This window comes from Maribacter sp. 4U21, from assembly GCF_002742365.1.
Lineage (GTDB): Bacteria > Bacteroidota > Bacteroidia > Flavobacteriales > Flavobacteriaceae > Maribacter.
Map to the genome: position 1 here is coordinate 1 of NZ_MDGN01000009.1, position 115,343 is coordinate 115,343.

At 39.3% G+C, this 115,343-nt stretch carries 87 protein-coding genes and 2 pseudogenes (1 of these 89 running past the window's edge); 40 read left to right on the forward strand and 49 right to left on the reverse strand.

What is annotated here, in order from left to right:
• From BFP77_RS17555 to BFP77_RS01535, 9 genes and pseudogenes are all read left to right on the forward strand, one after another.
• A pseudogene (locus BFP77_RS17555) lies at window positions 1-170 on the forward strand (IS30 family transposase); the annotation flags it as partial.
• Between the two features lie 222 nt (window positions 171-392).
• Window positions 393-3,485: a SusC/RagA family TonB-linked outer membrane protein gene (locus tag BFP77_RS01500; RefSeq protein ID WP_099572312.1), complete on the forward strand. Its 3,093-nt coding sequence runs from the start codon at window positions 393-395 to the stop codon at window positions 3,483-3,485.
• 17 nt (window positions 3,486-3,502) lie between these two features.
• On the forward strand, window positions 3,503-5,056 hold the full coding sequence (locus BFP77_RS01505) for a RagB/SusD family nutrient uptake outer membrane protein (RefSeq protein WP_099572313.1): 1,554 nt from the start codon (window positions 3,503-3,505) through the stop codon (window positions 5,054-5,056).
• A 310-nt stretch (window positions 5,057-5,366) separates the two neighbouring features.
• Window positions 5,367-8,582, forward strand: coding sequence for a VCBS repeat-containing protein (locus BFP77_RS01510; RefSeq protein ID WP_257212828.1), 3,216 nt, complete (start codon window positions 5,367-5,369; stop codon window positions 8,580-8,582).
• Entirely contained in the window at window positions 8,579-11,947 is a 3,369-nt protein-coding gene (locus BFP77_RS01515) for a VCBS repeat-containing protein (protein ID WP_099572315.1), read from the forward strand. The genes BFP77_RS01510 and BFP77_RS01515 overlap by 4 nt, the downstream gene beginning before the upstream one ends.
• The gene (locus BFP77_RS01520) at window positions 11,937-15,188 is read left to right on the forward strand and encodes a CRTAC1 family protein (RefSeq protein WP_099572316.1); all 3,252 of its coding nucleotides are present in this window, start codon (window positions 11,937-11,939) and stop codon (window positions 15,186-15,188) included. Before BFP77_RS01515 ends, BFP77_RS01520 begins: the two co-directional genes overlap by 11 nt.
• A gap of 6 nt (window positions 15,189-15,194) precedes the next feature.
• Window positions 15,195-16,538, forward strand: coding sequence for a vanadium-dependent haloperoxidase (locus tag BFP77_RS01525; RefSeq protein ID WP_099572317.1), 1,344 nt, complete (start codon window positions 15,195-15,197; stop codon window positions 16,536-16,538).
• Window positions 16,539-16,567: 29 nt separating this feature from the next.
• A complete protein-coding gene (locus BFP77_RS01530; RefSeq protein ID WP_099572318.1) occupies window positions 16,568-17,470 on the forward strand; it encodes a GyrI-like domain-containing protein in 903 nt (300 codons plus the stop codon).
• Window positions 17,460-18,323 (forward strand): hypothetical protein, encoded by an 864-nt coding sequence (locus tag BFP77_RS01535; RefSeq protein WP_099572319.1) that lies wholly within the window; start codon window positions 17,460-17,462, stop codon window positions 18,321-18,323. The genes BFP77_RS01530 and BFP77_RS01535 overlap by 11 nt, the downstream gene beginning before the upstream one ends.
• Window positions 18,324-18,330: 7 nt before the next feature.
• Here the strand turns inward: BFP77_RS01535 and BFP77_RS01540 are convergent, their stop codons facing one another.
• Window positions 18,331-22,035, reverse strand: a complete 3,705-nt coding sequence (locus BFP77_RS01540) for a metallophosphoesterase (RefSeq protein WP_099572320.1) — start codon at window positions 22,033-22,035, stop codon at window positions 18,331-18,333.
• 55 nt (window positions 22,036-22,090) lie between these two features.
• On the opposite strand from BFP77_RS01540, the gene BFP77_RS01545 reads away from it, so the two are divergent.
• Window positions 22,091-23,293, forward strand: coding sequence for a Pycsar system effector family protein (locus tag BFP77_RS01545; RefSeq protein ID WP_099572321.1), 1,203 nt, complete (start codon window positions 22,091-22,093; stop codon window positions 23,291-23,293).
• Between the two features lie 3 nt (window positions 23,294-23,296).
• Here BFP77_RS01545 and BFP77_RS01550 read toward each other — a convergent pair whose 3' ends face one another.
• The gene (locus BFP77_RS01550) at window positions 23,297-25,639 is read right to left on the reverse strand and encodes a GAF domain-containing protein (protein WP_257212829.1); all 2,343 of its coding nucleotides are present in this window, start codon (window positions 25,637-25,639) and stop codon (window positions 23,297-23,299) included.
• A gap of 145 nt (window positions 25,640-25,784) precedes the next feature.
• On the opposite strand from BFP77_RS01550, the gene BFP77_RS01555 reads away from it, so the two are divergent.
• From BFP77_RS01555 to BFP77_RS01590, 8 genes and pseudogenes are all read left to right on the forward strand, one after another.
• Window positions 25,785-26,684 carry a metallophosphoesterase family protein gene (locus tag BFP77_RS01555; RefSeq protein ID WP_099572323.1) on the forward strand — a complete coding sequence of 300 codons (900 nt, stop codon included), beginning with the start codon at window positions 25,785-25,787 and terminating at the stop codon, window positions 26,682-26,684.
• Window positions 26,685-26,864: 180 nt separating this feature from the next.
• Window positions 26,865-27,553 (forward strand): annotated as a pseudogene (gene aqpZ / locus BFP77_RS01560) (aquaporin Z).
• A 110-nt stretch (window positions 27,554-27,663) separates the two neighbouring features.
• Window positions 27,664-28,980 (forward strand): gluconate:H+ symporter, encoded by a 1,317-nt coding sequence (locus BFP77_RS01565; protein ID WP_099572324.1) that lies wholly within the window; start codon window positions 27,664-27,666, stop codon window positions 28,978-28,980.
• A gap of 10 nt (window positions 28,981-28,990) precedes the next feature.
• The gene (locus tag BFP77_RS01570) at window positions 28,991-29,458 is read left to right on the forward strand and encodes a RidA family protein (RefSeq protein ID WP_099572325.1); all 468 of its coding nucleotides are present in this window, start codon (window positions 28,991-28,993) and stop codon (window positions 29,456-29,458) included.
• A 5-nt stretch (window positions 29,459-29,463) separates the two neighbouring features.
• Window positions 29,464-30,576, forward strand: coding sequence for a D-TA family PLP-dependent enzyme (locus BFP77_RS01575; protein ID WP_099572326.1), 1,113 nt, complete (start codon window positions 29,464-29,466; stop codon window positions 30,574-30,576).
• A gap of 2 nt (window positions 30,577-30,578) precedes the next feature.
• Entirely contained in the window at window positions 30,579-31,643 is a 1,065-nt protein-coding gene (locus tag BFP77_RS01580; protein ID WP_099572463.1) for a dipeptidase, read from the forward strand.
• The gene (locus tag BFP77_RS01585) at window positions 31,640-32,380 is read left to right on the forward strand and encodes an SGNH/GDSL hydrolase family protein (protein ID WP_099572327.1); all 741 of its coding nucleotides are present in this window, start codon (window positions 31,640-31,642) and stop codon (window positions 32,378-32,380) included. Before BFP77_RS01580 ends, BFP77_RS01585 begins: the two co-directional genes overlap by 4 nt.
• 62 nt (window positions 32,381-32,442) lie before the next feature.
• Window positions 32,443-33,087 (forward strand): hypothetical protein, encoded by a 645-nt coding sequence (locus BFP77_RS01590; protein WP_099572328.1) that lies wholly within the window; start codon window positions 32,443-32,445, stop codon window positions 33,085-33,087.
• Between the two features lie 5 nt (window positions 33,088-33,092).
• On the opposite strand, the gene BFP77_RS01595 is transcribed toward BFP77_RS01590, so the two are convergent.
• From BFP77_RS01595 to BFP77_RS01605, 3 genes are read right to left on the reverse strand one after another with little or no spacing between them, the layout of a single operon-like run.
• Window positions 33,093-35,279 (reverse strand): acylase, encoded by a 2,187-nt coding sequence (locus BFP77_RS01595; RefSeq protein ID WP_099572329.1) that lies wholly within the window; start codon window positions 35,277-35,279, stop codon window positions 33,093-33,095.
• A 46-nt stretch (window positions 35,280-35,325) separates the two neighbouring features.
• Window positions 35,326-35,571, reverse strand: a complete 246-nt coding sequence (locus tag BFP77_RS01600) for a hypothetical protein (RefSeq protein ID WP_099572330.1) — start codon at window positions 35,569-35,571, stop codon at window positions 35,326-35,328.
• A gap of 42 nt (window positions 35,572-35,613) precedes the next feature.
• The gene (locus tag BFP77_RS01605) at window positions 35,614-36,507 is read right to left on the reverse strand and encodes a S1C family serine protease (RefSeq protein WP_257212836.1); all 894 of its coding nucleotides are present in this window, start codon (window positions 36,505-36,507) and stop codon (window positions 35,614-35,616) included.
• A gap of 375 nt (window positions 36,508-36,882) precedes the next feature.
• Between BFP77_RS01605 and BFP77_RS01610 the strand changes: the two genes are divergently transcribed.
• Window positions 36,883-38,622: an ABC transporter ATP-binding protein gene (locus tag BFP77_RS01610; protein WP_099572332.1), complete on the forward strand. Its 1,740-nt coding sequence runs from the start codon at window positions 36,883-36,885 to the stop codon at window positions 38,620-38,622.
• A 122-nt stretch (window positions 38,623-38,744) separates the two neighbouring features.
• Here BFP77_RS01610 and recQ read toward each other — a convergent pair whose 3' ends face one another.
• From recQ to BFP77_RS01705, 19 genes are all read right to left on the reverse strand, one after another.
• Entirely contained in the window at window positions 38,745-40,838 is a 2,094-nt protein-coding gene (gene recQ / locus BFP77_RS01615; protein WP_099572333.1) for a DNA helicase RecQ, read from the reverse strand.
• Window positions 40,839-40,889: 51 nt separating this feature from the next.
• On the reverse strand, window positions 40,890-41,219 hold the full coding sequence (locus BFP77_RS01620; RefSeq protein WP_099572334.1) for a 2Fe-2S iron-sulfur cluster-binding protein: 330 nt from the start codon (window positions 41,217-41,219) through the stop codon (window positions 40,890-40,892).
• A gap of 85 nt (window positions 41,220-41,304) precedes the next feature.
• A complete protein-coding gene (locus BFP77_RS01625; RefSeq protein WP_099572335.1) occupies window positions 41,305-41,652 on the reverse strand; it encodes a four helix bundle protein in 348 nt (115 codons plus the stop codon).
• A 38-nt stretch (window positions 41,653-41,690) separates the two neighbouring features.
• Window positions 41,691-42,749, reverse strand: coding sequence for an NAD(P)/FAD-dependent oxidoreductase (locus BFP77_RS01630; RefSeq protein ID WP_099572336.1), 1,059 nt, complete (start codon window positions 42,747-42,749; stop codon window positions 41,691-41,693).
• A gap of 71 nt (window positions 42,750-42,820) precedes the next feature.
• Entirely contained in the window at window positions 42,821-43,060 is a 240-nt protein-coding gene (locus BFP77_RS01635; protein WP_099572464.1) for a NifU family protein, read from the reverse strand.
• A gap of 11 nt (window positions 43,061-43,071) precedes the next feature.
• The gene (locus BFP77_RS01640; protein ID WP_099572337.1) at window positions 43,072-44,211 is read right to left on the reverse strand and encodes an Mrp/NBP35 family ATP-binding protein; all 1,140 of its coding nucleotides are present in this window, start codon (window positions 44,209-44,211) and stop codon (window positions 43,072-43,074) included.
• 275 nt (window positions 44,212-44,486) lie between these two features.
• A complete protein-coding gene (locus BFP77_RS01645) occupies window positions 44,487-45,152 on the reverse strand; it encodes an ABC transporter ATP-binding protein (RefSeq protein WP_099572338.1) in 666 nt (221 codons plus the stop codon).
• A gap of 20 nt (window positions 45,153-45,172) precedes the next feature.
• Window positions 45,173-47,587 carry an ABC transporter permease gene (locus BFP77_RS01650; protein WP_099572339.1) on the reverse strand — a complete coding sequence of 805 codons (2,415 nt, stop codon included), beginning with the start codon at window positions 47,585-47,587 and terminating at the stop codon, window positions 45,173-45,175.
• A 41-nt stretch (window positions 47,588-47,628) separates the two neighbouring features.
• Entirely contained in the window at window positions 47,629-49,989 is a 2,361-nt protein-coding gene (locus BFP77_RS01655) for an ABC transporter permease (RefSeq protein ID WP_099572340.1), read from the reverse strand.
• A 49-nt stretch (window positions 49,990-50,038) separates the two neighbouring features.
• The gene (locus BFP77_RS01660; protein WP_099572341.1) at window positions 50,039-52,420 is read right to left on the reverse strand and encodes an ABC transporter permease; all 2,382 of its coding nucleotides are present in this window, start codon (window positions 52,418-52,420) and stop codon (window positions 50,039-50,041) included.
• Between the two features lie 10 nt (window positions 52,421-52,430).
• Entirely contained in the window at window positions 52,431-54,833 is a 2,403-nt protein-coding gene (locus BFP77_RS01665; RefSeq protein WP_099572342.1) for an ABC transporter permease, read from the reverse strand.
• Between the two features lie 10 nt (window positions 54,834-54,843).
• Window positions 54,844-57,243 (reverse strand): ABC transporter permease, encoded by a 2,400-nt coding sequence (locus BFP77_RS01670; RefSeq protein WP_099572343.1) that lies wholly within the window; start codon window positions 57,241-57,243, stop codon window positions 54,844-54,846.
• 234 nt (window positions 57,244-57,477) lie between these two features.
• Window positions 57,478-59,907 (reverse strand): FtsX-like permease family protein, encoded by a 2,430-nt coding sequence (locus BFP77_RS01675; RefSeq protein ID WP_099572344.1) that lies wholly within the window; start codon window positions 59,905-59,907, stop codon window positions 57,478-57,480.
• Between the two features lie 49 nt (window positions 59,908-59,956).
• Complete coding sequence (locus BFP77_RS01680; protein WP_099572345.1) at window positions 59,957-62,389, reverse strand: ABC transporter permease; 2,433 nt, start codon at window positions 62,387-62,389, stop codon at window positions 59,957-59,959.
• A 25-nt stretch (window positions 62,390-62,414) separates the two neighbouring features.
• Window positions 62,415-64,847: an ABC transporter permease gene (locus BFP77_RS01685; RefSeq protein ID WP_099572346.1), complete on the reverse strand. Its 2,433-nt coding sequence runs from the start codon at window positions 64,845-64,847 to the stop codon at window positions 62,415-62,417.
• 23 nt (window positions 64,848-64,870) lie between these two features.
• Window positions 64,871-67,249, reverse strand: a complete 2,379-nt coding sequence (locus tag BFP77_RS01690) for an ABC transporter permease (protein ID WP_099572347.1) — start codon at window positions 67,247-67,249, stop codon at window positions 64,871-64,873.
• Window positions 67,250-67,380: 131 nt separating this feature from the next.
• Window positions 67,381-68,076 carry an ABC transporter ATP-binding protein gene (locus BFP77_RS01695; RefSeq protein WP_099572348.1) on the reverse strand — a complete coding sequence of 232 codons (696 nt, stop codon included), beginning with the start codon at window positions 68,074-68,076 and terminating at the stop codon, window positions 67,381-67,383.
• 140 nt (window positions 68,077-68,216) lie between these two features.
• Window positions 68,217-69,467 carry an efflux RND transporter periplasmic adaptor subunit gene (locus tag BFP77_RS01700; protein WP_099572349.1) on the reverse strand — a complete coding sequence of 417 codons (1,251 nt, stop codon included), beginning with the start codon at window positions 69,465-69,467 and terminating at the stop codon, window positions 68,217-68,219.
• 56 nt (window positions 69,468-69,523) lie between these two features.
• Entirely contained in the window at window positions 69,524-70,870 is a 1,347-nt protein-coding gene (locus BFP77_RS01705) for a TolC family protein (RefSeq protein ID WP_099572350.1), read from the reverse strand.
• 203 nt (window positions 70,871-71,073) lie between these two features.
• On the opposite strand from BFP77_RS01705, the gene BFP77_RS01710 reads away from it, so the two are divergent.
• Entirely contained in the window at window positions 71,074-72,438 is a 1,365-nt protein-coding gene (locus BFP77_RS01710; RefSeq protein WP_099572351.1) for a sigma-54-dependent transcriptional regulator, read from the forward strand.
• Entirely contained in the window at window positions 72,438-73,787 is a 1,350-nt protein-coding gene (locus BFP77_RS01715) for a sensor histidine kinase (RefSeq protein ID WP_099572352.1), read from the forward strand. Before BFP77_RS01710 ends, BFP77_RS01715 begins: the two co-directional genes overlap by 1 nt.
• A gap of 18 nt (window positions 73,788-73,805) precedes the next feature.
• Here BFP77_RS01715 and BFP77_RS01720 read toward each other — a convergent pair whose 3' ends face one another.
• From BFP77_RS01720 to BFP77_RS01740, 5 genes are read right to left on the reverse strand one after another with little or no spacing between them, the layout of a single operon-like run.
• The gene (locus BFP77_RS01720) at window positions 73,806-74,138 is read right to left on the reverse strand and encodes an MGMT family protein (RefSeq protein WP_099572353.1); all 333 of its coding nucleotides are present in this window, start codon (window positions 74,136-74,138) and stop codon (window positions 73,806-73,808) included.
• A gap of 7 nt (window positions 74,139-74,145) precedes the next feature.
• A complete protein-coding gene (locus BFP77_RS01725; protein WP_099572354.1) occupies window positions 74,146-74,778 on the reverse strand; it encodes a LysE family transporter in 633 nt (210 codons plus the stop codon).
• Window positions 74,779-74,782: 4 nt separating this feature from the next.
• On the reverse strand, window positions 74,783-75,451 hold the full coding sequence (gene trmB / locus BFP77_RS01730) for a tRNA (guanosine(46)-N7)-methyltransferase TrmB (protein WP_099572355.1): 669 nt from the start codon (window positions 75,449-75,451) through the stop codon (window positions 74,783-74,785).
• Between the two features lie 50 nt (window positions 75,452-75,501).
• Window positions 75,502-76,566 (reverse strand): sensor histidine kinase, encoded by a 1,065-nt coding sequence (locus BFP77_RS01735; RefSeq protein WP_099572356.1) that lies wholly within the window; start codon window positions 76,564-76,566, stop codon window positions 75,502-75,504.
• Window positions 76,566-77,252, reverse strand: coding sequence for a response regulator transcription factor (locus BFP77_RS01740; RefSeq protein ID WP_099572357.1), 687 nt, complete (start codon window positions 77,250-77,252; stop codon window positions 76,566-76,568). Before BFP77_RS01740 ends, BFP77_RS01735 begins: the two co-directional genes overlap by 1 nt.
• A gap of 182 nt (window positions 77,253-77,434) precedes the next feature.
• Between BFP77_RS01740 and BFP77_RS01745 the strand changes: the two genes are divergently transcribed.
• From BFP77_RS01745 to BFP77_RS01765, 5 genes are all read left to right on the forward strand, one after another.
• A complete protein-coding gene (locus BFP77_RS01745; protein ID WP_099572358.1) occupies window positions 77,435-80,257 on the forward strand; it encodes a TonB-dependent receptor in 2,823 nt (940 codons plus the stop codon).
• Between the two features lie 31 nt (window positions 80,258-80,288).
• Window positions 80,289-81,491, forward strand: coding sequence for a multidrug transporter (locus BFP77_RS01750; RefSeq protein WP_099572359.1), 1,203 nt, complete (start codon window positions 80,289-80,291; stop codon window positions 81,489-81,491).
• Between the two features lie 147 nt (window positions 81,492-81,638).
• The gene (locus tag BFP77_RS01755) at window positions 81,639-81,947 is read left to right on the forward strand and encodes a T9SS type A sorting domain-containing protein (RefSeq protein WP_099572360.1); all 309 of its coding nucleotides are present in this window, start codon (window positions 81,639-81,641) and stop codon (window positions 81,945-81,947) included.
• A 270-nt stretch (window positions 81,948-82,217) separates the two neighbouring features.
• Window positions 82,218-82,541 (forward strand): T9SS type A sorting domain-containing protein, encoded by a 324-nt coding sequence (locus BFP77_RS01760; RefSeq protein WP_099572361.1) that lies wholly within the window; start codon window positions 82,218-82,220, stop codon window positions 82,539-82,541.
• A 98-nt stretch (window positions 82,542-82,639) separates the two neighbouring features.
• Entirely contained in the window at window positions 82,640-83,617 is a 978-nt protein-coding gene (locus tag BFP77_RS01765) for a LuxE/PaaK family acyltransferase (protein ID WP_099572362.1), read from the forward strand.
• Here BFP77_RS01765 and BFP77_RS01770 read toward each other — a convergent pair.
• The 4 genes from BFP77_RS01770 to tyrS form a co-directional block, all read right to left on the reverse strand.
• Window positions 83,614-84,063 (reverse strand): hypothetical protein, encoded by a 450-nt coding sequence (locus BFP77_RS01770; protein WP_099572363.1) that lies wholly within the window; start codon window positions 84,061-84,063, stop codon window positions 83,614-83,616. The genes BFP77_RS01765 and BFP77_RS01770 overlap by 4 nt on opposite strands.
• Window positions 84,064-84,135: 72 nt before the next feature.
• Entirely contained in the window at window positions 84,136-84,669 is a 534-nt protein-coding gene (locus BFP77_RS01775) for a hypothetical protein (protein WP_099572364.1), read from the reverse strand.
• 74 nt (window positions 84,670-84,743) lie between these two features.
• Window positions 84,744-85,139 (reverse strand): hypothetical protein, encoded by a 396-nt coding sequence (locus BFP77_RS01780; RefSeq protein ID WP_143751817.1) that lies wholly within the window; start codon window positions 85,137-85,139, stop codon window positions 84,744-84,746.
• A gap of 18 nt (window positions 85,140-85,157) precedes the next feature.
• Window positions 85,158-86,456, reverse strand: a complete 1,299-nt coding sequence (gene tyrS, locus BFP77_RS01785) for a tyrosine--tRNA ligase (protein ID WP_099572366.1) — start codon at window positions 86,454-86,456, stop codon at window positions 85,158-85,160.
• Between the two features lie 102 nt (window positions 86,457-86,558).
• On the opposite strand from tyrS, the gene BFP77_RS01790 reads away from it, so the two are divergent.
• Window positions 86,559-87,566 (forward strand): SDR family oxidoreductase, encoded by a 1,008-nt coding sequence (locus tag BFP77_RS01790; protein WP_099572367.1) that lies wholly within the window; start codon window positions 86,559-86,561, stop codon window positions 87,564-87,566.
• A gap of 108 nt (window positions 87,567-87,674) precedes the next feature.
• Here the strand turns inward: BFP77_RS01790 and BFP77_RS01795 are convergent, their stop codons facing one another.
• Genes BFP77_RS01795 through BFP77_RS01805 form a run of 3 tightly spaced genes read right to left on the reverse strand, consistent with a single transcriptional unit; the run spans window position 87,675 to window position 90,147 of the window.
• Window positions 87,675-88,082, reverse strand: a complete 408-nt coding sequence (locus BFP77_RS01795) for a DUF4296 domain-containing protein (RefSeq protein ID WP_099572368.1) — start codon at window positions 88,080-88,082, stop codon at window positions 87,675-87,677.
• On the reverse strand, window positions 88,079-89,416 hold the full coding sequence (locus BFP77_RS01800) for a dihydroorotase (RefSeq protein WP_099572369.1): 1,338 nt from the start codon (window positions 89,414-89,416) through the stop codon (window positions 88,079-88,081). Before BFP77_RS01800 ends, BFP77_RS01795 begins: the two co-directional genes overlap by 4 nt.
• Window positions 89,417-89,418: 2 nt before the next feature.
• Window positions 89,419-90,147 carry a polyprenol monophosphomannose synthase gene (locus BFP77_RS01805; protein WP_099572370.1) on the reverse strand — a complete coding sequence of 243 codons (729 nt, stop codon included), beginning with the start codon at window positions 90,145-90,147 and terminating at the stop codon, window positions 89,419-89,421.
• A gap of 119 nt (window positions 90,148-90,266) precedes the next feature.
• Between BFP77_RS01805 and BFP77_RS01810 the strand changes: the two genes are divergently transcribed.
• The 3 genes from BFP77_RS01810 to BFP77_RS01820 are packed head-to-tail and all read left to right on the forward strand — an operon-like array spanning window position 90,267 to window position 93,345.
• On the forward strand, window positions 90,267-91,940 hold the full coding sequence (locus tag BFP77_RS01810; RefSeq protein WP_099572371.1) for an ArnT family glycosyltransferase: 1,674 nt from the start codon (window positions 90,267-90,269) through the stop codon (window positions 91,938-91,940).
• Window positions 91,940-92,593 (forward strand): DUF4271 domain-containing protein, encoded by a 654-nt coding sequence (locus tag BFP77_RS01815; RefSeq protein ID WP_099572372.1) that lies wholly within the window; start codon window positions 91,940-91,942, stop codon window positions 92,591-92,593. The genes BFP77_RS01810 and BFP77_RS01815 overlap by 1 nt, the downstream gene beginning before the upstream one ends.
• Before the next feature lie 8 nt (window positions 92,594-92,601).
• Window positions 92,602-93,345, forward strand: a complete 744-nt coding sequence (locus BFP77_RS01820) for a uroporphyrinogen-III synthase (RefSeq protein ID WP_099572373.1) — start codon at window positions 92,602-92,604, stop codon at window positions 93,343-93,345.
• Between the two features lie 57 nt (window positions 93,346-93,402).
• Here BFP77_RS01820 and pckA read toward each other — a convergent pair whose 3' ends face one another.
• From pckA to BFP77_RS01835, 3 genes are all read right to left on the reverse strand, one after another.
• Window positions 93,403-95,019 carry a phosphoenolpyruvate carboxykinase (ATP) gene (gene pckA, locus BFP77_RS01825; RefSeq protein ID WP_099572374.1) on the reverse strand — a complete coding sequence of 539 codons (1,617 nt, stop codon included), beginning with the start codon at window positions 95,017-95,019 and terminating at the stop codon, window positions 93,403-93,405.
• Window positions 95,020-95,287: 268 nt separating this feature from the next.
• The gene (locus tag BFP77_RS01830; RefSeq protein ID WP_099572375.1) at window positions 95,288-96,757 is read right to left on the reverse strand and encodes an SLC13 family permease; all 1,470 of its coding nucleotides are present in this window, start codon (window positions 96,755-96,757) and stop codon (window positions 95,288-95,290) included.
• On the reverse strand, window positions 96,750-97,154 hold the full coding sequence (locus BFP77_RS01835) for a DUF423 domain-containing protein (protein ID WP_099572376.1): 405 nt from the start codon (window positions 97,152-97,154) through the stop codon (window positions 96,750-96,752). Before BFP77_RS01835 ends, BFP77_RS01830 begins: the two co-directional genes overlap by 8 nt.
• Before the next feature lie 82 nt (window positions 97,155-97,236).
• Between BFP77_RS01835 and BFP77_RS01840 the strand changes: the two genes are divergently transcribed.
• The 4 genes from BFP77_RS01840 (at window position 97,237) to BFP77_RS01855 (ending at window position 100,111) form a co-directional block, all read left to right on the forward strand.
• Window positions 97,237-98,610, forward strand: a complete 1,374-nt coding sequence (locus BFP77_RS01840) for a saccharopine dehydrogenase family protein (RefSeq protein WP_099572377.1) — start codon at window positions 97,237-97,239, stop codon at window positions 98,608-98,610.
• Window positions 98,611-98,688: 78 nt separating this feature from the next.
• On the forward strand, window positions 98,689-99,159 hold the full coding sequence (locus tag BFP77_RS01845; RefSeq protein ID WP_099572378.1) for an Lrp/AsnC ligand binding domain-containing protein: 471 nt from the start codon (window positions 98,689-98,691) through the stop codon (window positions 99,157-99,159).
• A 14-nt stretch (window positions 99,160-99,173) separates the two neighbouring features.
• Window positions 99,174-99,500, forward strand: coding sequence for a lipid A-modifier LpxR family protein (locus BFP77_RS17475; protein WP_099572379.1), 327 nt, complete (start codon window positions 99,174-99,176; stop codon window positions 99,498-99,500).
• A complete protein-coding gene (locus BFP77_RS01855; protein WP_373604812.1) occupies window positions 99,497-100,111 on the forward strand; it encodes a lipid A-modifier LpxR family protein in 615 nt (204 codons plus the stop codon). Before BFP77_RS17475 ends, BFP77_RS01855 begins: the two co-directional genes overlap by 4 nt.
• On the opposite strand, the gene BFP77_RS01860 is transcribed toward BFP77_RS01855, so the two are convergent.
• The 5 genes from BFP77_RS01860 to leuS form a co-directional block, all read right to left on the reverse strand.
• Entirely contained in the window at window positions 100,108-100,557 is a 450-nt protein-coding gene (locus tag BFP77_RS01860; protein ID WP_099572381.1) for a GNAT family N-acetyltransferase, read from the reverse strand. The two genes, BFP77_RS01855 and BFP77_RS01860, sit on opposite strands and share 4 nt — an antisense overlap.
• 64 nt (window positions 100,558-100,621) lie before the next feature.
• Complete coding sequence (locus BFP77_RS01865; RefSeq protein WP_099572382.1) at window positions 100,622-101,317, reverse strand: zinc metallopeptidase; 696 nt, start codon at window positions 101,315-101,317, stop codon at window positions 100,622-100,624.
• 145 nt (window positions 101,318-101,462) lie between these two features.
• Window positions 101,463-102,563 carry an alanine dehydrogenase gene (gene ald, locus BFP77_RS01870; RefSeq protein ID WP_099572383.1) on the reverse strand — a complete coding sequence of 367 codons (1,101 nt, stop codon included), beginning with the start codon at window positions 102,561-102,563 and terminating at the stop codon, window positions 101,463-101,465.
• 141 nt (window positions 102,564-102,704) lie between these two features.
• Complete coding sequence (locus BFP77_RS01875; RefSeq protein ID WP_099572384.1) at window positions 102,705-102,959, reverse strand: SemiSWEET family sugar transporter; 255 nt, start codon at window positions 102,957-102,959, stop codon at window positions 102,705-102,707.
• A gap of 20 nt (window positions 102,960-102,979) precedes the next feature.
• Entirely contained in the window at window positions 102,980-105,865 is a 2,886-nt protein-coding gene (gene leuS, locus BFP77_RS01880; protein WP_099572385.1) for a leucine--tRNA ligase, read from the reverse strand.
• Between the two features lie 190 nt (window positions 105,866-106,055).
• On the opposite strand from leuS, the gene BFP77_RS01885 reads away from it, so the two are divergent.
• From BFP77_RS01885 to BFP77_RS01910, 6 genes are all read left to right on the forward strand, one after another.
• Complete coding sequence (locus BFP77_RS01885; protein WP_099572386.1) at window positions 106,056-107,933, forward strand: T9SS type B sorting domain-containing protein; 1,878 nt, start codon at window positions 106,056-106,058, stop codon at window positions 107,931-107,933.
• Between the two features lie 67 nt (window positions 107,934-108,000).
• The gene (locus BFP77_RS01890) at window positions 108,001-108,879 is read left to right on the forward strand and encodes a cell division protein FtsX (protein WP_099572387.1); all 879 of its coding nucleotides are present in this window, start codon (window positions 108,001-108,003) and stop codon (window positions 108,877-108,879) included.
• Between the two features lie 9 nt (window positions 108,880-108,888).
• A complete protein-coding gene (locus BFP77_RS01895) occupies window positions 108,889-109,152 on the forward strand; it encodes a DUF3098 domain-containing protein (RefSeq protein ID WP_099572388.1) in 264 nt (87 codons plus the stop codon).
• On the forward strand, window positions 109,153-109,950 hold the full coding sequence (locus BFP77_RS01900; RefSeq protein WP_099572389.1) for an undecaprenyl-diphosphate phosphatase: 798 nt from the start codon (window positions 109,153-109,155) through the stop codon (window positions 109,948-109,950). It begins immediately after the preceding gene.
• A 167-nt stretch (window positions 109,951-110,117) separates the two neighbouring features.
• Window positions 110,118-110,816: a tRNA pseudouridine(55) synthase TruB gene (truB, locus tag BFP77_RS01905; RefSeq protein ID WP_099572390.1), complete on the forward strand. Its 699-nt coding sequence runs from the start codon at window positions 110,118-110,120 to the stop codon at window positions 110,814-110,816.
• A 73-nt stretch (window positions 110,817-110,889) separates the two neighbouring features.
• The gene (locus tag BFP77_RS01910) at window positions 110,890-111,621 is read left to right on the forward strand and encodes a hypothetical protein (protein ID WP_099572466.1); all 732 of its coding nucleotides are present in this window, start codon (window positions 110,890-110,892) and stop codon (window positions 111,619-111,621) included.
• Here BFP77_RS01910 and BFP77_RS01915 read toward each other — a convergent pair.
• From BFP77_RS01915 to BFP77_RS01935, 5 genes are all read right to left on the reverse strand, one after another.
• Window positions 111,604-112,227 (reverse strand): thioredoxin family protein, encoded by a 624-nt coding sequence (locus BFP77_RS01915; RefSeq protein WP_257212831.1) that lies wholly within the window; start codon window positions 112,225-112,227, stop codon window positions 111,604-111,606. The two genes, BFP77_RS01910 and BFP77_RS01915, sit on opposite strands and share 18 nt — an antisense overlap.
• A 171-nt stretch (window positions 112,228-112,398) precedes the next feature.
• Window positions 112,399-112,764, reverse strand: a complete 366-nt coding sequence (locus BFP77_RS01920) for a hypothetical protein (protein ID WP_143751818.1) — start codon at window positions 112,762-112,764, stop codon at window positions 112,399-112,401.
• Between the two features lie 30 nt (window positions 112,765-112,794).
• On the reverse strand, window positions 112,795-113,154 hold the full coding sequence (locus tag BFP77_RS01925; protein WP_099572392.1) for a hypothetical protein: 360 nt from the start codon (window positions 113,152-113,154) through the stop codon (window positions 112,795-112,797).
• A gap of 256 nt (window positions 113,155-113,410) precedes the next feature.
• A complete protein-coding gene (locus BFP77_RS01930; protein ID WP_180272285.1) occupies window positions 113,411-114,577 on the reverse strand; it encodes an esterase-like activity of phytase family protein in 1,167 nt (388 codons plus the stop codon).
• 62 nt (window positions 114,578-114,639) lie between these two features.
• On the reverse strand, window positions 114,640-115,343 hold the 3' portion of the coding sequence (locus BFP77_RS01935) for a YitT family protein (protein WP_099572394.1). Its footprint extends 181 nt past the window's final position; the window shows 704 of its 885 coding nt (coding positions 182-885); its start codon lies off the right edge, out of view; it ends in the stop codon at window positions 114,640-114,642.

A 115,343-nucleotide genomic window follows, 5' to 3' on the forward strand; every position in this document is an offset into this window, starting at 1 on the left:
GAATAGGAGTTATTAGACGATTCTTCCCTAAGAAAACGGACCTTAATCAAGTCTCAATAGAGAGAATCAAAGAAGTGGAATTATTACTAAATTACAGACCTATTAGAAAGTTTAACTATTACAACCCTATTGAAGTCCTAAAAAATAAGTGTGTTGCACTTATGGATTGAACACAGCTTTACAAAAAATTGCAATTTCTTAAATTAGCTATATCTAAACTGTCAAATAAGTAATTTAAAGGGCCCTCCCTTATTAAACTACTAATTGATAAAAGTTATTAACACGAAAACGGTTTCGTTGTTTTCAAACATATGGGTAATACTGTTTTAACGACAATTTTACATATTTTTAACTCTTGAAATTTAATTAACTCAACTTAAAACTAATTTTTTATGAAGATTACGCTACTAAAAAGTCTGTTTGCTATCGGGGCATTTCTATCCTTTAGTATAGCGCAGGCGCAGGAAGTAACCGGAACGGTTTCAGATGCTAGTGGACCTTTGCCAGGTGCTAGTGTTATTGAAAAAGGAACTACTAACGGTACTCAAACCGATTTTGATGGAAATTACTCCATTGAAGTTGGTAGCGATGCTGTATTAGTCGTTAGCTACATTGGTTATAAGACAACTGAAGTTGCTGTCAACGGGCAGTCAAGTATTAACTTCACCCTAGAGGAAGATGCACAGGCTTTGGAAGAAGTTGTAATAATAGGTTACGGTACTACTACTGTTAAGGATGCAACTGGTTCTGTAGTTTCAGTTACTGCAGAAGATTTTAATGGCGGTGTCATCGCTTCGCCAGAACAATTAATCCAAGGTAAGACTGCAGGTGTTCAAATTACACAGAGTAGCGGTGCTCCAGGGGCAGGTATTAACTTTAACATTAGAGGTACAAGTTCCGTACGTTCTAACAACAATCCTTTATTTGTTGTTGATGGTGTTCCACTTTCCGGTGGTGACACATCTGCCAACTCTCAGGATCTAGGTGCCGGTACCAGCGGATCAACTAACCCGCTAAGTTTCCTTAACCCTTCGGATATCGAAAGCATCAGTGTATTAAAAGATGCCTCCGCGACGGCCATTTATGGGTCAAGAGGTGCCAATGGTGTTGTTATCATAACTACTAAAAGTGGTAAAACTGGAAAAGGTGTCTTTGAATTCAATTCTTCTCTAAGTATTGCTTCACCAGCAAATTCCTATGATTTACTAGGAAGAGACGATTACTTAAACGCCATTGATTCTTTTGGTGGAGACAGAGCAGCTGCAGACAGAGGGGCCAATACAAACTGGCAAGATGTTGTTACGAGAACCGTAGCGTCACAAAACCAAAACCTTGCATGGTCCAAAAACTATGGTAAAGGAAATATAAGAACTACGTTCGGATATGGAAAACAATTTGGTGTAGTTGAAAACTCTTCATTAGAAAGAACTACACTTCGTGTAAACTGGAATCACAGGTTCTTGAATGACAAGTTAAACATACAAGTATCGGCTACAGGTTCAAGCATTGGTGATGAACAGCCGCTTATTTCAGGAAGTGCTGGTTTCCAAGGAGATTTATTAGGAGCAGCGTACGCTGCCAACCCAACCTGGCCCAATAGCGCTAGTTTTGACCCGGGCAACCTATTGAATCCAGCCAACCTATTGGCGGAGTACCAGAGTTTTAGTGTAACCGATAGGGCTTTACTAAATGCATCTGCAGCATACGATATTACTCCAGAATTAACGGCTAAAGTAAACGTTGGTTATGACTATTCAGAGTCTACTAGGAGATCAGCGCTATCCAGAGATATTGTTGGTCTTACCAATGGTACCGCCGGTAATGGCCGTGGTGCCGTTAATGACCTTAACTTAGAAAGCAAATTGTTAGAGGTAACCTTGAACTATAAGAAGGAATTTGAAAATTCTAATTTAGATGTGTTATTGGGTTATTCTTTCCAAGATTTTGGAACAAGTGGAAGAAATGTAACTGGCTGGGGTTATAGCACTGGTGATTTGAACGCTATGGGTAGAGACTTAGAAGCTTCTGCCGATGCTATTGAAGCATCTATTTCAGGTGATTATCAACAATACGGAATTGGGACTGGTCAATCTCAGGTATTCGTTAACAGATTAGCACCTGCCGCAGCTACGGAAAATGTGGCATTGCCGTTTGGAGGAATTAAGGTAAGGTCTTTATTTACAGATACTTTTGACAATACTGATGAATTACAATCGTTCTTCACTAGAGTCCAGTATTCCCTTGCGGACAAGTATCTATTTACGGCTACGGTTAGAGCGGATGGCTCTTCTAGATTTGGTTCTGACAACCAATATGGTATATTCCCTTCTGGAGCAATTGCCTGGAAAATTCATGAAGAAGATTTCATCGGGGATGCCATTTCAACACTTAAATTACGTGCAGGTGGTGGTATCACAGGTAATCAAGATGGTTTAGGTTTTGGCAACTTTGTTCGTAGAGAACGTTTCGGTGGTGCTCCTATTCAAAATGACGGTATAATCAACATCCCTGGAACGAATGCAGTGGCTTTTGCCAATCCAGGATTAAAATGGGAAGAAACTTTAAACTATGGCGTTGGGCTAGATTTTGGATTTAACAATGATCGTTTTTCCGGTAGTATAGATGTTTACCGAAACGAGACAACCGATTTATTGTTGAATGTGCAAGCCGCACAGCCGTCACCACAGCCTTTCTTTTTCCAAAACTTGGATGCAACAGTACTTAACCAAGGTATAGAATTGGCTGTTGCTTATGATATTGTAAGGTCTGAAGATTTCAATTTTGATGCGTCCTTCAATGTTGCTTACAACGAAAATGAAATTCAGGATTTTGACGGACTTATCCAAGCGGGTACTATTAGAGGTCAAGGTCTTACAGGAGCATTTGCACAAATTTTAGCGGGCAACCAACCGTTATTCTCTTACTTCCTTAGGGACTTCCAAGGATTCGATGCTAACGGTCAGCCCATAGGTGATACGCAAAGTTTCGTAGGTGAGGATGCCTTACCAGATGTAACTGGTGGTTTCTCCATGAATGTTTCTTACAAGAACTGGGATTTTTCTACATATCTAGCTGGTCAGTTTGGTTTTTCAGTATACAATAACACAGAGAACGCGTTCTTTACCGCTGGTTCTATCCAGAACGGTAGAAACGTTACTCAAAATGTTATTGGAAACGGAGAATCTGGTACAGCAGCCGCCTCAGTATCTACGCGTTTCTTAGAAAAGGGAGATTTTGTAAGATTACAAAATGCTTCTTTAGGTTATAATATCCCAATGTCCGGAGAGGGATTATTCAAAAGTCTTAGATTGAATTTAACTGGGCAAAATCTATTCCTAATCACCGATTACAGCGGTTTAGATCCAGAAGTAAGTTCCGCACCTGCTAATAATGACCTATTAAATGGTATACCAACAGCGGGAATCGATTTAACAGCCTATCCAAATCCTAGAACTTTTACACTGGGAATTAATGCTACGTTTTAATTAAAAAAAAGAAAATCATGAAAAGAAGTCAAATCAAAAATTTAATGCTTATTGCCTTTTCCGCAGCATTTGTACTATCCTGTACAGATTTGGAAATAGAAGGCACAGATTCAATTATTTCAACAGATAGTGGCACACAGTTTAGTGGTGTTGCGGACGTTGAGGGTTCATTGGATAACATTTACAACGGTATTAACCGTTTGGGAGATCAAGCTAACTATTTTGCTCTCCAAGAAGTAGCCACTGATGAAGCCTTAGTACCAACAAGAGGTACTGACTGGGGAGATAACGGGATATGGAGAACACTTCATAACCATACTTGGGATCCTGCGCACCAATTTGTTCTGAACACTTGGAACAATTGGAACCAAACAGTTTTCCAAGCTTCTGAAGTTGCTGACCCGCTAAGTAATGGATCAGCAGAACAAGTTGCTCAAGCTAAATTCGTAAGAGCTTTCGCCATGTGGATCGTTATGGACAACTGGGGGCAAGTTCCTTTTAGACAACCTAACGAAGGTCCAGAAATAGACCCTACCGTGTTAACAAGAACAGAGGCGCTTGACTTTATCCTTACCGATTTGGATGATGCTATTGCAGGACTTCCTACCGTAGCTGCCATGGATATGGATAATTTACAAAGAGGAACAAAAGCATCTGCTCGTTTCTTGAAGGCCAGAGTTTTATTGAATGCGCATATTTATAACGGCTCAGGAACTCCTGACTCTGGTGATATGAATGAGGTAATCTCTTTAGTGGATGCTATCGCAGCAGATGGTTTTGCCTTACAGGACGGATATTTTGATATTTTCACCGAGGCTGCCGATACAGAGACCATCTGGTGGATTCCTACCGGTGTTGGTAACAGAATCTGGAACGGTATGCACTACAACATTAATTCACCTGACAACGAAGGTGGTGGTTGGAACGGTTTTACCACATTAGCTGAATTTTACGATCTTTTTGAAGGTGATCCAAACTCAAATACAGTTGGTTCAGGACAGGAAGAAAGAAGAGGTTTTGTGCCCGATGCTTCTAACGCCGATGAGACCAATTTAGGTATAGGTTACGGATTCCTTATAGGACAGCAGTTCAATGAGGACGGAACTAAATTAAAAACAAGACCGGGACAGGATTTAGTATTTACTAGAGATTTCCCAGGATTAGTAGGTAATGGTGAAGCAACTGGAATACGAACTATTAAGTATCACCCAGTAAACGGAGGTTTTACAGCGCACGAATTGGTCTTTCGTTATGCAGATGCTCATTTAATGAAAGCTGAAGCTATGCTTAGAAGTGGTGGTGATGCTACTGCCATGGTCAACGAACTACGTACGTTACGTGATGCCGCTCCATTAGGTAGTGTTTCAGAGCAAAACCTAATTGATGAAAGAGGTAGAGAATTATATGTAGAGTTTGTAAGAAGAACGGATTTAATACGTTTTGGTCAATTTACAAAAGACTGGCAGTTTAAAGATGCTGCTGCAATTGGTGATGAGAACAGAAATCTTTATCCTATCCCATCTAACGCAATTCTTTCTAATCCAAATTTAGTGCAGAATCCAGGATATTAATCCTTTTATATTTAAGTGTTTAAAAAGAGACCGCTCACAGAGCGGTCTTTTTTACTTTAAGGGCACCAAATCTAATTCAAGAATAGGGTTTCAATGGGTAGATACCCAATTGAAAGTCCTGAACAAACTTCAATAGAGATGCCTCTAAATTCATAATATTAACATCTTATAACAATCCTAATTGTACAAATAATTTCCGTTTTAAGTATCTTGCAAGGCTATGTTTTTTAGATTGATGAAAAGGATTATTTTAGTTATGCTACTCAGTATAACCGCTTTATTAAACTCCTGTAAGGAGGAAGAACCAAAGATGTTTACTAAAGTCGATTCTAATCATAGTAATGTTTCTTTCACTAATACACTGATGTCTTCCGCAGAACTTAATATCCTGAACTATATCTACTATTACAATGGCGCTGGATTAGCCGCAGCAGATTTTAATAACGACGGACTCCAGGATCTTTATTTTGTGTCCAATGAAAATAAAGACGAACTATTCCTTAACAAAGGAGCACTACAATTTAAATCCGCCACATTAGCCTCTGGTATAGAGAATAAAAGCGGCTGGACGACCGGGGTAACCGTAGTGGATATTAATAATGATGACCTCTTAGATATTTATTTGTGTAAAGTTTCCGGATATCAAAATCTAAAAGGACATAACTTACTTTACGTAAATCAAGGTATTGTAGACGGAGTACCAAAATTCAAAGAAATGTCTGCATCTTACGGCTTAAATTTTTCTGGCTTCTCCACACAAAGTGCATTTTTAGATTACGATTTAGATGGGGATTTAGACATGTATCTGATGAATCATTCCGTACACCCTAACTTAAATTACGCCAATGGCAACGAAAGAACTAAACAGAACAAGGTTAGTGGCGATAAGCTATTCGAAAATAAAGAGGGTTACTTTGTAGACGTCCGTGCTTCAGCTAATATTTATCAAGGTAAAATCGGTTATGGTCTTGGCATCTCCATAAGTGATGTTAACAATGATTCCTATCCCGATATTTATGTAGGTAACGATTTTTTTGAAAATGACTATCTCTACCTTAACAACGGGGATAAAACTTTTACGGAATCGATTTCAAAAGACTATAAGAATTTGGGGCATACTACACATTTCTCCATGGGAAATGGTATTGCAGACATCAACAATGATGCGCTTACCGATATCGTTTCCTTAGATATGTTGCCTGAAAATCTAGAAACCTATAAATCCTCTGGCACCGAATTTAGCTATCCCAACTATACTAATTACCTTAAGAATGGCTATGCGCCCCAATTTATGCAGAACACACTGCATTTAAATACAGGCCATGGAAAATTCAGTGAAATTGCCTCACTAGCTAATATAAGCGCTACCGAATGGTCATGGGGAACACTTCTAGCAGATTTTGACAATGACGGATTCAAGGATATCTTTATTACAAACGGCATAAAAGGCGCATCCAATGATATGGATTTCATCAACTTTATAGCCAATGATAATATTCAAAAAAATCTTGCCGATGGTGTTGGTAAGCAAGAAATGGAATTCATTCAGAAAATGCCTGAGAAAAAAGTTTCCAATTACTTTTTCAAAAATAATGGGGATTTGACATTTGCCGATGTTTCAAAAACTTGGTATACGCCTGAAAAATCGTTCAGCAATGGAACAGTTTATAGTGACCTGGACAACGATGGCGACTTGGATATTGTAACAAACAACGTCAATGGGGAAGCCTTCATACTCGAAAATAAAGGAAACGAGATAAATCCTAAGAACTATATCAAAATACGTTTTAAAGGACGGAAAACTAATAATTTCGGTATTGGGGCAACGGTTTTCATTTATGCAGAAAATACGGTTCAAAAGTATGAGAACTACACTACTAAAGGATATTTATCCTCGGTGCATCCTTCACTTCACATAGGACTCGGAGCGTTAAATCGTATCGATTCTGTTCTGATACAGTGGCCTACGGGATTCCTCGAAATTTTGAAAGATGTATCAGCAAATCAAGAAATTACAGTGGATTATGAAAATGCCGTAAACGGCAACGCTACCGGAAAAACTCTTTCAGAGTATTCCTCAAATAATCAAACGGTAAATTTTTATCACAAAGACGGCAATTCCATTGAATTCTACCGTGACCCCCTAATACCCTATGCCAATACTAACGAAGGTCCTTCCGTGAGTGTCGAAGACATCAATTCAGATGGTTTAGAAGATATCTTCGTAGGTGGCGCTAAACAGCAACCCTCTGCCCTATTTATCCAAAACAATGAAGGTGAATTTATGCCACAACAGCCAGAGCTTTTTAATGAGGATAAGGTAACCGAAGACATAGATCAGCACTTTTTTGATGCTAACGGTGATGGGTTAATAGATTTACTAATAGTCAGCGCTGGAAATGAATTCAAGAAAGGCCCACCTTTGCGCCCCAGATTGTACATAAATAAAAGTGGACAATTCACAAAGGACACTACTGCCTTTAGAAATATTGAAATCAATGCGTCCGCCGTAAAATCTTGGGATATGGATAACGATGGTGATTTGGATATCCTCATTACTTCCGATGCCGTACCGTGGGAATTTGGCCTTAGCCCCAAACAATATATATTTCAGAACGACGGCGCAGGAAAGTTCTCCGATGTTACCGAAAAAAAATCGTTAGCACTAAATGATTTGGGAAATGTAAAAAATGTAGCCATCTTAGATTTGGACAATAATGGCTTTGAAGACCTCATCTTTGTAGGACACTGGATGCCTATTACCATTTTTATGAACGATGGTGAGGACCTAACCAAAAAAGTAGACCCCACATTAGCCAATTCAAACGGACTTTGGAATGCCATTGAAGTTGACGATTTGGATAATGATGGAGATATAGATTTAGTAGTTGGCAACTGGGGAGAGAACAGTAAATTAAAAGTCTCTTTTCAAAAACCTTTAAACCTCTACAAAGCGGATATCGATAAAAATGGGAGTATGGAAACCATCGTGTCCTATTATCACAAAAATACGGAGACCGTACTGGCATCTAAGGATGAACTAGCGAAACAAATCCCCTCTTTGAACAAAAAATATCTTTCTTATGCTGCCTTTGCCAAAGCAGGCTTTAATGAACTTTTTCCAAAAAAGGTACTGGAAACTGGCTTTCAAAAATCGGTTTACGAATTGTCTACTTGTTACTTTGAAAACCTAGGAAATGGAAAATTCAAAAAACATCCATTACCTAAAATAGCTCAAGTCTCCACAGTACAGGATATAATCATTGAAAATAATCCCAGAAAATCTATAATCCTTGTAGGTAACAATTATGAAATTAGCACCCAACTAGGTAGGATGGATGCCTCCCATGGTCTAATTTTGTATCCCTCAACAGAAGACGTTTTTAAAACGCAAGACTATAACTATTTAGGAGTTTCAGGGGCCGCGAGAAGTATTGAAAAAATTAAAATCAAGAACAAAGAAAACTACGTCATATCTAGAAATAACGATAGCCTATTTTTTGTTTTAAAAGAGCGCTTAAAATGAAAAGGAATTTTATCATACAACGGGTTACATTGACCATCGCCTTTATAGTATTTTTTATTTCTTGCAAAGATAATACCACGTCGGATATCGAAAAATCGATACCCAAAAAGGAAACTTTATTCACCCTATTATCTTCAGAGGACACAGGTATTTCTTTTGTGAACGAAGTAGAAAACAGCAAAGCGTTCAATATATTCAAATACAGAAATTTCTACAATGGTGGTGGTGTTGCACTAGGTGATATTAACAATGACGGGTTAACGGATGTTTTTCTGACCGGAAACAAGGAGCCCAACAAGCTTTACTTGAACAAAGGCAATTTAAAATTTGAGGATGTATCTGAATCAGCTGGTATCAAAGGAAACAAACCTTGGTCTACAGGTGTAGTAATGGCGGATATAAACAATGACGGTCTGCTAGATATCTACGTGAGTAATGCAGGTAACATGGAGGGGAATAATCATGATAACGACCTGTACATAAACAATGGAGACCTCACTTTTACCGAAAGTGCGGCCGAATATAATCTTGCGGAGACAGGTTTCTCTACACACGCTTCCTTTTTTGATTATGATAAAGACGGGGATTTGGATGCCTATATTCTTAACAACAGTAATATACCCGTTAGTAGTTTGGGCTATGCAGAACAACGAGATGTTAGAGCGCAAGATTGGGAGGGCGTTCCTGCTATTTTTAGAGGCGTAGGAGATATGTTGCTGCGTAACGATAATGGCAAATTTGTAGATGTGAGTGAGGAATCCGGAATCTATGGGAGTCTTATCGGTTTTGGCCTTGGTGTCATGGTTACGGATATTAATCAGGATTTATATCCGGATATTTACGTATCTAACGATTTCTACGAAAGGGATTACCTATATATCAACAATCAAGATGGTTCGTTCCGTGAAGAAATCCAACAATGGACCAATCATTTAAGCCTTTCCGCTATGGGTATCGATATGGCGGATATTAATAATGATGGCCTTACCGATATTTTTATAACGGATATGCTTCCCGAACCGGACCAGAGAGTAAAATCCGTGATGGAATTTGAAAGCTACAACGTTTTTAAGTTAAAACAGAGCAAAGATTTTCATCAACAGTACATTCAAAACACACTTCAACTTAACAATGGAAATGGCTCATTCTCGGAAATAGCCTATTACAGCGGTGTTGAAGCTACAGATTGGAGTTGGGCAGGACTCCTTTTTGATATGGATAATGATGGACTTAAGGACATTTATATTACAAACGGCATCAACCATGATTTAACGGACTTGGATTTTGTTGATTTCTTCGCCAATGAAATCATTCAAAAAATGGCACTGACCGGGAGAAAAGAATCCATAGATTCTATAATCAATAAAATGCCCGTAACGCCACTACCCAATTACGCCTATAGAAATAACGGCGATATCACTTTTAGTAATGCCAATAAGGATTGGGGCTTTGAAATTCCCAGTAGATCCAACGGTGCGGCATACGGTGATCTGGACAATGACGGGGACTTGGACCTAGTAGTGAACAATGTAAACATGGAAACCTTTGTTTATAGAAATAATACCGAACGCCTAAAAAACCATAACTATATTAAACTAGATTTTAAAGGTGCAGATGGTAATAGGTTCGGTATTGGCACCGTGGTAAAACTTTATTTTAAAGACCAGATTATCAATCAGACCGTAATGCCTTCAAGAGGCTTTCAGTCCTCTATAGAATACCCAATGACGATAGGTCTTGGAAATGAAACCAAGATAGATTCCATCCGAGTAATCTGGCCAGATGATGCTACTCAAAAATTACAGAACCTTGCCGTAAATGAAACACTGGTGTTGGACCATAGGGATGCTAAAGACAGTTATAAGGTCTTAACTCCTAAGACATTAAATCCATTGTTAAAGGAAGTAAACAATGGTTCGCTATTAGCCCACAAAGAAAATAATTATAACGACTTTGATAACGAAGGGCTTATATACCACTCCCTGGCCCAAGAGGGTCCTGGTGTTGCTGTAGGAGACGTAAATGGGGACGGTAACGATGATATCTTTATTGGCGGCGCCAAAGACCAGACAGCAAGTTTGTACCTGCACAGCGGCAATGGAAAACTTAAAAAGCCTATTACTTCCTTTTTTGAAAAGGACGCTAGTTTTGAAGATACCGCAGCTACTTTTTTCGATGCCGATAACGATGGGGACTTGGATTTAATAGTAGGTAGTGGTGGTAACGAAATTGGCATGCAGAACACCTACGGAACAAGACTTTATCTAAATGACGGCAGAGGTAAGTTCAAGCCATCTGGCATTAATCTACCATCGGCGAATAAAAACGTAGCCGTAATCACTGCTACGGATTTTAACGGTGACGGACACGTGGATGTTTTTGTAGGATCTAGAAGTGTTGTAGGAACCTATGGCGTAGACCCTAATCATCTATTACTGGGTAATAATGGCGATGGTACCTTCTCCGATATTACCGAAAAGTCTGCCTATGACCTAAGAAACGCCGGTATGATTACCGACGCAAAATGGGTGGATATTGATGGAGACAACAAGAAAGACCTTATTACGGTATCTGATTGGGGAACACCAAAAGTATTTAAGAACTCTGGCCGTAGACTAAGTAAGCAAACCACAAGCCTAGATAGTTTAAATGGTTGGTGGGGAGCTATAAAAGCGCAAGATTTAGATAACGATGGTGATTTGGACTTGGTTTTAGGAAACTCTGGAAGCAACTTACATTACAAACCAAAAAAGGGTCAGCCAATGAAAATGTGGGTGAATGATTTTGATAATGATGGTACCATTGAACAAATCATTACACAAAACTATAATAATGGAGACTATCCGCTACATCAGAAGAAAGATTTGACCGGTCAAATATTAGCCTTGAAAAAAGAGAACATCAAGGCATCGGAATATGCCAAGAAAACCGTTGACGAACTGTTCCCTGAAGATGTCATTTCAAACACCATTGTACGAGAAGCGTCCATTTCAGAATCAGTGATCGCTATCAATGAAGGTAATGGTCAGTATCGCATTAAGGTTTTGCCCCCTCAGGTTCAATTCTCCTGTATATGCGGTATTGAATGTACAGACGTAAACCAAGATGGTATGGTAGACCTGATTATGGCAGGTAACAATTTCGAATTTAAACCTCAATTTTCAAGATTGGATGCTAATTATGGGAATGTGCTATTAGGTGACGGTCAGTTAGGCTTTAATTGGCAGAATTATGATACAAGCGGTTTTTTCATAAGGGATGAAGTGAAGCATTTGGAATTATTTAAGGACAAAGCCGGAAATTCATTTTTGATTGCCGCCGTAAACGACAAGCAACCTAAAATTTACAATTTAAATGAAAAGTAAACTTATAGGATTGTCTTTAATCTTTTGGGCTATTGGTTGTAGTGACCAAAAAGGTGATGTTTTCCATAAGCGCACAGCAGAAGAAACAGGAATATATTTTTCCAATGACCTGAAGGAATCCAACGACTTGAACATTCTCGATTACCTCTATTTTTATAATGGTGGAGGCGTAGCCATCGGGGATATCAATAATGATGAACTACCAGATATCTTCTTTTCTGGAAACCAAGTTGCTAATAAACTATACCTCAATAAGGGAAATTTTTTATTTGAGGACATTTCCGAAAAAGCCGGAGTTGCCGGAAAAAGCAGTTGGAATACAGGTGCTGTAATAGGAGATGTTAATGGAGACGGCCTTTTAGATATTTACGTGTGCGCCGTGGTAGGTTTAAATGGTTTTAACGGTCATAATGAATTATTTATAAATCAAGGCGATGGTACTTTTAGTGAAGAGTCGGGCAAATATGGTCTCGATTTTGAATCTTACAGCTCGTCTGCGGCTTTTCTGGATTACGATTTGGATGGTGATCTGGACATATACTTGCTTAACCATGCCGTTCATACCCCAGAATCTTTTGGAAAAGCGGACCTTAGATACGAAAGAAACTATGAAACGGGAGATAAATTATTACGAAACGATGAAGGAAAATTTTCCGATGTAAGTGAAGAGGCAGGAGTTTACGGCGGTATTAACGGGTACGGCTTAGGCATAGCCGTTTCAGATTTTAATAACGACGGTTATCCGGATTTATTCATTGGTAATGATTTTCATGAAGATGATTACTATTATCTAAATAATGGCGACGGCACTTTTAAAGAATCGCTCAGAGATTATTTTGGACATACTTCAAGATTTTCTATGGGGAGTGATGTGGCCGACTTAAATCATGACGGTCTCCCGGACCTCATTTCTTTAGATATGTTACCGTTTGATGAAAAGGTGTTAAAATCTTCTGAGGGTGATGACAATATACAGGTTCAGCGACTTAGAACAGGTACATATGGGTACCATTATCAATTTACGCGCAATATGCTCTATCTAAATCAGCCAGGCGGGCAATTTAGAGAGACCGCCTTACAAAGTGGTGTTGCAGCTACAGATTGGAGTTGGAGTGCACTTTTTGCCGATTATGACCAAGATGGCGAACAAGACCTGTTTATAAGCAATGGCATTCCTAAACGGCCAAACGATTTAGATTACATCAATTTTGTATCCAATGACAATATTAAAAATAAAATAAATAACACTAATCTCGTAGATCAAAAAGCTTTGGAACTCATGCCTTCTGGTGCAGCATCAAACCGTATTTTTAAAGGTAATTCCAGTCTGCTTTTTGATGACAAATCCGATGTCTGGATTCCTAAGGACACCTTGGTTTCGGGGGCAACGGCCTATGCTGATTTGGATAATGATGGAGATTTGGATTTAGTGACAAACAATTTGAACACCCATCCTACCATCCTTGAAAACAGGACCAACGAGAAGGCAAATTATTTAAAACTGGGCTTACAATATAAGGGTAAAAACAAGTTTGGTATTGGCACAAAGGTAGTTTCATATACCGACGGTAAACAACAATTTAAAGAACTGTTCACGGTTAGAGGCTTTCAGTCTTCATCACAACCCATTATTCATTTTGGCTATGGTGATATCTCAATGGTTGATTCCCTTAAAATTATTTGGCCGGACAAGACCTTCCAAGTATTAAGAGACTTAGATGTAAATCAAACGCTCAAAATTACTTATGGCAATACATTGGCCTATAACTACGGTTTGTCCATTACCAATAAAACGACACTTTTCAAGAAAGTACCCAATCGATTGGGCATAAATTTTACGCATAAGGAGGATGCCTATACAGACTTTAATCGCCAGAAGCTCATTCCCTATCAAATATCCGATAGAGGTCCGGCTACCAGTATTGGAGACATGAACAATGATGGAAAAACCGATATTTTCTTCGGAGGCTCTAAATACATCCCCTCTCAAATCTTTATCCAAGGAGACAGCTTGTTTCGATCAGCGAATATGAATACCATTCAGAAAGATTCCATCAAAGAAGATGTGGTTGCTGTTTTAGCCGATTTCGACGGCAATACCACAAATGATCTCTTTATAGGGACGGGTGGTGCCGATTTTTACAATAAAATGGCCCCGTTGACAAATTCATATTATTCCCTCAAAGACTCCATTTACAGTACGTTACCGATAGCACCAACCTATGAAAACGCATCTGTACTTATTCCTATGGATTATGATCAAGATGGTGATTTAGATCTTTTTGTAGGTAACCAATCTATTTCTGCCGATTTTGGGAGGTCTCCAAATTCCTATCTCTTAAACAATACCAATGGCACCTTGGTTATGGATACAAAAAGCATTTTTAAGGAACTGGGAATGCTTACGGATGGTATTGCAGATGATGTTGATGGTGATGGTGATTTAGATCTAGTCTTAACGGGAGAATGGATGCAGCCTATGTTTTTCCGAAACGATATGGGTAAATTTAAAGCCTTTGAACCCTTAAAGGAAAAAAATCTAAAAGGTTTATGGCAAAGCATAGTAGCTTTTGATATCGATAAAGATGGTGATAAAGACTACCTTCTAGGCAACTGGGGAGCAAATTCCAAGTTTCAGGCAAGCTATGAACATCCTATGCGTATGTATTATGGAGATTTTGATGCCAACGGAGCAACAGAAACCATTGTTACCGTATTCAAAGATGATGCCTACTACCCCTTGGATGGACTTAACGAACTTGCCAGCCAAATGGTATCGTTACGAAAAAAATTCACTTCCTACACCTCTTTTGGTGGTAAGGATATCACGGAAATTCTAGATGAAAAATCATTGAAGGAAGCTAAAATCCTAGAGGTAGCTATGTTAAAATCTGGATACTTAAGGAATGATAATGGGTCATTTTCATTTATTCCTTTTAATTTTGACCTTCAAACTGCTCCGATGACGGATTTCTTGGTTTATGATTTTAATGATAACGGAGAAGAAGAAGTACTAGCTGCAGGAAATTATTTTGGCGTAAAACCATATCATGGAAGGTATGATTCCTTTTCGGGAGCCTTGATTAAGACCAGTACGGAAATTACTCTGGGCAATACGCTAGGACTGGATTTTATGTCAAAATCGGTAAGACACTTAAATATCATTGAATTTAAGGGTGCACCCTACCTTATGGTCACCATGAACAATGCAGATGCGCAAGTCTATAAAATAGAAAACTAAAAAATAATGAATAAAATTATTCCCTTTATTCTCTTAAGTATACTCTTCAGTTCCTGTACGCAGGAAAAAGAGAACATTAAAGTTGACTCGGAAGATTTACACGTAGTTGTAGATAAAGTAACTCAGATTATGATTCATGATATTTTCTCGCCTCCTGTGGCGAGTAGAATTTTTGCGTATCCTAATGTTGCAGGTTATGAGATTATAGCCCAAGTTAATCCTGAATATCAATCGTTGGCGGGACAAGTAAACGAACTGACGCCCGTACCTGTTATTGATACAGCATCCGGTGTAAATCCAAAATTAGCCGCTATAATAGCACATATGGATATCAGCAAAGCCTTAATTTTCTCCGAAGACAAGTTTGAAGTATTGCAAGACAGCCTTTACGAGAAATGGTCCTCTACCAATAAGGAAGAGTTCGAGATTTCCAAAACTTATGGTCTTAAGGTTTCCGAGCATATTAAGGAATGGATGAGTAAGGACAACTATAGCCAGACCAGAACAATGCCCAAGTTCACTGTTAATACCGACGACACCTCTAGATGGCAACCAACGCCACCGGCCTATATGGATGGTATAGAACCGCACTGGAACAAGATAAGACCATTTTTCCTAGATTCGGCAGCGCAATACAAGCCTTTACCACCACCTCCTTTTTCAATGGAGAAAGACTCCGATTTTTACAAAGAATTACAGGAAGTCTATGATATCAGTAATGAAATCACCGCTAATGGCGATGATTCAGAAGAAGTAGAAATAGCTAAATTCTGGGATTGCAATCCTTATGTATCCGTTACTCGAGGGCATCTCATGTTCGCTACCAAAAAAATTACTCCGGGAGCGCATTGGATCGGGATTACCAAAATTGCCAGTAGAAAAATGAACAGTGATTTTGATGATACGCTATTTGCCTACACCAAAACATCCATGGCCATTGCCGATGCCTTTATTAGCTGTTGGGACGAAAAGTACAGGAGTAAGCTCATACGTCCAGAAACATTAATTAATGCTCATATAGACGATAGTTGGAAACCCATACTGCAGACACCCCCTTTCCCAGAATACACAAGTGGTCATAGTGTAGTCTCCGGTGCTGCGGGCACAATTCTGACCGATATCTTTGGTGATAATTTTAATTTTGTAGATGACACTGAAGTCCCTTATGGACTTCCTACCAGAACTTTTAAATCCTTTAATAAGGCTGCGGATGAAGCTGCCATAAGCAGAATGTACGGTGGAATCCACTACAGGGCCGCGGTTGAAGTTGGTGTTGGCCAAGGTAGAAAAATAGGCACTCTACTTCTAGACAAAGTACAAATGAGAAAAGATAAATTAGCATCTAACTAGTACTAAGGCCATTGCCTAATTCATCCCTTATGAAAAAAACCATTCTTACAGTCTTTGGGATACTTTTGATTATCGCAGTCTGGTATTTCTTTATTAAATCTCACGACTACCAGGTAAACTTTACGATTAAGGCGCTACCCGGTACCATTAATCAATCGGTGAAGACATGGAACAGACAGCTAAAATCAGAGTTTCCCATTGTGCAATCTAGCCTAACAGAGTTGCAGCAAAAATTAAAGTTCTCGGATTCGGTGCATACGTATAATTGGAGTATTAGTATGCTCAACGATAGTGTATCTAAAGTAAAGATTTATGCGCGAGATGATATACATAGTTATACCAATAAGCTACTCATTCCTTTTGTAGATACCGACTTTGAAAAGAGGACAAGAAAATCCATTCTAGATTTTAGCGGCAAACTCAAAGAACATCTGAATAAATTTAAAGTTACAATTGTCGGTGAAGAAGATTTGAAAAGTACTTTCTGTGCATACATTCAAGTCAAGGGTACACAGTACGAAAAAGCTAATGGAATGATGTTGAATTATCCGTTATTAGACGGTATCCTAAGTGAGAACAAGGTACAGCTAAACGGAATGCCCTTTGTAGAGGTGGTAGATTGGAACATGAGCAATGATAGTATTACCTATAACTTTTGTTATCCCATAGTGCGTTCGGAAAATCTTCCTGTGTATCCTGAATTGAAATACAAACGTTTTTTTGGAAAAAAGGCTTTAAAAGCTATATACAATGGAAATTATATTACTTCTGACCGAGCTTGGTATGCTCTACTGAAATATGCAAGGAACGAAAACATAGCTATAAAGGAAACGCCAATCGAATATTTTTTCAATAACCCCAATATGGGCGGTAATGAATTAGAATGGAAAGCAGAGGTTTACCTCCCAATTGAAGAAACTTATGAAGACTAGAGTATTCTTTTTTCTAGCATTGCTAACTTTTTTTTGCGGATGCAACAATTACGGGCAATTGGTCTATGTTGCCGATTTGCCCAGCAATCTTGAAGAAAACTCTGGAATAGTATCCATAAAAGATTCTACGGTTTGGGTAGTTGAGGACAATGGTAATAAAGATGAACTTTACAAACTAAGTTTTAAAGGGGATATTCTCAAATCATTTAAGGTGAAAAATGCCAAAAATAATGACTGGGAAGATTTAACCAAGGACGCTTTGAACAACGTCTATATTGCCGATATAGGAAATAATAATAACGACAGAAAAGACTTGGTCATTTACAAGGTCCCGAACCCGGAAGAAGAACCTGGAGATAAGATTGACGCCGAAAAAATTAAATTTTATTATCCAGAACAAAAGAAATTCCCTCCTAAAAAATCAGAGCGATTATATGATGCTGAAGCTATTTTTCATAGAAATGGCAATTTATTCATTGTTACTAAAAACAGGACGGACCCCTTTAATGGAAAAGCCCTTATCTACACGGTTCCTGACTCAAAAGGTAAATATGAGGCAAAGTTAGTAGGTACTATAAAGGTATGCGAAGACTGGAAAACGTGTCAAATAACTTCTATTGACATATCACCTGACGGAAAAAAGATAGTTGCCCTGAGTTACGGAAAACTATTCCTGTTCACCGATTTTCGTTTAGACGATTTCGCTACGGGAACTGTAAAGGAAATAGATTTAGAGACCAGGAACCAATTAGAGTCCGTTTGTTTCTTGAACGAACAAACCTTGCTTTTATCCGATGAAGTTTCGCATGGTAACGGTGGAAATCTGTACCGTTATACGTTACCGGAAAAATAGGTCAATGTTAGAAAGCGAAACCTAGTCCAAAGGTAAATCTTGCCCCGTCTACGCTATTGAAAACCGCGAGATTTATGTTTAAAATATCTGACCCATTTAGGAAGAAACCGCCACCGTACGAAGTGTGCCAGCGGTTAGAACCCATATTAGGAAACCAAACCCGTCCGTAATCGTAACCAGCAAATAATCCAAGAGAAGCTGGTAAAATCCTTGTTCGCATTTTTCGAAGACTAAAACGAATATCGGTATTTTGATAATAAGCCGTTTTACCCGTAAAACGTTGGTTTCTAAATCCCCTTAGACCATCTATGCCCCCGATACTCGCCCCTTGATAGAATTGATAGCCGTTGCCAATATTAAAATGCCCTTTCCATTTGGTAGCCAACACCAATCTTCCATTAGGTGTCAATTTATAATCAAAAGATATACTAGGAATCACGTAACCATAGTTCTCCCCTTCTAAACTAACATTATCCTTGAATCCAAATTGTAGTGAAGTAGCCATCCCCATAGTTGGGAAACCTGCGTTATCCCTATTTTCATAGGTATATTCTCCATGCACACCGACAAAATCGTTCTGGGTTTCTTCTCCATTCTGTTGGTAAAAAGTATTCACAAAACGGTCTTCCGTTTCTTCTACTTCTATAGATTCATACGAAAGTCCCGCTTTAAATTTAGCCCCCAACTGGCCCCGCCACACCAAAGAAGGTGTAAATTCAAAATTTTGTATCCTCACCCTATTGAAATCAAAATCGTCATTCAGGTTTTCCGTGTTATTTCCAAATCCGAAAAAATTAACTGCGAAATTCGGGCTTGTAAATCTAGTTTTTATTTCCAAGTTCCAATTCTCGAACAATTCAGCAAATTCGCCTGTGTACCCAAGGTCAAAACCGTTTGTAGCAAAATAATACGAAGCCCCTATCGTGTGCTGTTGTGTAAAAGGGTTTTGTCTAAACCCATTATAAGTATAAGTGTTTAAAAATCCAATTCTAATACCATCATCAGGGTTAAAACCAATAGTGGGCAACAGTTGATTGGTGCTACTACGAATGTTCAATGGTCTGTAGGTATTTACATTGTAATCATCGGTCAACTTAACTTTAGCTCCTTTAACCTTTTTAAGGGTGTTTGGCTTGCTTTTATAGTCGTATAGGGCAATACCCTTACCATTATTTACCTTATAAATATCATTGTTCTGTCCACCGATAAGCCGTACTTTGATTCCACCACGGCCAGCTGTATTATTTACTTCAAAAATATCATCATCATCCAGGCCATAGACCCAAATCTCTTTGGTATTATCCGTATGATATATTTTCTCGAAAAACTTCTTTTTCTTTTCACCATCAATATTCCTAAAAGCTTTTATCTCGGTTTTATTTTGGTCTAATCGATTAATTTCGAACCAATCATCCTTATCCGTTCCGGTGACCACACTATACTTGTTCAAAATATTAAAATAAGCATCTGAAGTCTCTGTGATTTTTGATAATCTTGCCTTAAGGGTACGTTTTATCATGGTAATGGTTTCGTCCCTTACTTCATCGGGAAAGGCCAAAAAGGCCTCATCAATAGCACTATCCGTTAAATTATCCTTTAGATATTTCGCCTGTGTTCTCCATTGCTCTTTGGTTGTCCCTGATAAAAGGGCCAAGTCTAGCACATAGGTCTTTGGAGAAGAATTAAACCCTTTTACACTCCTGATTTCTTCGTTAAAACCCTCCATGAGACGTAGGCCAGGTATAATCCTTGTAGCGACATTCATGAAAGCACCATCGCCCATTTTAGAAAATGCCTGATCCCGATCTCTGGGAACAGGTCTATAGATAATTCTATTTTTCTCCTTGAATTCCGCCCATCGCCATTGATCTACGTGTCTGTCCCAGTCACCAATGACCATATCAAAAAGTCGCGCTCGGATATATGCTTCCCGGTCTACTCCGTATTTCTCGTCATCCCTTAAATCTTCTAACATGGAATCTGTACTTTTAAGCTCATTAGAGAAACCAAAACTTTTTAAATCTCCATGTCCGTCACCCGCATGTTCTTCTATCATGTACAACTCATCACCAAAACTGGTGTTAAAACTCCCTAAAGCATTCTGTTTCGGGATGTAGTACAACACGGGATTGGTATGGTAAATTCCCACGGCATCGGACAGTTTTCCTATGGTAAAAGGAGCATAAGGGTGGGATCCTGTATAAAAATCCTCGAGCAGTTCTTGGGTATAGGTTTCCTTTAAATCATCAAGCAAATAATTGTCCTGGAAAACCATGGATTGCAGGTATAGCTCTGCACTTTTTCTTAGTGCGCGCATTACATATTCCTTTCCGTCTTTATCGCGTAACCGCAAAGATTTAGACTGGTGTCCACCTCCTTTTTTAACTGGAACGAGTCCTCCATATAAGGTATCCAATAAAACCGTTGGTGCACTGACCTTAGTCCCGTAATATTTTCGATATCGTTCTCCCCAAATGGATTTAAAGAAATTGCTCTTATCTATTTCTTCCTCTTTATAGACCGACGATTTTACCTCCGTCGGAAACGAGTTGGGATAATTTAATTCCAGTTCTGGATTATCTGGTGGTAAAACGGCGGAGGTGTATAAAAACTCTTCTTGGTCATTCTCATCTACTCCGTAAAACCGTACGCGAGAAGAACCGTTCCCATAAACTTCCAAGGTTGCATAACCCATATGGCCTGTTGAGAATTTGCTACCGTTCAATAATTTAGTTGCCCCTTTTTTAGCTCCGGAACCACTGACTATTTGCGGTGTGTTCTTCTCAACGATATATTGTAGGGTGTGTTCATGTCCTGCAGTGAAAATAACCTTATCGGAGTATTGCGCTAAGGTGGTAACCCTATTAATTAAATCTCGATATCTTTTGTTCTGTAAATCGGCAATGGAGGCACCGGAAGTTCTTCTTAAGACATTAATAAACGTTCCCAAAATAGGAACGGGAACCGGTAATTTTTTGGGATAAAATTGTTTTTTAAAGGAAAATTGGCCTCCATGTGGCCCATAGCTAGACATAGGATGGTGCATTGCTATAATGGTTGTCTTATCCCTATGGTCTTTAATGGCATCCTCTAGTTCCAAAAAGAATTTTGCCCGACTTTTTATTTCACACTTGTCATTAATATCCGGTCTTTTGTCCCAGTTGGTCAAATACCATTCTGTATCCAGAACAATAAGGGCCACTTTATCACTGATCTCAACGGTCTCAATGGGGCACCCGTTTTGCGGCAAAAAGGCATCCTTATCACCCAACGCTTTCTGAATATACTTTTCCTCTCGCTCCAAACCTATTAATCCTTCAGTATACCAATCATGGTTTCCGGGAATAAAGATGGGTTTACCCCTATAATTCTCTAATGTCTTTAATTGCGCATCTAAATGGCTTTTGGCTTCCCTGTAGGCAATTGTAGAATCTTTGGGATCAGGCAGACCTGCAGGATAGATATTGTCTCCCAAAAATATTGCCGTACTGTTCTCGTTTGCTGCGTCCAGTCTTTCCTTAAAAATTTTCAGGGCAGGATTCATTCCCCCAATAGGCGATAACCCAGCGTCGCCAATGAGATAAAAAGTATGTGAAACCTTCTTATTATCACTGATATCCTGTGCATCCTTCTGGTCTACATATTTAGACTTGTATGTTGCACAACCCGTAAAAAAAAAGACGAGTAAAAGATAAACGTAAAATTTTTTCATATAGATGACCTTATGTCCAAATTTTCGTAATTTGGAAACTTCTAATTACATATGTATGTCAGGTATCCTAAAGAAAACTGAAGGTTTCGTTGTAAATTTATTGACGAACGAACTAAATCCCAATTATCTTTATCACAATCTAAGGCATACCCAACGCGTTGTTAAAAGTACTAAAGAATTATTGAACTCGTGTTCTCTATCGGACACGGAAAAAGAGGCTATTGAAATAGCTGCTTGGTTGCATGATACCGGTTACACAAAGGGAAGTGAAAAGCACGAAGAACGAAGTTGTGAAATTGCGAAAGCTTTTTTAACGAAAGAAAATTACGACCCTAAATTGATAGCAGAAATCGGAAAATGTATTATGGCTACCGTAAGGTATGCGGAACCAAAGACCCTTCATGAAAAGATTCTCAGGGATGCCGATGCTTCTCACTTTGCCCAAAAAAGTTATCTAGAAACGTCAGACTTACTTCGAGAAGAACTAAGACTTTTGGGCATCGCAGATTATAATCATAAAGAATGGTTGGACGCAAATATTAAAATGTTCCGAACAGAACATCGCTTTTATACCGATTATGCAAAAGAAAATTGGCAAGCGGGAAAAGATAAAAATCTAAGACGTCTTATAAAGGATAAAAAATCCGAAAAGGAAATTGCAAAAAAAGAGGCGCTCAAGGCAAAATACAAAAGCGAAAATCCGGACCGTGGTATTCAAACCTTGTTCAGGGTAACTTTAAAGAACCATATTACCCTAAGTGATATTGCCGATACGAAGGCAAATATTCTATTATCCGTTAATGCGATAATTATTTCCTTAGCACTATCTAACCTTATTCCCAAACTGGACAATCCGTCTAATACCTATCTAATTTATCCAACGGTAATTTTTATCGTTTTTAGTGTAGTTTCGATGGTTTTAGCCGTTCTAGCGACTAGACCAAACGTAACCAGCGGACAGTTCTCCAAACAAGATGTAAAGGATAAGAAAGTAAACCTCCTGTTCTTTGGCAACTTTCACAAAATGAAGTTAGACGAGTATGAATGGGCCATTAATGAACTCGTAAAGGACAAGGAATACATATACTCCTCATTAACAAAGGATTTATATTTCTTGGGACTGGTCTTGAACAGAAAATATAAAATTCTACGATGGACCTATACCATATTCATGATAGGTATGATTATATCGGTTATTGCTTTTGCCGTTGCCTTTAAATTTTTTGGTCCGGATAGAGTATCAAATTTATTACCCTAAGGATTACTCTTTCAAGGTATCCATTAAATCCTGGTAGGTATAAGTCTTATCAGGAGTTTCATTGGATTTGTAGAGAATTTCTGCCCTAATGGCCTTTAATCCGGATACACCCTGTAATCCTTCTAATTCTACGATTTCAACGTTATCCGTAAAATACCCTTTAGATTTAAGGAACTTGATATAGCGCAGGTATTCTAATTCATCTTTCTTCTGTGAGTATACTATGGCCATTTTGCCCGTTTCCGTCAGACGATCATTAGTTCCCTTTATAAACGATTTATCAATTCGTTTTTTAATGACCTCATACCGCGCATTGTAAGTCCCATCCACATCAAACTGCTTTTCATCCATACGAAAGCGTATAGAAAGGGAGGTATTATAGACAAGTATTAAAGAAGTGGCATCCAATGGTACGGACAACTCCGGTTTTAACGCATAATGGGTATTTTCCATTTCGCACATGACCTGCAGCTGCCATAGCCTTAAATTATTCAAATACAGCGGATTAAAATCTTGCTTACCGGAAATAGAGGCACCAATGTACATGTTATGCTCAACACCGTCCGTTTTATAACGTTCAAAATAATGAGGAAACATCTCTTGGGCGACTTCCTGTTTTTTATCTATAACCGAGGCTAATTTTTTATTGATGAGCATTACACTCTCATCGTAATTTTTTCTATGGTCATAATAGGATTCCGTACCCATATCAATATTGGCCTCATAAGCAAGAATATGCTTTGAGATATCCTTGTCAGATTTCTTAAGATGACTAAATACCGGAACGATTTCTTCCTTCACAAAATCAAAAATAGCCTGTTCGCTATTAGTATATAACATCTCCTTAATACTCTCCAAATGGTTGTCTACACGAAACATTAGCTCCTCGTAAATCGGTAGTTTATACTTCTTGAGTACATTTTCCAAAACTTCGTTTATTTGAGAGAGTTGAATCATTAAATCTCGCTGAATGGCAACGTTTCTGGCCTTTGAAGAATCTTTTATATCAATTTGCCCGTACAAGGGATATACCTCCTTAAATACGATTTCCTTAAATGAGGGCTGCCTACCTTCTAACTGATCTTTTATAAAATATTTTGCTTCTTCTTGAAATCTCCAATAGACAGAAGAGTGCACGGAGGTACATTCGTTCTGTATGATGGCATCAATCAGGTTCTCCTCCTCAACTTTAGACCTCACCACCGCAGAGACGATATATGGCATTACATCATCTAGCTTTTTGGCATTGACTCCATTAAGAACATTTCGCTTGGTAGAAACCACTTCTAAAACACCCAGTAATTCCCCATTAAATGCAATGGGCGCAAAAATTGCGCTTTTTATTCCTTGCTTTTCCAAGCCCCCGTACGGATCTATACCATTATATTTTTCATGGTACTTGGATACATCTGCCACAGCAAAATACGTATTATCCTGAATTAGTTTACTATACGATTGTTGGCATAAAGCTTCATTACAAACTTTGGCATCCTGACCATTTAGAATAAAGCTTGAGACGCCCTTCCCGTAGACAGGTTCAAATTGATCGTCCTTGGAGTTATAGGTTACAAAACCGACCTTAATATTAGGTAATTTAAAGAACGATCGGAACGTCTCCTGCAAATCGTTCATAAAATTATCGCTACCGCGTTTATCACTGGCAATAAGTTCTGATTTTATCTCAGAAATTGAATGCTCGGCTGTAACATCGAACATATTGGAAATAACGAATCCTTTAGATATAAAACTTTCTGGCGGTATTTTCTCCATCCATAGTTTTACATCGTTAGGGTTTTCTAAAAGTTCATCAACGTCTTCTTGTTCTATCTTTTTTGCTTTCTTCGTGGGAATCAACTCCAGGAAATCTGCATTGTACAGAATCCGATAATGATGCATTACGCCAGTGGCATCAGGAATATCATAGAAAAAAGGTCTACTGAAATCTAAGTGAAAGCCGTAATGAAAATTGAGGATTACAATACAACCCATAATATAATCAATACCCTCCTCCTGATTTCTAATTTTTGGCTCAAAACCAGGACCGGCCTCATTGATTATTTTCTGAAACCGCTTAGATGAATTAAAGAATATATCATAATAGGGTAAAGAGGCCGCTTTTATCTCATTTGTGCTTAGAACAAGTGAAAAGCTATCCTGAAGTATAAGACCAATCACATCCTTATGCTCTTCCAATAAGGCAATGTCCTGAAAACCGTCCCTTAGTTCGGGATAAGGTTCTTGAGCTCTTAGAATTTCCTTGGCACGTGTGGCTAAAATTCTATCTTCACTTTCCTGCATTTCATCATAATGCCTAAGTAGCTTATCAAAACTAATTAGCGGTTTCATCGGCATTATTTTATCCTTACCCTTCATCATACCTATATTTGTCTTCTAAACACAAATAAAATTACAAAACTAAACGTAGTTTTATGTTAAAAGTTTCATAGTCAGATATCTTTTCTTTTTCTGATAACTATAAAAAAATCGCCAAATGTCGTCAGCACTTAGACTTTCAAGAGCCTACACTACCGCTAAACGTATCATGTTCGACGATAGCTCTAAGTTCATCCTTTTTAGTGATTGTCATCGCGGCGACAACAGTTTTGCAGATGATTTTGCCAATAATAGAAACATCTATTTTCATGCCTTAAACCACTACTATAACGAGGGTTTTCAATACTGTGAATTAGGCGATGGTGACGAACTCTGGGAAAACGTTTATTTTGAATCAATTTTCGAAGCACATAAAAACGTCTTCAAACTTTTAAGAAAATACCACTTGGATAAACGGTTGCACATGATATGGGGCAATCATGATATGGTTTATAAAGACAAAACCTATGTGGACAAACACCTGTCCAGTTATTTTGAACCTATAGATGATACCGACAAAGAACTTTTTGAAGGAATCACCTATAACGAAGCCATAGTCCTAAAGCATAGGACAACCGGACAAGAGCTTTTTTTAGCTCATGGTCACCAAGCCGATTGGTGGAACTATAGATTTTGGCGCTGGGGACGCTTTCTTGTCCGCGTACTCTGGAAACCATTACAAGTTTGGGGCATTGCAGACCCCACTAGTCCGGCTAAAAATTACACAGAACTTATTAAATTGGAGCGTAGGATCAAACGTTGGATTCTAAAGAACAACCTACTAATTACCATCGTAGGACATACCCATAGACCGCGCTTTCCAGAGCCGGGGGACATTCCTTTTTTTAACGACGGTAGTTGTGTACACCCAAGAAGCATAACTGGAATAGAGATTGAAAATGGCCAGATTTCACTTATCAAATGGCATATAGAAACCTCTGTGGACGGAACCTTAAAAGTAGTTCGAGTGCTACTAGAAGGACCTCAGAAGCTATTAGATTATCAGGAGAAAGCGTAACAACACCTATTTACAGATACCGCCAAAAAAGATTGGCCAGACCTCTAATTTCATAGTATAATAAGAAGTATAATAATAAAGTCTCTGATTATGTGACTTATATAACATTGACGTTTCTAAAACCTAAACATGGTTTTCATCTCTATTTAGATGAAGTATTACTAACCTAAACTTTAAGAAATGAAAAAATTAGTAGCAGAATTTATTGGTACCCTCTGGCTTGTATTAGGCGGGTGTGGAAGTGCGGTATTGGCCGCAGGTTTTCCAGAATTGGGAATCGGTTTTGTGGGAGTTTCCCTAGCATTTGGTCTCACCGTTATCACCATGGCTTACGCCATAGGACATATCTCTGGTTGCCACCTTAATCCAGCAGTATCTATTGGGCTATGAGTCGGTGGGCGCTTTGAAGGTAAAGATGTAGTCCCTTATATTTTATCCCAGTTTATGGGCGGTATTACAGGAGCAGCGATTTTGTAATGATCGCTACTGGTAAAGCTGGGTTTGAAATACGAGGCTTTGCAGCCAACGGTTATGGGGAACATTCTCCCGGTGGCTACTGAATGACCTCGGCCTTGATAATAGAAATTGTACTGACCTTCATTTTTCTATTCGTCATACTCGGGTCTACCTATACAAAGGCACCTGGAGGTTTTGCCGGTCTGGCCATTGGTCTCTGTTTAACACTGATACACTTGATAAGTATTCCCGTAACGAACACCTCTGTTAGCCCTGCCAGAATTACTAGTCAGGCATTGTTTGCCGGTGATTGGGCTATTGGACAATTGTGGCTCTTTTGGCTTGCACCAATTATTGGAGCGGTTATTGCCGGATTGGTATATAAATTTCTATCTCCAGAAGTAACGGATTAAGTTTTCCAAACTACAGTTTTTTGCGCATCCTATTTTTTAAAAGAATAGAGATGCGCAATTTTTTTGTGGTATATTGGAAGCACTAACCATCAACCAGTGAAAATCTTTTTATGCCTCTACTTATTGTAATATTCGGGATAGTGCTTCTTTTTATTTTGATTACCCGTTTTAAATTGAATCCCTTTATAACCTTTATTATAGTTTCTTTATTCGTAGGCATCGCCGAAGGTATGGAGCCCGTTTCCGTTGTTGCCTCCATACAAAAAGGCATAGGTAGTATTCTAGGGTTTTTGGTCATTATTTTGGGCTTGGGCGCCATGCTAGGCAAATTAGTTGCCGATAGCGGTGCCGCGCAAAAAATCACGACAAAGCTTGTGGAAAAATTCGGAAAAAAAAACATACAATGGGCTGTTGTTCTGACCGGTTTTATTGTAGGCATACCAATGTTCTACTCCGTGGGTTTCGTTATTTTAATTCCATTGGTCTTTACCATTGCAGCAACAACCGGCTTGCCCTTGTTATACGTAGGCTTACCCATGTTAGCCTCCCTTTCCGTTACCCATGGTTACTTGCCTCCGCACCCTGCACCCACGGCCATTGCAGCTACATTTAATGCAGATATCGGAAAGACCTTGTTGTATGGAATTATCGTTGCCATTCCTGCAATTATTGTTGCGGGGCCGCTATTATCCAGGACTATAAGGAATATTGAAGCCACACCGCTCAAGGAGTTTTTAAACCCGATTATACTTAAAGATGAGGAAATGCCAAGTACTGGTGTTAGCATTTTTACGGCCTTACTTCCCGTTGTTTTAATCGCAATCGCGGCCTTAGCGGAATTAATGCTCCCAGTAGATAATGGAATCTCAAAAATAATCATATTCCTAGGGAATCCCGTTATAGCTATGCTCATATCGGTTTTGGTCGCCATTTACACCTTAGGCCTGGCAAGGGGAAAAAAGATGAAAGAGGTTATGGACTCTGTAGCAAGTGCTATAACTGGAATTACCATGGTGCTCTTGATCATTGCCGGAGCAGGTGCCTTAAAACAGGTTTTGATCGATAGTGGTGTAAGCGAATATATTGGTGAAATGCTAAAAGGTTCTTCCGTATCACCTCTAATTTTAGCCTGGCTAATAGCCACCGTAATTCGGGTTTGTGTTGGTTCTGCAACAGTTGCAGGCCTAACTGCTGCCGGGATTGTACTTCCCTTGATAAGTGGTACCGATGTAAGCCCTGAACTTATGGTCCTAGCTATTGGTTCTGGAAGTTTAATGCTCTCCCATGTAAATGATAGTGGTTTTTGGCTGTACAAAGAATATTTTAACCTATCGGTAAAAGACACCTTAAAGACATGGACGGTTATGGAAACTACCGTTGGGATTATGGGATTGGTAGGCGTACTAATTTTGAACTTATTTATATAAAACAATCACTATGGCTCAAAAACCTTCAGAAAAACTTAAAGAACTTGGATTGGTCTTACCTCCTGCCCCTCCACCAGCCGGACTATATAAACCTGTTCTAGTCGTAGATAATTTTCTATATATTTCTGGTCAGGGACCTATGCTTAACGATGGTACGCTCTATACGGGGCGTGTTGGTGATAACCTCACTTTGGAAGAGGGTAAGCAAGCCGCACATCATGTTGCGCTAACCATGCTCGCTACGATCACTACCCATTTTGGCGATGTCGATAGGATTAAAAGGTTGGTCAAGACCCTTGGCATGGTCAATTGTACACCAGACTTTAGTAAACAACCTCTAGTAATAAATGGGTTTAGTGAATTGATGTCGGATGTTTTTGGACCTGAAAATGGTGTAGGGGTAAGAAGTGCCGTCGGTATGATGCTACCTGATCAGGTTGCCGTTGAAATCGAAGCCATGTTTGAACTTCACAAATAAGACAGATGAATCAAGCGCAGTGGTACCAACTAAATAGTCCTGAACATATCATCTCGCCCGCTTTGCTAGTCTACCCGGAAAGGATACAACAGAATATTCAGACCATGATCAACATGGCGGGAGGCACCGAGAACCTTAGACCGCATATAAAGACCCATAAGTGTGCCGAAATTATTAAGCTCCAAATGGCGCAAGGCATTGAAAAGTTTAAATGCGCTACCATTGCTGAAGCGGAACTATTGGCCAGCTGTAATGCGCCTGATATCGTATTGGCCATGCAACCTGTTGGTATTAATTTAAACCGCTTTGTTTCGCTGATAAAAAAATTTCCAAAGCTAAAATTCGCTACTCTAATCGATAATAGGGCCACCAGTAATACAATGGCAGCCGTTGCGGAGAAAAACAACGTAACCATAGCCTTATATATCGATTTGAACACCGGTATGAACCGAACGGGAATCGTACCTTCTTCAGAAGCTTTTGATCTATACAAGAGCATTTCTAAGCATTCCTCCCTATCCATTCAAGGATTGCATGTGTATGACGGACATATAAGAAATCCTGACCCAGTAGCTCGCAAGATAGATTGTGATGCTGCTTTTGAAAAAGTGTTGGCCCTCAAAACACAGCTTATTTCTGCAGGATTGCCTAAACCAACGGTAATTGCCGGCGGATCACCCTCCTTTCCTTTTCATTGTAAAAGAGATAATGTAGTGGCAAGTCCTGGCACTACCCTGCTTTGGGATTGCGGCTACGGAGACCTGTTTCCCGAAATGGAATTCCTTCCAGCTGCGGTTCTGTTCACAAGGATTATAAGCAAACCAAAAGCAGGTATTCTTTGTTTTGATTTAGGTCACAAATCCATAGCTCCTGAAATGGCTTTCCCTAGAATGCAATTTTTAACCTTGGACCATGGCAAACAAATTAGCCAATCGGAAGAACATCTCGTTATGGAATATGACGACCTAAAAGTGTTAGAGGTCGGAGAACCCCACTATGCCATACCTAAACATATTTGTCCTACAGTTGCAAAGTACGAGTCGCTATTGGTCGTAAGAGATGGTAAGGTTTCCGAAGAATGGAAAGTGGCCGCAAGGAATCAAAAAATTTCAATATAAGTATGTTCATTTTCGATGCCCACCTAGACCTATCCATGAATGCAATGGAATGGAACCGTGACCTTCGATGGTCCGTAGCGGAAATAAGAGAAAGTGAAGAGGGCATGACGGACAAACCTGATCGCGCAAAAAATACCGTGTCTTTTGATGCCATGCGAAAAGGTGATATTGGACTTTGCGTTGCCACCCAGATTGCCCGTTACGTAAAACCAAAAAACACCTTACCTGGTTGGAATTCTCCACAACAGGCGTGGGCCCAAACACAGGGGCAACTATCATGGTACAAATCCATGGAAGATGACGGATGGCTGAGGCAAATTACCAATAAAAGAGAACTGAACGCTCATTTAGAAAATTGGCAGAAGAACAAAAAAACCACCCCAATTGGATATATCCTAAGTCTAGAGGGAGCAGATTCCATTATCAATCTAGATTATTTGGAAAAATCATATGAACGAGGTCTACGTGCGATAGGCCCTGCACATTACGGACCGGGAACCTATGCCTTTGGTACGGATTCCATAGGTGGAATTGGCGTTAAGGGTAAGGAACTTCTAAAAGGAATTGAAAAACTTAATTTAATTCTCGATGCTACACATTTGTGCGACCAGAGTTTTTGGGAAACTATGAAAGTCTACGAAGGCCCAATCTGGGCAAGCCATAATAATTGTAGAAAATTCGTGAATCACAACCGTCAATTTTCGGACGAACAACTATTGGAATTAATTGATAGAAAAGCGGTCATTGGAACTGTTTTGGATGCTTGGATGATGGTTCCCAACTGGCAACGTGGAAAATCTACCCCAGAAAAAATGGGTGTAACACTAGAACATATGGTGCAGAACATTGATCATATTTGTCAACTAGCGGGAAACTCTTTGCACGTTGGTATTGGTACCGATTTAGATGGCGGATTCGGAAAAGAACAAGCTCCAATGGATTTAGATACGATTGCAGATTTACAAAACATTCCCGCATTACTGACCAAAAAAGGATATGATTCCGATGATATTTCCAATATTATGAATCGTAATTTTATTAATTTCCTACGGCATACTTGGACATGAACAGACGACAATTCGTAACTGTAAGTTCTTTGGGCGCGTTGGGTACTTTACTTCTCAACTGTACAGAATCAAAGAAAATACTTCTTAAAAAAAACTATACTATCGCCTGTTTAGGTGATAGTATTACAGCTACACAAGATGGATATGTTCAACTACTTCAAAATTACGTGGATACGAACCACAAAAGCTTAAACATTAGGTTCCTGAATTGGGGAAAAAGCAGCGAAACCATTACCGGACTTACCGAAAAAAACCACCCCGGACCAAGACCCTATTTGTTTGAAAGACTGGACGGGCTACTTAATAGTACCCATGTAGATATCATCTTATTCTGCTACGGCATTAATTGCGGTATTTACGGAGCTCCTTCACCCAAATTATTCGATGGTTATACCATAGGCATCTACTCCTTCTTGGAAAAGATAAAATTAAAGGGAACCAAAGCCATTCTTTTAACGCCACCACCACTTGCATTGAAAGCAGCACCCATCTCCCCTAATTCAGGGCAAACGGATTATGGTTATACCAATCCATATCCAAAATACGAGAGCGAAGTATTGCTAAAATTCTGTGAAATCATAAAAGGTATCCAACATTCAAATAGCTTAGGTGCCATAGACATTCATACACCATTACTAAAACATCAAGAGAAGTGTTATGACCAAGACCCTATACACCCGAATTCGGCAGGACATCAACTGATTATGGACACTGTTGTCGATCATTTAACAATTTAACAAGCCCTTAAGTCCCTATGGCAGGGTATTTGTTATCTTTATTTGATTTTTACAGGTAATCGATGATTAAAAATATACTCTTTTTTGCTTTATGCTTTTGTGCTTATACCGTAGTTCATGCGCAATCGGATATTCCTACCCAGAAACCCTTGAAAATTGAAGCGATAAAAAAGGCAGACCCGAAGGGCACCACCAAAACCGGTCCGGTACTAAATATTCCATCGGTTATAAAAGAACAACCGGAACTGGATTATAAAAAACCTAAACCGGTTAAAATGATTCCGGATGAGGAACTGGTGCAAGCAGGAACCGGTCTTAAAATAGACCCGCGTATAGGGCCTGGAGAACGACTTGGAGGCTCTGGAGAATACTTTGCCGATCAATATTTAGGTGACGTTAAGAGTAATGGCAAATTTATAGGTGTTGTTTGTAGAGATCACGAATATGTTGATGGAGACCGAGTTAAAATTTGGGTAAACGATATGGTCGTAGAACCGAACATGTTGCTTACCGGAGCTTTTAAAGGTGTTAATGTAGACTTACAAAAAGGATTTAACAAACTAGATTTCGAAGCTTTGAACCATGGTTCTTCTGCGCCCAACACTGCGCAAGTAGATGTTTACGATGATACGGGACAACTCATCTATTCCAATAAATGGTTGCTATCTTCGGGCTCTAAGGCCACTTTAATCGTCACGAAAGAATAAGACTATTATCTCTTCCCTGGCCTATATGTTTCTTTTGCCCTTTTTAATACATCACCCCTGTAATATAACGCATCCTTCCAGTCTACATTAATATATTTCTGGGTCTGATCATCAAAATGTGGCGAATTAGGATTTCCACTTTGCCCTCCTGCCAAGATCGTTTTGGCTTTAACCTTATCCCCGAACTCGATCGCAGCAACAAAACTATTGCCTCGGGTACCGTAGATTTTCTTTGCTCCCTCTGTCTCGTAACGAGCACCATAAGCGGCTAGAGCTCCCCATCTACCAGAAGCAAAACCAACGGCAAGGCTAGGTTTATCATCATCAAACTGCTGTTTTATATCGCCATTTAGACGTTGGTATCTATTTACTTCTCCCCAAGGAAGTTTCCAAGTTCCAAAATCCGTAATTAAGCGGTCTATCACCGTCTCGAATATTTTAAGCTTTTCGCCGTTAGGAGATAAACTTCCCCAATATTGCACTCTTTCCATAGGGATTAACCCTTCAGGATAACTTCCTTCTTTATAATACTGAGTACCATAAAAGTGCGCCAGGGTCATTGCGACAGATTCCTTTGAGGTTTTAAAATCCCAATCGGCCAATTCCGCTATCGCCTCCTGTAGTTTGGGGTTTCTATCATCATGCATGTAATAAGCTTTTATAAGCCCGGGTATTAGCGCTTTAAAGGCGGGCAAATATGGGTCGTGTGCAAGTTCAATTAACGAATCCAAGGTGTATCCCTCTGTATCCTTTAAAAGACTTATGGCATGAATACCCCTGAAATTTTCTTGGTCACGTGACATATAATAGGGATAGTCTTCCTTTTTAGGACTAAACTCCAATGCCGAAGTATAGGGAGTAGAATTACAATTTTGTATCCATCCATTTTCAGGGTTGAGCACCAGAATATTCTCCTCTACCGTATGTAAACCTTGCCAATCCGTTTTGGGGTCCCAACCCTCCACAGGCCGTGAATAGTCAAAACTCACATCGCGCTTAGGAATAAAATTACCATGGAAATAGGCAATGTTCCCCTCAGCGTCGGCATAGACCGTATTGTTACTGGAATTGGTGCGTATGTCCATCATTTCACGGAACCCTTTGTAGCCCTCTTTTTTAGTACGCACAAAAGACTGTTCTAAGGCCTTTACGGGCTCCCACATCATCGCAGAAGCGGTCCATTTACCATCTTCCATATGGGTAATGGGTCCATGGTGCGTGCGATAGGCAGGAAATTTCCTTTCTTTTAAACCTCCACTCCTCTTATATTTTAAAGTGATTTCTGAAACTTCAACAGGTCGTAATTCTTCGCCATATTGATAGAGGATTTTCCCCTCTAAGCTTGTAATGTTCTCCTTGAACTCGTCCATCACATCGGTATAGGTAGATGTGTGCATCCATCCCGTTTTCTCGTTAAAGCCTTGGTACACAAAAAATTGACCCCAAGTTACCGCGCCATAAGCATTTAATCCTTCCTCTGAAACCACGTGGACTTCCCCTCTAAAATAGAAGGAAGTATGCGGATTAATCAAGAGCATTGCGTTGCCGGATTGGGTTAAATCTCCAGAAATGGCTATACCGTTAGAACCTTGTGGTTCGGCCATTTCCTCTTCCTTTTCAATGGCCATAATTTCCGACTCTGGTATTTCCATGTTCCCCTCATAAAAGGCCTTTATTTCGCTAGTTCTTATGCGCTCAATATCGCCACCAATGCTCCCTTCACTAAAATACATGGGCATCCAAGGCTCAAATCTTGTTAGTAATTTAGGTTTCACTTCTGGGTGGGTGTGCAGGTAATAATTAACCCCGTCCGCAAACGCATCACATAATTTCTTTAACCAATCCGGGCTCTTTTCATAATTGGCTTTTGCCTCGTCCTCCGTCATGAAAAGTTTTGCCCGTAAATCACTGTACAACGCTTCCTCGCCTTCTACCTCCGCCAAGCGACCTGTAGCCCAGATGTAATTTTGCTCTACACGATTAAAATCATCCTCACATTGCGCATATAGCAATCCAAAAACGGCATCGGCATCCGTTTTGCCATAAATGTGCGGAACTCCATAATCGTCCCTAATAATTTCAATGGTCTGGGCTTGTTTTTCCCATCTTTCACTTTCCGTCAAAGGTTTCGTTTCAGAGGTACAGGACATGAACAGTAGAACGGATAAAAAGATGAGCACAATAGATTTCATATGGATTAATTTTTAAGCAAATGAAGATACGGTAATTGGTCTGAAATTACCAACTTCCACTAGCACCACCTCCGCCAGAACTACCACCGCCTCCAGAGAAACCACTAGAACTGCGGCTTGAGGAGCTAGAGCCAAAAGAATGGGTTCCAGAAGATGAAAACGTTTTCCTGTAATAGGTTTTGTCGTTCTTGATCAAGGAAAGTTCAAAAACATCTTTCCCAAAAAATTTAATTTTAAAAAAAGCAATAAGCGTGGCTATCCCGAAGAAGGGGATCAGCAGTAATAACAACATTTCCGGGTTCTCAAGAAGTAACGCTCTAGGTAAAATTCTTCCTTATAAATTGATATAGAAACCACTAGAGGAACCGCCATAAACACCAGTCCAAAAAGCGCAGAAAAAGACACTCCTAAAATCATGAACAATCCGGGAATCAATCCTAATTTGCCAATTAAAATCCCCCTGAGAACCCCCAAAGAGTATTTCCTTACCGCCAATATTAGCATATATATAGCCACCGTGAATATCAGCAGCACTAGCTGGGCTGGACTTGGCAACTTTCTGTACTAGAAGCCCCCCAGTAAGATTCAGATTAAACAACTTGGCCAGCTCGTCCGACTTTAAAAAAACCCCTTCAATACCAATCCAAGGTCTATCTTCAAAGGACAACAAGGATTTAACCGTATTACTTGTTACGGCCATGCCTATACCTTGAAAACCACCCGAAACGGTCAAAATACTAGATGCGATTCCCACTACTTCTCCGTTAGAATTGAAAAGGGGTCCACCACTATTCCCAGAATTTATGGCTGCATCCGTTTGAATAAATTCAATATTTACAGTTCCGTCATAAAGCGTATTGAAGTTCCGAAACGCCGATACGATACCCGATGAAAATGAATTTTCCATACCGTAAGGACTACCAATGGCATACACGTTCTGGCCTACGGCCATGGTATCGGAATCGCCAAAAGTGGCATGGGAAAGAGAACTGTCCGGCACATCTAGCTTCAAAAGTGCAATATCTGCAGATTTTTCACTGAAAAGTAGGGTTGCTTTGCGCAATTTCCCATCTTGTGTCTTAATACTTATGGAAGAAGACCAATCTACCACATGGGCTGCGGTAAGTATATGACAATCAGACGAAATTAGGACTCCGGAGCCAAGTCCCTTGTTCTGTACCGGGCCGGTTTGCATAAAAGGGTTTGAGGTGGTGTAAATAGTAACCACCGAAGCAATAACCTCATTATACAACTTAGCAACGCTTGTTTCCTGAGCCGAAAGATTTTTAGGGAATGTTCTTTTTTTGCCGGTGCGTGGTGACCCTCTTGCGCCATAAGCGCGGTAAGGCTAAACGAAAACAGTAGGGCAAGTACTTTTGTTGTTTTTTTCATGTCTATGGTTGTTCTAGTTGGTTACATATTCCGTTTGGTCGTAAGCCACCCATCTAAACTAACGAACCCACTTACATTTATTTTTTCAAATACCCCTCTTATGACTATTACACCTTTATAAATTCAAATTCTTTTTCAATAATACCTACCTTTATACGCTGTTTTCATTATCTCATAAAACATCGAACGGACTCCCACTAAAACTGAATTAATGCCCGAAAAAAAAGTTAGTATTCTTACCGCGTTCAAAACCATTATTTGGCCCAGACGAAAGTTAGTTTTCCTTGGACTGGTATTAATTGTAATTAGTAAAGCGGCGAGTTTCGTAGCGCCAGTATCACTTCGCTATTTTTTGGACGACATTGTACCCAATAAAGATTATGACCTCCTCAAAATACTAGTAGCCATAGTTATATTTTCTTTTTTCGTACAAGGCCTTATGTCTTTTCTTTTGACCAAGGTACTTAGCATACAAGCACAATACATGATTTCCGAACTGAGGGCACAGGTACAGAAACAGGTGCTCTCATTACCCATTCGATTTTTTGACAATACAAAATCAGGGGCTTTGGTCTCCAGGATTATGAGCGATGTTGAAGGTGTTAGAAACCTAATTGGAACTGGATTAGTGCAGTTAGTGGGCGGAACCATTACGGCAATCGTATCACTAATACTTTTATTGAGAATAAGTCCGGGTATGACATTGCTTACTTTTATTCCTCTTGTATTATTTGCCATAATCGCTTTAAAAGCTTTTAAAATTATCCGTCCCGTTTTTCGTGACCGAGGTAAAATAAATGCGGAAGTCAAAGGACGATTAACCGAAACTCTTGGCGGGATACGGGTGATCAAAGGGTTTAATGCGGAAGCGCAAGAAGCAAAGGTATTCGAAAAAGGTGTGGACAAATTATACCGGAACGTAAAAAAGAGTTTAACCGCTACTGCTGTAATGACAAGTTCATCCACGTTTCTTTTAGGCTTGGCCACAACAGGAATAATGATGGGATATGGTGGCTATAAAATGATGGAAGGAGAATTAACGACGGGGCAATATTTTGAATTTACCTTTTTATTGGCGCTGATGATTGCCCCAATCGTACAGATGAGTAATATTGGAAGTCAGTTAACGGAAGCATTGGCCGGTCTTGACCGGACAGAAGAACTGATGAACGAAGTATCCGAGGCAAACGAAAAAGAACGTACCGTTCAGCTTTCAAATATTCATGGTGATATGTCTTTTGAAGATGTTTCATTTGCTTATGAAGAAGATAAGGATGTGCTGCACAATATTAGTTTTAAGGTAAAGTCAGGGGATGTCATAGCTTTGGTAGGCAGTTCGGGGTCAGGTAAATCCACTATTGCTGGTTTGGCAGCTACTTTTTTGAACCCGGATTCAGGCAAGATTACAGTAGACGGGATTGATTTGGCAAAGGTTGATTTGACCAGTTTTCGCCAGTTTTTAGGTGTTGTATTGCAAGATGATTTCTTATTTGAGGGTACCATAAAAGATAATATCCTTTTCCCCAGACCCAATGCCTCTGAAGAAGAGTTACAAGCAGCAGTAAAAGCAGCATACGTAGATGAGTTTACGGACCGGTTCGATGATGGTTTAGAAACCCTGATCGGCGAACGCGGTGTAAAACTTTCCGGTGGCCAACGCCAGCGTATCGCCATAGCCCGTGCAGTATTGGCAAATCCTAAAATTCTAATTCTTGATGAAGCGACTTCCAATCTAGACACAGAGAGTGAAGCGTTGATACAAAAAAGTTTAGCCGCACTAACCGAAGGAAGAACCACTTTTGTAATCGCGCACCGTTTAAGCACCATTCGAAAGGCAAACCAAATTTTGGTTATAGAGAATGGAAAAATAGCGGAGCAGGGAACCCATGACGAATTAATAGCTACTGAGGGTAGGTATTATAATCTGTTCACGTATCAGGCGAGGATATAAAGTTGGTTGTTCGTTGTTCGTTGTTCGTTGTAAAATCTTATTAGAAGTTTTACATTTTCATTCTAATATTCAATGTAATTAAAGTTCAAGTAAGAAGTTAAAAATAATTTTGTGCGCGACCCTTATTCATCCAACAAATACAATCCTATCTTTAATTTCCAATAGGGTATTTTTTCTTCAAAATATTCAAAAAAGGCTTTGAGACTTTCTACGCCTTCTAAATCTTCTCTGGCATCCGCTATACCATCCAATTCGGCTCCGGTCAGAAATTGATGCAAATCAATTGCTTTGCCTTCCATGTTTGCTTTTACCAGATGTCCATAGACCGTATTTTCAGAAATAGCTCTCTCTTCGGCAATTTCAGCGATGGACAAGCCTTCTTTAAATCGCTGCAAAGACTTGAGATGCGTTGCCATTTTTGATTTCTTACTCGGCGCATGTGCTGCGATTTCTTTTAAAAAAATGGCAGCATATTTTTCCAGCTTAGCCTGCCCTACCCCAGAAACTTGCAGAAACTCCGTTTCGTTCTTAGGTAATTTAAGCTCCATATCCTTTAAACTGGCATCGCCAAAAATCACGTAGGCAGGAACTCCTTCCGCTGTGGCAATCTCATGACGTAAGACCCTAAGTTTTTCAAAAAGCCCTGTTTTGGCACTACGCGCCTTTAATTCTCGTTTTGGCCTATCAGCTACTTTTTGCAATGTCGCCAATTGTACTTCTTTCTTATTGTAAAGCACTTCTTTAGCTAACGGAGTAAGTCCTAATCTAGCTCCTTCTTTAAAATTGATATGTAATACCCCCTTATTTAATAGTTGTATGACATATTGCTGCAAGTCTTGCCAAGAAATATCCTTAACGGCCCCGTAGGTCTTAATGTTTTGATAACCTTTCTCAAGAACTTGGGCATTTTGAGCTCCTCTTAGCACATCAATAACGACGCCCATGGGCTCTCGTTCCCTTAAACGGGCAACCGCAGAACAAATTTTCTGCGCCAATACCGTAGCATCAAAATATGCAGGCGGCTGCTTACAGATATCACAATTGCCACAGCCCTCTGTAACCTGTTCACCAAAATAATTGAGCAACGCTATTCTACGACAACTTAGGGCTTCTGCAAATTGTTGCATTCGTTCTAGTTTTGCATATTCCACAGTTGCATTTTCACTAGTGAAGATAAACCGACGCAGTTGCGCAACATCACCAAAACTATAGAATAATAAGGCATGAGCGGGAAGTCCGTCTCGCCCTCCGCGGCCAATCTCCTGATAATATCCCTCGATATTTTTGGGAAGGTTGTAGTGTATCACCCAACGTACATTACTTTTGTCAATACCCATTCCAAAAGCAATGGTAGCGACTACAATAGGTGTTTTATCCGTTATAAAATCCTCTTGGGCTTCATTACGTTCCTCAGCGGACATGCCAGCATGATAGGCCTGCGCTTTGAAACCTGAAGCAACCAGTTTAGCCGCGATAGTCTCCGTACTTTTTCTGCTCAGGCAATAAATAATACCACTTTCATTGGGCCGCTCCTGCAAAAATTCGAGAATATGACGTATCCGGTCTTGAGCGGGTTTTACCTCTAAAAATATGTTAGGCCTATTGAATGAGGCCAAGTGTTGTTCTGCTTCCGGAACATTAAGTTGATCCACTATATCTTCTTGTGTGGTCTTGTCCGCCGTTGCCGTTAGGGCAATGATGGGAACGTTCGAAAATCGCTTCTTTAAGCTGCCCAGTTGCGTATAGGCAGGTCTAAAATCATGCCCCCAAGAGGAGATGCAATGCGCTTCATCTATAGCAAAGATGCTTATAGGTATGGTTTCCAAAACGTTATGTACAAATCCTAAACTTTCCGGTGCTATATAGAATAGTTTTAATTGCCCTTCCTTCAGTTGTTTAAATATGGCTTGCTGCGTTTCCTCGGTTTGTGAACTATTATAATAAGCGGCTGAAATACCATTGGCTTTGAGCACATCTACCTGATCTTTCATTAAGGCAATTAACGGACTTATCACTATTGCCGTGCCTTCTAGTGCCAATGCGGTCAACTGATAGCATAAAGATTTGCCGCCACCTGTGGGCATAATGGCCAAGACATCTTTTTTGGCCATGACATCTTGAATAACCGCCAACTGATTCGGTTTAAAATTGTCGTATCCGAAATGTGTCTTTAGTAATGGTAGTAAAGTACTTTCTTTATTGACTGTCATCGCCATAAAAGTAGGTAATGCAAATGAGTTTTAACAAAGGAAATATAGTGTTGAGGTCTAAGATTCCTCTGGAGCCAACACTACCTCTAGCCCAGCCATATCTTCAGTTATGTGAAGTTGACAACCTAATCGGGAATTTTCCTCTACATTAAAAGCCTCGGCAAGCATGGCCTCTTCATCGTCGGACTTCTCTGGAAGCTCATGATTAGATTCTATGTAGCACTGACAGGAAGCACACATGGCCATACCACCACATATGCCTATAGTACCTTCTGGGGCAAGTTCATACGAACGCACTACTTCCATAAGGTTCATGTTCATATCGGTCGGGGCATCAATTTCGTGAAGAACACCCTCTCTATCTATTATTTTTATTTTGATGTCCATAAAAAGGGGTAGGAAATAGTTTGTTCAGTGAAATGGTTTGTTAATGAAATGGTTTGTTGACGAACTAGAGATTGAGTTTATAAAATTATTTCATTGATTTGATAAAAGTATATAACATTTTTGAAATCTCATTGGTTTCATTAATCAATATTTCAGCGTCTTCTTTAGTTAGATAACGCAATCGTTCTGACAAATATAACATAGACCTAACTTCGCTGTTTGAAGCTAATGAAAAATATAAAAATCTTTTAAAATCCGGATTAGTTTTTCGTTCGAATCCTTCAGCAATATTATTAGAAATTGATATTGATGCTCGCGTAATTTGGTCTCTGAATCCAAAATCTTTATGATTAGAAAAATTACTATAAACCGTTACAGCCAAATCTTGTGCCTTTTGCCAAACTTTTAAATCCTCAAAACGTTGTACAGTCATATTTTTATTATTCACTGTTTAACTAGTTCACTGTTCAACTAGTCGATAGACTTTACTACCGCTTTTGGAGCTTCTTTTTTACTACCATCGAATCCAGTGACACCTCCGACCGTAGTATATTTCATTACGTACTTTTTATCTGGATAAATTCGTTGATAGGCACTCTGGCACATTAACGTTGCTTCATGAAAACCACAAAGTATCAATTTTAATTTGCCTGGATATGTATTTACGTCCCCTATGGCATAAACACCGGGAATATTGGTTTGGTAGTCCAAAGTATTATCCACCTTTATGGCATTTTTTTCAATCTCTAGACCCCAGTCCCCTATTGGTCCTAATTTTGGTGACAGTCCAAACAAGGGAATAAAATTATCTACTTCTAGAGTAATTAGGTCTTCTGAATCACTTTTTTTAATACTGACGGATTGCAGTTTACTTTCTCCGTATAAGCCAACAATCTCTGCAGGTGTAATCAGGTCTATTTTACCCTCATTCTTAAGATGCTGTACTTTTTCGACGGAATCCAAAGCGCCCCTGAATTCACTGCGACGGTGAACCAATGTTACTTTTTTGGCCACATCGGCCAAGAAGATGCTCCAATCCAGGGCAGAATCTCCACCACCGGCAATGACCACTTTTTTATCCCTATAGACTTCCGGATCCTTAATGATGTAAGCGATACCGTTATCCTCGTACTTTGTCAAATTTTCTAAAAGTGGCTTCCTAGGTTCAAAACTACCGAGTCCCCCGGCAATGGCCACTATTGGCGCATGATGCTTTGTACCCTTGTTGGTGGTAACGATAAATGTTCCGTCCGCTAACTTTTCAATCGTTTGTGCACGTTCTCCTAAAGTAAAACCTGGTTGAAAAGGTTTTATTTGTTCCATAAGATTATCTACCAAATCTCCTGCCAGCACCTCTGGAAAACCAGGAATATCGTAGATAGGTTTTTTAGGATATATTTCAGAACATTGACCGCCCGCTTGTGGCAAGGCATCGATAAGATGACATTTTAATTGTAATAAACCTGCTTCAAAAACGGCAAAAAGACCCGTGGGGCCCGCTCCAATTATCAGTATGTCTGTTTTAATCATTGGTAAAGTAATTAATGGCTCGTAAAATTAACGGATAGGTAAGTCAACTATATATGATTTATATCAGTAAACTAGCTTACATTAATTACTTCTTCTATTTGGGGCGCATATTTCTTGATGGTCATTTCTACGCCGCTCTTTAGCGTCATTTGATTTACCGAGCAACCAACACAGGCACCTTCTAATTTCACTTTTACAGAATTGTCGTTATCAATGGAAATTAAAGAAATATCACCACCATCGCTCTGTAAGAAAGGGCGGATTTCTTCCAACGCTCTTTCCACATTACTTCTTAGTTCATCTGCGGTCATTGTTGCCATAGCTACTTCTTTTTAACAGCGGCACAACCCGCCATTGTTGTTATTTTAATCGCCTCAGTCGGCGGTATATCCTTATTTCTTTTTACTACTTCCTGAACTACGTTCTTGGTAATCTCCTCAAAGGCACTTTCAATAGCTGTTGCTGTCTGTAAAGCTGCTGGGCGACCTACGTCACCAGCTTCCCGGATACTCTGTACCAAAGGAATCTCGCCCAAAAAAGGGACCTTTAAATCTTCTGACAGATGTTTGGCGCCTTCCTTACCAAATATATAATATTTATTATCAGGAAGTTCTGCAGGAGTAAAATAGGCCATATTCTCTACTATCCCTAAGACAGGTACATTAATGGAATCCTGTTGAAACATGGCTACACCCTTACGTGCATCTGCCAGTGCTACTTCTTGTGGTGTACTTACGACCACCGCACCTGTTACCGGCATTGCTTGCATAATACTCAAATGAACATCTCCGGTACCTGGTGGTAAGTCCAACAACATAAAATCTATCTCTCCCCAATGCGCATCAAAAATCATTTGATTTAATGCTTTGGACGCCATGGGGCCCCTCCATATCACTGCCTGGTCTCGCTGTGTGAAAAATCCTATAGAAAGTAATTCTACGCCATAACTTTCTACTGGTTTCATCTTCGATTTGCCGTTTATAGTTACCGCAAGGGGCTTTTCCTGGGCAACATCAAACATAATGGGCATGGAAGGGCCATAGATATCCGCATCCAATAAACCAACCTTAAAACCCATTTTTGCCAGTGTTACGGCTAAATTGGCGGTAACCGTAGATTTCCCTACACCTCCTTTACCAGAGGCTACGGCAATAATATTTTGAATACCCGGCAAGGGTTTTCCCTTTATCTCATTGGTCTTTGGTTTCGCCGGAGCGTCTACCTTAATATTTATTTTAATCTTCGCCTTTTCATAGACCTCTTTGTGGATTATTTTGAGTATCTCTACTTCAGTCTTTTTTCTGGCCTGTAAACTTGGATTAGCAATGGTTATATCAATCTCCACCTCATCACCAAAAATCTGTATGTTCTTTATGGCGCCACTCTCTACCATATTCTGACCTTCACCAGGAACGGTAATTTGCTCTAATGCCTTTAAAATATCCTTTTTATCTAACTTCATTATATATACTCATTCTAAACAACAAAGATAGTCGTTAACGGCGAGAATAAGAAGCTGTAGGATTGAAATGTAGTATGTTACAATAGGCTATGTTGATGGTCGATTCCCGACTAGGCTCAGGATAAGGGTTGATGGTTGATGGTTGATGGTTGATGGTTGATGGTTGATGGTTGATGGTTGATGGTTGATGGTTGATGGTTGATGGTAAGAAAATTAAAAAATATGATGATTTATCCTAATTTTTAGAAATTTAGGACAAATCACCGCATCTGCACCTAAACCTTTCTTCCGTCCAATAAATTAATAATACGAGTTCCATAGGCGGCATTCTTTTCGGAGTGGGTCACTTGTATAATCGTAACCCCATCTTCCTCGTTCAACTTTTTAAATAATGACATGATTTCCTCACTTTGCTGGGAATTCAGGTTACCTGTTGGTTCATCCGCCAGAATCAATTTAGGATTGGCAATTAAAGCTCTTGCCACACCGACCAATTGCTGTTGTCCTCCACTCAACTGGGCCGGAAACAGGTCTTTTTTACCAACAATATTAAAACGGTCTAACATATCTGCCACCATAGCCTTTCGTTCTGCGCCTTTATACTTTTTGTACAATAAGGGCATTTCTAAATTTTCCTGTACCGTTAATTCGTCTAGCAAATGGTAGGATTGAAATACAAAACCAATATATTCTTTGTACAGGTTCGCTCTATGTTTTTCTTTTAAGGTATGTACGGACTCCTCCAAAAAATGATATTCTCCCTCATCAAAACCATCTAGCATACCTATCACGTTTAGCAAGGTAGATTTGCCGGAACCCGAAGGCCCCATAACCGAAATAAACTCTCCTTCTTTAACCTCTAGATTAATGTCTTTTAACAAAAAAATACGTTGGCCTCCTGAATTGACCCACTTAAAAATATTGTTTAATTGTAGTAGCATGATTTTATTTTAACTGTTTCTTATTCGTCTCTTAAACTTCGCACCGGGTTTTGCATAGCAGCAGTAATTGTTCTACTTCCTACGGTAAAAAAAGCTATGGCCATTGCCAATATTCCTGCTATTGCAAAAAACCAGACATTCAATTCTATTTTGTTCTCATAATTTTCCAACCATTCTCGCAAAAACCACCAAGCAATGGGTGTTGCAATCACGAATGAAATTAAAACTAATTGTAAAAAGTCTTTAGTTAGCAATACGGTTATAGAGGAAACGCTAGCCCCTAATACCTTTCGCACACCAATCTCCTTAGTTCGTTGTGCCACGATGAGCAAGGACATGGCAAATAGACCAATACAACTTAGAGTAATTGCCAGAATTGAGCCACTGGTAATCATGGTCGCAATCTTTTTTTCCCTAACGAAAGTATTGTCAATATTCTCGTCCAAAAATGAACCTAGAAATGCTGCGTTCGGCTCAATTTTCTTCCAAGCCGCCTCTACAGCATCAAAGGTTTTGGCCATGTTCACCGGGGCTACCTTAACAAAAGCGTAGGACAGACCGGATTCCCTATCCAGAAAAAATGTCAAGGGTGCTATAGCTTTTGAGATATCCTGAAAATTATAATCCTTTACGACCCCGATTATGGGAGACCTAAGACTGTCACTCATGGGCAACGAGGCGGTTAAAGGGTCTGTTTCCCCAATTTCTTTTGCCATACGCTCATTGATGATAACGGCTTGGGTATCCCCGGGATAATTCTTATCAAAAGAACGTCCTGCAATCAACTCTAGCCTTAAAGTTTCAAAATAATCATAATCCACGGTCAACGCATGGGTACGCACTCCTTTTCCCTTATAATCAAAGCCCCATACACTGGTAGATTGACTACCATCTTTTCCTCTCCCCAAATTATTGTCAGAAGCAGAAACCCCAAGAACATTAGGGTTGCCGGCGAGTTCTTCTCTCAACAATTGAACGGCATCATAAGGATTCTTTTTGCCATCTATGGGAAAGGAAAGCACCTGTTCCTTATCAAATCCTAAATCCTTATTCCGCATATAGTCTACTTGGCTCCACAATACCAAAGTTCCGCTAATGAGTAAAATAGCAATACCGAACTGTACGACCATAAGTACATTACGAACCCGGTTGCTACCAGAAGTTTCCAATTTTCCTTTCAAAGATTGAATGGTACCCAAACGACTTAACAATAAAGCCGGATACCCCCCTACTACTAGTGTAATAACAAAAACTACCAGAAAGAAACCGATAATAATCGTAGGTGACATCAGCATTTCAAATGAAATAGCCGTCCTAAAGATGGTCCTGAATTCATCTATCAATAAAAAACTAAGTGCGGCACCTATGGCCACGGATACTAAAAACACAAGGAGACTTTCACTCCAAAATTGAAAGAACAACTGCATCTTTTGGGCCCCTAACGTTTTTCGCATCCCAATTTCTCGGAGACGTTGTGCACTTTTGGCAACGCTCATATTGATAAAGTTTACGCTAGCAATGAACAATATTAGAAATGCCACGCCAAGTATTAAAAAGGGAACAGCGCGGCTTACCTCTGCAAACCCTTTTCCAAAACTTGTAAATCTAATATCCTTTAAAGGAAGTAATCTAATTTGAAAAAACTGACCTGCCTCGTTAGGTACAGCACCATCGCGCTTTAGTCGTTCAGAATTGCTACTGTAATGTAGTTGGGTAAGAGGAAGCGTATTACCCTCAAACTGCTGTACGGAGATTTCAGGCTGTAGTTGCATATAAACAGCGTGGTATTGAGCGTTCCAAGTTTCCATGCTATCAGCATAGCCTTCGTGATTTTCAAAGGGTATGGCAATATCAAATTCCAATGTATTCTGATTTTCGTGATTACCGATTACCGCTGATACCGTGAAGGGTTCCTCAACACCATCAATTAAAATAGCAATGGTTTTTCCAACGGCTTCTTCCGCTCCAAATAGGGCATTGGCCGTATTTTCAGTAACTACGACCGAATTCTTTTCTTGAAGCGGATTATCTTTATTCCCCTTTAGCACTGGAAATGTGAACATATCAAAAAATGCACTGTCTAACCACGCAGCATCAAAATTAATCTCCTTTTCCTTGTAAAGTGTCAAGGCCTCCTGTTCAAGAAAACGAGTGATATTCGCCACTCCAGGAACCTCTTCTTTTAAAGCACTCGCTAAAGGTGCTGGCTGACTTGTTGTTGCTTCTGGTCCTTTTGGCGCTTGTACAACGGTATAAACCTGATAGATATCGTCACCGTTCTCGTGGAAGTTATTGTATCCTAAATCAAAAAACGCTGCCATCGATAAGAGAATAGCGACTCCAAAAGCCACGGAAAGCCCAAGTACGTTGATAAGGGTAAAGGTCTTATCCTTTACTAAATTTCTCCAGGTAATTTTCAAATAGTTCTTGAACATGTTTTATTCGATTTTTTGATTGATGTTTATTGAAGGTTACACTATTCGTCTCTCAAAGAGTCTACGGGATTTACAACGGCCGCCTTTACTGCTTGATAACTTACTGTTACGAAAGCTATGGCCAAGGCTAAAACTCCCGCCAGGGCAAAAGTCCACCAAGAAATGTGTATCCTATAGGCAAATTCCTGTAGCCATTTACTCATTAGATACCAAGAAACAGGTACGCCCAATACAATAGAAATCAATACCAGCTTTAGAAAGTCTATCGAAAGAAGCGTTGTTATGCTCTGAACCGATGCTCCCAATACCTTACGAACACCTATTTCCTTAATTCGGTTCTCAGCCATATAGCTAGCCAGACCGAACAAACCTAAACATGATATAAATATGGTCAACAGTGCAGATAGATTTGCTAGGGTTTGGGTCCTTTTCTCATCCGCGAACTTGTATGCATATTGCTGATCTACAAACTCATAATTAAAAGGATATTCCGGATTAAACTTTTTAAATATGTTTTCTATTTTCCCTAGGTTTTGGCTAGTATTATGCCGTGGGTTTAGTTTTAAATGGATAAAGTTGGTCCATTCTCCGTTACCATGAATAATTACAGGTTCTATGTCTTGAAATGGAGAGGTAAACACAAAATCCTTAACCACGCCTATGATGCGCCAATCCATTCCCATATCCTTCACTATGTGACCTATGGGGTCCTCAAAACCCATATGTATGGCAGCGGTCTCATTAATTAACATCGCCGTGCTATCGGATGGGTAAAGGGTATGGTTCAAATCTCTCCCCGCAAGCACTTCCAATCCTAAGGTCTTCGCAATAGCCTCACCGGCCGTAAACCGTAGAATTAATGTTTTATCCTCAAAATCCTTGCCCTGCCACTCCATATCCCAAGAATTGCTCCAGTTTTCGGTAACCGGCGAAACGGTCCGTGTAACCGAGGTAACGGCACCTGAAGCAAGTAATTCATTCTTAATCCCCTGATATTTTTGCTTTACATCACCCTCCATATAGGTATAGATAAGATTATCCTTGCTATATCCCATTTGTCTATTCTGAACTTTCTTCAATTGTTGCTTAACAATCAGCGTAGCGGTAATAAAGACAATGGCTGCAGCAAATTGTACTACGACCAATACTTTTCTAGCACTAAATTTAGAATTCAACTTTTGAAAAGTTCCTTTTAAAACCGAAATGGGTTTAAAGGCGGATAAATATAAAGCAGGATAACTACCCGCCAAGAGACCCGTAAAGAGAATAATGGCAAGAGCCGAGCCCCAGAATAAAGGGTCGGTATAATCTATACGCGCCTCAATATGCAGCAACTCGTTAAATTTAGGCAACACTAGTAATAAAAGCACAAATGCCAATAGTGCACTTACCGTGGAAAGTAATACTGACTCACCAATGAACTGACTTATAAGCCCTCCTCTTTGGGCACCTATGACCTTGCGTATGCCTACTTCCTTAGCACGTTTTTCGCTTCGTGCCGTACTTAGATTCATAAAATTTATACAGGCAATCAGAAGAATGATGATAGCGATTATACTAAATACCCTGATGACTCCTATCCTGCCGCCCTTTTCTTCTCCATTCTCGAATTCGCCGTAGAGATAGTTCCTAAAGAAAGGATATGGGTAGGTTACCATATCTGCGGCATCCTTGTCATGAATTTTTCGCAGGTTACTAATTTTCTGAGAAAAAGAGGCAAAGTTCGCATTTTCCTTAAGCATAATATAGGTAGCGATAGAGTTATTGCCCCAGTGCTTGTCATCATGGCCAATCTGTTTCAAATAGGACCAAGGAATCAAAAACTTAAAATGGAATTCACTGTTTTCGGGCAAGTCTTTCAATACCCCTGTAACCTTAAATACATTGTCATTATCAATTTTAACGACCTGGCCCATTGGGTCTTTATCCCCAAAAAGTTCTTTGGCAAAAGTTTCCGTTACCACAACAGCATTTACATCTTCAAATACCGTCTCATTGGTTCCATTTACCAATGGGAAACTAAACATATATAAAAAGTCCTTATCTACAATTGTACCTGTTGCCTTTAAACGCTTATCTCCGACCGAAAACAAATAAGTATCATCATAATTATATCTGGAAACGCGCTCTACCTCAGGAAAGTCTTTTTTAATGGTAGGTCCCATAATTTTTGGCGTGGAATTCCAGGTCCATATCTCACCATCAACGGGGTATTTGTTATAGACTTGATAAATACGGTCACCACGTTCGTGAAATTTATCAAAACTTAACTCATAATCTATCCATAATACAATTAATGCGGTAGCAGCAAGACCTGTAGAGAGTCCTGCAATATTCAATGCCGAAAACCCTCGATTTCTAAGAAGATTTCTCCAGGCAATTTTTAGATAGTTTTTTAACATGGTTGGTCGTTTTTTGATGCTTCGACATCGCTCAGCACAGGTTGATGACTTACTCGGTTCGTAAACTTGTCACAGGATTAACTCTCGCCGCTTTATAACTATGCCAACTAACAGTAAATATGGTTATAGCCATAACTGTTCCTCCTGCAAGCAAGAACATTCCTATCTCTATATCTATTTTATATGCGAATGCCTCTAGCCATTTGCTTGCCGCGAAATAAGCAATCGGCGTAGCCAACACAAAGGCAAGGAGCAACCATTTTAGAAAATCGGTATTTAGCATCACCAGTATTTCAGAAATCGTGGCACCGTTCACCTTTCTTATCCCAATTTCCTTAACCCTTCTTTGTGCTACCATTAACGAGAGTCCCAACACGCCCATAGCACAAATAAAAACAGCTGTTAACGCAAATATTAAAATCAGATTTTCCTGTAGCCGTTCTGTCTTGTACACCTCTTTGTAGAGACTACTTACCTGATAATAGGTCAAGGGATATTTTGGAAACAACTCGTTCCACGTAGTTTTAATCGATGCTACGGCCTCTGCACGAGCGGTTGGTTCATAGGATATCACTATATTCTCTAGCCAACTGTTCTCCCTTTTGAATAATACTAAAGGCTCTACCTTGGTCTGAAGTCTGGAAAGGTGAAAATCTTCAACAACTCCTATAATTTTTCCTTTTGGAATGGTTACACCCTCCACAGGCGATACCAAAGCGAAATCCTCCCCGATTATGGCATTCGCATCTTGATAGCCCAAATAGTTTAGGGCGGTCTTATTAATCAAGTACTCCCCGTTACCGTCTTGATCAACACTATTTTGGTTGAAATTCTTACCACCTAGAAATGAAAGTCCGAATACATCGGCAAAAGAATTATCGCATGAAAATACGCCTATGTATTCCGCTTCCTTATTGGGGACGTTTTGCATCTCAAAAGAGAACATATCATTTGTTTCCCCTCCCGGAGGTGCCATCATTGCAGAAACGGATGCCACTGCACTTTGCTTTAAAAGTTGATTTTTAAAGAGACCAAAATCTTTTTGCACTTCAGAATGCACGTACGGAATACATACCACATTATCCTCTTTGGCCGCCATGGAATTGTCCAGAGCGTAGTTCGTTTGGCGAGAAATAACGATTACCCCGACCAGTAAAAACATGGCTAGGCCAAATTGAGCGATTAAAAGTACTTTATGCGTGCCTAGGGCGCCATCTGCTTTGATACGGTTGCCTAAGGAAGCATTTTGAAAACGTTGCTTGAAAGCAGGTTGCATTCCTGCGATAATACCTAAGAGCGAAAAAACCACTACAACTCCCAGAACAAACAATCCGTTGCCTTGAAAAAGGTCAATTTGGTAACGCTCTAATACCATACTATTTAACCGAAAGGAAATCACAGAAACAATTAGGAGCGAAAGAAAAATAATGAGCGCACTTTCCAATAGAAAGTAACGCGACATTACTCTTTTGGAAGACCCCAATATTTTTTGCAATGCTAGAAATTTAGTAAGATAACCAGCCATACCTATATTTAGACTGGTAAAATTACTTAGGGATATAAAGAGTAGGATCAAAGCGGCAATACTTAACAACCAAATATTGGTCATATTACCGTTAGGTTCTATTTCGCGTAATAAATTAGATTTTAGATGAATTTCCTTGATATTGGTAATATGCGCCTGATATTTTTCCGTCTCAGTTTCCGCTATACCATAGATTTCGTTTAATTTGGTAGATAGCTTACCATCAAGTCCAACAGCACTCGCTTTATCCTTCAATAACAAATAAACATAGGTCCAACCGTTCATGGCATCTTCGCCGGGCATCACCAACAAATCGGGATGAAGGTGACTTTCCTTTACAAAATCTTCCATAACACCCGTTACGGTAAAAGTTGTCTTAATGGAATTGTAATGACCTGGTGGCAAGGAGATAATTTTTCCCATTGGATTTTCATCACCGAATACTTTTTGGGCCAGTGATCGGGATATGACGGCCCCGCCGATTTCCTTTAGCGCAGTTTCTTTGTTACCTTCTTTGAAATCAATATTAAAAATTCTAAAAAAAGTATCGTCCACCGCAAAAGCCTGATCAATAGCGTAGTGCTGCTCATCCTTTAGAATGAGTCTATCCCTTAAGGGCATTAATCTCAAATAATCCTCAATCTCCGGAAACTGTTCCACAAGTTGGGGAACGCTTTTGGCATCAGTGAACCTTGCAAAGTGATTACCTTTTAGAATGCCAGGATTCGTAGTAGTGAACCTGTAGGTACGTTCCGTAGGGGTATGCGCTAAATCATAGCTTAATTCGCTCTTAATGAAAAGTGCAATGAATAGTACACCACACAATCCTAGTGAGAGTCCAACAATTTTAATACTGTTAAGAACAGGTCTCTTTCTAATATTCCTTAACGCATATTTTATCAGCATTCTATACGTTTTATTCTGTTCTCAAACTTTTTACGGGATTCTTCTTCGCTGCATTAAGCGCTACAGTACCTACCAAAATAGATGTTCCTAAGAATACTGCCAGACCAACTATTAAGAATGCTAGATGCTGAATCTCTATCCTATACGCAAAATTAGAAAGCCATTGCTTACTTCCATAGTAGGCAATGGGCCAACTAATGAGTAGAGCTATTGTTATATAGAGCACATACTCTCTTACCGATGATTTAATGATATGAAATTCAGAAGCACCGAGCACTTTTCGTATCCCTATCTCTTTGGTTCTGGCTATTACCAAAAATACCGTAATACCTATAATACCCATTGCAGCAAGCACTATCGCTAAGATATTCATCCAAAAAATAAGGTTTACCGTTTGCTTGTCCTGTGTATAGAGACTTGAAATATTTTGACTCAAAAATTCAATCTCTAGAGGCAATACATCTCCAATACTTTCATAAACAGAAGCTATCTTATCAGTGACTAAATCCGTTTTCTCAGAATCGAAAGAAATAATACTCACCCCAGCCATACGAACGTTTGGAGAAAGTGTTATGAAGTAAGGCTCTACTTGCTCTCGTAAAGAAAAAATATTTACATCTTCAAATATTCCATCAATTACAAAGGGGAATCCCACCTGTCCCTCCTCCGAGGTATATTCAGGTTCTGTGATTACGGTGGTGCCTATAAGTTCTTCAACGGAAACATTTTTAACATTAGCGAATTTTTCTGCTGCAGTTCTATTAATAATTGTCTTTCTACCAGTTGCTTCAACACTACCTATACTGGTTTCTATTCCGTATGCCTTTAAAGCTTCATAGTCTAGATAGAGTTGATTGGCGTCGTCAAAAACTTCTTCTATTCCTTTTAGTTTATACGTTGTCTGGTTGAAAGTGCCTATTCCAAAAGAGGAACCATTACCCACATGGTCTATCCAAGGAACTTGTCTAAGACGTTCTTGAAAAATATTCTGTTTTTCGGATGACGTATACGCATATAGCACCCCTTCTTTTTTATAGCCTACATCCTTATTCTCAATAAAATCCATTTGCTGGATAACAAAATAAGATACCGAGGTAATAGAAATCAATATTACAAACTGACTTACTATAAGATACTTGCGAATGGAAAAATGCTCAAAGCGATTGTCCTTTAATTTTTGATTGAATAAACTTAAAGCATTCTTGGTAGAGAGAAATAGGGCCGGGGCTATACTCGCCAATACTCCCAGAACAATTGCCAGGCCAACTATTAAAAAAAACGTTTGAGGGTTCTGCCAGAGACTAGCACTTAAATTTACACCCATTAAGGAGTTGAACGAAGGCACTATCAATGCAAGCAATAGAGCCAAAATAGGCACGGCCAATAGCGCTAATAACACTCCTTCCAATATAAATTGTCTCGCTACGGCGAAGCTCTTTGCTCCCATGGCCTTTTTGATTCCTATTGACTTCCCTTGTTTGGATTTAATGGCCAAAGTAAAATTGGCATAATTGAACAGCGTAATTATAAGTATAAAGATCGCAAAGCCCCCGATTAGATATATGAACGAATAATTTCCGGGCGTTTTCAGTTCATACAAAATATTGGACTTTAGATGAATATCCTCCAAGGGTTGTAAAAAATGTTCTTTATAAAGAGGATCCTTAACCACGGATGGGTTTATCTTAGCCATCGCCTGATTCATTCTTAGTTGCACCTCGTCATACGAAATGTTGTCGGCAACGCCCATATATACCCTACTGCCCCAATAATCAATTCTTGGATTACTTAAGGCCAAGGTGAAGTCGAAATGAGAATTCATAGGCACGTCCTCGATAACCGCGGCCACTTTGTAATTTTCTTGCCCTATATTGATAACCTGACCTATAATTTCGGACGAGTTATTCATTGCACCACCAAATATTTTGAATGCGGTAGATTTGGTCAATAGTACTTTATTAAAATCCTTACCGAAATCGGTAAAACTCCCCATTAGTGGTGACCACGTAAAAAGTGAAGCAAATTCCAGCGGCGTGTTAGTTGTTAAAAATCCTTTTTCCTGCACCCTTTTATCTCCCCATTCTATAAATTCAAGATTGTCCGAGGTTATGAACTGTGCTACATTTTCTACACCGGGAATTTTTTTTAAACCGTTTACCACATTAAGTTGTTTATCATCGGCTCCGTTTTCAAAACCTAAAATACTATAATCCTGAGAGCGATAGGTCCAACCCACACGGTAAATATTTTCGGAATTTTCATGAAATTCATCATAACTATTTTCAAATCCGATGTACCCAATTGCCACGAAAGCGACAAAAAGTCCGCCTACGAGACTTAATAAATTAAAAGATGTGAAAAACCGATTTCTTAAAAATCCTCTGAATGCTATCTTTAATCCTGTACTTATCATAATCTATGTCTTATTCCGTTCTTAGACTTTTTACGGGGTTTTGTTTGGCAGCCTTAATGGCTTGAAAGCTAACCGTTAATACCGTTACCCCCATAGCACCCACCATGGCCAATGCGAATATCCACCATTTCAAAATTACCCGATATGGATACTCCTGTAGCCAACCGTTCATAATGTAATAAGCCACGGGAACCGCAATGAAACAAGAGATAATAACTAGCTTTAAAAAGTCTTTTGAAAGCATATTCCATACATTGAAGACCGATGCTCCAAGGACTTTTCTAACTCCTATCTCTTTGGTGCGCTGTTCGGCAACAAAAGAAGTAAGTCCAAATAGTCCAAGACAACTAATGAGTATGGCCAGCGCAGTAAAAATTCCAGACAAACGACCAATACGTTCCTCCGATGCAAACTTTTCGCCATACTGATCATCTATAAAATCATATTCAAAAGGTATATCAGGAAAATGCTCTTTGAATACTCGCTCAACCGTAGCTATATTCTCCGAGGCACTTGATGTAGGATTCAATCTAAGGTTATAGTAGCTTGAATTATCATAACGGTCATATACGTAAACTCCCTGTTTTACTGGTTCATAAGGAGACTGTGTAATCATATCTTGGACCACACCAATTATTTTTAATGGAGGATTAGGGTCTTCTATATCATCATCCTTTAAAAACTTACCTACCGGGTTTTCCATTCCTAAATATTTTTTGGCCGTTTCATTAATTAGAACGCCCAAGGAATCCGAAGCAAAATCACGAGAAAAATCTCTTCCCTCTACAATCTTTAGTCCTAAAGATTTAGCATATTCCGGGGATACTTCGGTCCAGGCCAAATCCTCTTGAAAACCTTCAGGCTTACCTTCCCACGTAAAGCCACCTCTATTAGACCAAATTTGCGTCGTAGGACTGCTTGAAGATGACATAGCCACAACTGCATTGGAATTAAGAAATTCACTTTGCATTAAATCATACTTCCCATTAAAATCCTGACTGAAAGTAGGTACTTGTATGATACCTTCCTTGTCATAACCAACTGGTCTATTTTTCGCATGATTTATTTGTTGCATTACAATGACCGTACCTATTATGAAGGCAACGGAAACGGTAAATTGCACAACCACCAAAATCTTTCTTGGTAAACCAGCATACCTGCCTACCTTAAAAGTCCCTTTTAATACATCTACCGGTCTAAATGATGATAAATAAAGTGCTGGGTAGCTCCCAGCCAATAAAGCTGTGAACAGAATGAAGAGTATAGAAATTATCCAAAAAGTTGGGTTCGACCACGGAAATATAATTTCCTTACGCGCTAATTCGTTAAACCCGTTAAGAGATATCAACACGATTACCACCGCTAAAAAGTAGGCAAAAACAACTACCAAAAACGATTCGCTTAAAAACTGATAAATTAGTTGTCCACGTTGTGATCCAATAGATTTTCGAATACCTACTTCTTTACTTCTTTTCTCTGAACGTGCAGTACTCAAATTCATAAAATTGATACAAGCCAAAAGCAATACAAATGCACCGATTATCCCGAAAAGCCATACGTACTTTATTCTACCTCCGGTCTGTTTCCCATTCTCAAAGTTGCTACGTAAGTGCCAATCTTTCATAGGAAAAAGAAAAATTTGAGGATTAAACTCAGCAGTATCCTCATTCAAGTCTTTTTTCACATTTCGAATAGCCATACTTACGTTCTCCATATTGGCGTTATCCGCTAACTGACCAAACATTTGAAACGAGTTATTACCCCAGTTATCCTCTGCATTTCTCACCCATTCCGTAGTAGCTAAATATTGTTCCCAAGGAATAATATAGTCTGTATCATTAAAAGAATTATTTACAGGTATATCCTTATAAACACTACTTACCATCAAATCATATTGATTACTTACCTTAAGCACTTTTCCTATTGGCTCTTCTTCACCGAACAAAGCTTTAGCCGTTGATTCAGAAAGCATAATAGAGTTTATCTCTCTCAAACCATCCTTTTCACCTTTGATAATTTGCAAATCAAATAATTCTGGAAATTCTCTCTGGGCATAATTTCCGGCTCGGGAAAGATTGGTTTCTTTATATTTTAAATAGCGATCATTGGTCCAAGTGACCATTATTAAATGCTTAAAGTTATCTGCATATCCTTCACGTAAAGCTTTTTCTAAAGGTCTTGGAATGGCAGGTCCGGTTCCCGTATTGCCGTTGAAGGTCTGCGACTGAAAAACCTGTGCTATTTTGTCTTTATCCTGAAAATAACTATTGTAAGTGAGCTCATCTTGCACCCACAACCCTATAATAAGTGTTACAGCCATTCCTAAAGCCAGACCACCGACATTTATCGCGGAATACGCTTTGTTCTTGATTAGATTTCTCCAAGCAATTTTTAGATAGTTCTTAAACATGATTGTTCGTTTTTTGATTGGTTATCAAACGATAACATATCATTAAATTCTATTTTCATGCCAAACATTCAACATGTTGAATATCATTTAATTACATAAAATTCATTTTTTTAACTGTCAAATATTTGGACATTATATGTACAATATATTTACAAAGACTATTCTTGCAGGAAACTGTTACAAGTTCGTTTAATGGTAAAACAAGACTATCAGCATGTGTATAACCAATAATTGTTATTCTGTTCGCAAGCTCTTTACCGGGTTGGCCAAGGCAGATTTAAGTGATTGGAAACCTACCGTACAGAAGGTAATCACCAAAGCGAAACCACCTGCTAAAAGGAACACCCACCACTGTATTTCTATACGATATGTGAAATCTTCCAACCAATGTTGCATCGCGTAATAAGCCAATGGAGATGCTATTAAGAAAGCAATGCCAACTAGCTTTATAAAGTCTTTGGTTAATAGTTGCACTACAGAATGAATACTGGCACCTAGTACTTTTCTAATCCCTATTTCCTTTTTCTTCTGCTCCGCTACAAACGACACCAAACCGAATAAACCCAGACAGCTTATAAGAATCGCTAGAATGGTAAAGACCACTGAAATTTGCCCCAAACGCTTTTCCTCATCGTAGAGTTTTTCAACTTCTTTATCTACAAATCTATAATCAAAAGGGACGTTTCTTACCGTAGCTTTCCACTGTTGTTCTAGACTTGACAATAATTGTTGGTAATCTTTAGTTTGGGTTTTCACAAATAGCCAGTTCGGTTCATTTTCCTTATATAAGAATAGCGGTGCTATTTCATTTTTCAAGGAGGCAAAATGATAATCTTTTACTACGCCTACAATGCGCATTTCAAAGGTTTCATCTCCAAAGCTTTGCACCAGTCTAGCGCTTAGAGCGTCCTCCTCCTTAATGTCAAAAATCTTTAATGTGGCTTCATTTACAATAATTTGATCCGTTGTATCGGCTACGGTGAAATCCCTTCCTTTCAATAAGGGAATATTCATTGTTTCAAAATAACCCTCGCTTATTCCCTGTCGTTTAACCACCGTATTATTTTCTCGATTTCCTCCCGGCAAATACAGTCCATTATCATTTAAAATTACTTCGGACGGGGCATAATTTCCGCTGGATACATTTAGGACTCCTGGGATATTCAAGAAAGAAGTTTTTAGGGATTCGAACTTGCTGGAAGCTTCATCTGTGCCAATTCTTAAGGCTAACAGGTTTTCCTTTTGAAAGCCCAAATCCTTGTTCTGTGCAAAACGAAACTGCTGTGTTACGATAATCACCGTAGCCACTAAACTTATGGAAACTACAAATTGAAATACGACCAGTGCTTTGCGAAAAGTTCCGTTACCAGATTGTAAAATTGTAGCGCTTTTTAGCGCTTTAATCGGTTTTATAGATGACAATATTATTGCTGGATAAATACCGGAAATTAGTCCTGTAAATACCCCTAATCCTAATAATATTAGGCCAATACTCCAATTCATTAAGTCCCCATGTCCCAAACTGGCGTTCGTAAGTTCGTTTACCAAAGGGAGTAGAAGAATGGTAATAGGAATACTAATGAGCATCCCAAATAAGGATAATAATAAAGATTCGCCTAAAAACTGACGCATTAAACTATTTTTTCCGGCACCCACTACTTTGCGTACTCCGATTTCCTTCGCTCGTTTACTTGCCCGTGCCGTGCTTAAGTTTATGAAATTAATACAGGCAACCAGTTGAATAAAAAAGGCTAGCGTTAGTAAGAAATAAAGGTATTTGATATTGGATACTTCATGAATTTGATTATCTCTTCCTGCGGAATATAAATGAATATCTGAAACAGGCTGAAGTATTTGAATCTTGTTATCCATTCCTGCATCCTTAAGGTCTTTGGCTCCTCTTTCCTGAATAAATCCAGGTAATTTATTCTGTAACCCAGCCGCATTACTATTAGATTGTAGTTTTACGTAGCTGTACACAAAATTGTTAGTTGCAAAACTTTGGAAATTTTGAACAAAAGTTCCCATACCAGGGGTACTCATGCTTACAATGTAGTTTGGGTCTAAGTGTGATTTTTCATAGGATTCATCAAAAACACCTTTTACCGTTAAAGTTTGGGCATTCGCGCCACTGCCCCATGTAACTGCCTTACCTAAAGCTTTTTGAGTGCCGAACAGTTTATTCGCCAAGTAGGAAGAGAGCACCAAAGCATTGGGCTCATTCAAGGCAGTTTCTTGTCTGCCTTCAATAAATTTATAGTTGAACACTTTAAAAAAGGTAGAATCTGCCATATAAACCCGTGGTTCGTAATAAGCGTCTTCACTATCCGCAGCACCGATTAAATTACTGTAAAAAACATCCGTTAGTACTACTCGAGTGGCCTCCTGTACCTCCGGAAAATCTTCCTTTAAAGCAAACGCTATTGGTGGGGATGCCGCCGCAGTATTAAAAGATGCTTTTCCATCCCGTTCAATAATGGTTTCCACTCTGTAGACCGAGTCCGCATGCTCATGATGTTCATCATAACCAAATTGTGAGAATACGTATAACAAAATGGCCAAACAGCTAACAGTACCAACGGTTAGCCCTAATAAATTTATAATAGTCTGCTGCTTGTTTTTTAGCAGATTTCTCCACGCTATTTTTATGTGTTGTTTTAACATGATTTTTCGTTTTTTGATGATTTATCCAAGCTTGGCCTAGATTGATGAATTATTCTGTTCGCAAGCTATCCACAGGATTAGCCAAGGAAGCCTTGATAGTCTGGAAACTGACCGTTACCAAAGCTATCAGCATGATTGCCAAAAAAGGTAAAAAGAAAAAGCTCCAATGTATATCTATCCTAAAAGCATATCCCTGTAACCAATTACTTGTCGTAAACCAAGCTATTGGAATTGCGATTAAAAATGCAATGAAAAGTAATAAGGCAAACTCCTTGTAGAGTAACTTTAATATCCCCGAAACCGAAGACCCAAGTACTTTCCGAATACCGATTTCCTTTGTACGTTGCAAGGTGGTAAAAGATGCCAGCCCAAACAATCCTAAACATGCCACCAAAATTGCCAGTCCCGTGAAAAGTCCAAATACTTTACCAAACCGTTGGTCGGCTTGGTATTGGTCATTGAAATGCTCATCCAAGAAGAAATACTCGTATGTGTTCCCAGGGAAAAACTTGTTCCATTCGGTTTTTACCTGAGCTATGGTTTGCGCCACGTCCGTGGTACTTTGTTTAATCGTAAAATACCCTCGGATATCAGGAATTAAGCGAATTACAAGTGGTTCATAGGGAAGTCGTAAGGATTCTTGGTTGAAATTTTCTGAAACACCAATTACGGTATACTGATTTCCCCAAAAATCTATGCGTTTCCCAATGGCCTCTTCAGGCTTATTAAAACCTAGTTGCGTAATCCCGGCCCTGTTAAAAATAACCGCTTCGGGGTCGGCACCAAACTCCTCGGAAAATGCTCGACCTGCAATCATTTTTAAACCAAACTGATCCACATAGTCGTAATCAACACCAATGACTCGATATTGTTTTCCTGCCGTATCATCCTCAGAGACCAGTTTTATGCCTCCAGCGTTCCATCCTACGGGTTGACCAGGAATGGTAGATGCCGCAGCAACACTTTTTATTGACGGATATTTCAAAAGGCTTTCCTTGAACGAGGTCATTTGCCCTAAGTAAGTAGAATCGGTCACGATGGGGGGTACCACAACCAAGGTCTTATCAATATTGAGACCCAAGGATTGCTTCCTCATGTATTGTATCTGCTGATACACCGTTAATGTACCTATCAATAAGAACAGGGAAGCAGCAAATTGAAATACCACCAGCGACTTTCTCAATAAAGCACCTTGCTTGGTATTTATGATCTTACCCTTTAATACATCTACAGGTTTAAAACTTGATAATACAAAAGCAGGGTAGGCCCCCGAAAGAAAAACACCTACTACGAATATCACGATGAGTCCGGCCCAAAAAGAGCCTTGGGTAAAAAGTTCATACGAGAGTTCCTGTCCCGAAATTTGATTAAAAGCCGGAATCATTAACGCCATAAGGGCTAATCCCAAAACAAGAGCCAGTGAGTTGAAAAGTGCCGATTCGAAAAAGAATTGAATAATTAACTGCTTTCGATGGGAGCCGACCGCTTTGCGAACTCCTACTTCTCTAGCCCTTCCGATAGCCCTTGCTGTGGCCAAATTGATATAGTTGACCCAAGCTATTATGATGATGAAAAATGCAATTCCCAATAAAAGATAGACCGTTTTACCATCCCCCGTAGGACTCGGTTCCATCATATAATTTGAATACAGATGAATATCCGTCAGCGGTTGCAAAAGGTATTTAGCGTCACTATTATACTGGCGCAATCCTTCACCCGCCAATTCCTCTACAACCGGAACAAACTTCGCTTCTACTGCTGATGGGTCTATACCTTCCTTTAATTTGAGATAGGTTAGGCAACCATCGGAAAACCACCATGTTTCGGAATCGGCCTCAGGGTCTTGATCGTTATCCGCAAGAACCCGCTCCCTAAAGGTAATGTACGACAATAAAATGTTCGGTTGTAACTGTGTATTGCTTGGCATATCCCTATAAATGCCAGTTACACGATACTCAATGTTACCGTTAAATTCAATGGTTTTGCCAACTACGTCCGTAGATCCGAATACTTTTCGTGCGGTAGTTTCGGAAAGTGCTGCCGTTCTTGGCTCGTTAAAAATGGTTGATTTGTCCCCTGAAAGTAAAGGATAGGAAAATATATCAAAGAAAGATTCGCTGGAGTAAAAAACCTTATCAATTTTCAAGGTCTCATTTCCTTTATCAACAATAACATCTCCTGATTGAGCCACTTTGACATAATCTTCTATTTCAGGAATGGCTTCCGAAAATTTATTCCCAACGGCAAAGGCACCCGCAGCCCATTCCGTAGTTAATACCCCATCATTATACCGTTCTTGCTTTACCCGATAGATCTGATCTTTATCCTCATGAAAATCTTCGTAACTGGTTTCAAAGCCTACATATTGCAAAATTAACAGACAAGCCGTAATACCCAATGCAAGACCTCCGATGTTGATTGCAGAATACGCTTTGTTCTTAATTAGATTTCTCCATGAGATTTTCAAATAGTTCTTAAACATGATTATTTGTTTTTAATGATTGATGTTATTCCGTCCGCAGGCTTTTTACCGGGTTAGCTATTGCAGCTTTAATACTTTGATAGCTTACGGTAATAATCGCAATAGCAATGGCAAATGAACCGGCCAAGGCCAAAATCCACCAATTAATTTCGATTCGATATGAAAAATCTTCTAACCACTTATCCATCGCGAACCATCCAATCGGTAATGAAATTATAATTGCGACTCCAACAAGTTTTAAAAAGTCCAAGGTCAATCTATAGGATATTTGACCCACACTTGCCCCTAATACTTTTCTGACTCCAATTTCTTTGGTTCGCTTTTCAGCATTAAATGCGGCCAAACCGAATAAACCTAGACAGGCAATAAAAATAGAGAGTATGGTAAAGACCATAAATATCTTACCCAAGTTCTGTTCCGCTTTATAGGTTGCATCGAAAGACTCGTCCATAAAGCGATAGCTGAAAGGTTGGCCAGGAGCTATTTTATTCCATATATTTTCTATACTGGCTAAGGTGCTTGAGTAATTACCTGTTTTTAATTTTACCGCCATGGTTCCAGTTGATTTACCTAAAAACAATCCTAAAGCACCGATGTTTTCTCGCAACGATTCATAATGAAAGTCTTCGACCACTCCGATTACGGTGTAGAACACTTTCTCTTCTAAGTCAAGGTCACCGGTTATTCGAATGCCTAAGGCTTCTTCTGCTGTTACGCCCATAACGGGCAACATTGCTTCATTGACAATAACCCCGGTTGAATCAGTAGCATATCGTGGATTAAAATCACGCCCTACAACTAATTCCATATTTAGCGTTTTGAGGTAATCATGATCAACTTCCCAAACTTGCATCTGAATTGCGTTCTCTTGCTCCATAGCTCCTTCCCTGAACAAAGAACTATTAGAACGAGATGACGGTGTTGGTAGGTAATCACTCAATGATGCATACGCTACTTGCCCCAGACCAGTAATTTCCTCTTTAAATGCCTGTACTTGGCTGCCTGCTGCATAAGTGTCATTTATAAGTAGAATTTGATCTTTGTTAAAACCAAGGTCTTTTCCTTGTATGAATTTTATTTGCTGAAAAACGACCAAGGTGCTTACAATCAAGAAAACCGAAATGGTAAACTGAAAAACAACTAAGGAATTTCGGATTTTTCCACCTCCAACACTATTTTGCCCACTACCTTTAAGCACCTTAATTGGCATAAACCGCGACATAAAAAAGGCTGGATAACTTCCCGAAAAAAGCCCCAGTATGAGCGTAGTAAATAGAACTATCAACCAGAAAATTGGATTGGCATAAGGAATTGTAATCTCCTTCCCAGAAAGGTCATTGAAAAAAGGAAGCACAATCATTGCTATAATAAGGGCTATTATCAATGAGATAAAAGCAACCATTCCCGATTCGATCAGAAATTGTCGAATCAGTTCGGTCTTATTTGAACCCAAGGTTTTTCGGATACCTACTTCTTTTGACCTTTTGAGGGAATGAGCTGTGGAAAGGTTCATAAAATTAACCGTTGCCAATATGATTAGAAATAACGCAATGAATGAAAGGATATAAACATTCTGAATACTACTATTAGCACTTAACTCAGATTGCCGATTAGAATACAAATGGATATCTGTTAATGGCATGATTTTATGTTCCCAATAATTACCTGAAGCAGCAAATGATTCTGCCGTCATTCCCGGAAATATTTTTTGAACCCATGGAATCATATATCTCGTAAACATTTCTTGCAAAGGCTCATTAAAATCAGCAGCGTTAACACTAGGTATCAGTTTGACAAACGTGAAATAGTTCATACTTCCCCAATTGCTTTCCCGTGAGTCTGCATAACCGGCCATGGCCATAAAAACACTATGCTCTCGCAACAAAGAATTTTGAGGTAGGTCATCAATCACACCAGTTACGGTATACGTATCCGTATTGTTTAAGAGTAGGCTTTGACCAAGTGCATTTTGTACTCCAAAATGTTTCTCTGCCGCTGTTTTGGTCAATACCAATGTGTTCGGTTCCGTCAATGCGGTCTTAGCATCTCCCACAAGCAATTTCAAGCCAAAGAAATCAAAGAGAGTAGAATCCGCAAAAGTGACCCTTAACTCTTTGGTATTGGTCTTTGCACCACTTTTTCTAATGAGCGCGCTACCTCGGTCTCTTAATCTTAGGGTAGATTCCACTTGGGAAAAATCTCTTTGCATTGCTGCTGCCATTGGTGCCGAAGACTCAGAAGCTAAAATTTCAGCCCCTCCAAATTTCACGTCCGTATCTATTCTATAGATGCGGTCGGCATCTGCAAACATTTTATCAAAACTAAGTTCGTCATGGATAAACAATGAAATCAGTAATGCCCCTGCCATACCAATGGCTAGACCAAAAGTATTCAAAAAGGTAAAAAAAGGCCGTTTCTTTAAACTCCTCCAAGCGATTTTCAAATAGTTCTTAAACATGATTGTTTGTTTTTTGATGATGATTATTCAGTTCTTAGGCTTTTTACTGGGTTAGCTATTGCGGCTTTTACGGCCTGAAAGCTTACCGTGAACAATGCAATACTTACCGCTACAATTCCAGCAATTGCAAAGACCCATAAATCAATGGTGACCTTATAGGCAAAACTTTCTAACCATTTATTCATAAACCACCAGGCTAAAGGAATCGCAATAAAAAGGGCAATCAGTACCAGACGCATAAAATCCTTTGATAGTAAACGAACAATGCCCGAAACACTAGACCCCAACACCTTTCTTACCCCAATTTCCTTTTTTCGTTGTTCTGCCGTGTAAGCTGCCAGACCAAATAGACCCAAACATGAAATAATAATGGCAAGAAAAGCAAATATCTTGGCTAGTTCTCCAACCAATTCTTCATTTCTGAACCTAGAATTGAAGAGGTCGTTTTCAAAACGATATTCAAATGGAAATGCAGGGTTATATTTTTTTAAAACATTCTTGATAGCCGCCAGCGCATCTTTTCGAGATGATTTGGGTTTTATATTTACATACATGGTGTTGGCAAAATTTGAATAATTGAAAAACATTACTGGACCTGTTTTCCCATTGCCATACATGTCACCATAGAGGTAGTCGTTTACGATACCAATCACATTGTATTCAGTATTGCTACGCGTGATAGTCTTACCAAGAGCACTACCATCTCCCATCATTTTTGCGAAGGATTGGGTTATAATCACGTTTGTGCTATCTACGGCATTATCACTATTAAAACCATGCCCTTCCAATAAATTCAACCCAACTGTATCAAAATAATTTGGGCTTACATATCTGAATCTGACAAGCACATCCTCAGTGTCCTGTCCGCCTTGCCAAGTAAGCCCCGGACCATTATTTCCACTCGAAAGCATATTTGTATTGGTCAATGCTACATCCTTTACAGTACCTGTAGCAATCATATCCTGTTTAATGGGGAGATACTTATCAATCATATTACCGGTAACGGACACATTTAACAAATTTCCTTTATCGTAGCCAACATCTCGAGCCCTGACATGCTGTATTTGTTGATAGATAATGACACTAGAAATAATAAAAACTATGGAAACCGCAAACTGAGCAACTACAAGACCTTTTCTAATAATTGTTGCGCTACCTTTATTTTTATCGACCCCCTTAAGCACGTGGGCCGGCCTGAAAGAGGAAAGATATAGCGCAGGATACCAGCCCGCCAAGAGACCACAAATTAATGTAATACCTAAAAGTGAGAGTACATGTATAGGTTCAGACAGGCTCAGTTCAATCTGTTTTTCTACCAAAGTGTTGAAGGACGGGAGTAATAACACTACAAGAACAACACTTAATATCGCCGACATAGCGGATAAAATCATAGACTCCGTTAAAAACTGACCTACTAATCCTTTTTTACTAGATCCTAATACTTTTCTCACACCAACTTCATTGGCCCGCTTACCACTTCGAGCGGTTGAGAGGTTCATGAAATTGATACAGGCGATCACGAGAATAATCATAGCGATGAAGGCCAGCGACTTTACCAAAGTAATCTTGCCTCCAACAATTTTGCCTTCTTTAAACTCGGAACGTAGATGCCAATTCTTAATGGAATGTAAAAACGCTTCATTTGGAACTTCGGTATCATATTCTATTTTGGAAGCTATCATTTTCCTGACCTTGGCATCAACTGTTTTAAAGTCAGTATTTGGAGTAAGTTCTACGAAAGTATCAGCAAAATTTCCTCCATATTGTTCGGCCCAAGCCATATTTTCTTGTCCCAATTGGAAACGCTGAAAGGGTATAAGCCAATCAAATTTATAGGTAATCGTACTTGGCAAATCTTGTATTATACCTGTTACGGTAAAGGAAAACTCATTATTCAATTGTAGTACTTTATTCAAGACGTTTTTATCGGTGCCGAAAAGCGCTATTGCGGTTTTCTGTGTCAACACAATTCCGTCCGGTCTGGAAAGAGCCGTCTTCAATTCTCCCTCCAAAAAATTCAAACTAAAGATTTCTAAAAAATCAGGTTGCACATACCTTCCAAATCTATTGATTCCCGTTTCCCCGTTTGTGAGCAACAGCTCCTCCCCAAATGTTGCGGCAGATTTTGCAATTCCAGGTACTTCTTCTTTTAAATCTTTGGCAAGGGGTCCAGGGGTAACATTATAAGTATATACTTCCCCTTCAAAAGTTTGGTTGGTGGGCACGTAATAGACCAGATCCTGTTTTGGGAAATCACTATCATAATTTACTTCATCTTCAACCCAAAGCAGTATGAGACAGGCACAAGTAATTCCTATGGCCAATCCAAAAATATTCAATGCGCTGTAACCTTTGTTCTTCCAAAGGTTTCTCCAAGCAATTTTCAGATAGTTTTTGATCATAATTATTGTATTAGGGCTCTTCAACTGTGCTTGGCACGGATGAATTGATGGTTTTGATTGATGCTTATTAAAAAAATATTGATTGATGAATAAACTCCTTCCCTTAATCTGTAGATGCAACTTTTGGCTGATTAGACCATTGCCCCTATAGCTCTATTTTGACTCTCCGTCACAATTTGACCGTCAAATAAATTCACTACTCTGTGGGCGTAATGTGAATCCCTATCGGAGTGTGTTACCATTACAATGGTTGTCCCTTCCTGATTTAGCTCGGTCAACAGGTTCATTACCTCGATACCATTTTTTGAATCAAGATTACCCGTTGGCTCATCTGCCAATATCAATTTTGGATTGGTCACCACCGCTCTGGAAATAGCCACACGTTGTTGTTGACCACCAGATAATTGTTGTGGAAAATGCTTTTCCCTATGTGCTATTTTCATACGCTCCAACACCTTCATTACTTTTTCCTTGCGCTCTGCCTTCCCCATTTTCAAATAAATAAGTGGCAGTTCTACATTTTCATAAACCGTTAACTCATCGATAAGGTTAAAGCTCTGGAATACAAATCCTAGATTGCCTTTACGTAGTTGTGTCCGCTGACTTTCCTTTAGACCGCCAACTTCATTACCCGAAAAGTTGTAGCTACCTTCAGTAGGGTTGTCCAACATTCCGATAATATTCAACAAGGTAGATTTACCACAACCTGATGGTCCCATAATGGCTACGAACTCACCATCTTCTACCTTTAGATTTACATTGTTCAAAGCCAAGGTTTCTACTTCCTCGGTTCTGAAACTCTTTTTTAAATTTTGGATTGTTATCATTTTTCGATTATTTGCTTATTTGATTTCTATTTTATCCTTTTATTATATACTTTATTTACTTGAACCTTTCCTGATTGGGATTTATTGATATACTTCAAAAACACCCCTCAATCCCCCCTTATTAGAAGGGAAGAAAAGTTTTACTTCAGTACTATTCTTTCTGCTTCACCAAAGCTATCGTAGTTACTCGTAATTACTTTTTCACCGGCATCAAGTCCTTCCAAAACCTCGTAATACCTAGAGTTTTGCTTGCCGATTCTAATGGGGCGTTTTATAGCTTCATCGCCATCTGGCCCAACTACAAAAATCCACTGACCTCCAGTACTCTGAAAGAAGCTTCCCTTGGGTAATAACAAGGCATCGCTAGATTCTCCTAATTGAAGTTTTATATTATAGCTTTGCCCAGCTCTAATAGTCTCAGGCTTATCTCCTGTAAATACTAAGTCCACTCTAAACCTACCGTTACGTACTTCTGGGTATACTTTTCTTAGCCGCAAAGGGTAGTCCGTTCCGTTACGCTCCAAGACAGCTACTAAATCTCGCTGAACGCGATCAATATAATGCTCGTCTATATCTGCCTCGATCTTATAATCCGTAAGCACGTTTATTTGTCCTATTCTTTGACCTTGTGAAATATTCTGACCTATCTCTGCATCCAAAAATCCTAACTGACCATCTGACGGGGCCCTTACGTTTAAGTGGTCTAAACGCTGGTATACCATTCCTAAAGTTTTCTGCATACGGGCCAAATCTGCATCGAGACCCGTCAAAGATGTTTTTCTCAACTCATCATCTTGTTCTGTCTGTAGTTTAACAATATCATACTGTTTCTGGGAAAGCTCATAATTTTCCTTTGATAATTGATAAACCTCCTTGGAGATTAATTCTTCCTTATACAACGCACTGTTCTGCTCATAATTCCGCTTTAAGCGTTGCAAATCCGTACTAGCGGTGGCCAGAGATCTACGACCTTCTACTTGGCGCGAATCAAAGGTTAATTTAGTAGAACGCAAATCATTTTGTTTTAAGGCCAAGTTGCTTTCACTTGCCAGTATTTGCTCATAGAGGTTCATGTTCTCCAACTTCAGGATTATATCACCCTTTTTAACAGTAGCACCCTCTTCAATTAGTTTTTCCGTTACACGACCACCTTCGTAAGCATCCATATATATTGTAGCAATCGGTGCAACATTTCCGTTAATTGTAATATAATCGTCAAACTTACCCTGAGACACGCCGGCAATGGAGAGTTTGTCTTTTTCTGTTCTGAATGTGGAAACCGAATTTGCAAAAAGGAGTTGATACCCCACAAAAAGCACCAATATACCAATACCGATGTACCCATAATGTTTTGGACGTAACCCTTTCTTCTTTTCTATTTTAATATCCATCTTAATTATTATTCTTTTGGTTTCAATTCCCAAAAAAGGAAATCCTATTTATGTTTCTAGTTTATATTAAATACCGGAAGGCCGCGGTAAAAGTCTAAAGTACTTTTATTTATTGCCGACCGTAAGGTTACTTGTAAATTTTCGTTCTGGGCACTGGCAAAAAGATTTTTTGCGGTCAATAATTCTATTCCATTGATCATTCCGTTTTCAAAGCGCTTTTGGGCAACGGTAAAAGCCATCCGTTGGGCCTCTACATTCTGATCACTCTGCCCTTTCTCTACCAAGAGTGCATTATGTTCTTGTACCAGTTCTTGAATGGTCTGAAAAAGTACTTGTTCTTGCACCTCTAAATTATTTTCTTGTCTTAATCTTTCAATCTTTGCTTGTTTAACCCTAGATCTAGCGGACCATCCATTACTGATCGGTACATTAAGGCTCAGTCCATAAAATCTGGAAAAATTATCCCTGAACTGTTCCCGAAAAGGCAGTGTATTTCCTAAACTATCTCTAAAGGTTTCAAAATAGCCCGTTCCCATACCAGCAAACAACGATAAAGAAGGGTATAGTCTTCCTCTGGCAACACCAACTTGTTTTTTTGCCGCCTGCGTCCTTAATTCCTGTGCTTTTATCAATGGCAGGAATTCGCGCGCCTTAGCATAAATGGTATCCGATTCCATTTCTGAAGAGACGGTAGCCTCATTACTGATTTCTAAGTCCGCAACAATTTCAATATCCGAAATATTTTCCAAGTTCATTTCTTGAATCAATACCAGTTTCGCTGCGGCCAATTGGTTCCTGCTCTGCGTAAGGTTTAACTCGTCTGACAATAAAGAGGACTTAGCTTCGTACCTATCCGCACCGGCCATGAGACCTAATTCTATTTGTTTCTCTACCAGTTTAAAGTTCGTTTTTGATACGTTTACCTGTTCCGTGGCAATTGCTACTAAACCTTCAAAGAACCTAATATTGTTAAATGCTTGCATTACTCTAAAAGCCAAAAGATATCTTTGTTGTGTACGCTCTTCCTTAGCCGCCTGGTACAAGAATTTGGAAGCCTTAATTGAATTTAATTTTTGAAAGCCTTGAAATAAATCGATGTTGGACTGGATGGAATAATTGTTTGAGAAGAAATCCTGTACTACAAAAGTTCCCGTATTAGGATCTTCCGCCCTACCCGAATTCACCTGATAATTGGATCCTGCATTCAGTACCGGCAAAAGATTACGTATAGATTGCTTGTAGTCTTCTTTGTTAGCGTCATTAGTATATTGAAAATCTTTTAACAAAAGGTTGTGCTCCAATGCATGGTCTATACATTCCTCTAAAGTCCAGCTTGTCTGAGCCACACTTTTCAGTGCTATGGCTAAGAAGAAAAACAGTGTTATTTTAATTTTAATGTTCATATTACTATTGGTATGCCAAAAGCTTTGCTATATATGTGCCATAAATTTATTGTTTTGATTATCAGCTACTTAAGATTCTGTTTAAAAGCATAAACTACTTTGAGTGTAAAATAGTTTTACAGATATTGTCAAATTTTTGGACAGGTGTATCCTAGTTGTTAATTTCAATTTGTAGCTTTATCCTATCTAATAAAGGTACTTACATGATTGACGCAAAGATTCTGGTCATTGACGATAACAAGAGTGTGTTAAGCGCATTGGAAATTCTTTTGCAATTTGAGTACAAAAGTGTTCAAACCATATCCAATCCCAATCAAATTTCTTCTTTCCCAAATTTTAGTGATTTGGATATCATATTGTTGGATATGAATTTTTCCGCAGGTGTAAATACCGGTAACGAGGGACTCTATTGGCTGCGCGAAATCAAAAAGAAATCTCCTTTTATTTCCGTAATAATGATGACCGCCTATGGTGCCATAGATTTGGCTGTGGAAGCCCTAAAGGAAGGTGCATCCGATTTTATTTTAAAGCCTTGGAACAACGAAAGGCTTTTAGCCACCGTTAAATCTGCTTATGAACTTAGAAAATCAAAGAAAGAGCTAAGCCAACTTAAACAAAAGGAGACGAACCTAAAACAGGTAATTAATCAAAAGAAAAACCATATTGTAGGCGATAGCAAAGCGCTTAACGCCGTTTTAAAATTAGTGCAGAAGGTCGCCAAGACGGATGTAAACGTATTGGTTACAGGTGAAAATGGCACGGGAAAAGAGCTTATTGCCAGAGAATTACACCAATCCTCAGCTAGAAACGACGAAGTCTTTATTTCCGTAGATATGGGCTCTATTTCCGAGAATTTATTTGAAAGTGAATTGTTCGGTCATGTCAAAGGTTCCTTTACAGATGCTAAAGAGGACCGTGCCGGTAAGTTTGAAGCTGCCAACGGAGGCACCCTCTTTTTAGATGAAATAGGGAATCTGTCCTTACAGACCCAAGCAAAATTATTGTCTGCCATACAGAACAGGGTCATTGTCCGTGTTGGGTCCAACAAACCAATAGGGGTGAATATTAGGTTAATCTGTGCCACGAATTGTAATCTGGATAAAATGGTTGTAGATGGTCTTTTTAGGGAAGATTTACTTTACCGTATTAATACTATTCGCGTTAACGTACCACCCTTGCGGGACAGAGAGGAAGATATACTTGTATTGGCGGACTTCTATCTTACCAAATTTATAAACAAATATGGTAAGCAAGGGCTTAAGATAAACCAGGCCGCACAAGAAAAATTAATGGCCTACAAATGGCCGGGTAACGTAAGGGAACTATTGCACACCATGGAGCGAGCCGTAATCCTTTCTGAAGGCAACGTGTTAAAACCAACGGATTTTTTGTTGGAGGTGAATGACAGTGGCCAGATGGAAAACCAACCCAATACCTTGGAGGAAATGGAGCTACTCATGATCACCAATGCGCTTCATCAAAATAATGGAAACTATAGTGCTGCTGCAGAACAGCTTGGTATTTCTAGGCAGACACTCTACAACAAACTTAAAAAATCAAGTAAATAATGGTAAGTAGAAACATTTATTTACAGCTGGTTTTTCGTATTATTTTCATTGTTCTAGTAGTTATTGTGGCTACCTATTTTTTCTTTAACCGGCAATATATAGCAGGTGCCATAGGACTCCTGGTTTTAATTGGACTTACCTACGGGCTCATCAACTATGTAAACCAAACCAATCGTAAAATAGCCTATTTTTTTGATGCTATCAAAAATGAAGATTTCACCCTTCGTTTTCCTGAAAAATTAAGTGTTAAATCATTAGAAGAATTAAACCACAGCCTTAACATGTTAAACAGCATGATACAGGACATCCATCTGAAAAAACAGGCGCAAGAACAGTACTACCAAGAAATATTACGACAGGCTGATATAGGCATATTCACCATAAATCCTAAAGGCCATATTCTTTACGCGAATCCCACAGTACAGGATTTACTTAATTACAGACCCTTAAACCATGTGAAACAATTGAACCAGGTGGACCATGAACTGTACGGACTCTTTAAAGATTTGAAGCCTTTTGACAATACTACTTTTTCTTTAGGAAATGAACGAGGTAAAAGGGAGCTTAGTTTAAAATGCACCCCTATAACTATTGAGGAGCAGCAATTACTATTAGTGGTTGCGCATGATATCAATAAGGAACTCGATGAAAAGGAAACCGATTCCTGGGTTAAATTAATACGTGTGCTGACCCATGAAATAATGAATACCATAACGCCCATTACATCCATATCAGAATCCATATTGCACTATTTTAAAAAAGGAAAAGAACTTACCTCACCCGGATCTTTCAATATTGATCAGATTAACAATACTGCAAAGGGCTTGGAGGTTATAAAGGAGCAGGGTAAAGATTTAATGAGTTTTGTACAGAGCTATAGAACTTTTTTAAGTGTCCCGGAACCGGACCGTAGCCTTATTCCAGCGGATAAATTATTGGAACGCGTTAAAGTCTTGTTAGACGAGCAGGCCGAAACTTTAGAAGTAGCCATTGAAATTATTGTAGCTCCTGAAAACTTAGAACTTTACATAGATCAGAAACAGATAACGCAAGTTTTGTTGAATTTAGGAAAGAACGCAAAACAATCATTAGAAGGTCAAGAAAATGGAATCATTAGATTTAAGGCAGGAATAGATACCCTTAATAAAAAATACATTCAAGTATGGGATAACGGGCCTGGAATACCGCCCGAGTTGATGGATGAAATTTTTGTTCCTTTCTTTACCACAAAAAATACTGGAACTGGCATTGGCTTAAGCCTCTCCAAACAGATCATGAGACTTCATGGTGGTAGGATACGAGTTGTATCTAACGACAACAATACTTTATTTACCTTGACCTTTGATTGATTTGAAAACTTAGCCTTATCACAACTCGTTCCACGGGTCCCAAAAGTACTTTTCTAGATTTTGTATTTGGTTTTCTATGACCTCTACTCCCTCACTTTCTAGTAGTTGTTGCATGAGATTGGTTCCTTCAAAGTGATGTTTCCCCGTAAGTAGGCCAGCTTTGTTCACCACTCTGTGTGCCGGAACATGATTCATATTACCAGCACCGTTCATTGCCCAACCCACCATTCTAGCACTACGAGCGGCACCTAAGTATTTTGCTATCGCACCATAGGAGGTAACTCTCCCGTACGGTATCTGCTCGGCAACCTCATACACTTTTTCAAAAAAATTCTTGTTATCGGCCTTCATAATGCTTTTAACTTTGGTTGAACAGCCTTATACTGGTAATGACCATCAAAACAATCATCAGCACACTTAAAATATAATTGCTGTTTTTAGAGAATCTATTTGTTTTACGCTCCATCTTGTTAAAATAAAAAACATAGAGATACATGGCCAAAAAAGTACCCCCACCGGCAGCCAAAATAAATACAACCTCATCTATAACGCTATAATCCATAAAGCCTTGGGCGTGAAAAATAGTATTCAGACCACTATAAAATGGTATGGTAAGCAAGTTAATGGCCGCTAAAAAAAGCCCTTTTGAAAAGCTATTCCGCTTTTTACTTGCTACTATTTCTAAAGGTTGCCTATCTAATTTTTTTGCTTTGACAAAAAAGAACACGGCCAAAACTGCAAATACTACAAGTGCTATTTTAAGCAGCATGCCTATTACATCAGGATTTCGCATTAAAAATCTTGCGATTCTAACCGCTAGATAGGTCTGTAGCATGACCATAATAGCTACACCCAAGCCAAAAATTACTCCATTTGCCTTTCCCTTCTCTACACTGGTCTTAGCTGCATTCATATTTAACAACCCAGGAGGTAGGGATGCAAAGAATGCGGCACCAAAAGTGAATACCAGTAAAATTCCAAGTTGCTGCATAGTACTAGTTTATCCTAAATTGGATATAGGTAATGGCTTTCCCTTTCTCAAGGTACTGATTTTCATAGAATGTTTGTATCTCCAAAACTTCCTTTGGGCTACCTTCGTTCTTATAAACATCATGATTGGCATAAATAATTTCATGACGCAGACCATGTAACAGCCCTAAGGTATAACCGTGCATAAACTCGCTGTCGGTCTTTAGATGAACCAGACCATTGGGCTGCAAAATTTTCTTATACTTGTTCAGAAACACCTCATTGGTCATTCGATGTTTGGTACGCTTATATTTGATTTGGGGGTCCGGAAACGTTATCCAGATTTCGGAAACCTCATCTTTGGTGAAGAGTAAATCCAATAGCTCTATTTGCGTTCGTAGGAATGCCACATTGTTCAACCCTTCCTCCAGAGCTGTTTTTGCTCCTCTCCAAAAACGAGCACCCTTGATGTCAATTCCGATAAAATTCTTATTTGGATTTTGTTTGGCAAGACCAATGGTATATTCCCCTTTTCCGCAACCCAATTCTAGCACAATAGGATTTGAGTTGCCAAAATGTTCTTCCCATTTTCCCTTTAACGCAAAACCTTCTTGAACTTCTTCCCTTGTTGGTTGAACAACGTTTTTAAAGGTATCGTTTTCCTTAAATCTTTTGAGCTTATTCTTGCTTCCCACTTTATTCCGCTATAAAAGCACAAAGCTAAGAAAATTACAAGGGTAGCGGCTTATTCTACGTTTGTATTTTCCATGGTGCTCTTCTCCAATGTAAATGAGAACTCCGAGCCAACGTCCGGAGCACTTTCCACGTATATTTTCTCTCCGTGTGCCTCAATAACGTGTTTAACTATGGCAAGTCCCAAGCCAGAGCCACCCTCACGCCTACTTCCACTTTGGTCCACTCTGTAGAAACGCTCAAAAAGCCTTGGGATATGCTGCTTGGGAATCCCTTCCCCGTTATCCGTTACCCTAATGATTACCTTGTTCTTTATTAAGTTCTCTACACTTACCTCGGTAGTACCATTGTCATTACCGTACTTTATAGAGTTTACCAAAAGATTGGTGAGTACCTGCTGTATTTTCTCCATATCGGCATTGACCATTATCGGGTCATCATATGCGCTGTCAAAGGTTAAGATTATATTCTTCTTAGCTGCCTTCATTTCTAGAAGTTCGAAAACACTTTGAATTAAATCTATAACATTGAAATCTTGCCTTTCTAGATTTAGGTCGCCCACCTCTAACTTGGTTATCAGGTCTAAATCTTTTACGATATAAATAAGTCTATCTACCGCTTTATTGGCTCGTGTAATATACTTTTTACGAATACTTTTATCGTCCATAGCACCATCTAAAAGGGTTTCTAAATAGCCCTGTACCGTAAATAGTGGGGTTTTAAGCTCGTGCGAAACATTACCTAAAAAATCCTTTCTATATTCTTCCCTAATCTTAAGAGTATCGATTTCGATTTTTTTATCCTGTGCAAATTTTTCTATTTCTGCCGTTAATGTCCTCATGTCTGTAGTAATAGGGTCGGAAGCAAGGGAAGTTGATTCCAGTAGGGCCACATCATCGTAGATTTTTTTTATCCTTTTATAGATAAACTTTTCTATTCTATACTGAAGTGCGAAAAAAGAGATTAGAAATATGGTTAGGGAATTGAAGATTAGAAACAACCAGTTCAATCCTCCAAAATACCTAGAAATCAATCCAAAAATTAGCGTAAAAACTAGTGTGATATAGATAGCGCTCCTAAAAGCGAAACGATATGACCTTTTTGACTTAATCGCCATTAGAGCACAAACTTATAACCTACGCCCTTTATCGTTTTAAAATGTTCTTCCCCAATTTTTTCCCTGAGTTTGCGAATATGAACATCTATTGTGCGACCACCAACTACCACTTCATTGCCCCACACCTTATCCAATATTACCTCTCTTTTAAAAACTTTACTCGGTTTTGAAGTGAGTAGGGCCAAAAGTTCAAATTCTTTTCTAGGTAATATAATTTCCTTGCCTCCTTTGATGATTTTATATTCCTCCCTGTTAATTACGATATCGCCTACAGTTTTAATGTCTTCCTGCGTATCATCTTCCTTTAAACGTCTTCTAAGCAGTGCATTTACCTTACTTACAAGCACTTTAGGCTTAATGGGCTTTGTAATATAGTCGTCTGCACCGGCATCGAATCCTGCCACTTGTGAATAGTCCTCACCGCGAGCCGTTAAAAAAGTGATTATGGCATTTTCCAACCCATTGGTCTTTCGCATGATCTCACAAGCCTCAATCCCGTCCATCTCCGGCATCATTACATCCAAGATAATTAGGTGCGGAAGCTTCTTTTTGGCCTTAGCTACGCCGTCCGCTCCGTTCTTAGCGGTAAATACCTCATAACCCTCGGCAGACAAGTTGTAACTAACTATCTCAAGAATATCCGGTTCGTCATCTACTAAAAGTATTTTAATGTCCTTCTTTTTCATTGGTTTCAGTAAGGTTGTTTTACCAAAAGTAAAGATAATACACATACCTACTTATGGCTTAACATTGATTTAATATAGTAACAATTAGGTAACACTAAAAAAATAAAGGTTTAACATGGTAGTAACCGCACTTTTACAAGAGGCGTCTTTCTTTGCCTCGGATTTTAGAACCACTATATTCGATGAAGAAATTATTACTTTTAGTGTTGTTATTAGGCTTATTCAATGCTGCCGCGCAGGATACGGGAAGTATTGTAGGAAAGCTAATCGACAAAGAGGTCAATGATGAGCCATTAGCTTTCGCTAACGTATTGATCAAGGGCACAACAAAAGGAACTACCTCCGATTTTGATGGATTATACGAAATCGCCAACCTAGAACCGGGAACCTACACCGTAGTTTATAGTTACCTAGGGTATGAAACTGTAGAAATCCCCGCTGTTGAAGTTGTAGCGGGAAAGGTTTCAACGATAAATGTTCCCATGAGCGCCTCAGCCGGGGTTTCTTTAGATGAAGTTGTAGTTACCGTTTCCTCTAGAAAAGATTCCGAGGTAGCACTTTTGTTACAACAAAAAAATGCTACGGTAATGCAGGAAGCCATTAGCGCAGAGGCCTTGACCCTAAAAGGAATAGACGATGCCGCAGCGGCGGTTTCTCAAATTTCGGGTATCTCAAAACAAGAAGGCTCTAGTAATGTTTACGTCCGTGGACTTGGAGATCGTTACCAGAACACTACAATGAACGGTTTGTCCTTACCCTCTAATGATGTCAATAAAAAGAATATAGACCTGAATCTATTTTCATCTAGTATTATTGAAAATGTTTCTGTGAGCAAGGCGTACAACTCCTCTTTTTATGGAGATTTTGCCGCTGGAAACGTAAATATTGACTCCAAGGAATACACAGGAGACGGGTATTTAGAAGTGGCTCTAGGTAGCGGAATCAATTCCAATGCCATTGGTGAAGACTTTTTACAAAGTGAAGGCACTAGCTTTTTTGGCTTTTACAACAGATATAATAACAACCCTTTTGCGGTAATCCTATCACATGGAATAGACCCCGAAAGCATGGCTGCTCCTATTAACATTAACGGGGCTATTGAAGGTGGTTACTCTATCAATTTAAGCGAAGAATCCAGACTTAGCTTCTTTGGAACAGCGAGCTTTAGCAATGGTTATGAATTTTTAGAAGGACCCGCTAGGGATTTCACCAATGTATTAAAGTTTGATTTCCCTAACACGGAAGAATATGCATACAATACCACGACTACTGCTCTTGGTAACATCGTTTACAAAATAAACAACGAGCACAAACTAAAATATAGTTCCCTGTTCATAAACAGTGCTACTGATGCCGTTAGTTTCTTTGGGTCGCAAGGTCAGGGTTTTAATCGTGATGGTATTACTTCGGATGACGGATTCTTCATATCCAACATCCAATTTAATCAAGATATGATTTTTGTAAACCAGATTACAGGGCAGCATCGATTTGACGAAAAATGGGTTTTAGACTGGGGTAGCGGATACAACAAAGTCTTTTCCGACGAACCGGATAGAAAACGAATTACTTTGGAAAATTATCAATTTGCACTGGATAACGACCCAACCACGAATCCCGTTTTTTTTACGAACACCGCTTTTGAGAATCAACGTTTCTTTCAAAGTATTGAAGACGACGAACTCAATAGTTTTATCAACCTTACCAATGTTATCTCTGAAAAATTCACCTTAAAATTTGGTTACAACGGTAGAACAAAGGAAAGAAATTTCAGCAGTATACGCTACGGATTTAGAGTTTTTGACCGTACAACACCTGTAACGGATGTCAATGATTTCGATTCTTTTTTCACCATTGAAAATAGTAGCCTTGGAACTGCAGAAGGTGCCCTTTATGAAATAAGGAACCTTAACCCTATTAATAACGACATTGGCGCAGTTAACAGACCTGGTCTACCGGATAACACCTATCAGGGTAATTTGGATATACACGCAGGATTCTTAACCGCTGAATGGAGCGTAAACGATAAGTTTTTGGTTGTACCCGGAATACGGGCAGAATCCGTAAGCCAGAACATAACATATGATGTGATTAACCTTCCTCCTTCGGACCCCGGATTTAGAGATATCTATGAGAATATTTTTCTACCTAGTTTAAACCTGCGCTATAAATTAACGGAGAACTCCAATCTAAGGTTTGGATTTAGTAATACGGTATCCTTTCCTGAATTTAAGGAGGTTGCTCCCTTTGTTTACGAAGGTGTTACGCAGCGTTTTGGTGGTAATCCGGATTTGTTCGGAGGAAAGAACGGAGATGGTGTTAACTTTTCTGATATCTACAACTTTGACCTTAAGTACGAGTGGTTCATGGAGCGTGGTGAGCTGATTTCTTTAGCTGCATTTGGAAAACTCATAAACGACCCGGTAAACCTAGTCATTGCCGCAGATGCTACGGGAACACAACGTCTTTTCCGTACCGGAGAACAAGCGCAGGTAATCGGGTTTGAGGTGGAGGCTAGAAAAAACTTGATTACTGACGAAGATGAAAAAGCGATATTGTCTTTAGGTCTAAATGCGGCGTATACCTATACCAACCAAGACCTGAGAAATATAGAAGCAGGGGATGAAAATACTTTTGGCACCACCTTTGACCGTGATTCCGATGCACTGCAAGGAGCATCGCCCTTCATTATAAATACAGATTTAAATTATAGTCCGTCTTTTGAAAATTACAACCCAAAGGCAACTCTCGTTTTCTCCTATTTTTCTGATCGGATAGCTGCGCTAGGGGCAGGTTCTTTAGGAAATATTGTAGAAAAAGCGGTTCCGACCCTAAATTTCATTTGGAAAAACCCGATTGGTGAACATTTTGAAGCTAATCTAAGCGCCACCAACTTATTAAATCCGGATATCTCACTAGTTAGGGAAAATACGGGCAATGGTGATATTGCTATCAGGGAATACAATCTTGGAATCAACGTAGGATTAACTCTTAAATATAAATTTTAAAACTCCATAATTACATTTTAAACACAAAACAATGAAAAATAAACTTTTAGTACTTGGTATAGTAGCATCACTATTCTTATCCTGTGAACGTGATGACACGGCAGATATCGTGATTACCGATAATAGCGTAACAACGATCAATAACACAACGGGAGAAGAGAACGGTAACGAGGAAGAAACGGTAGTATTAACACCAGCTTCCGGTTCTATAACCGAGAACTTAACTTTAGAAGCGAGCAAAGAATATATTCTTAACGGTGCTACAATTGTAGCTTCTGGCGCAGTACTTACCATAGAGCCTGGAACGATCATTAAGGCAGAGGCGGGTCCTAACGTGTACTTAGCCGTAGAGCAGGGTGCACAAATCATAGCCAACGGAACGGCTTCTAATCCCATTATTTTTACCTCTAATTCCACTACGCCCGCAGCTGGCGATTGGGGAGGTATCATTCTTTTAGGCAGAGCTCCTGTTAACTCGGTTACGGGAACTTCCACGGCAACATCAGAAATTGGAAATTTACCATATGGAGGTAATATCGCCGATGATAACTCTGGCGTTCTACGATATGTGCGCGTACAGTACTCTGGCGGTGCCGCGGATGGTCAATCAGAAAACAATGGTTTTTCCTTCTACGGTGTAGGTAACGGAACTACTATAGAATACATACAAGCCTTTGAAGGTGCGGATGACGGAGTAGAATTTTTTGGAGGTACTGTAAATGCTAGCTTTGTTGCCGTAGTTAATGCGGAAGATGATTCCATAGATTGGACAGAAGGCTATAACGGAACTATCACGGATGCCTATGTGTTACAAGGAAACGGTATTGGTGATGAAGCTTTTGAATGCGATGGGTTCAATACGGATTTCACCAATGCTTCAGGAGCTTTTTCCAATCCTACGGTGAACAATGTAACCATCGAAAGTGAAAGTGGTGCTAACGATAGCACAAGAGGATTCTTACTTAGAGCGGGCACACAAGGCACTTTTAGCAATGTTCTGATTATCGGGAAAAACACTGGTATTTCCGTAGATGACGATGAGGCTTCTACACCTACCTCTAGTGGTATTGCGGACGGTACATTAAGTTTTACCGATGTTACATTTACAGATGTTAGCGCAAATACCGCTATAGACGGTACTGCAACAGAAGCTGAGCTGGTAAGCGGTATAGGAAATGGAACAGGTACCAATGTTTCTTCTTGGGGAGCAGGATGGACAGCAGGGATTAACTAAAAAATACACCTTGAGAATTATTAAAAAGCCTACAAAATGTAGGCTTTTTTACATTTCATCGAAAAATTTGAATAAAGCTCTTATTCTATTGACGTTCAGGGGCTATAATTCCTATATTTGTGGCATGGCATTTGTAACCAGTTATATATGAAGCACCTTTACCTTATAATTTTCTTCTTATTTATATCCTTTAGTTACGGTCAGAGTACCGGAAGTACAGGGGATATTGAAGGTTTTCACATGTACCCAAACCCGGTTACTAGTGGTAAGGTCTATATTTCTACTGCTGAAAACAATCCCAAGGAAATTTTAATATATGATGTTCTCGGAACCTTGGTTTTAAAGACAACTATTCTTGGAAAAGAACTAAGACTTACAGATTTGGACGCCGGAGTGTATGTGCTAAGGGTATTCGAAAAAGACAAAATGGCTACACGTAAGCTTGTCATCAAGTAAATGACCTTCGGGCAATCGTATTGGACTTGAGAAGGAAAGTCAATACTTATTTTGAGGTAATCATCAGAACATTAAAAATCTAGATTATCGTATAAATAATTAGCTTTATTGCATTAATCTCTTTTTTAAAACATCGATTATCCGTCAAAAAAATCGACCAATTACCTAGTCTATTTTATTGACCTACAAATTATTAGCTTTCACAACATTTTTGTGCAATTCATCTAGCATAGGATTACTTTTACCGTGTTGATCCCAAATCAATACCAAATGAAAATAATCTACATTATCCTCTTTATTGGTTTTTCCCTTACCGCGTCTGGTCAAGACTCGATTGATTTCCGAAATCTAAGGAATGACGAAATTACCGGATTTAAGCTTTATCCAAATCCTGCTACTGCAGATGTAGTATACGTTACTACGGAACGCAATAATACTAAAGAGATAAAAGTATATGACGTTTTTGGAGAATTGGTCTTAACCGATCGGATTTCTAATAAAGCCTTGAACATTTCACGTCTTGCACCAGGAGTTTATGTGGTACAGGTCACGGAAAACGAGAAGTCCATAAACCGAAAGCTGGTTGTAAAATAAAGAAGCTTAATTATCGGTTTTAAAACGGTAAGATTCCATATTAAATTCTAACATTGATTTCTTTCCCTTCAGTACCTTTGCTATTCTAGGCATTGCTGATGAATCATAAGAATATTTTTAAGATTAAAACGGAGGACGAATTTTTATCGACTGCACTCTCTGTATTTCACCATCAATATGCTAATAATTCCGTTTACAGAGCGTTTTGCCAACATTTAAACGTATCGCCTAAAAAGGTTGCTACCTTACATCAAATTCCTTTTCTACCCATTCAATTTTTTAAGGAAAAACAAATACTAAGCACGACTGAGTCCCCACAAATAACCTTTACGAGTAGCGGCACCACTGGCACCTCAACTAGCAAACATTTCGTTACCGATATCAATCTTTATACCCAGAGTTATCATTGTGCCTTTCAGCAATTTTATGGACCTCCGGAGGACTATTGTATTCTAGCGCTGCTGCCCTCCTATTTAGAGAGAGAAGGCTCATCGTTGATATATATGGTGAATAATCTTATTGAAAAATCCAATCATCCCAAAAGCGGCTTTTTCCTCAATGATTTTGAAAATCTCAAGGATACTTTAGAAGGGTTAAAGGTTGCTAAGACAAAAACGCTTTTAATAGGGGTCTCCTTTGCCCTTCTAGATTTCTCCGAACAGTATCATCTAGAACTTAAAGAAACCATTATCATGGAGACTGGCGGCATGAAAGGACGTCGAAAAGAAATGATAAGACCGGAACTTCATGAAAAGCTAAAACTTGGGTTTGGGGTAGACCAAATTCATTCGGAATACGGTATGACCGAATTACTCTCACAGGCCTACTCTACGGGCAACGGAATTTTTGCATGTCCGCCATGGATGAAAGTACTCTCCAGGGATACCGAAGACGCCCTGACCATTAACGGATTTAAGAAAACAGGGGGACTAAATATTATAGATTTGGCCAATATAAATTCTTGCTCCTTTATCGCCACTCAAGATTTAGGAAAAACCTATGCTGATGGTACTTTTGAAATTCTTGGCCGTTTTGACCATTCCGATATAAGGGGATGTAATTTAATGGCGCTTTAGTCTTTTACAAGCACATAGTCCAAGCCTGGTCCATCACAAGCCTGCCATGTGTTAGAGAGAGCAAGTGAGGAGCGGAATACAAGCACCTCGGTTCTATCGCCATTGCAGCTTCCTATTAAGTTTTCACCACTAGCATAGGTAAGCTCTAGATAGTCTGCCTCATCATTACCATACTCCATTAAAACGAATGTTCCCGTAGCTTCAAAAACAGCACCCGCTGTATCTCTTCTCTTAAGGAAAGAGCCGTCTGGATTAAACACGTAAAATTCTTGCCATTCCATATTTTCTCCCGTCGTTTCAGAGTTTTCAAAACTTCCGGACATCCGTACCAATTGCCATTTTTGTGCCGTATAAAGCACATCTATCTCACCAGTTTCCAAGTCCTCGGAATTGGAACACGTGAAAAGGAAGGTACTTAAGAGAATACTTAGTAGGCTATTTCTCATAAAAAAGACTATTGCAATTTAAACTAAGATGCAGAATGGCAAGATTAGTTGCGTTGTCTATGAATAATACCTCTAAAGTCCTAAAATTTTTGCATCTACGAAAAACGTAGAATTCACTTCTAGTTCATGATCTGTGCTAAGTAGTTCGTCCGTAACGGTGTTCAGACGAAGGCTAAACTTGTCGGACTTAATATAATCCTTAAGGTCTATATCCGAGGTATCTAGGTTTAACCTTGTTCCGGTGTTATCTGAAACTTCCGCCAGTGACGCAATTTGAATTTCATCTAGACCGTCTGCAGAAATAAAAACCGATATTGACTCCAAAAAACTAAAATCAGCCCCATCCGGAGAAATAATGACCAACTCCAATTGTGTTAATTTTATTTCCTCTATGAGGTCTTTTCTTGTATCGTTAATCTCAAATTCTGATTCCGAATTCGTCTCCGTTTCTGGAGTAAAAACATCAAAAGGCAAGTCTACACCTGTAGAAGAAGGAATGGTAGCCCTTTGGTTGTATTCTATATCAAATTTAGTGAGCTCGTCTAATTTATCACAACTACAAAATGTTATGACTATAAATAAAGTGAAAAGTGTATGGCGCAACATATAAACAGTTTTATAGTACCCTAACGCCAGAAAGCCCTGATTATTGAATATAAAAGGGTTTAATCAGCACTCGTTCATCTTCTAAAAGAATACGTGACCTCATCATCGGAGAGATTAGGGTTGTCCTCGAAAACCAATTGGAGCGACGAAGTGCCTTTAACGGTAAATGTGTAGGCCTCGTCGTCGGAAAACTGTAACCGGCTTTCTTCACCACTGTAAGCGTACGTTCCTGATTCTTTAAAATAGGTATCGCGACCAGAATTCTCAACAGTTACTTTATTGGCATCGGTATCAAAAATTAGTCTTGTGGTGGAGAAATCGGTGCCCTCCTCAAAAAAGCAGAAACAAGATATGTTAGTCAATACCCATTCCCCTGCTAGAGCATCGTCTTCCGGGTCGCCAACCTCATCATTAGAGCATGAAAACGAAATACACAGTATACCTATTAAAACCAACCATTTCTTCATCATATACAATTTAAGTTATTATCACGAGGCTACTACGAGCACAAAGTAGCTTTTTTTACCACGTTGAAGCAACACATATTTACCGTCAATTAAATCGTTCTTCTTGATTAAAAAATCCTCTTTGACCTTTTCCTTGTTCACCGATATTGAATTTTGTTTGAGCTCTCTCCGCGCTTCGCCATTAGAGGCCAAAAAACCTGTCTTAGCGGCGAGCGCAGCAATCATATCCATACCATCTTCCAAATCGGCCGCAGAAACCTCTGCTTGTGGAACACCTTCAAAAACGTCTAAAAACGTTTTCTCGTTCAGCCCCTTTAAGTCTTCCGATGTAGATTTTCCAAAAAGAATGGCACTTGCTTTTAAGGCATTGTCCAAATCTTCTTGGGAATGGACCATCACCGTAATTTCCTCGGCCAGTTTCTTTTGAAGCAATCTTAAATGGGGCGCTTCCTGATGCTTTGAGATGAGTTCTTCAATATCGGTTTTAGAAATAAAGGTGAAAATCTTTATATACTTTTCAGCATCTGCATCAGAAGTATTTAACCAATATTGATAGAACTTATAGGGCGATGTACGGTCTGCGTCTAGCCACACATTACCACTCTCGGTCTTACCAAACTTGGTTCCGTCCGCTTTTGTAATTAAGGGGCATGTTAACGCATAGCCTTTTCCGCCACCTATTCTTCTAATGAGCTCTGTTCCCGTAGTAATATTTCCCCATTGATCACTACCTCCCATTTGTAGGGTGCAGTTGTGTTCTTTGTAAAGATGTAAAAAATCATATCCTTGGACCAGTTGATAGGTAAACTCCGTAAAGGACATTCCCTCTTTAGCCTCCGCGGATAGCCTCTTTTTTACAGAGTCTTTGGACATCATATAATTTACCGTAATATGCTTACCAACATCCCGGATAAAATCTAGAAAGGAGAAATCTTTCATCCAATCGTAGTTGTTCACCAAAACTGCGGCGTTGGCCGCATCACTCTCAAAATCCAGAAAACGAGATAACTGCTCCTTTAAGGCCTCTTGATTATGTCTGAGGGTCTCCTCGTCCAAAAGATTTCGCTCGGCCGACTTCCCAGAAGGGTCACCAATCATGCCCGTAGCTCCCCCGATTAATGCATAGGGTTTATGACCCGCCAATTGAAAGTGTCGCAACATCATAACACCCACCAAATGACCTATATGTAAAGAATCTGCAGTGGGGTCAATACCAACATAGGCAGACTGCATGCCCTCCATAAGATAGTTCTCCGTTCCGGGCATCGCATCATGCAACATTCCCCTCCATTCCAATTCCTTGACAAAATTTGAAGCCATTCTTTTTCAATATATATGAATTACAAATATAAAAGGAAAAATCCTGTCGCTCTTACTGAACACTTCAAGAATTTATCCAGTAGTAATGCATAACTTTGGCTTATGATTCTCGTTACCGGCGGTACTGGATTGGTGGGTGCACATCTACTTTATAGATTAACGTCATCAAATAAAAACGTTAGGGCCATATATAGGTCAGATGCTACATTGGAACGGGTTAAAAAGACCTTCTCCTATTACACTGATAATCCAGAACTTCTCTTTGATAAAATTGAATGGGTAAAAGCAGATATTTTAGACCTACCGTCCATGGAACTGGCATTTAAAGAAATAGATCAGGTCTACCATGCCGCCGCCCTAATTTCATTTGACCCGAGAGACTATAAATTATTGCGCAAAGTTAATGTCGAAGGCACCGCTAATGTTGTAAATCTTTGTATTGCATATCGCATAAAAAAACTCTGCTATGTGAGTACCATAGGGGCAATAGGAAGAAGCACATCTGGTCTTGTATCCAACGAAGAAAACGAATGGACGGAACAACATACCAATGTCTATGCCCTGAGCAAATATGATGCGGAGTTGGAGGTCTGGCGCGGTTCTCAAGAAAATTTACCGGTAGTTATTGTAAACCCTGGCGTAATTCTAGGTCCCGGCCATTGGCAAAGTGGTAGCGGGAAGTTATTCTCCACCGCATTTAAAGGGTACTCCTATTTTCCACCCGGTGGTACAGGTTTCGTGACAGTTTGTGATGTAGTAAAATCGATGTTAGAACTAATGGATTCTTCAATTGTTAATGAACGTTTTATACTTGTAGGGGAAAATCTTAGTTATCAAAAAATCCTAATCCATTTAGCCAAAGAATTCGGGCGACCAAAGCCAACAAAACAATTGCAGGTTTGGCAACTACAAATAGGAAGATATGTTGACTGGTTAAAGGCCCTAATTACGGGAAGTGAAAGAAAAATTACCAAAAATACCATCTACTCCCTACTACACAAAGAAACCTACAGTAACGAAAAAATTAAGCGAACATTAGATTTCGAATTTGATTCCCTTAACGATACGATTGAATTGAGTTGTCAAAAATATATTGAGGAACAGTCTTAGTATGCGTAGGTAGTTGAACATTTTTTTGCTGTAGTAAATGACCTCGGGTAAAGCTCTAGAGCCATTTGAAGCAGAGCCAACATTTATTTGGACGCAAGCTTCGCAACATCATAAATCTTGATTATCCAGTAAATCCTTTTCTTCCCGTTGCAGGAGTTTTAGACTATCGTTGCGCTCTTTTAATTCCTTTAACCGTTCTTTCTCCTCTTCCAGTAAACTTTCTACCTCTTTATAAATACCTTCATATTCCAATGGTATGGATGCGTAGTATCTATCGCTATCTACGAACCTAGTGCTATCAACATTATATTTGTCAAAGACATAGGTGGTAGGATCTATACCATTTTCTTTCAATTTTCCGATATTGGTACTTTTAGCGGCATTTACGATTGCCATGTCCTTTAATATAAGTACCATCTGATCCCTAGCGATTAAATTCTCTGGTTGCTCTATTAATTTCTCGCCGCAGGAAACAAGAAAGACAATACTTGCGAATAACATTACCCGTTTCATCATGATCTATTAAATGTTAGTCTCTTCGCATTACGTTCTTCTGAAAAAACACCTTTTTCATAGGCCAAATGACCATTGACCAAAGTGTGGGTAACCTTAGATTTAAATGAAGTTCCTTCAAAAGGAGACCATCCGCATTTGTAAGCTATATTTTCTTTGGTCACTTTCCACGATTCTTGTAAGTCTACTACGGCGAGGTCGGCGAAATAACCCTCTTTAATGTAACCCCTTTTATCAATTTGAAATAATATGGCAGGATTATGACACATCTTCTGAACAATCGTCTCCAAGCTGATCTTACCTTCTAAATGCTTTTCTAGCATAGCGGGTAATGCGTGTTGTACTAAAGGACCGCCGCTAGGAGCTTTGGTGTATACATTATCTTTTTCTTCCATGGTATGCGGAGCATGGTCCGTAGCAACTACATCGATCCTATCGTCCAAAAGTGCCTCCCAAAGCATATCCCTATCTTGAGCAGTTTTCACGGCGGGATTCCACTTTATCAATGTTCCTTTGTTTTCATAATCGCTATCGGAAAACCAAAGGTGATGAATACAAACCTCTGCCGTAATCTTTTTATCACGCAGGGGAATATCATTTCTGAACAATGCCGTCTCTTTTCCCGTAGACAAGTGAAACACATGGAGTCGTGCCCCTGTTTTCTCCGCAAGGGCAATAGCTCTAGAAGATGATAAATAACAGGCCTCTTCGCTCCTAATCAAAGGATGATATTTTACAGGTATATCCTCTCCATATTCTGCCTTGTATCGCTCTAAATTTTGTCGCACAGTAGTTTCATCCTCACAATGCACGGAAATGACCATATCCGTATTTCTAAAAATACTTTCAATGACTTTTTCATTATCTACAAGCATATTTCCCGTAGACGAACCTAAAAATAATTTTATTCCTGAGCAGGAATTTTTATCCAACCGCTTCAACTCTTCCAGATTGTCGTTCGTGCCGCCGAACAAAAAAGAATAATTGGCAAAGGAACTTTTAGACGCTGTAGCAAACTTAGCTTCTAAAGCATCAATACTTGTAGATTGCGGATTGGTATTGGGTTGTTCCATAAAAGTAGTAATACCGCCAGCCACGGCCGCTCTACTTTCTGTGGCTATATTTCCTTTATGGGTTAATCCCGGTTCGCGGAAATGCACCTGGTCATCGATTACACCAGGCAGAATATGTTTACCTTTTACATTTATAACTTTTGCAGAAGTATCGGAAATGTCCCTTGCAATTTTTAAAATTATATCCCCATCAACCAGAACATCTAGCTCCTGAATTGCACCTTCATTGACAACTTTTCCATTTTTCAAAAGTATTCTTCCCATACTTAAAATCTATTTTTCTGAAACAAACTCCTTAATTTCATTGACAAGACTCCCCAAATGGCCTCACTGATTATGGAAGAACTCATTTTGGATTTCCCCAATACACGGTCCTTAAATATAATGGAAACCTCCTCTATCTTGTAGTTTTTTAGATATGCCCTAAATTTCATTTCTATCTGAAATGCGTAACCAACAAAACGCACGGAGTCCAAATTAATATGCTCTAATACATGTCTCTTGTAACAAACAAAACCCGCTGTTGGATCATGTACCCGCATCCCCGTAATCATCTTCACATAAAAGGATGCACCGTAGGATAACAACACGCGATATAATGGCCAGTTTACGACATTTACTCCCTTTTTATATCTAGACCCTACCGCAACATCAGCACCGTTTTCACAGGCTTTCAACAAGCGAAGTAAATCCGTAGGATTATGTGAAAAATCAGCATCCATTTCAAAAATATAGTCGTACCGCTTCGCTATTGCCCACTTAAAACCATGTATGTAGGCCGTTCCCAAACCAGCTTTCTCCGTTCTTGTCTCTAAAAACAAGCGGCCCTTAAATTCCTCCTGTAAACCTATTACACATGCTCCGGTCTTATCTGGAGAATTATCATCTACCACCAAAACATGAAACTGTTTCGGTAATTGAAACACCGCTCTAATGATAGCCTCAATGTTTTCAATTTCGTTGTATGTCGGAATTATTACAATACTGTTAGACATAAAAAAATAACGTATATCAACAAAAGTACTACTTTAATGGTGGTGGTAAAATGCCTTCGCCGGCTTTATGATATTTTTAAAAAAATGAATTCGTAATTTTGCACCTTCAACAACCATCAATGTTTAAGAAAATACCCAAACCATTTTATTATTTTCTTTCAGTTTTTCTGTTACTCAACCTAGTTCAATCCTATTTTACGGAACTCATCTTTGATGAATCTTATTACTGGTATTATAGTCAGAACATGGCTTGGGGGTACTTTGACCATCCTCCTATGGTAGCACTCCTCATTAAAATAAGTAGTCTTTTTTTTGATGGAGAACTGGGCGTACGTTTTATGAGCTGCCTTCTTTCCGCCGCAAACCTAATCGTTCTTTGGTTGCTAATAGACCACCCTAAGAAGAAAGACTACGTTGTTCATTTCTTTGTACTAACGTTCTCCATGACGCTGCTTAACGCGTACGGATTTTTCACTCTACCAGATACGCCGTTGCTATTCTTTACATCATGCTTTTTACTGATCTATAAAAAGTTTATTGAAAAGCCTTCCTTAGGGCTGTCCGTCCTATTAAGCATTGTCATGGCCTGTTTAATGTACAGTAAATACCATGCCGTATTGGTCATCTTATTTGTGTTATTATCCAACCTTAAGCTTCTAAAAAACAGATTTGCCTGGTATGCCGTAATCGTGGCCTTACTATGCTACATGCCTCATTTCTATTGGCTATATGAAAATAACTTAGTTTCCATTAAATACCACCTCTATGAACGCCCTAATGGCGCCTATAGTTTTGAGAAATATACATTGGGTTATTTTGTAAATCTTGTTGCTATTTTTGGGTTGACTTTCCCCTTTATCTATTATGCTTTAGTCAAGACCAAAGCAAGTTCCCTGTTTAACAAAGCGCTGTTATTTTTAACGTACGGAGTTCTTATTTTCTTTTTCATTTCCAGTTTTAACAGGAGAATACAAACACAATGGATAATTATTATTTGTATTCCAATGGTTATTATAGCGTTTAATTATATGCTAGTCAACAGAACTTCAATGCGATGGATCTATAGACTGGGTTTGGCCAATTTGGTCGTTATTCTATATTTGCGAGTGGGCCTAGTACACCAACCCTTACTCTTTAATGTTTTCTATGAAAGTCACGGCAATAAAGATTGGGTAAAACAAATTAAAGATGAAGTTGGAGATATGCCCGTGGTTTTCGAAAATTCCTATCGTAGGGCACCTATGTACGCCTTTTATTCTGGCGGAAACACTTCCTTTTCCTTGAATAACGTACAGTACCGCAAAAATCAATATTCCATAGAAGATACGGAAGAAGAGGTCAGGAATAGAGAGGTGCTTTACGTTTCAAAATATATTACCGACGGAACTTTTGACTACACCAAAACTGATGGTAGTGTGTTTCACGCCAAATACATTGAAAATTTCAATTCCTATCGCAAATTAGAATGTATCGTAGAGGCGAATGAAGAAAAAGTAAGTGTCGGGCAAGAGATATCGCTAAAAGTCTATAATCCCTATGAATTTGACATCAAGCTTAACACCTTAAAATTTGCAGCGGCCTACCTGGACAATTATAAAAAAACGCAACATGTAATTCCTATTTTGGTTTCTCCAATGGATGCCACTACGACCGTCTTAATTTCAAAGGACACTACAAATTTCACTACAATACTTCCCAAAACTAAAAAAGATAGTCTTGGCTATGTGAGAATCGTAATATCAGAGAACGGCCTATACTTTGGTCTTAACGGCAAACCCATACCTTTGCAGTAATGGAACCTATACTTAGAGCGGCAAATTCTGAAGATTGGATTACCATAATTCTTTTTGGTAGCCTTCTCTTTGTGTTGGCCGCTAAAACTATGTTCTATTCCCGTTTTCTAAATTTTATGATTTTACCTTTCAATAACAAGTACATTTTTATGTACAATAAAAAGGAAAAGCTATACAACTGGTTCCATATATTGTTCACCATTTTTCAGGTTATCAATACGTCACTGTTTTTATTCTTGGCATGGAAAAGCTATGAAAAGCCAGAATCAAATAACTATCCCTTTATTTTTCCAATCATTTTATTGGTGTTTTTTCTCTTTTTGACGGTAAAGGTATTGTTGCAACTTACCAATGGTTTCATATTCGGTTCTCAAAAGACTTTTTCGGAAATTATTTTTAAAAAGCTCTCGTATTTAAATTATTCGGGATTAATCCTATTTATTGCCAATATCGTTTTAAGCTTCGTTTATGTAGATTCCAAAACAGTTGTGGTATTGGCCTTAATTTTATTCTTAGGAGTTAACATAATAGGTTGGGTTACAGTTTTAAAGAATCACCAAAAATTGATAACTGCCTACTTTTTCTATTTTATTTTGTACCTTTGCGCACTCGAAATTGCACCCTTAGTAATTATGGGAAGCTTCCTTAAATAGTGCACTATATGAAAGTAAAGACAATTTTGGTCTCTCAGCCCGAGCCGAAAATGGAAAATTCTCCCTATTCCAAACTTATCGACAAGGAAAAAGTAAAGGTGGATTTTAGACCATTCATTCACGTAGAAGGTGTTGATGCCAAGAACGTAAGGCAGCAAAAAATTGACCTTAAGGACTACAGCGCCATTATACTTACCAGCAGAAATGCGGTGGATCATTTTTTTAGAATAGCTGAAGAGATGCGCTTTAAGGTTCCGGATAGTATGAAGTATTTTTGCCAGTCTGAAGCTGTTGCCTATTACCTTCAGAAATATGTGGTGTACAGAAAACGTAAGATTTATGTTGGAAAACGTTTATTCTCTGAACTGGTTCCTTTGATTAAAAAATATAAGGACGAAAAGTTCTTTTTGCCATCCTCGGATGTTCTAAAACCTGCAGTTCCGGAAACATTGGACACCTTAGGAATCTCATGGCAACGTGGTATTTTCTATAAAACGGTAATTAGTGACCTCTCTGATTTAAGGGATGTTTATTATGATGTATTGGTATTCTTTAGTCCATCTGGAATAGAATCCCTTCTTCACAATTTTCCGGATTTTGAACAAAACGACACAAGAATAGCCGTATTCGGAAACTCCACGGTAGACGCAGCCACAGATGCTGGACTCAGAATAGATATAAAAGCACCGACGCCAGAAACACCTTCCATGACCATGGCCTTGCAAAAATATATCACGAGTGTAAATAAGTAAGATAGAAGTAATCATAAAAAAAGCCCGGTCAAATAAATGACCGGGCTTTTTTTATGATTAAAAGGCATATCGCTGCGGACCTCCTCTTCTTATTTCCTCGCTTGCATAGGACTCGAACTTTTTAAAATTCTCCCTAAATGCGTTTGATAGTTTAAAGGCTGTAGTGTAATATTTTTCGTCATTATTCCAAGTAGCCCTGGGACTCAACACACTCGTTGGTACCCCTGGACATTCCCTTGGTTGTGCCACTCCAAAAACGGAATGGATGTGATAGTTGTCATAGGAATACAAGCCTAATTGTCCGCTCAAGGCCGCACTTATCATAGCTCTGGTGTATTTTAACTTCATTCGTGTTCCCACCCCGTAAGGTCCGCCTGTCCAACCCGTATTAACGAGCCAAACATCAACACCGGATTCTTTCATTTTCTTGCTAAGCATCTCTGCATATTTGGTAGGATGTAAAGGCATAAAAGGCGCTCCAAAACAGGCCGAAAAGGAAGGTACCGGCTCAACAACGCCAGCTTCAGTGCCTGCAACTTTGGCGGTATACCCAGATATAAAGTGATAAGCCGCTTGGCTAGGTGTTAGTTTAGATATTGGAGGTAGTACACCAAAGGCATCGGCCGTCAAGAAAAATATATTCTTAACATTCTCACCAATGGAAGGCTCCTGGATATTATCGATATGATGTATGGGATAACTTACCCTTGTGTTTTGCGTTATGGACGTATCCGCGAAATCTACGTTACCGTTATTGTCCAAGACCACATTTTCCAATATTGCCCCTGGTTTTATGGCCCCATAAATTTCAGGCTCCTGCTCCTTTGAAAGGTTGATTACCTTGGCATAACAACCACCTTCAAAATTAAAAACGGTATTGGCATTTGTCCAACCATGTTCATCATCTCCTATTAGTTTTCTGTTGGGGTCAGTAGATAAGGTAGTTTTACCGGTTCCTGACAAACCAAAGAATATAGCAGTATCTCCATCAACACCAACATTAGAGGAGCAATGCATAGGTAGCGTATTCTTATAAACGGGCAATATAAAGTTCAAAGCGGAAAAAATGCCTTTTTTAATTTCTCCCGTGTATCCCGTACCACCTATTAAGGCAATTTTTTTTGTGAAGTTTAAAATGGCAAAGTTATGCTGACGCGTTCCGTCTTCATCAGCATCGGCCATAAATCCAGGTGCATTGATGACCGTCCATTCCGGATCAAAGTCATGTAGTTCTTCTTCCGTAGGCCTAAGAAACATGTTATAGGCAAACATATTTGACCAGGGATACTCGTTGATCACCCTGATATTTAATCGATATTCGGGGTCTGCACAGGCATAACTATCCCGAACAAATAACTCTTTTTCGTTAAGGTAACCAATAACCTTATCATATAGCTTATCAAACTTATCGATATCAAAAGGAATGTTGACCGATCCCCACCAAATTTTATCTTCTGTAATTTTATCCTTTACGATAAAGCGATCCATAGGAGACCTACCTGTAAATTCTCCGGTGTTAACGGCTAAGGTGCCATTAGCGGTTTCAGTCCCCATATCCTTATCCACAGTTATCTTCTGAAGATCTATGGGATCTAATTGATAATGCACATTACGATGCGTAATTCCATAATCATTCAACGAAAACGTTTTCGTATTTTGGTCTATTGCACTCATAAAAATAAAATTTAGTTTGTGCAAAGCTATATAATTAATATACCAAGCGCCTTAATTTTAGGTTTTATTAGCCAATATACACGTTGAATTGTTATATCCTTACCTTATGGATATATCTCTTAAAATTTTAGACGAATTATCAGGAAATCCCTTATTTTATTTTAATGAAATCGAAAATTCTTTAGCATTTTACTAATACACAATTTACGATTATGATAAAAATAACTATTCTTTTTTAATAGTTTAATATATAATAAGCCTAAATCTGCTATTTTTTTAAGCTATTCGAAAATTCTTCAATAACAAAGTCCCACAATACCGGGAGGGCGAAATAAACAAATAAGGTGAGTATAAGAATGGATATAATATTCATAAAAAGACCTTTTTTGACCATATCGGGGATGCGCAAATACCCCGATCCGAATACCACGGCATTGGGTGGTGTTGCTACAGGTAACATAAAGGCACAGGATGCTGCCACGGCAGCTCCCACCATTAATGCAAAGGGGTGTACATTTATCGTTAGTGCCATGGGCGCAAGCACGGGTAGCAACATAGCCGTTGTAGCCAAATTTGAGGTAATCTCGGTTAAAAAATTAACCGCGGCAATCAATACCAATATCAAGACTATAATGGATAGCCCGGACAAGGATGTCATTTGACTTCCTATCCACACGGCCAGACCGCTCACCTCAAAACCCTTGGCCAAGGCCATTCCGCCACCGAACAGTAAAATAATCCCCCAAGGCATTTGTACCGCTTCTTCCCAATTGATCAATTGTTCTTTTCTATTTCTGGCAGGTATTAGGAACAGCACTATGGCAAAACAGATTGCAATTATGGTATCGTCCAATCCTGGTAAAAACTGTTGCAAAAGAAAGGACCGTGCAATCCAACAAAAAGCGGTGAACGCAAAAATAAAACCAACTGATTTTTCCTCATAGCTAATTTTTCCCAGAAGCTGTAATTGTCTTTTAATCTCTTCTTTACCGCCAGGGAACTCCGTTTGTTCAAAAGAAAATGCATATCGGGTAAGGTATTTCCAACAGATAAAGAGGAGTATGATAGAAATTGGAAGCCCAAATGTAAACCACTGCATAAAGGTAATTTCATAACCGTACGTATCCAAAACAACACCGGCCAGGACCAAATTAGGTGGCGTACCAATCAAGGTAGCGACCCCACCAATAGAAGCGCTGTAAGCTATACCAAGCATCAAGGCTTTTCCGAATATGAGGTTCTCATCTTCTATGGTATCCGGATTGTCCCTTAACTGTTTAATTATTGCAATTCCTATGGGCAACATCATAACCGCGGTGGCGGTATTGGAAATCCACATGGACAGAAATGCCGTTGCCATCATAAAACCCAGTATAATTTTACGAATGTCCGAGCCAATAAAGTTTATAATGTTCAGCGCAATACGTTTATGAAGGTTCCATTTCTCGATGGCTATGGCGATAATAAATCCTCCCATATAAAGGAAGACATACTTATGGCCAAAAGAGCCAGAAGTGGTCGGTAAATCTAGACCTCCCGATAACGGAAACAATACTAAAGGTAATAAAGCGGTGACCGCAATTGGTATGGCTTCGGTAATCCACCAAATGGCAATCCAAATCGTAGTAGCCAATACGGCGTTTGCCTCTTTTGATAAACCTTCTGGATGAAAAAATGATAGTATCAGAAAAAATGAAATAGGCCCTAAAACTAGGCCCAGCAGTCTTGTTCTATTCATTTTGGAGCGTATTGGACTTCATTTTCAAGAAATTATAGGCCAAGATTCCCCAGGCCATTATCTGAAGTGTTCCTCCTATCGGAGTTAAAAAACCAATCTTCTTAAAATCAAAATCAACCAATTCGTTTATGGCTAAAAGAAATAACGAGAAAGAGAACAATATAATACCAGAAACAATTAAATAGAAAACTATACGCTTTATATTAGGAGCCAAACCGGGTAAAAGACCCAAAATAAAAAGTAAAAACACATGGTACATTTGGTAGCGCACCCCGGTTTCAAATGTTTCAATGGCATCAGCAGTTATGAGCTTTTCCAAACCGTGGGCCCCAAAAGCCCCAAGGATAATAGTCAACATTCCTAGAAGACAGGCTGTTCCAAAAATTGTTTTGTTCATAACTTAACAGATGTGTTTTTTTATAAATGTAACAATTTGATATCTTAGTTCATCGTTATTAAAACAAAAGTAAGCAATACTCATGTCGAGAAAAATTTTGGTTGTAGGTGCAGGAAAGTCCACCTCTTATTTATTGGATTACTTTCTAGAAAAATCAGAAGAAGAGCAGTTGCATCTTACTATAGGTGATTTAAATCCAAAGGCCATCCCGGAACATATCAGTTCCCATAATAATTGTTCGGCCATTACATTAGATGTTTTCAATGACGAGAACAGGGCCAGGGCCATACAAGAAGCGGATATCATTGTATCTATGCTCCCCGCGAGATTTCATATAAAGGTGGCTAAAGATTGTGTACACTTCAAAAAACATTTGGTGACCGCATCCTATGTAAGTGAAGAAATAAAAGCTTTGGATGAAAAGGTCAAAGAACATGGCCTCGTTTTCATGAACGAAGTAGGTCTGGACCCTGGCATAGATCATATGAGTGCCATGCAGGTCATTGACCGCATACGCATGGAAGGCGGCAAAATAGTGCTGTTCGAATCATTTACCGGTGGTCTGGTAGCTCCTGAGAGCGACAATAACTTATGGAATTATAAATTTACCTGGAACCCTAGAAACGTTGTCTTAGCCGGACAAGGTGGAACGGCACAGTTTATTCAAGAAGGTACCTATAAATATATTCCGTACCACAAACTCTTTAGACGTACCGAGTTTTTTAAAATTGAAGGATACGGAACCTTTGAAGGGTATGCCAACAGGGATTCCTTAAATTATAGGGATGCCTACGGCCTGCAAGATGCCCTGACCATCTATAGGGGAACTATGAGACGTGTAGGGTTTTCAAAAGCTTGGAACATGTTCGTACAACTTGGAATGACAGATGATAGTTATACCGTAAAGGACTCCGAACATATGAGTTACCGAGAATTCGTAAATCTTTTTCTACCCTATTCCCCGACGGATTCCGTGGAACTGAAACTACGTCATTATTTAAAAATCGACCAGGATGATATTATGTGGGGAAAGCTACTGGAGCTTAACTTATTCGATGCCAATAAAAAGATAGCCCTTAAAAACGCCACCCCCGCTCAGATGCTCCAGAAAATTCTGGAAGACAGCTGGACGCTAGAACAAGACGACAAAGATATAATCGTCATGTACCATAAATTTGGCTACGAGCTAGGAAGTAAAAAGAAACAAATTGATGCGAATATGGCGGTAATCGGTAAAAACCAGACCCATACGGCCATGGCAAAAACAGTGGGTTTGCCCGTCGCCATTGCAACATTGCTCATTCTCAATAAAAAAATTAGTACTCCCGGAGTTCAGATTCCGATAACCAAAGAGGTGTACGACCCCATATTGAAAGAGCTGGAACATTATGGCATTCGATTTAAGGAGTTTGATGTTCCCTATGTAGGCTACAATCCTGATGTCGTGGACCAGTAATAGGCAATCAGTTTCTTAAGGCAATCTATCATTTTCGTATTTAATTTCTACATTTGAGCTTAATTTGAAAGCAGAAGTATGAAGTTGAATAACACTAATGTTAAGATTGACGGAATAGACAAAAAAATCCTAAGGTTTCTAATGAGCGACGCCCGTAAACCCGTTTTGGAAATCGCCCGAAGTATCGGAATTTCCGGAGCAGCTATTCATCAACGTCTTCGCAAATTGGAAGCTTCTGGACTGTTGGCGGGTTCTAAATTTATCATCAATCCTAAAATTATTGGATATACTACTATGGCCTACATCGGTATTTATCTGGATAAAGCCATGAGCAATCCCGTTGCCGTAAAACAATTAGAAAAAATACCCGAAGTATTGGAATGCCACTACACCACTGGCAATTGGTCCATCCTCATTAAAATACTTTGTAAGGATAACGAACACCTAATGCATGTATTGAACAAAGAGATACAGCAAATAGAAGGTGTATCCAGAACGGAAACTTTTATCTCTTTAGCCCAGCAGATTGATAGGCAGATCACTATTTGACGACTTATGGGGTAATGTTGAACAACTCAATCCTGTTTTGGAGTTTATGTATTTGGTGTGTACTTGCCCCCGAAGCTATCATATCTCAAGGTCTTGCAGATAATTCTGGCCCTAGTCACCAAATAGAATTTAGACATGATAATGATTTTTTATTTTTAACGGACAGGTATTATTCCTCAGGACTTTTTATTACCTATCGCACCCTTTTGAATAAGGGATTTTTAAAAAAAGGTGAAGAACAACTGTCATTTAGCCTAAGTCAAGAAGTATATACTCCCTCTCAAACCCAAGCTACAAATCCAGAAGTTTTGATATACCCTACGCAGGGTTTTCGGGCCTGACCGCTTCATGGTCTGTAGCAAAAGAAAACGAACTAATATCAGCAAGTGTATTACTGGGTGAAGCAGGGCCTAATTCTGGGGCAGGTGGTTTTCAAAGATGGTTTCATAATGCCCTTTCAATTTCGGGCTCTCCCCTATGGATTGAAGAAATTGCAAATAGTTTCCACATTAATCTCTATTTCAACTACGTTAAGGAATGGCAAATAACTCCTGCCCCATTTGGAGTCCGTTTTGCTTTGAAACCAAATATAGCATTAGGATCAAGGGATATTTATGCAGAGCCCGAAGCTATTTTTTACTTTGGTAGGCGTAGCAAAGTACAGCATACAATTGCATATGACCGTTTGGGAAGTTTAGAGCGTGAAATCTATTTTGCGCTTCGTTTTTCATACCGGCAGGTTTTTCATAACGGCCTTATCGAGGGAAATCTTTTCGGAAATAATTCTATTCGAACAAAGAATCCTGAAAATTCAATTTACAAACTTGGTCTTGATTTTTACCATCGCTCTAAAAAGAACGATTACAAGTTAGGTCTTCGTTACAATTCCAGACAAACAGCACCCGTAAGAAGTCATAGATATTTAATGTTGGCGTATGGCTTTCAATTCTAGCTAGCCTTCACTTGACCTAATTCAAATTCAAACATAACGGGGTTGTTTTGCATTTTAACTCCGCCGGCATTGGTGTAGGTCTTTTGAGCCGGTTTATTATCAATTTCGGTTAAAACCCATGCAGTATCGCATCCCAAATTTTGTCCATGTTCTTTCAAAAAAAGAATTAATTTCGTTCCTATCCCTTGTTTTTGATATTTGTCCAACACACCTGCTTCGTCAATAAATAGACTGGACTTTTTATCTGGATGCGTATAATGTACTCCAGATGCCATGCCTATCACTTTATCATTCAACAGGGCAATGGCCATGTGGTGCCGAGCGTCCTTCAAAAATTCATTTGCACTTTCCAACCTTACAGGATAATCGAACAACTCATCACCAACATCTATCAATCTGGACAAATCCGAAATATCCGCTAAGCGTATACTCATATTTTCTTCCATTCTATTTTTATTTAAAACGGGCTAACTAAGTACTTCCAGAAGATTTGAGTTCTTATGTGGTCGCTTAATCTCTTCCACCAAAAACCTGTAGACCCCAATAGACCAAAGTAGCCAGGGATCCAATAGCCGCAACTAAATAAGTTCTAGCGGCCCATTTCAAAGCGTCCTCAGATCCTTTATATTCCGCTTGCGTAACAATATTCTTATTCTTTAACCAAGCCAGCGCCCTATTACTAGCATCATATTCTACGGGGAGTGTGATAAAGCTGAACAAGGTAGCGAAACTCATCATCACCAATCCGGCGACCGCCACCCAATATCCAAGTTCAACGCCAGCGGCCGCTCCAAGTGCCAAACCACCAAAAACTACCCAGGTAGACATACTTGATGTTACGCTTACTATAGGAACCAACTTGGAACGCATTCCCAGCCACTCATAGGCCGTAGCGTGCTGTACGGCATGACCTACTTCGTGCGCAGCTACCGCAGCGGCAGATGCATTTCTTTGGTTATAAACACCCTCGCTCAAGTTTACCGTTTTATTCTTTGGATTGTAATGGTCCGTTAACATCCCAGGCGTAGAAACTACCTTTACATCTCTAATACCGTGATCATCCAACATCTTCTGAGCAATTTCTGCTCCACTCATCCCATTTTGTAAATGAACCTTTGAATAGTGCTTGAACTTGCTTTTTAAGCGACTGCTCACCAACCAGCTCACCAAAGCGATTGCACCTATCAAAATATAATATCCCATCATAACTTTTCAATTTTAAAACTTATTAAATATACTAAAGATTCCGGCTTCTAAACGAAATCTAATCATGGAAAAGCAAAAACCCCGCCAAACCCTTTTAATTAAACAAAGGGCCTGACGAGGCTATTTTTACTGACAAAATGTACGGTTAGGCAAAAGCCTCTTCCCAGCCAAATGCTTCAATTATTTCATTATAAACTACTTTTCCCGAAACGATGTTCAACCCTTTATGAAGACTTGCATCTTTTTCACAGGCTGCCTCCCAGCCTAAATTGGCAAGTTTCAAGGCATAAGGCAAGGTAACGTTCGTCAAGGCTACGGTAGAGGTATACGGCACGGCACCTGGCATATTTGCCACAGAATAATGTACTACATCATCTATGATATACACAGGGTCCTCATGTGTCGTGGGTTTCGTAGTTTCTACGCATCCGCCTTGGTCCACGGCAACATCCACGATAACCGTTCCCGGACGCATTTCCTTGAGCATATCCCGAGTAATCAGGTTAGGCGCTTTGGCTCCTTTTAACAAAACTCCTCCGATAATAAGGTCATGACTTTTAATATGTTTTCTGATATTATATTCATTGGAAAACTCCGTAACTACATGTGGCGGCATTACATCATTCGCATACCTTAGCCTTTTCATATTAATATCCATGATGGTTACGTGAGCACCTAGACCAGCTGCCATTTTAGCAGCTTGTATCCCCACTACGCCCGCTCCTAAAACCAAAACCCTACCTGGAGCAACTCCTGGCACACCTCCTAAAAGCACCCCTCTGCCCTTTACCGGTTTCTCTAGGTATTTTGCGCCCTGCTGGATGGCCATTCTACCGGCCACCTCGGACATTGGTGTTAATAGCGGTAAAGTTCCTTCCTCATCTTCAACGGTTTCGTAAGCAATGCAAATCGCTTTTTGTTTGATCATGGCTTTCGTCAAAGGCTCACTAGAAGCAAAATGGAAATAAGTAAACAGTAGCTGACCTTCTTTGATCAAATTATATTCCTCTGCTATAGGTTCCTTGACCTTTACGATCATTTCGCTCATGGCATAGACCTCAGCAATAGTATCCAATATTAAAGCTCCCGCCTGTTGGTAATCTTGATCAAAAAAACCACTGCCTTCGCCTGCGGTGGATTGTACATAAACCGTGTGGTTATTTTTAACCAGTTCAAAAACACCGGCCGGCGTCATACCAACCCTGCTTTCATTATTCTTAATCTCTTTAGGAATACCAACAATCATTGTTACATGTTTTAAATTAAGTCGCTAAGTTGTGACAATTAAAACAATACTGAAAGAATTTTTCGATAAAATGCAGGGGTTGTTGGTTGTAAATTAATCTTTTTTAATATATACCCCCTACTTTTTAGGGGGTATGTAGTACTATTTATAAATTAATTTCATTAGCACCATACAAATAAGCAAAACTGCAGTAATGGTGTTGGCTAAAATGATGGGTAAACTTTCTATGAAAAATCCGTAGGTTAACCAAAGTAATGACCCCGTTAACAGCACAGCATACATACTTAAGGAGATATCCTTGGTGGATTTTTCTTTCCAGGTTTTATACACTTGTGGGATAAAGGCGGCGGTGGTCAATGTGGCTGCAACTAAACCCAGAATTTCAATATAATCCATTCTTCCTGTTTCGCTTTTGGCTAACCTACGATATTTACAATTTTCCCGGGAACTACAATTACCTTTTTGGGTGTTCTGCCCTGCAACTGTTCCTGTGTTTTTTCATGTGCCATGACCGTAGTCTCTATCTCTTCCTTGCTCAAGTCTAAAGGCAGTTCAAGCTTAAAGCGCATTTTTCCGTTGAAGGATATAGGGTATTCTTTAGCGCTTTCCACTAAATAACTCGCTTCAAATTTTGGGAAAGGCGCCGTGGCGATAGATTCCGAATGTCCTAACTTTTCCCAAAGCTCCTCGGCAATATGAGGCGCATAGGGCGAAACCAGAATAGCCAATGGCTTTAGGATAGCGCGACTCGTACACTTCTGACTAGAAAGCTCATTAACGCATATCATAAAAGTAGATACGGAGGTATTGAAACTAAAGTGCTCTATATCTTCTTCTACCTTTTTAATGGTTTTGTGGAGGGTTTTAAGAGCAGCCCCCTCTGACTCCCCCGAAGGGGGAGAATCTGTTACGTGAAAGGTGTTGTCTGGCCCCGAGTGGTAAAGTTTCCACAATTTCTTCAGGAAAGAGTGTGTTCCCGTAATACCTGCCGTATTCCACGGTTTGGATTGCTCCAAAGGCCCCAAGAACATCTCGTACAAACGCAAACTATCTGCCCCATATTCCTCACAAATAGCATCGGGATTTACAACATTGTATTTGGACTTGGACATTTTTTCGACTTCGCGACCCACGATGTATTTTCCATCCTCTAAGACGAATTCTGCATTTTCATAATCAGGTTGCCATTTTTTAAAAGCCTCAACATCTAATTCATCCGAAGAATTCACTAGCAAAACATCTGCATGAATAGGAATTACACTTCTACCTTTTGATTCTCCTTTAGAATAGACCTTATTAGACTCCATGTCTTTATAAATAAAAGCACTGGTCCCCGTAATCATACCTTGATTTATAAGTTTTCTAGCAAACTCTTCTTTGGGAACCAAACCTTTATCGAACATAAACTTCTGCCAAAAACGGGCATACAATAAATGTCCTGTAGCATGCTCGCTACCCCCAATATATAAATCTACATCTTGCCAGTAATTAATGGCCTCTTCAGAGAAAATAGCTTCCGTGTTATGGGGATCCATATACCTGTTAAAGTACTGCGAGCTGCCGGCCCAACCGGGCATGGTATTCAATTCAAGAGGACCTCCCTTAATCTCTGTACTTCGACCACGCTCAGCATCCAAGACAGCTTTATTGAACGCTTCTTCCGAAACTACTTTTCCTTCATCGCCATATTGTAGCCAGTGCCATTCTTTTGCATTTCCTAAAGGAGGCTCACCGGTTTCCGTTGGCAAATATTTATCGACCTCAGGAAGTTCCAAAGGCAAGAATTTTTCGTCCAGCATCTGTGGCATGCCATCCGCATCATAATACACCGGAAAAGGTTCTCCCCAGTACCGCTGCCTGCTGAATACCGCATCCCGCAAACGATAATTTATTTTACCCTCTCCTTGGCCTAAGGTCTCCAGCGTTTGTATGGTAATTTTAGATGCTTCTTTATATCCCAATCCGTCTAAAAAGTCGGAATTGGTAATGACCGTTTTTTCTTTATCGGCAAAGGCTTCTTCAGAAATATCTACCCCCTTGAAAATATTAGGGATTGGAATATTAAAATGTTTGGCGAAATCATAATCCCGCTGGTCTCCACAAGGAACGGACATCACCGCACCGGTTCCATACCCTGCTAGGACATAATCCCCGATCCAAATTGGAATGGGCTCCTTGGTAAACGGATGCTCTGCATAAGCACCTGTGAACGCACCTGTAATGGTTTTTACATCTGCCATACGGTCGCGCTCAGAGCGTTTTGCCGTTGCCTCAACATAAGCTTCCACCTCTGCTTTTTGCTCGTCAGTCGTGATCTTCGCCACCAACTCGTGCTCTGGAGCCAAAGTCATGAAAGAAACACCAAAAATAGTATCCGGGCGGGTCGTAAAGACCTCAATCCCTCCTTTGGAGGAAGACGGGGGTAGGATGGGGAACATTACTGAAGCACCTTGCGAGCGACCTATCCAGTTTGTCTGGGAATCCTTGAGGGGCTGTGGCCAATCTATTTTCTCCAAACCGTCCAACAAACGTTGGGCATAGGCCGAAATACGCATACTCCATTGGGTCATTTTTTTCCGGATAACCGGGTGACCACCTCGTTCGGAAACTCCATTTACAATTTCATCGTTTGCTAACACCGTTCCCAATGCCGGACACCAGTTCACTTCGCTCTCCGCTAAATAGGTTAATCTATATTGCAGTAATAACTGTTGTTTCTCTTTGTTAGCATATCCTTTCCAATCCGTAGCCGAGAATGGCGTCACATCATCATCACAGACCGCATGTACCCCAGCATTGCCATCAGCCTCAAAAATCGCAATCAAAGTAGTGATATCTTCCGCCTTATCGGAATCTAGATTGTACCAAGAATTGAACAATTTTATAAAAATCCACTGTGTCCATTTATAATAACTAGGGTCAGAAGTACGCACCTCGCGGCTCCAATCAAACGAAAAACCTAGTCGATCTAACTGCCTTCTATAGGTCTTTATATTGGCTTCCGTGGTAATTGCCGGATGTTGACCCGTTTGTATAGCGTATTGTTCCGCAGGCAGACCAAAAGAATCATATCCCTGTGGATGCAGGACATTGAAACCTTTATGCCTCTTGTAACGCGCATAAATATCACTAGCAATATACCCTAAAGGATGCCCTACATGCAATCCAGCTCCTGAAGGATAAGGAAACATATCCAACACATAAAACTTTTCCTTTTCAGAATTGTTTTCTGCTTTAAAGGTCTCATTTTCGGCCCAGTAATCCTGCCACTTTTGCTCTATCTTATTGAAATCATACATCATAAAATACCCGTAAAAAATAAAGGATCATACTTTTAATGCAGTGTACCACATCTTTAACATATCCTTCCTTAATTCTCGCAAAAATAGGCGTATTCGACGAAAGTTAAAAAGATAATGCCGATTAACACCGCTCTAGCCCTTAACCATTTAAAAACAAGTAGGTTTATACAAAAGCCTTATATTTATAATCGTGAAAATCTTGACCTTCAAATCTCTCGTATGTATCCTTTTTATTCTTTGTGGTACAACAACAGAACTCAGCGCGCAATTAGGTTTCTGTGGTGGTAGTTCCGGTGACCCAATATTTTCAGAGAATTTTGGTTCTGGTCTAACCAACGGTCCAGCATTACCTGATGGAACAACCACTTACAATTACACCGACTTTACACCAAACGATGGGGACTATACCATATCTAGTACTACCAATTATTTTGATTGGTTCAGCGTACAAGACCATACCCCTGGCGACAACAATGGCAAATCGTTTATCGTAAACGCCAGTTTTACCGCTGGTGAGTTTTACAGAAGAGAGGTTTCTGGACTATGTGAAAATACCACTTATGAATTCTCCTCTTGGCTTATAAACCTACAAAGACAAACTGGATGTGAAGGAAATGGAATCCCTGTAAATGTACGGTTTCAAATTTGGGACGAAACGGATACCAATTTGCTAGCGCAAGGAGATACCGGTGATATTCCGAACAGAAATACCCCATTGTGGGAACAATATGCCCTCGTCTTTAAGACACTTCCCGGCCAAACTTCAGTGATTCTAAAAATGCGAAACAATAGTAATGGCGGATGTGGTAATGATTTGGCCATTGACGATATAGTATTTAGATCTTGCGGTGATACCGTTTCCGTAGCCAATGACCAAGAGGAAAGTGCTATCATTTTATGCGAAGATCAAGGTTCTGTAACCACCACGCTAACCGCTACACCCGACTTCTCCATTTTTACATCTCATGCCTATCAGTGGCAAGAAAGTCCTGATTTGTTAACGTGGACCGATATATCTGGTGCTACAACTAATAATTACACCGCAACAGGTGTAAATAGCACTACCTTCTTCAGGGCCAAAATTGCAGAAGACCCCATTAATGTGAACAACGATCTTTGTAATATTTTGTCTGACGTGTTTGAACTTCGGGTGCTTCCCATACCACTTGATGCCGTAAGCGAAGGCGATATAATTCGTTGTGAAAATGCGGATACACCTTTAACCGTAACCGTTCCCGGAGACTTGATCGTTAATTGGTACGATGCACCGATTGGGGGCACACTACTTTTAGAGAATAGTACTAGTTTTTCTCCTTCGCAGGCAGGCACTTACTACGCAGAGGTAAATTCCCCGATCATAGCATGCCCATCTACGAATAGAACTGCCGTTTCCTTGACCATAAACCCAGTTCCACAAGTTGAGGACGAGACTGTTCGCTTTTGCGAAGATGGCTCCGCAACACTTTCTGCAGATTTGGATAATGCCACCTACGTATGGAACACTGGAGAAACCACAAAGGAGATTGTCGTTGCTACTCCAGGTGAATACAGTGTTTTGGTGACGGATACCAATGGCTGTTCCAACACCAAGTTCATCCTTCTAGAACAGATAGACCTTCCTGTGATACAAACTATCATCTCTGACGGTCCATCCATAATAATAACTACGGCCAACCAGGGAGATTTCGAGTATTCCATAGATAATATCAGTTATCAAACCACCCCGCTATTTGATGCGCTACCAGGAGGAAGATACACTATTTACGCTAGGGGAAGAGAAGATTGTGGTGTGGTAACACAAGATTTTATACATTTGGTCATTCCTAAATTTTTTACTCCGAACGGTGATAACATCAATGATGTGTTTCAAATCCAAGGGGTTGAGTTTTTTAATAGCAGTAGCCTTTTCATATTTAATCGATTTGGAAAACTGATTAGAAGCACAAATGAAAATAATCTAAGTTGGGACGGGACCTTCCAAGGCCAAAATTTACCTGCCACCACGTATTGGTACCGACTTAAGATTGAGGATTCCGAGTTCAAGGGAGCTTTTATGCTTAAGCGTTGAACGGTATATTCTAGAGTTCTCGCTCATTTCACATTACTTTGCTATTTTTACAATTTGATTACTAGCTATGAGTACTTCTTTTGAAAATTATCAAAGGCGAAAGCTTATTTCATCCTATTTCTCTGTAGTACTGAGTATTGCTTTGGTACTTTTTCTTTTAGGAATATTAGGTCTTTTAGTGCTCAACACTAAAAAGATGGCCGATCGGTCTAAAGAACAGATTACGATTTCAGTTTTTTTAAAGGAAGATGCTAAAGAAATCGAAGTTGAACAACTTCGGAAAACCTTAGCCATGTCCGATTATACGAAATCAGCAGTCTATGTATCCAAAGAGGAAGCTGCGGAACAACATAGCCAAGAAATCGGGGAAGACTTTTTAGATTATCTAGGTTACAATCCCCTTAAAAACTCCATTGATGTAAAATTGAACGCTGACTTTGTTACTGCTGAAAAAGTAACGGAAATAGCGGATGAACTTTCCGAAAAAAGTTATGTCGATGAAGTAAGTTATGATAAGGTACTTGTGAGCATGGTAGCCAAAAGTGTCGAGAAAATCGGGTTTTGGATATTGGTGGCGAGTGGCATTTTTACCTTTATAGCGGTACTCCTCATCAACAGTTCCATACGCCTATCTATATACTCTAAACGCTTTATCATTAAAACGATGCAAATGGTGGGCGCTACAAAAACCTTTATAAGAAGGCCCTTTATTTGGCAAAACATAAAATTAGGTATGCTTGGTGCTTTATTAGCGCTTATTGCCATAGGAGGTGTGGTTTATTATGTTAATACTAATTTTCAGGATTTAGGGCTTTTGGAAGAACCTTCCATACTGATAATTTTATTGGTCGGTGTTTTTCTTTTAGGCATCCTTATCTCCCTTATAAGTACCTATTTCGCTACACAGCGTTTTTTAAATTTAAGAACGGACGAATTATATTACTAAATTTGCTTCATGGGTAAAAAGAATAAGATTGAGCAGGCACCTAAACAGGAGTTTATTTTTCAAAAGAAAAACTACTTGTTCATGTTCATTGGTTTGGCCTGTATTGCCTTAGGTTTTATTTTGATGAGTGGCGGGGGAACGGACGACCCCAATGTCTTTAATCCTCAGATATACAACTTTAGAAGAATAAGACTAGCACCTACATTAGTACTCATTGGTCTAGGAATCGAGGTGTACGCAATTTTGTTGAATCCTCACAAAAAGAAAAACTAATTGGATACCCTAGATGCTATTATCCTTGGTATAATACAGGGATTAACAGAATTTCTTCCTGTTTCCTCTAGTGGCCATTTAGAACTTGGCAAGGCTATTTTAGGTGATAATTCCGTTCCCGAGGAGAGCTTACTTTTTACGGTTGTACTTCACTTTGCAACCGCTTTGAGCACCATTGTAATTTTTAGAAAAGATGTTTGGGAAATCTTAAGAGGATTGTTTCAATTTCAATGGAACGAAGAAAGTCAATTCTCCCTTAAAATTATTATTTCCATGCTACCCGCTGTTTTAGTCGGACTCTTTTTTGAAGAGCAACTAGAGGCCTTTTTTGGAGGTAACGTGCGTTTTGTGGGTTTTATGCTATTGGTTACCGCTGTACTTCTTTATTTTGCTGATAAAGCTAAGGATACAGAAAAGAAGGTAAGTTTCAAAAATGCCTTCATCGTTGGTATATCACAAGCTATAGCCATGCTTCCCGGTATTTCCCGTAGCGGCGCTACCATATCAACTTCCGTTTTATTGGGAGTGGATAAGTCCAAGGCCGCCCGTTTTTCATTTTTAATGGTGGTTCCGTTAATTTTTGGAAAAATCGCCAAGGACCTCTTTAGCGGCGACCTTACCTTTAGCGGCGAAAATAATTTGGCCATGGGTGCCGGATTTATTGCTGCGTTCGTCGCGGGACTAGCAGCCTGTACGTGGATGATTAAATTAGTGCGTAAAAGCAAGCTGACTTATTTTGCCATATACTGTCTTGTTGTTGGCCTAATCGCCATTGTTTACGGCTACAGTTCTACCTAATAAATAACTTCTATGAGTTTAGTGATCGGCCCTTGGCAAGTTTTAATAGTACTTTTAGTTGCACTGATATTTCCTATTGGCCTTTTTGTTTTGGCCTATTTTATTGGAAAAAAAGCTGGATACCATAAAGCTATGAAAGAAAAAAATTTGACCAGAGAAGAAAAAATTTGAGAACCAAGGAAGATTTTTTAAACGGTCAAGTACTTCTTATTGACAAGCCCCTAGGCTGGTCTTCTTTCCAAGCCGTGAACAAACTGAAATGGGCCATTCGTAAAAAATTTCAGCTAAAAAAAATCAAAATTGGCCACGCCGGAACCTTAGACCCTTTAGCGACTGGGCTTCTTATTATCTGCACGGGGAAATTCACGAAACGGATACCTGAATTCCAAGGTTTGGCAAAAGAATACACTGGCACAATTACACTAGGAGCAAGCACACCCTCCTATGATTTGGAAACAGAAGTGGATAAAACCTACCCAATGGCTCACATAACCGAAGCCTTAATCCGCAAAACTACAGAGCAATTTCTGGGCGACATACAACAAGCACCCCCCATATTCTCAGCCCTAAAAAAGGATGGCAAACGTTTATACGAATATGCCAGAGCAGGAGAGGAAATTGAAATTAAAAAGCGCGCGGTACGTATTTTGGAGTTTGAAATAACAGCGGTAGCGCTTCCTGCAATTGATTTTAGAATCGTTTGTAGTAAAGGCACTTACATTCGCTCCATTGCCCATGATTTTGGACTTGCTTTAGGTTCTGGCGGACATTTATCCGCCTTAAGAAGAACCAAAATAGGAGATTATAACGTAGATATAGCCCTAGACCTGGAGGTCTTTGAACAACAACTGTTGGGAAAAGCATAGGAAATTTATGCTATGGCTTAGTTTCTTTGAAAGCTATACCATACTAATTTCCACAAAAAAAGGTTATATAAACATGAATTTAAATAGACAACAACTATCGCTAATCATTACCATGTTCTCTATGGCGATTATCGTATTGGTGCTCTATAACATTCATTTAGGTGCAGAAGAAGAGCAAGAAGACGATTATGTTGTTGAAATGCTTTTGGAAGAGGAGCTATTGGAAGAACTCACCGAAGAAGAAGAAAAACTACTAGAGGAAATTTCAAAGGCCGAAACCATTAAGAGCCATATGGCCTTTAATGAAACTGCAAAACCCAGTTACGGTAATCCAGAGCCATTGAAAACCCTTGATGAAATTTTGGAGGAGAAAGCTGCGATGAGCGATGGAGAGCAAACGGACGAGTTTATTTCGGATTCCGAATATGCCGCCAGAGTAAAAGAACTTGCCCAAAAGAGAGAGGAAAAGAAACAGCTTCTTGGAGAAAAAGAAGCCCAAAAACAGGAGTTCACCAATAATCTAGCAGCGAAAAGAACCTCTATCTCCTATTCTCTGGTAGAACGAAACGGTTATAAGATGCCGCCGCCTATTTACACCTGTATCGAGGGCGGTAAGGTTGTTATCAACATTAAAGTGGATAAATACGGAAATGTAACCGAGGCAGACTTCAATGAAAAAAGCTCCGGTACCTCCAACGGTTGCTTAGTAGATAATGCTATTACCTATGCGCTAAGAGCAAAGTTCAGTGCTTCGGACAAAACTACTCAAAAAGGAACGATTACGTACCTATTCCAAAGGAAGTAGCAACAACAGGTCGGCCAAAATGCTTTGTCCTTTGTCCTTGTTGTACCAAACTTGAATATCCTGTTTAAATTCAGGTTTTATCATACCGTGTACCGCTTTGTGGTCTTCCACTAATTTAGTGGCATTAACCGACCTTGGGCCCCAGTCCGCTACCACCTCATTGCTTACATCATCTCGTACGATGAGTTTGGGAATGGACATTCCGCCGTTGGTCAAAAACCGATTCATTAAATCCGTATTTTCATCACGCAACACAACTCGTAATTGAATATTTGGATTAAGTTCCGCTATCTTATTCATTACCGGTAATGCCGGAGACGCATCACCACACCAGCTCTCCGTAAGAACCGTCCAGGTCATTTTTTTTGAAACTGCAGTAATTTTAGAGACAGCCTCCTCACTGAATCTCAAGGTTTTGTCCCAACGTTTCATGCGCCTGTCGTTAAGTTGGGTATAATTGGCCAATGCTTCTGTTTGTACAGGGCCAGTTGACTTTCCTTCCGCTGCTAATTTTTCTACTAAGTTCCTGTATTCCTCATAGGAATAACTATTACCCAAAGCGGTAACCAGCGTATCTTCCTTTCGTATCATAGTATTAATTCCCATCCTTTTATAATCTTAATGACCTCTTAGTTATTATGCGGCAATCGTTAAAAGACGCTATTGCTCCTATCCTATAAGTAGTAATTATTCATAAACCTTACAGCACTTTTCGGAGAAGACCGTAAAAACTAAATATATTAAAAAAGCCCTAACCTAGGTTAGGGCTTTTAAAAGCTAATTTGAACAAGAATAGGGGTTGAATCCTTTTGGTAAGTATTTATCCGTCCTAAAACCTAGGTCTATATTTTCGTCCGGCTCCTCAAACGTAATCTCCTCCAAATCGATTATCATTCCTTGATATGGATCAAAATTGTCCGGCAGATAGAAATAGGTATCATAACCCAAGTCTACCTCTTCTTCCTCTATCTCTATTAAATCCAATGCATAGCTATCTTCGGTAGCTAATTGTGACTTTTGCATCAATTGCTCTGCTGAGCAACTGTTCATGGGAACGGTATTCTCCGAAGATGAACCTTCTTCCGGTGTCGCGCTAAGGTTATAAGTACACAGTAATCCAAATACTAATGCAACTGACTTCATTTTATTGATCATACTTTTATATTTATCAATTTATACTACTAACTCTTTTTTTAAATAAGTATTTTTTAAATCTGCATAAACTCTTGAAATTTTATCGGTAAAAACCTCTCCTTTTCTTTCCAATACGTCGAAAAAACTGCCATCCTTCATTTTTAGAATACTGATGACCACTACTTCCATTCCTTTAAAATTCAATAACTTCTTTAGGTTCTCTACCTTATGATCGTCAAAGTTTAACGAAGTATAGATGTATTGATAGTACTTATTGGAAGGGTCCCCAATTTTTAAATTTTGACCCGGCCTCATTTGCTGCCACTCCAACACTTCTACTTTTGATTCCTTTTCCTCGACATTGAACTCAGGATAAAATACTGGTCTTCTCTTTTTCATGCTTTTCTATTTCTCCAATATTGGATAGCTTGTTTCACATGACAAAAATACAACGTAAAAATTATTTTAATAGTATTAATCCGTAAAATAATAGTTAATATACTATATATCGATAGTTTTACTTTTATTTTATAATAAAAACATGGGTTAACAGACTAAAAATCTCTTTCGGAGGCGAATAGTTTCATCTAAAAATTAACACTATTTATGACTATTTTATTGCAATGAGATACAAAACCGAGCTTCAATTGTTAGATTATTCGCGAAGTTCTAAAAGTATAAACTGATTCAATTGCTTATAAAGTCTACTAAAATTGTTATCGGATACGACAACGATCGATTTGTTTCCGTTGGAAAAATTTGGGCCAAAGGTTATTCCTTCAATATTATCCACTATTCCATTCGTCAATTGTGGTCGTAGGGTATCAAAATCTAAAAGTAGCTTTTTTTTCACCATCGTTATATCGGCCTCTTTAAGCGTTGCAATACCGCTAACATCGGTTGCAACTCTCGCATCTACATCGTAGATTTTTACTGTATTTCCACCATCTGTATATCCGGCAGAGAAGGAACGTTCCAAGGCCAAGAATTTATTCTCCTCATATTCCAATAACTCTACCAAGCCATTCAATTCAAAGGAAAAACCGTTTATCGCTGGCCGTGCTACAGGGTCCAAGGGATAAGCAAACTCTTTTCCAAACTCTCCCGTGACTTTATCAATATAAGCTAATCTAATCGGGGCTCCATGATTGGTCGTTGGCGGTTCCCCATCTTCTTTTAACGGCAATTCCATGCTTACCCAGTATCCTTTTTTGTCCGAACTTAGTGACAATCCTTCGAAAACGCCATTTTGCCGGGGTCCGTTCTCTTCTTCATTTGATGCGCTATATTTCAATGGCAAGTCCATTGCTTTTATGAAATCGCCTTCTAATGACGACGTACGTACGAAGGGATTTATTTTGGCTCCAATATTCCCCTCGCTAGACCACACGAACTTATCACCATCTATCCGAATGGATTCTGAATCTACGGTTTCCACCCCAAAGTCTCGCCCCAGGCTATCCTTTAACGTAATTACGCCTGTAATTTCCAAAGAACTGAACCCATCTATATCGTAAGCTACATTAAGGGTATAGTATCTTGGCCTCTTAGAATCATCGCTAATGACCACCCACTTCCCGTTCTCATAATCAATACCGGATAATCCGCCCACAATTGTATTCCCGAATTCCTGACCATCCGGAAGTACAAACTCATCAATAAATCTTACTGTGCTTGATTGGTGTTGTGCTTCGTTATCCTCCGTGGAACGCTCGGTTGTCAATACTTGGCCTTCGGTAATGTTTTCTTCTTGGGTACAAGAGCCCATGAAAAAAGTCTGTGCAAGCGTTATAGCTATAAGGTAAGTACTGCTTATCTGCATTATCATGAATTTCTCAGCATGTAGAACAAAATATGTCTTCTAATTCCCTTGATTCAAAGTTATTAAATAGATCTCTTTTTAATCATTCCTCCTCGTGTGTCATTTATTTTACTCATTACCACAAATGCTTTTGGGTCTATTTTAGTAATCTCAATATTTAACCTGCGTATTTCCAGTCTTGTAATCACAGTAAAGATAACATCATACTCTTTATGGACCCCATGCCTTCCATAGCCTCCCTTGGCCTTGTAAATCGTTAAACCGCGACCTAATTTATCAATGATCATGGCCCTTATCTCCTCGTTCTTATCGGATATAATCGTTACCCCAGTATATTCTTCAATTCCTTCTATTACAAAATCCAGCGTTTTTGAAGCCGCTAGATACGTTAACATAGAGTATAGTGCCGTTTCTATGGATAGTAGATAAGCAGCTGCCAAGAATACCAAAATGTTGATGAGGATTATAATATCGCCGATTGTAGTTCCTAGCTTTCGACTTAGAAATATTGCCAAAACCTCGGTTCCATCGAGTACACTTCCTCCTCTCACTGATAGTCCGATTCCCGCGCCCAGAAAAAATCCACCGAAAACGGCAACCAATAATTTATCCTGTGTTATTTCTGGAAAATCAATGGTAAGCAACACTAGTGCCAAACCAAGTATAGCCAGTGCCGTTTTTACCGCAAACAACTTTCCGATTACCTTGTAACCCAGTATTACGAATGGAATATTTACGAATAGAATCAGTAAATACAGTGGAACAT

Excerpts from the sequence above, each read along its gene's own strand:
- BFP77_RS01500 (WP_099572312.1), top strand. The coding sequence starts at position 393 with ATGAAGATTACGCTACTAAAAAGTCTGTTTGCTATCGGGGCATTTCTA.
- BFP77_RS01505 (WP_099572313.1), top strand. The coding sequence starts at position 3,503 with ATGAAAAGAAGTCAAATCAAAAATTTAATGCTTATTGCCTTTTCCGCA.
- BFP77_RS01510 (WP_257212828.1), top strand. The coding sequence starts at position 5,367 with ATGTTTACTAAAGTCGATTCTAATCATAGTAATGTTTCTTTCACTAAT.
- BFP77_RS01515 (WP_099572315.1), top strand. The coding sequence starts at position 8,579 with ATGAAAAGGAATTTTATCATACAACGGGTTACATTGACCATCGCCTTT.
- BFP77_RS01520 (WP_099572316.1), top strand. The coding sequence starts at position 11,937 with ATGAAAAGTAAACTTATAGGATTGTCTTTAATCTTTTGGGCTATTGGT.
- BFP77_RS01525 (WP_099572317.1), top strand. The coding sequence starts at position 15,195 with ATGAATAAAATTATTCCCTTTATTCTCTTAAGTATACTCTTCAGTTCC.
- BFP77_RS01530 (WP_099572318.1), top strand. The coding sequence starts at position 16,568 with ATGAAAAAAACCATTCTTACAGTCTTTGGGATACTTTTGATTATCGCA.
- BFP77_RS01535 (WP_099572319.1), top strand. The coding sequence starts at position 17,460 with ATGAAGACTAGAGTATTCTTTTTTCTAGCATTGCTAACTTTTTTTTGC.
- BFP77_RS01540 (WP_099572320.1), bottom strand. The coding sequence starts at position 22,035 with ATGAAAAAATTTTACGTTTATCTTTTACTCGTCTTTTTTTTTACGGGT.
- BFP77_RS01545 (WP_099572321.1), top strand. The coding sequence starts at position 22,091 with ATGTCAGGTATCCTAAAGAAAACTGAAGGTTTCGTTGTAAATTTATTG.
- BFP77_RS01550 (WP_257212829.1), bottom strand. The coding sequence starts at position 25,639 with ATGAAACCGCTAATTAGTTTTGATAAGCTACTTAGGCATTATGATGAA.
- BFP77_RS01555 (WP_099572323.1), top strand. The coding sequence starts at position 25,785 with ATGTCGTCAGCACTTAGACTTTCAAGAGCCTACACTACCGCTAAACGT.
- BFP77_RS01565 (WP_099572324.1), top strand. The coding sequence starts at position 27,664 with ATGCCTCTACTTATTGTAATATTCGGGATAGTGCTTCTTTTTATTTTG.
- BFP77_RS01570 (WP_099572325.1), top strand. The coding sequence starts at position 28,991 with ATGGCTCAAAAACCTTCAGAAAAACTTAAAGAACTTGGATTGGTCTTA.
- BFP77_RS01575 (WP_099572326.1), top strand. The coding sequence starts at position 29,464 with ATGAATCAAGCGCAGTGGTACCAACTAAATAGTCCTGAACATATCATC.
- BFP77_RS01580 (WP_099572463.1), top strand. The coding sequence starts at position 30,579 with ATGTTCATTTTCGATGCCCACCTAGACCTATCCATGAATGCAATGGAA.
- BFP77_RS01585 (WP_099572327.1), top strand. The coding sequence starts at position 31,640 with ATGAACAGACGACAATTCGTAACTGTAAGTTCTTTGGGCGCGTTGGGT.
- BFP77_RS01590 (WP_099572328.1), top strand. The coding sequence starts at position 32,443 with ATGATTAAAAATATACTCTTTTTTGCTTTATGCTTTTGTGCTTATACC.
- BFP77_RS01595 (WP_099572329.1), bottom strand. The coding sequence starts at position 35,279 with ATGAAATCTATTGTGCTCATCTTTTTATCCGTTCTACTGTTCATGTCC.
- BFP77_RS01600 (WP_099572330.1), bottom strand. The coding sequence starts at position 35,571 with ATGTTGTTATTACTGCTGATCCCCTTCTTCGGGATAGCCACGCTTATT.
- BFP77_RS01610 (WP_099572332.1), top strand. The coding sequence starts at position 36,883 with ATGCCCGAAAAAAAAGTTAGTATTCTTACCGCGTTCAAAACCATTATT.
- recQ (WP_099572333.1), bottom strand. The coding sequence starts at position 40,838 with ATGGCGATGACAGTCAATAAAGAAAGTACTTTACTACCATTACTAAAG.
- BFP77_RS01620 (WP_099572334.1), bottom strand. The coding sequence starts at position 41,219 with ATGGACATCAAAATAAAAATAATAGATAGAGAGGGTGTTCTTCACGAA.
- BFP77_RS01625 (WP_099572335.1), bottom strand. The coding sequence starts at position 41,652 with ATGACTGTACAACGTTTTGAGGATTTAAAAGTTTGGCAAAAGGCACAA.
- BFP77_RS01630 (WP_099572336.1), bottom strand. The coding sequence starts at position 42,749 with ATGATTAAAACAGACATACTGATAATTGGAGCGGGCCCCACGGGTCTT.
- BFP77_RS01635 (WP_099572464.1), bottom strand. The coding sequence starts at position 43,060 with ATGACCGCAGATGAACTAAGAAGTAATGTGGAAAGAGCGTTGGAAGAA.
- BFP77_RS01640 (WP_099572337.1), bottom strand. The coding sequence starts at position 44,211 with ATGAAGTTAGATAAAAAGGATATTTTAAAGGCATTAGAGCAAATTACC.
- BFP77_RS01645 (WP_099572338.1), bottom strand. The coding sequence starts at position 45,152 with ATGCTACTACAATTAAACAATATTTTTAAGTGGGTCAATTCAGGAGGC.
- BFP77_RS01650 (WP_099572339.1), bottom strand. The coding sequence starts at position 47,587 with ATGTTCAAGAACTATTTGAAAATTACCTGGAGAAATTTAGTAAAGGAT.
- BFP77_RS01655 (WP_099572340.1), bottom strand. The coding sequence starts at position 49,989 with ATGTTAAAAAACTATCTAAAAATTGCCTGGAGAAATCTTCTTAGAAAT.
- BFP77_RS01660 (WP_099572341.1), bottom strand. The coding sequence starts at position 52,420 with ATGCTGATAAAATATGCGTTAAGGAATATTAGAAAGAGACCTGTTCTT.
- BFP77_RS01665 (WP_099572342.1), bottom strand. The coding sequence starts at position 54,833 with ATGATAAGTACAGGATTAAAGATAGCATTCAGAGGATTTTTAAGAAAT.
- BFP77_RS01670 (WP_099572343.1), bottom strand. The coding sequence starts at position 57,243 with ATGTTTAAGAACTATCTAAAAATTGCTTGGAGAAATCTAATCAAGAAC.
- BFP77_RS01675 (WP_099572344.1), bottom strand. The coding sequence starts at position 59,907 with ATGTTAAAACAACACATAAAAATAGCGTGGAGAAATCTGCTAAAAAAC.
- BFP77_RS01680 (WP_099572345.1), bottom strand. The coding sequence starts at position 62,389 with ATGTTTAAGAACTATTTGAAAATCTCATGGAGAAATCTAATTAAGAAC.
- BFP77_RS01685 (WP_099572346.1), bottom strand. The coding sequence starts at position 64,847 with ATGTTTAAGAACTATTTGAAAATCGCTTGGAGGAGTTTAAAGAAACGG.
- BFP77_RS01690 (WP_099572347.1), bottom strand. The coding sequence starts at position 67,249 with ATGATCAAAAACTATCTGAAAATTGCTTGGAGAAACCTTTGGAAGAAC.
- BFP77_RS01695 (WP_099572348.1), bottom strand. The coding sequence starts at position 68,076 with ATGATAACAATCCAAAATTTAAAAAAGAGTTTCAGAACCGAGGAAGTA.
- BFP77_RS01700 (WP_099572349.1), bottom strand. The coding sequence starts at position 69,467 with ATGGATATTAAAATAGAAAAGAAGAAAGGGTTACGTCCAAAACATTAT.
- BFP77_RS01705 (WP_099572350.1), bottom strand. The coding sequence starts at position 70,870 with ATGAACATTAAAATTAAAATAACACTGTTTTTCTTCTTAGCCATAGCA.
- BFP77_RS01710 (WP_099572351.1), top strand. The coding sequence starts at position 71,074 with ATGATTGACGCAAAGATTCTGGTCATTGACGATAACAAGAGTGTGTTA.
- BFP77_RS01715 (WP_099572352.1), top strand. The coding sequence starts at position 72,438 with ATGGTAAGTAGAAACATTTATTTACAGCTGGTTTTTCGTATTATTTTC.
- BFP77_RS01720 (WP_099572353.1), bottom strand. The coding sequence starts at position 74,138 with ATGAAGGCCGATAACAAGAATTTTTTTGAAAAAGTGTATGAGGTTGCC.
- BFP77_RS01725 (WP_099572354.1), bottom strand. The coding sequence starts at position 74,778 with ATGCAGCAACTTGGAATTTTACTGGTATTCACTTTTGGTGCCGCATTC.
- BFP77_RS01735 (WP_099572356.1), bottom strand. The coding sequence starts at position 76,566 with ATGGCGATTAAGTCAAAAAGGTCATATCGTTTCGCTTTTAGGAGCGCT.
- BFP77_RS01740 (WP_099572357.1), bottom strand. The coding sequence starts at position 77,252 with ATGAAAAAGAAGGACATTAAAATACTTTTAGTAGATGACGAACCGGAT.
- BFP77_RS01745 (WP_099572358.1), top strand. The coding sequence starts at position 77,435 with ATGAAGAAATTATTACTTTTAGTGTTGTTATTAGGCTTATTCAATGCT.
- BFP77_RS01750 (WP_099572359.1), top strand. The coding sequence starts at position 80,289 with ATGAAAAATAAACTTTTAGTACTTGGTATAGTAGCATCACTATTCTTA.
- BFP77_RS01755 (WP_099572360.1), top strand. The coding sequence starts at position 81,639 with ATGAAGCACCTTTACCTTATAATTTTCTTCTTATTTATATCCTTTAGT.
- BFP77_RS01760 (WP_099572361.1), top strand. The coding sequence starts at position 82,218 with ATGAAAATAATCTACATTATCCTCTTTATTGGTTTTTCCCTTACCGCG.
- BFP77_RS01765 (WP_099572362.1), top strand. The coding sequence starts at position 82,640 with ATGAATCATAAGAATATTTTTAAGATTAAAACGGAGGACGAATTTTTA.
- BFP77_RS01770 (WP_099572363.1), bottom strand. The coding sequence starts at position 84,063 with ATGAGAAATAGCCTACTAAGTATTCTCTTAAGTACCTTCCTTTTCACG.
- BFP77_RS01775 (WP_099572364.1), bottom strand. The coding sequence starts at position 84,669 with ATGTTGCGCCATACACTTTTCACTTTATTTATAGTCATAACATTTTGT.
- BFP77_RS01780 (WP_143751817.1), bottom strand. The coding sequence starts at position 85,139 with ATGATGAAGAAATGGTTGGTTTTAATAGGTATACTGTGTATTTCGTTT.
- tyrS (WP_099572366.1), bottom strand. The coding sequence starts at position 86,456 with ATGGCTTCAAATTTTGTCAAGGAATTGGAATGGAGGGGAATGTTGCAT.
- BFP77_RS01790 (WP_099572367.1), top strand. The coding sequence starts at position 86,559 with ATGATTCTCGTTACCGGCGGTACTGGATTGGTGGGTGCACATCTACTT.
- BFP77_RS01795 (WP_099572368.1), bottom strand. The coding sequence starts at position 88,082 with ATGATGAAACGGGTAATGTTATTCGCAAGTATTGTCTTTCTTGTTTCC.
- BFP77_RS01800 (WP_099572369.1), bottom strand. The coding sequence starts at position 89,416 with ATGGGAAGAATACTTTTGAAAAATGGAAAAGTTGTCAATGAAGGTGCA.
- BFP77_RS01805 (WP_099572370.1), bottom strand. The coding sequence starts at position 90,147 with ATGTCTAACAGTATTGTAATAATTCCGACATACAACGAAATTGAAAAC.
- BFP77_RS01810 (WP_099572371.1), top strand. The coding sequence starts at position 90,267 with ATGTTTAAGAAAATACCCAAACCATTTTATTATTTTCTTTCAGTTTTT.
- BFP77_RS01815 (WP_099572372.1), top strand. The coding sequence starts at position 91,940 with ATGGAACCTATACTTAGAGCGGCAAATTCTGAAGATTGGATTACCATA.
- BFP77_RS01820 (WP_099572373.1), top strand. The coding sequence starts at position 92,602 with ATGAAAGTAAAGACAATTTTGGTCTCTCAGCCCGAGCCGAAAATGGAA.
- pckA (WP_099572374.1), bottom strand. The coding sequence starts at position 95,019 with ATGAGTGCAATAGACCAAAATACGAAAACGTTTTCGTTGAATGATTAT.
- BFP77_RS01830 (WP_099572375.1), bottom strand. The coding sequence starts at position 96,757 with ATGAATAGAACAAGACTGCTGGGCCTAGTTTTAGGGCCTATTTCATTT.
- BFP77_RS01835 (WP_099572376.1), bottom strand. The coding sequence starts at position 97,154 with ATGAACAAAACAATTTTTGGAACAGCCTGTCTTCTAGGAATGTTGACT.
- BFP77_RS01840 (WP_099572377.1), top strand. The coding sequence starts at position 97,237 with ATGTCGAGAAAAATTTTGGTTGTAGGTGCAGGAAAGTCCACCTCTTAT.
- BFP77_RS01845 (WP_099572378.1), top strand. The coding sequence starts at position 98,689 with ATGAAGTTGAATAACACTAATGTTAAGATTGACGGAATAGACAAAAAA.
- BFP77_RS17475 (WP_099572379.1), top strand. The coding sequence starts at position 99,174 with ATGTTGAACAACTCAATCCTGTTTTGGAGTTTATGTATTTGGTGTGTA.
- BFP77_RS01860 (WP_099572381.1), bottom strand. The coding sequence starts at position 100,557 with ATGGAAGAAAATATGAGTATACGCTTAGCGGATATTTCGGATTTGTCC.
- BFP77_RS01865 (WP_099572382.1), bottom strand. The coding sequence starts at position 101,317 with ATGATGGGATATTATATTTTGATAGGTGCAATCGCTTTGGTGAGCTGG.
- ald (WP_099572383.1), bottom strand. The coding sequence starts at position 102,563 with ATGATTGTTGGTATTCCTAAAGAGATTAAGAATAATGAAAGCAGGGTT.
- BFP77_RS01875 (WP_099572384.1), bottom strand. The coding sequence starts at position 102,959 with ATGGATTATATTGAAATTCTGGGTTTAGTTGCAGCCACATTGACCACC.
- leuS (WP_099572385.1), bottom strand. The coding sequence starts at position 105,865 with ATGATGTATGATTTCAATAAGATAGAGCAAAAGTGGCAGGATTACTGG.
- BFP77_RS01890 (WP_099572387.1), top strand. The coding sequence starts at position 108,001 with ATGAGTACTTCTTTTGAAAATTATCAAAGGCGAAAGCTTATTTCATCC.
- BFP77_RS01895 (WP_099572388.1), top strand. The coding sequence starts at position 108,889 with ATGGGTAAAAAGAATAAGATTGAGCAGGCACCTAAACAGGAGTTTATT.
- BFP77_RS01910 (WP_099572466.1), top strand. The coding sequence starts at position 110,890 with ATGAATTTAAATAGACAACAACTATCGCTAATCATTACCATGTTCTCT.
- BFP77_RS01915 (WP_257212831.1), bottom strand. The coding sequence starts at position 112,227 with ATGGGAATTAATACTATGATACGAAAGGAAGATACGCTGGTTACCGCT.
- BFP77_RS01920 (WP_143751818.1), bottom strand. The coding sequence starts at position 112,764 with ATGAAGTCAGTTGCATTAGTATTTGGATTACTGTGTACTTATAACCTT.
- BFP77_RS01925 (WP_099572392.1), bottom strand. The coding sequence starts at position 113,154 with ATGAAAAAGAGAAGACCAGTATTTTATCCTGAGTTCAATGTCGAGGAA.
- BFP77_RS01930 (WP_180272285.1), bottom strand. The coding sequence starts at position 114,577 with ATGCAGATAAGCAGTACTTACCTTATAGCTATAACGCTTGCACAGACT.